General features: G+C 37.5%; 102 protein-coding genes, 1 other RNA gene, 4 pseudogenes, 1 riboswitch and 3 other annotated features (1 of these 111 only partly in view). Of the genes and pseudogenes, 84 read left to right on the top strand and 23 right to left on the bottom strand.

What is annotated here, in order from left to right:
* Nucleotides 1-30 precede the first annotated feature (30 nt).
* Nucleotides 31-666 (top strand): DUF421 domain-containing protein, encoded by a 636-nt coding sequence (locus MY533_RS15525; protein WP_248716675.1) that lies wholly within the window; start codon nt 31-33, stop codon nt 664-666.
* Here MY533_RS15525 and MY533_RS15520 read toward each other — a convergent pair.
* Complete coding sequence (locus tag MY533_RS15520) at nt 663-2,180, bottom strand: putative polysaccharide biosynthesis protein (RefSeq protein WP_248716674.1); 1,518 nt, start codon at nt 2,178-2,180, stop codon at nt 663-665. The genes MY533_RS15525 and MY533_RS15520 overlap by 4 nt on opposite strands.
* A gap of 93 nt (nt 2,181-2,273) precedes the next feature.
* Here MY533_RS15520 and MY533_RS15515 point away from each other — a divergent pair, with 93 nt between their 5' ends.
* The 10 genes from MY533_RS15515 to MY533_RS15470 all read left to right on the top strand — a co-directional run bounded on the left by MY533_RS15515 (nt 2,274) and on the right by MY533_RS15470 (nt 15,226).
* On the top strand, nt 2,274-2,582 hold the full coding sequence (locus tag MY533_RS15515; protein ID WP_132356972.1) for a post-transcriptional regulator: 309 nt from the start codon (nt 2,274-2,276) through the stop codon (nt 2,580-2,582).
* 345 nt (nt 2,583-2,927) lie between these two features.
* Nucleotides 2,928-5,195, top strand: coding sequence for a protein translocase subunit SecDF (secDF, locus tag MY533_RS15510; protein ID WP_248716673.1), 2,268 nt, complete (start codon nt 2,928-2,930; stop codon nt 5,193-5,195).
* Between the two features lie 417 nt (nt 5,196-5,612).
* Nucleotides 5,613-5,970 (top strand) — a binding site (T-box leader).
* 433 nt (nt 5,971-6,403) lie between these two features.
* Nucleotides 6,404-7,768: a chorismate-binding protein gene (locus MY533_RS15505; RefSeq protein ID WP_248716672.1), complete on the top strand. Its 1,365-nt coding sequence runs from the start codon at nt 6,404-6,406 to the stop codon at nt 7,766-7,768.
* Nucleotides 7,768-8,799 carry an anthranilate phosphoribosyltransferase gene (gene trpD / locus MY533_RS15500; protein ID WP_248716671.1) on the top strand — a complete coding sequence of 344 codons (1,032 nt, stop codon included), beginning with the start codon at nt 7,768-7,770 and terminating at the stop codon, nt 8,797-8,799. The genes MY533_RS15505 and trpD overlap by 1 nt, the downstream gene beginning before the upstream one ends.
* On the top strand, nt 8,796-9,587 hold the full coding sequence (trpC, locus tag MY533_RS15495) for an indole-3-glycerol phosphate synthase TrpC (protein ID WP_248716670.1): 792 nt from the start codon (nt 8,796-8,798) through the stop codon (nt 9,585-9,587). The genes trpD and trpC overlap by 4 nt, the downstream gene beginning before the upstream one ends.
* On the top strand, nt 9,584-10,219 hold the full coding sequence (locus MY533_RS15490) for a phosphoribosylanthranilate isomerase (RefSeq protein ID WP_248716669.1): 636 nt from the start codon (nt 9,584-9,586) through the stop codon (nt 10,217-10,219). Before trpC ends, MY533_RS15490 begins: the two co-directional genes overlap by 4 nt.
* The gene (gene trpB / locus MY533_RS15485) at nt 10,197-11,405 is read left to right on the top strand and encodes a tryptophan synthase subunit beta (RefSeq protein ID WP_248716668.1); all 1,209 of its coding nucleotides are present in this window, start codon (nt 10,197-10,199) and stop codon (nt 11,403-11,405) included. The genes MY533_RS15490 and trpB overlap by 23 nt, the downstream gene beginning before the upstream one ends.
* Complete coding sequence (trpA, locus tag MY533_RS15480) at nt 11,402-12,193, top strand: tryptophan synthase subunit alpha (RefSeq protein ID WP_248716667.1); 792 nt, start codon at nt 11,402-11,404, stop codon at nt 12,191-12,193. The genes trpB and trpA overlap by 4 nt, the downstream gene beginning before the upstream one ends.
* 168 nt (nt 12,194-12,361) lie before the next feature.
* Entirely contained in the window at nt 12,362-14,680 is a 2,319-nt protein-coding gene (gene recJ, locus MY533_RS15475) for a single-stranded-DNA-specific exonuclease RecJ (RefSeq protein WP_248716666.1), read from the top strand.
* A gap of 33 nt (nt 14,681-14,713) precedes the next feature.
* Nucleotides 14,714-15,226, top strand: a complete 513-nt coding sequence (locus MY533_RS15470) for an adenine phosphoribosyltransferase (RefSeq protein ID WP_132356963.1) — start codon at nt 14,714-14,716, stop codon at nt 15,224-15,226.
* Between the two features lie 241 nt (nt 15,227-15,467).
* On the opposite strand, the pseudogene MY533_RS15465 reads toward MY533_RS15470, so the two are convergent.
* Nucleotides 15,468-15,918, bottom strand: a pseudogene (locus tag MY533_RS15465) (transposase); the annotation flags it as partial.
* A gap of 557 nt (nt 15,919-16,475) precedes the next feature.
* On the bottom strand, nt 16,476-16,922 hold the full coding sequence (locus MY533_RS15460) for a MarR family winged helix-turn-helix transcriptional regulator (protein ID WP_248716665.1): 447 nt from the start codon (nt 16,920-16,922) through the stop codon (nt 16,476-16,478).
* A gap of 236 nt (nt 16,923-17,158) precedes the next feature.
* Between MY533_RS15460 and MY533_RS15455 the strand changes: the two genes are divergently transcribed.
* The 6 genes from MY533_RS15455 (at nt 17,159) to MY533_RS15430 (ending at nt 23,971) form a co-directional block, all read left to right on the top strand.
* Nucleotides 17,159-18,415 carry an MFS transporter gene (locus MY533_RS15455; RefSeq protein ID WP_248716664.1) on the top strand — a complete coding sequence of 419 codons (1,257 nt, stop codon included), beginning with the start codon at nt 17,159-17,161 and terminating at the stop codon, nt 18,413-18,415.
* A 334-nt stretch (nt 18,416-18,749) separates the two neighbouring features.
* Nucleotides 18,750-19,841: a carbohydrate kinase gene (locus tag MY533_RS15450; protein ID WP_248716663.1), complete on the top strand. Its 1,092-nt coding sequence runs from the start codon at nt 18,750-18,752 to the stop codon at nt 19,839-19,841.
* Between the two features lie 4 nt (nt 19,842-19,845).
* Nucleotides 19,846-20,763: a pseudouridine-5'-phosphate glycosidase gene (locus tag MY533_RS15445; RefSeq protein WP_248716662.1), complete on the top strand. Its 918-nt coding sequence runs from the start codon at nt 19,846-19,848 to the stop codon at nt 20,761-20,763.
* A gap of 208 nt (nt 20,764-20,971) precedes the next feature.
* Entirely contained in the window at nt 20,972-23,167 is a 2,196-nt protein-coding gene (locus tag MY533_RS15440) for a RelA/SpoT family protein (protein WP_132356956.1), read from the top strand.
* A gap of 74 nt (nt 23,168-23,241) precedes the next feature.
* A complete protein-coding gene (dtd, locus tag MY533_RS15435) occupies nt 23,242-23,682 on the top strand; it encodes a D-aminoacyl-tRNA deacylase (RefSeq protein ID WP_248716661.1) in 441 nt (146 codons plus the stop codon).
* Between the two features lie 73 nt (nt 23,683-23,755).
* Complete coding sequence (locus tag MY533_RS15430; RefSeq protein WP_132356954.1) at nt 23,756-23,971, top strand: DUF2642 domain-containing protein; 216 nt, start codon at nt 23,756-23,758, stop codon at nt 23,969-23,971.
* A gap of 247 nt (nt 23,972-24,218) precedes the next feature.
* Here MY533_RS15430 and MY533_RS15425 read toward each other — a convergent pair whose 3' ends face one another.
* A complete protein-coding gene (locus tag MY533_RS15425; protein ID WP_248716660.1) occupies nt 24,219-25,811 on the bottom strand; it encodes an N-acetylmuramoyl-L-alanine amidase family protein in 1,593 nt (530 codons plus the stop codon).
* Between the two features lie 162 nt (nt 25,812-25,973).
* Nucleotides 25,974-26,215 (top strand) — a binding site (T-box leader).
* Nucleotides 26,216-26,309: 94 nt separating this feature from the next.
* On the opposite strand from MY533_RS15425, the gene hisS reads away from it, so the two are divergent.
* The 18 genes from hisS to MY533_RS15335 all read left to right on the top strand — a co-directional run bounded on the left by hisS (nt 26,310) and on the right by MY533_RS15335 (nt 44,601).
* Nucleotides 26,310-27,575, top strand: coding sequence for a histidine--tRNA ligase (hisS, locus tag MY533_RS15420; protein ID WP_248716659.1), 1,266 nt, complete (start codon nt 26,310-26,312; stop codon nt 27,573-27,575).
* Nucleotides 27,576-27,827: 252 nt separating this feature from the next.
* On the top strand, nt 27,828-29,597 hold the full coding sequence (gene aspS, locus MY533_RS15415) for an aspartate--tRNA ligase (RefSeq protein ID WP_132356951.1): 1,770 nt from the start codon (nt 27,828-27,830) through the stop codon (nt 29,595-29,597).
* 139 nt (nt 29,598-29,736) lie between these two features.
* Nucleotides 29,737-29,936: non-coding RNA, 6S RNA (gene ssrS / locus MY533_RS15410), on the top strand.
* Between the two features lie 491 nt (nt 29,937-30,427).
* Nucleotides 30,428-31,585 carry an N-acetylglucosamine-6-phosphate deacetylase gene (gene nagA, locus MY533_RS15405; RefSeq protein WP_248716658.1) on the top strand — a complete coding sequence of 386 codons (1,158 nt, stop codon included), beginning with the start codon at nt 30,428-30,430 and terminating at the stop codon, nt 31,583-31,585.
* Between the two features lie 31 nt (nt 31,586-31,616).
* Nucleotides 31,617-32,339, top strand: coding sequence for a GntR family transcriptional regulator (locus MY533_RS15400; RefSeq protein ID WP_132356949.1), 723 nt, complete (start codon nt 31,617-31,619; stop codon nt 32,337-32,339).
* A complete protein-coding gene (locus tag MY533_RS15395) occupies nt 32,281-33,063 on the top strand; it encodes a sugar isomerase domain-containing protein (protein WP_371873267.1) in 783 nt (260 codons plus the stop codon). The genes MY533_RS15400 and MY533_RS15395 overlap by 59 nt, the downstream gene beginning before the upstream one ends.
* Nucleotides 33,064-33,080: 17 nt before the next feature.
* Entirely contained in the window at nt 33,081-33,350 is a 270-nt protein-coding gene (locus tag MY533_RS15390) for an HPr family phosphocarrier protein (RefSeq protein WP_132356948.1), read from the top strand.
* Complete coding sequence (gene ptsP / locus MY533_RS15385) at nt 33,344-35,062, top strand: phosphoenolpyruvate--protein phosphotransferase (RefSeq protein ID WP_248716656.1); 1,719 nt, start codon at nt 33,344-33,346, stop codon at nt 35,060-35,062. The genes MY533_RS15390 and ptsP overlap by 7 nt, the downstream gene beginning before the upstream one ends.
* A gap of 41 nt (nt 35,063-35,103) precedes the next feature.
* Nucleotides 35,104-36,279 carry a GNAT family N-acetyltransferase gene (eis, locus tag MY533_RS15380; protein WP_248716655.1) on the top strand — a complete coding sequence of 392 codons (1,176 nt, stop codon included), beginning with the start codon at nt 35,104-35,106 and terminating at the stop codon, nt 36,277-36,279.
* A gap of 291 nt (nt 36,280-36,570) precedes the next feature.
* Nucleotides 36,571-36,882 (top strand): PTS sugar transporter subunit IIB, encoded by a 312-nt coding sequence (locus tag MY533_RS15375; protein ID WP_132356945.1) that lies wholly within the window; start codon nt 36,571-36,573, stop codon nt 36,880-36,882.
* Between the two features lie 13 nt (nt 36,883-36,895).
* Entirely contained in the window at nt 36,896-37,216 is a 321-nt protein-coding gene (locus MY533_RS15370) for a PTS lactose/cellobiose transporter subunit IIA (protein ID WP_132356944.1), read from the top strand.
* 46 nt (nt 37,217-37,262) lie between these two features.
* Nucleotides 37,263-38,591, top strand: coding sequence for a PTS sugar transporter subunit IIC (locus tag MY533_RS15365; RefSeq protein WP_248716654.1), 1,329 nt, complete (start codon nt 37,263-37,265; stop codon nt 38,589-38,591).
* Nucleotides 38,592-38,616: 25 nt separating this feature from the next.
* Nucleotides 38,617-39,702, top strand: coding sequence for a DUF871 domain-containing protein (locus MY533_RS15360; RefSeq protein ID WP_248716653.1), 1,086 nt, complete (start codon nt 38,617-38,619; stop codon nt 39,700-39,702).
* A gap of 113 nt (nt 39,703-39,815) precedes the next feature.
* Nucleotides 39,816-40,790: an N-acetylglucosamine kinase gene (locus MY533_RS15355; RefSeq protein ID WP_248716652.1), complete on the top strand. Its 975-nt coding sequence runs from the start codon at nt 39,816-39,818 to the stop codon at nt 40,788-40,790.
* A 506-nt stretch (nt 40,791-41,296) separates the two neighbouring features.
* The gene (locus tag MY533_RS15350) at nt 41,297-42,058 is read left to right on the top strand and encodes a tRNA threonylcarbamoyladenosine dehydratase (RefSeq protein WP_248716651.1); all 762 of its coding nucleotides are present in this window, start codon (nt 41,297-41,299) and stop codon (nt 42,056-42,058) included.
* Nucleotides 42,059-42,374: 316 nt separating this feature from the next.
* Nucleotides 42,375-42,761, top strand: a complete 387-nt coding sequence (locus tag MY533_RS15345) for a hypothetical protein (RefSeq protein WP_248716650.1) — start codon at nt 42,375-42,377, stop codon at nt 42,759-42,761.
* Nucleotides 42,762-42,931: 170 nt separating this feature from the next.
* Nucleotides 42,932-43,492, top strand: a complete 561-nt coding sequence (locus MY533_RS15340) for a hypothetical protein (protein WP_248716649.1) — start codon at nt 42,932-42,934, stop codon at nt 43,490-43,492.
* Between the two features lie 392 nt (nt 43,493-43,884).
* Nucleotides 43,885-44,601, top strand: coding sequence for a hypothetical protein (locus MY533_RS15335; RefSeq protein WP_248716648.1), 717 nt, complete (start codon nt 43,885-43,887; stop codon nt 44,599-44,601).
* A gap of 89 nt (nt 44,602-44,690) precedes the next feature.
* Here MY533_RS15335 and MY533_RS15330 read toward each other — a convergent pair whose 3' ends face one another.
* Entirely contained in the window at nt 44,691-45,980 is a 1,290-nt protein-coding gene (locus MY533_RS15330) for a replication-associated recombination protein A (protein WP_248716647.1), read from the bottom strand.
* A 202-nt stretch (nt 45,981-46,182) separates the two neighbouring features.
* Here MY533_RS15330 and cymR point away from each other — a divergent pair, with 202 nt between their 5' ends.
* The 4 genes from cymR to MY533_RS15310 all read left to right on the top strand — a co-directional run bounded on the left by cymR (nt 46,183) and on the right by MY533_RS15310 (nt 50,345).
* Entirely contained in the window at nt 46,183-46,602 is a 420-nt protein-coding gene (gene cymR / locus MY533_RS15325; RefSeq protein WP_132356936.1) for a cysteine metabolism transcriptional regulator CymR, read from the top strand.
* Between the two features lie 79 nt (nt 46,603-46,681).
* Nucleotides 46,682-47,830 (top strand): cysteine desulfurase family protein, encoded by a 1,149-nt coding sequence (locus MY533_RS15320; RefSeq protein WP_248716646.1) that lies wholly within the window; start codon nt 46,682-46,684, stop codon nt 47,828-47,830.
* Nucleotides 47,831-48,478: 648 nt separating this feature from the next.
* Nucleotides 48,479-49,603 carry a tRNA 2-thiouridine(34) synthase MnmA gene (mnmA, locus tag MY533_RS15315; RefSeq protein WP_248716645.1) on the top strand — a complete coding sequence of 375 codons (1,125 nt, stop codon included), beginning with the start codon at nt 48,479-48,481 and terminating at the stop codon, nt 49,601-49,603.
* A gap of 82 nt (nt 49,604-49,685) precedes the next feature.
* A complete protein-coding gene (locus tag MY533_RS15310) occupies nt 49,686-50,345 on the top strand; it encodes a tetratricopeptide repeat protein (protein ID WP_248716644.1) in 660 nt (219 codons plus the stop codon).
* A 115-nt stretch (nt 50,346-50,460) separates the two neighbouring features.
* Here MY533_RS15310 and MY533_RS15305 read toward each other — a convergent pair whose 3' ends face one another.
* The 3 genes from MY533_RS15305 to hisA all read right to left on the bottom strand — a co-directional run bounded on the left by MY533_RS15305 (nt 50,461) and on the right by hisA (nt 52,786).
* Nucleotides 50,461-50,643: a hypothetical protein gene (locus tag MY533_RS15305; protein WP_248716643.1), complete on the bottom strand. Its 183-nt coding sequence runs from the start codon at nt 50,641-50,643 to the stop codon at nt 50,461-50,463.
* 315 nt (nt 50,644-50,958) lie between these two features.
* Nucleotides 50,959-51,702 (bottom strand): GTP pyrophosphokinase, encoded by a 744-nt coding sequence (locus MY533_RS15300; protein WP_248716642.1) that lies wholly within the window; start codon nt 51,700-51,702, stop codon nt 50,959-50,961.
* A 319-nt stretch (nt 51,703-52,021) separates the two neighbouring features.
* Nucleotides 52,022-52,786: a phosphoribosylformimino-5-aminoimidazole carboxamide ribotide isomerase gene (gene hisA, locus MY533_RS15295; protein ID WP_248716641.1), complete on the bottom strand. Its 765-nt coding sequence runs from the start codon at nt 52,784-52,786 to the stop codon at nt 52,022-52,024.
* Nucleotides 52,787-53,187: 401 nt separating this feature from the next.
* Between hisA and MY533_RS15290 the strand changes: the two genes are divergently transcribed.
* The 3 genes and pseudogenes from MY533_RS15290 to MY533_RS15280 form a co-directional block, all read left to right on the top strand.
* The gene (locus MY533_RS15290; RefSeq protein WP_248716640.1) at nt 53,188-55,617 is read left to right on the top strand and encodes an SF1B family DNA helicase RecD2; all 2,430 of its coding nucleotides are present in this window, start codon (nt 53,188-53,190) and stop codon (nt 55,615-55,617) included.
* A gap of 159 nt (nt 55,618-55,776) precedes the next feature.
* Nucleotides 55,777-57,474, top strand: coding sequence for a polysaccharide deacetylase family protein (locus MY533_RS15285; RefSeq protein WP_248716639.1), 1,698 nt, complete (start codon nt 55,777-55,779; stop codon nt 57,472-57,474).
* A gap of 354 nt (nt 57,475-57,828) precedes the next feature.
* Nucleotides 57,829-58,245, top strand: a pseudogene (locus tag MY533_RS15280) (transposase); the annotation flags it as partial.
* Between the two features lie 191 nt (nt 58,246-58,436).
* On the opposite strand, the gene MY533_RS15275 reads toward MY533_RS15280, so the two are convergent.
* Complete coding sequence (locus MY533_RS15275) at nt 58,437-58,625, bottom strand: hypothetical protein (RefSeq protein ID WP_248716638.1); 189 nt, start codon at nt 58,623-58,625, stop codon at nt 58,437-58,439.
* A 343-nt stretch (nt 58,626-58,968) separates the two neighbouring features.
* On the opposite strand from MY533_RS15275, the gene hpaB (MY533_RS15270) reads away from it, so the two are divergent.
* The 15 genes from hpaB (MY533_RS15270) (at nt 58,969) to mtnN (ending at nt 74,830) form a co-directional block, all read left to right on the top strand.
* The gene (hpaB, locus tag MY533_RS15270) at nt 58,969-60,405 is read left to right on the top strand and encodes a 4-hydroxyphenylacetate 3-monooxygenase, oxygenase component (RefSeq protein WP_248716637.1); all 1,437 of its coding nucleotides are present in this window, start codon (nt 58,969-58,971) and stop codon (nt 60,403-60,405) included.
* A 96-nt stretch (nt 60,406-60,501) separates the two neighbouring features.
* Nucleotides 60,502-60,667: riboswitch (M-box (ykoK) riboswitch) on the top strand.
* Nucleotides 60,668-60,952: 285 nt separating this feature from the next.
* Nucleotides 60,953-61,918, top strand: coding sequence for a magnesium transporter CorA family protein (locus MY533_RS15265; protein ID WP_248716636.1), 966 nt, complete (start codon nt 60,953-60,955; stop codon nt 61,916-61,918).
* Between the two features lie 70 nt (nt 61,919-61,988).
* Nucleotides 61,989-62,203 (top strand) — a binding site (T-box leader).
* A gap of 110 nt (nt 62,204-62,313) precedes the next feature.
* Nucleotides 62,314-64,974: an alanine--tRNA ligase gene (gene alaS, locus MY533_RS15260; protein ID WP_248716635.1), complete on the top strand. Its 2,661-nt coding sequence runs from the start codon at nt 62,314-62,316 to the stop codon at nt 64,972-64,974.
* 86 nt (nt 64,975-65,060) lie between these two features.
* The gene (locus MY533_RS15255) at nt 65,061-65,327 is read left to right on the top strand and encodes an IreB family regulatory phosphoprotein (RefSeq protein WP_004226839.1); all 267 of its coding nucleotides are present in this window, start codon (nt 65,061-65,063) and stop codon (nt 65,325-65,327) included.
* Between the two features lie 2 nt (nt 65,328-65,329).
* A complete protein-coding gene (ruvX, locus tag MY533_RS15250; protein WP_248716634.1) occupies nt 65,330-65,746 on the top strand; it encodes a Holliday junction resolvase RuvX in 417 nt (138 codons plus the stop codon).
* A 19-nt stretch (nt 65,747-65,765) separates the two neighbouring features.
* Entirely contained in the window at nt 65,766-66,074 is a 309-nt protein-coding gene (locus MY533_RS15245; protein WP_132356923.1) for a DUF1292 domain-containing protein, read from the top strand.
* A 150-nt stretch (nt 66,075-66,224) separates the two neighbouring features.
* Nucleotides 66,225-66,752: a DUF1292 domain-containing protein gene (locus tag MY533_RS15240; protein ID WP_248716633.1), complete on the top strand. Its 528-nt coding sequence runs from the start codon at nt 66,225-66,227 to the stop codon at nt 66,750-66,752.
* 591 nt (nt 66,753-67,343) lie between these two features.
* On the top strand, nt 67,344-68,471 hold the full coding sequence (gene mltG, locus MY533_RS15235) for an endolytic transglycosylase MltG (RefSeq protein WP_132356921.1): 1,128 nt from the start codon (nt 67,344-67,346) through the stop codon (nt 68,469-68,471).
* A 546-nt stretch (nt 68,472-69,017) separates the two neighbouring features.
* Nucleotides 69,018-69,650, top strand: coding sequence for an O-methyltransferase (locus MY533_RS15230; protein WP_248716632.1), 633 nt, complete (start codon nt 69,018-69,020; stop codon nt 69,648-69,650).
* A gap of 5 nt (nt 69,651-69,655) precedes the next feature.
* Nucleotides 69,656-70,588, top strand: a complete 933-nt coding sequence (locus tag MY533_RS15225) for a peptidase U32 family protein (protein ID WP_248716631.1) — start codon at nt 69,656-69,658, stop codon at nt 70,586-70,588.
* A gap of 14 nt (nt 70,589-70,602) precedes the next feature.
* Nucleotides 70,603-71,883 carry a peptidase U32 family protein gene (locus MY533_RS15220; RefSeq protein WP_248716630.1) on the top strand — a complete coding sequence of 427 codons (1,281 nt, stop codon included), beginning with the start codon at nt 70,603-70,605 and terminating at the stop codon, nt 71,881-71,883.
* On the top strand, nt 71,883-72,521 hold the full coding sequence (gene udk / locus MY533_RS15215) for a uridine kinase (protein WP_132356917.1): 639 nt from the start codon (nt 71,883-71,885) through the stop codon (nt 72,519-72,521). Before MY533_RS15220 ends, udk begins: the two co-directional genes overlap by 1 nt.
* Nucleotides 72,522-72,708: 187 nt before the next feature.
* Complete coding sequence (greA, locus tag MY533_RS15210; RefSeq protein WP_049667741.1) at nt 72,709-73,197, top strand: transcription elongation factor GreA; 489 nt, start codon at nt 72,709-72,711, stop codon at nt 73,195-73,197.
* 224 nt (nt 73,198-73,421) lie between these two features.
* A complete protein-coding gene (locus MY533_RS15205; protein ID WP_248716629.1) occupies nt 73,422-74,075 on the top strand; it encodes a YrrS family protein in 654 nt (217 codons plus the stop codon).
* Between the two features lie 62 nt (nt 74,076-74,137).
* Nucleotides 74,138-74,830: a 5'-methylthioadenosine/S-adenosylhomocysteine nucleosidase gene (gene mtnN / locus MY533_RS15200; RefSeq protein WP_248716628.1), complete on the top strand. Its 693-nt coding sequence runs from the start codon at nt 74,138-74,140 to the stop codon at nt 74,828-74,830.
* Nucleotides 74,831-75,468: 638 nt separating this feature from the next.
* Here the strand turns inward: mtnN and sigK are convergent.
* Complete coding sequence (gene sigK, locus MY533_RS15195; RefSeq protein ID WP_248716627.1) at nt 75,469-76,176, bottom strand: RNA polymerase sporulation sigma factor SigK; 708 nt, start codon at nt 76,174-76,176, stop codon at nt 75,469-75,471.
* 87 nt (nt 76,177-76,263) lie between these two features.
* Nucleotides 76,264-76,764: a CDP-diacylglycerol--serine O-phosphatidyltransferase gene (pssA, locus tag MY533_RS15190; protein WP_132357279.1), complete on the bottom strand. Its 501-nt coding sequence runs from the start codon at nt 76,762-76,764 to the stop codon at nt 76,264-76,266.
* Between the two features lie 136 nt (nt 76,765-76,900).
* Between pssA and MY533_RS15185 the strand changes: the two genes are divergently transcribed.
* The 10 genes from MY533_RS15185 to MY533_RS15140 all read left to right on the top strand — a co-directional run bounded on the left by MY533_RS15185 (nt 76,901) and on the right by MY533_RS15140 (nt 84,011).
* Nucleotides 76,901-77,683 (top strand): phosphatidylserine decarboxylase, encoded by a 783-nt coding sequence (locus MY533_RS15185; RefSeq protein WP_132356914.1) that lies wholly within the window; start codon nt 76,901-76,903, stop codon nt 77,681-77,683.
* A 36-nt stretch (nt 77,684-77,719) separates the two neighbouring features.
* Nucleotides 77,720-78,241 (top strand): YqeG family HAD IIIA-type phosphatase, encoded by a 522-nt coding sequence (locus MY533_RS15180; protein ID WP_049667747.1) that lies wholly within the window; start codon nt 77,720-77,722, stop codon nt 78,239-78,241.
* Nucleotides 78,238-79,341, top strand: coding sequence for a ribosome biogenesis GTPase YqeH (gene yqeH / locus MY533_RS15175; RefSeq protein WP_248716626.1), 1,104 nt, complete (start codon nt 78,238-78,240; stop codon nt 79,339-79,341). The genes MY533_RS15180 and yqeH overlap by 4 nt, the downstream gene beginning before the upstream one ends.
* Before the next feature lie 30 nt (nt 79,342-79,371).
* Nucleotides 79,372-80,202, top strand: a complete 831-nt coding sequence (gene aroE / locus MY533_RS15170; RefSeq protein ID WP_132356911.1) for a shikimate dehydrogenase — start codon at nt 79,372-79,374, stop codon at nt 80,200-80,202.
* 5 nt (nt 80,203-80,207) lie between these two features.
* Complete coding sequence (gene yhbY, locus MY533_RS15165) at nt 80,208-80,510, top strand: ribosome assembly RNA-binding protein YhbY (protein WP_132356910.1); 303 nt, start codon at nt 80,208-80,210, stop codon at nt 80,508-80,510.
* 9 nt (nt 80,511-80,519) lie between these two features.
* Nucleotides 80,520-81,110, top strand: a complete 591-nt coding sequence (locus tag MY533_RS15160; RefSeq protein ID WP_248716625.1) for a nicotinate-nucleotide adenylyltransferase — start codon at nt 80,520-80,522, stop codon at nt 81,108-81,110.
* Nucleotides 81,079-81,651: a bis(5'-nucleosyl)-tetraphosphatase (symmetrical) YqeK gene (gene yqeK / locus MY533_RS15155; RefSeq protein WP_248716624.1), complete on the top strand. Its 573-nt coding sequence runs from the start codon at nt 81,079-81,081 to the stop codon at nt 81,649-81,651. Before MY533_RS15160 ends, yqeK begins: the two co-directional genes overlap by 32 nt.
* A complete protein-coding gene (rsfS, locus tag MY533_RS15150) occupies nt 81,648-81,992 on the top strand; it encodes a ribosome silencing factor (RefSeq protein ID WP_132356907.1) in 345 nt (114 codons plus the stop codon). Before yqeK ends, rsfS begins: the two co-directional genes overlap by 4 nt.
* Before the next feature lie 2 nt (nt 81,993-81,994).
* Complete coding sequence (locus MY533_RS15145) at nt 81,995-82,735, top strand: class I SAM-dependent DNA methyltransferase (RefSeq protein WP_248716623.1); 741 nt, start codon at nt 81,995-81,997, stop codon at nt 82,733-82,735.
* Nucleotides 82,736-82,835: 100 nt separating this feature from the next.
* On the top strand, nt 82,836-84,011 hold the full coding sequence (locus MY533_RS15140; protein ID WP_248716622.1) for a DUF4085 family protein: 1,176 nt from the start codon (nt 82,836-82,838) through the stop codon (nt 84,009-84,011).
* 175 nt (nt 84,012-84,186) lie between these two features.
* On the opposite strand, the gene MY533_RS15135 is transcribed toward MY533_RS15140, so the two are convergent.
* On the bottom strand, nt 84,187-86,772 hold the full coding sequence (locus tag MY533_RS15135; protein ID WP_248716621.1) for an AAA family ATPase: 2,586 nt from the start codon (nt 86,770-86,772) through the stop codon (nt 84,187-84,189).
* Nucleotides 86,769-88,064 carry a methyltransferase domain-containing protein gene (locus MY533_RS15130; RefSeq protein WP_248716620.1) on the bottom strand — a complete coding sequence of 432 codons (1,296 nt, stop codon included), beginning with the start codon at nt 88,062-88,064 and terminating at the stop codon, nt 86,769-86,771. The genes MY533_RS15135 and MY533_RS15130 overlap by 4 nt, the downstream gene beginning before the upstream one ends.
* A 299-nt stretch (nt 88,065-88,363) precedes the next feature.
* Between MY533_RS15130 and MY533_RS15125 the strand changes: the two genes are divergently transcribed.
* The 3 genes from MY533_RS15125 to MY533_RS15115 all read left to right on the top strand — a co-directional run bounded on the left by MY533_RS15125 (nt 88,364) and on the right by MY533_RS15115 (nt 91,968).
* Nucleotides 88,364-89,011 (top strand): helix-hairpin-helix domain-containing protein, encoded by a 648-nt coding sequence (locus tag MY533_RS15125; protein ID WP_248716619.1) that lies wholly within the window; start codon nt 88,364-88,366, stop codon nt 89,009-89,011.
* Nucleotides 89,012-89,110: 99 nt separating this feature from the next.
* Entirely contained in the window at nt 89,111-89,680 is a 570-nt protein-coding gene (locus tag MY533_RS15120) for a ComE operon protein 2 (protein ID WP_142508927.1), read from the top strand.
* A 44-nt stretch (nt 89,681-89,724) separates the two neighbouring features.
* Complete coding sequence (locus tag MY533_RS15115; protein ID WP_248716618.1) at nt 89,725-91,968, top strand: DNA internalization-related competence protein ComEC/Rec2; 2,244 nt, start codon at nt 89,725-89,727, stop codon at nt 91,966-91,968.
* Nucleotides 91,969-92,001: 33 nt separating this feature from the next.
* Here MY533_RS15115 and MY533_RS15110 read toward each other — a convergent pair whose 3' ends face one another.
* Nucleotides 92,002-92,139, bottom strand: coding sequence for a YqzM family protein (locus MY533_RS15110; RefSeq protein WP_142508925.1), 138 nt, complete (start codon nt 92,137-92,139; stop codon nt 92,002-92,004).
* Nucleotides 92,140-92,304: 165 nt separating this feature from the next.
* Here MY533_RS15110 and holA point away from each other — a divergent pair, with 165 nt between their 5' ends.
* Nucleotides 92,305-93,315, top strand: coding sequence for a DNA polymerase III subunit delta (gene holA / locus MY533_RS15105; RefSeq protein ID WP_248716617.1), 1,011 nt, complete (start codon nt 92,305-92,307; stop codon nt 93,313-93,315).
* A 137-nt stretch (nt 93,316-93,452) separates the two neighbouring features.
* Here the strand turns inward: holA and rpsT are convergent, their stop codons facing one another.
* Nucleotides 93,453-93,701 (bottom strand): 30S ribosomal protein S20, encoded by a 249-nt coding sequence (gene rpsT / locus MY533_RS15100; RefSeq protein WP_132356899.1) that lies wholly within the window; start codon nt 93,699-93,701, stop codon nt 93,453-93,455.
* Nucleotides 93,702-93,863: 162 nt separating this feature from the next.
* On the opposite strand from rpsT, the gene gpr reads away from it, so the two are divergent.
* From gpr to lepA, 4 genes are all read left to right on the top strand, one after another.
* Nucleotides 93,864-94,880, top strand: coding sequence for a GPR endopeptidase (gpr, locus tag MY533_RS15095; RefSeq protein ID WP_248716616.1), 1,017 nt, complete (start codon nt 93,864-93,866; stop codon nt 94,878-94,880).
* A 52-nt stretch (nt 94,881-94,932) separates the two neighbouring features.
* A complete protein-coding gene (gene spoIIP, locus MY533_RS15090) occupies nt 94,933-95,829 on the top strand; it encodes a stage II sporulation protein P (protein ID WP_248716615.1) in 897 nt (298 codons plus the stop codon).
* A 522-nt stretch (nt 95,830-96,351) separates the two neighbouring features.
* A complete protein-coding gene (locus MY533_RS15085) occupies nt 96,352-98,238 on the top strand; it encodes an acyltransferase family protein (protein WP_248716614.1) in 1,887 nt (628 codons plus the stop codon).
* Between the two features lie 458 nt (nt 98,239-98,696).
* Nucleotides 98,697-100,523 (top strand): translation elongation factor 4, encoded by a 1,827-nt coding sequence (lepA, locus tag MY533_RS15080; RefSeq protein WP_248716613.1) that lies wholly within the window; start codon nt 98,697-98,699, stop codon nt 100,521-100,523.
* A gap of 101 nt (nt 100,524-100,624) precedes the next feature.
* Here the strand turns inward: lepA and MY533_RS22365 are convergent.
* The 5 genes and pseudogenes from MY533_RS22365 to MY533_RS15065 all read right to left on the bottom strand — a co-directional run.
* Nucleotides 100,625-100,780, bottom strand: a pseudogene (locus MY533_RS22365) (tyrosine-type recombinase/integrase); the annotation flags it as partial.
* Nucleotides 100,781-100,792: 12 nt separating this feature from the next.
* On the bottom strand, nt 100,793-101,335 hold the full coding sequence (locus MY533_RS15075; protein WP_248716612.1) for a site-specific integrase: 543 nt from the start codon (nt 101,333-101,335) through the stop codon (nt 100,793-100,795).
* Between the two features lie 89 nt (nt 101,336-101,424).
* Nucleotides 101,425-101,805 carry an N-terminal phage integrase SAM-like domain-containing protein gene (locus MY533_RS15070; protein WP_248716611.1) on the bottom strand — a complete coding sequence of 127 codons (381 nt, stop codon included), beginning with the start codon at nt 101,803-101,805 and terminating at the stop codon, nt 101,425-101,427.
* A 194-nt stretch (nt 101,806-101,999) separates the two neighbouring features.
* Nucleotides 102,000-102,151 (bottom strand): annotated as a pseudogene (locus MY533_RS22360) (ImmA/IrrE family metallo-endopeptidase); the annotation flags it as partial.
* Between the two features lie 405 nt (nt 102,152-102,556).
* Nucleotides 102,557-102,703 (bottom strand): YjcZ family sporulation protein, encoded by a 147-nt coding sequence (locus MY533_RS15065; protein ID WP_132356888.1) that lies wholly within the window; start codon nt 102,701-102,703, stop codon nt 102,557-102,559.
* A gap of 528 nt (nt 102,704-103,231) precedes the next feature.
* On the opposite strand from MY533_RS15065, the gene MY533_RS15060 reads away from it, so the two are divergent.
* The 3 genes from MY533_RS15060 (at nt 103,232) to MY533_RS15050 (ending at nt 104,590) form a co-directional block, all read left to right on the top strand.
* Nucleotides 103,232-103,516: a hypothetical protein gene (locus MY533_RS15060; protein ID WP_248716610.1), complete on the top strand. Its 285-nt coding sequence runs from the start codon at nt 103,232-103,234 to the stop codon at nt 103,514-103,516.
* 124 nt (nt 103,517-103,640) lie between these two features.
* Entirely contained in the window at nt 103,641-103,778 is a 138-nt protein-coding gene (locus tag MY533_RS15055; RefSeq protein ID WP_248716609.1) for a hypothetical protein, read from the top strand.
* A gap of 254 nt (nt 103,779-104,032) precedes the next feature.
* Nucleotides 104,033-104,590, top strand: coding sequence for a GNAT family N-acetyltransferase (locus tag MY533_RS15050; protein ID WP_248716608.1), 558 nt, complete (start codon nt 104,033-104,035; stop codon nt 104,588-104,590).
* A 460-nt stretch (nt 104,591-105,050) separates the two neighbouring features.
* On the opposite strand, the gene MY533_RS15045 is transcribed toward MY533_RS15050, so the two are convergent.
* Both MY533_RS15045 and MY533_RS15040 read right to left on the bottom strand, forming a co-directional pair.
* On the bottom strand, nt 105,051-105,644 hold the full coding sequence (locus MY533_RS15045) for a DUF3862 domain-containing protein (protein WP_248716607.1): 594 nt from the start codon (nt 105,642-105,644) through the stop codon (nt 105,051-105,053).
* Nucleotides 105,645-105,809: 165 nt separating this feature from the next.
* A complete protein-coding gene (locus tag MY533_RS15040; protein WP_248716606.1) occupies nt 105,810-105,941 on the bottom strand; it encodes a helix-turn-helix domain-containing protein in 132 nt (43 codons plus the stop codon).
* A 1,551-nt stretch (nt 105,942-107,492) separates the two neighbouring features.
* Between MY533_RS15040 and MY533_RS15035 the strand changes: the two genes are divergently transcribed.
* On the top strand, nt 107,493-108,269 hold the full coding sequence (locus MY533_RS15035) for a CsxC family protein (RefSeq protein WP_248716605.1): 777 nt from the start codon (nt 107,493-107,495) through the stop codon (nt 108,267-108,269).
* Nucleotides 108,270-108,850: 581 nt separating this feature from the next.
* Here the strand turns inward: MY533_RS15035 and MY533_RS15030 are convergent.
* The gene (locus MY533_RS15030; protein ID WP_248716604.1) at nt 108,851-109,756 is read right to left on the bottom strand and encodes a LysR family transcriptional regulator; all 906 of its coding nucleotides are present in this window, start codon (nt 109,754-109,756) and stop codon (nt 108,851-108,853) included.
* A 132-nt stretch (nt 109,757-109,888) separates the two neighbouring features.
* On the opposite strand from MY533_RS15030, the gene hpaI reads away from it, so the two are divergent.
* From hpaI to MY533_RS15005, 5 genes are all read left to right on the top strand, one after another.
* Nucleotides 109,889-110,815, top strand: coding sequence for a 2,4-dihydroxyhept-2-ene-1,7-dioic acid aldolase (gene hpaI, locus MY533_RS15025; protein WP_248716603.1), 927 nt, complete (start codon nt 109,889-109,891; stop codon nt 110,813-110,815).
* A gap of 69 nt (nt 110,816-110,884) precedes the next feature.
* Complete coding sequence (hpaE, locus tag MY533_RS15020; protein ID WP_248716602.1) at nt 110,885-112,402, top strand: 5-carboxymethyl-2-hydroxymuconate semialdehyde dehydrogenase; 1,518 nt, start codon at nt 110,885-110,887, stop codon at nt 112,400-112,402.
* 26 nt (nt 112,403-112,428) lie between these two features.
* Nucleotides 112,429-113,901: a 4-hydroxyphenylacetate 3-monooxygenase, oxygenase component gene (hpaB, locus tag MY533_RS15015; protein WP_248716601.1), complete on the top strand. Its 1,473-nt coding sequence runs from the start codon at nt 112,429-112,431 to the stop codon at nt 113,899-113,901.
* Nucleotides 113,902-113,927: 26 nt separating this feature from the next.
* Entirely contained in the window at nt 113,928-114,911 is a 984-nt protein-coding gene (hpaD, locus tag MY533_RS15010; RefSeq protein WP_248716600.1) for a 3,4-dihydroxyphenylacetate 2,3-dioxygenase, read from the top strand.
* A 23-nt stretch (nt 114,912-114,934) separates the two neighbouring features.
* Nucleotides 114,935-115,343 carry the 5' portion of a flavin reductase family protein gene (locus tag MY533_RS15005; RefSeq protein ID WP_248716599.1) on the top strand. The gene runs 65 nt beyond the window's last position, so only the first 409 of its 474 coding nucleotides appear in the window; it begins with the start codon at nt 114,935-114,937; the stop codon falls past the right edge of the window.

Here is a 115,343-nt window from a genome sequence, read left to right as displayed (position 1 = left end):
ACGGTCACCTTATAAATTGGGGGTGACTGCATGGAAGAATATTTTACGATTATTTTTAGAACATGCTTTTTATATGTGTTTATCCTAGTAATTTTTCGTTTAATGGGTAAACGTGAGGTCGGCGAATTGTCTGTAATAGATTTAGTCGTATCCATTTTAATGGCTGAGGTTGCTGCATTTGCACTTGATGATTTCGAAAGTCCTTTATTTAAAGTAATTTTACCCATCATCATATTGTTTTTCATTCAAATAATAACGGCATATATTTCACTCAAAAATAAAAGATTCCGTGACCTAGTTGATGGTGATCCAGTATTGCTTATAAGGGATGGTGTCATTTTAGAAAGTGAAATGCGCAAGCAACGCTATAATTTAGATGATTTGTGTCAACAATTACGCGAAAACGGAAATGCTTCCGTTACAGATATTGCTTATGCCTATCTAGAGCCCTCCGGCAATTTGTCCGTATACCAAAAAGATGAAAAGGCATTTGTTTACCCACTTATTATCGACGGTGATATTCAGGATAGGCATTTAAAGGTCTTGCATAAAGATACTGATTGGTTAATGGCAGAGCTTGCTAAAAATAATATTACAGATAGTAACACTGTATTTTTTTGTGTTTGGGAGGAAGATCGGCTTCATATCCAGCTGAAAGAATCTTAAACTTTCTTGGCCAGCTTACGAAGGTAGCGCAAATCAGTTATGCGCAACTGATTGGTAAATAGTAAGAAAGTAAATAGTAAAAATAAGGTTACACAGCTACTTAAAATAAAGGGCAGTGGCATTATTTGCATCAGGAAATACTGAGTAACACAAACAGCAATAAAGCAGCTATATGGCACTACAAACATTCTAAAGCCAGCACGCAAATTTTTGCGCTGTCTTACTGTTGCGATATGCAAGAATGAAGTTAATAAAACGCCAAAGCCAATTGCTACAACGGCACCTTTTTCTTGTATTCCAGGCTGAGAAGCAAGTACGAACATAACAAAAAGTTTACCAAGACCTCCATAAATGGAGTTCATCATTGCTGCACGAGCCTCACCGATTGCTTGTAAAATAGAATTCAATGGACTCTGTATATAATAAAAATAAAAAATGGGGGCCAATATTTTCACATACCCACGATTTTCTTGTAAGTGAAAGAGCTTCATAGCTAAGTCGTCTCCATGAACGAAAAAGTACGTTGCAGCCACACAGCCCACTAAGGATGATAGTCGTAATGATACAGAAATGCGTTCCTGTAGAAGCGGTATATGTTGGCGTGCAACGGCATCACTAACAGCCGGTATAAGGACAATCGAAAGTGCAGCAGATACAAAGGCTGGGAATAATAATAGTGGGACTAGTACACCCGAAATAACCCCATATAAAATGGTTGCTGCGGAGGCCGTCAATCCAGCCATTGTTAAGGCCTTTAAAAAAATGATTGGCTCTAAAAACCAAGTAAAAGATCCAAATAGCCTGCTTCCTGCAGAAGGAAGGGCAATCCGTAACATCGGGGAGGCAGGATAAGCCTCGATTTTGTTTTTCCGTGTCAATAATCTTTTCTTTGAGACAATATAATGCATCCACAAATACAAGAAAGCAACAACTTCAGCTAGAAGCGTAATACCCATAGCAGTGGCGGCTGTAACGGCAGCGTTATCATAGGCAGCGACAAACGGCAGTGTAAATGTGATGAAGCTAATGCGAATAATTTGTTCAATCATTTGAGCCCAAGCTGTTGGTGTAATTTTCGCAATACCCTGTAAATAAGCGCGCAATAATCCAGAACCAACTGACACTGGTACAGCAAAGAGTGCAATCCAAAGCGTGAATGTTGTTTGTTCATTATGTAAAAGAGTAGTCGATATATATGGTATAGTAAGTGCAACAATCGGCATAAAGATGATCATTCCAATAAATGACCAAAGTGTAGCCGTACGCATAACACCATAGATGCCTTCGCGTTTGTTTTTTGCTAGTAACTCTGCTACAATTTTTGCCACAGCGATAGGTAGTCCAAGTTGAATGAGTGAGATGAAGAAAATGAACGCCGGATAGACGGTCATATAAATGCCGACTGCCTCTTCACCAGCGATACGCATAAACTGCATTCTATAAAAGAAGCCAAAGAGTTTCGATAAAAAAATTACGAACATTAAAAATAGTGTACCCCGTACAAAAGAACTCATGCCATCCGTCCCTTCTCAAGCCACAAAAATTCATTTACACTATTTGTATGCAGACATGTCTTACGATACAACTTTGATTGGAGATGATTCAAAATGAGTATGCAGTATGAGCAACTATTTGAAAAAATTCGTCCTGCAATTGATAGTAAGATGGAAGAGTTTAAACATTATCAATACGATGCGATTACAGCAGAAGAGCTATGGCGTTTCTGTATAGAAAAAAAATGGCGCAAAAAAAATATTGAACAATTACGTATACATGAAATTATCTCCACTATTTTTTCAGTATCACCATCCGATATCGTATCATTTAATCAAGTAGAATTTTTACAAAGTAATGATTGGTTTACAGAATTAAATACGGAAGAGTTAAAAATGCTACTTGGTCCGGTTAAAACTTAAGAAGAAAGTGTGAAATTTGTCAAATAATAAAAGAATACTAAAAGTGTTGAATTGACACCAAGCGCAACGTGTTTCATAATGAGTGTGTTGCGCTTTTTTTATTTGTATAAGTATATTTATTCAAAAACCTCCTAATAATTCTTTTGTAAATTTGGAGGATTACACCTATACAAATACAGGGATAAATTTGCGCGTTATGAACGATTGAAATAAGTAGAGCAACCTTTGAAGCACAGGCAACATTATTCTAAAGGAAAAGGAGGAATAAACGTTTCAAAAGGACTTGCTATTATACTTGTTTGTAGTGTAAGGACTTGCCTTACACAATTCGAGGAGGATTTATAAATGAAACTAAAAAGTCGTATAGTTGCATTCGTACTACTAATGGTTATTTTTACAGCAACCATCGGTACGACTGTAGGCGGCGTCTTAAAGGACATTAAGCTAGGTCTTGACTTACAGGGCGGGTTTGAGGTTCTTTATGAGGTGAAAGAATTACACAAGGGAGAAGAAATTACACAGGGTGTTTTGTCGGCAACAGCAACAGCGCTTAGCCAACGTATAAATGCTATCGGAGTAAGTGAACCGAGCATTCAGGTTGAAGACAAAAATCGAATTCGTGTGCAATTAGCGGGTGTTGAAGACCAAGAATCAGCACGTAAATTATTGTCTACAACTGCAAATTTAACATTCCGTGATGTCGATGACAATATATTGCTGGATGGTAATGACTTAAAGCCAGGTGGCGCTAAGGATTCTTTTGACCAGCAAAATCGTCCAATTGTTTCCCTAACATTAAAAGATGCGAAGAAATTTGCTGATGTAACTAGTAAAATTGCTGCTAAACCAGCAGGTCAAAATTTACTCGTTGTATGGTTAGACTTTGAAGAAGGTGTTGATTCGTATAAAGCTGAATCACAAAAAGCGAAGCCTCGCTATGCATCTGCAGCAACAGTTACTCAAACATTAAATACAACAGATGTAATGATTAGCGGGAATTTCACAGTTGAAGAAACAAAAAATCTAGCGGGTATTTTAGATGCTGGAGCACTACCAGTAAAGCTTAATGAAATTTATTCTACTTCAGTAGGTGCACAATTTGGTGACCAAGCACTGAAAAGTACAATTTTCGCAGGTGTTGTGGGCGTAGTAATAATTTTCTTATTTATGCTATTCTACTATCGTTTACCTGGCTTTATATCCATTATTACACTTGCGATTTTCACATTCCTAGTACTAGTTGTATTCGATTGGATTAATGCCGTGTTAACACTTCCAGGTATTGCAGCTATCGTGCTCGGTATAGGGATGGCAGTTGATGCGAATATTTTAGCAGCGGAGCGTATTCGTGAAGAACTACGAGTAGGTTATTCAGTTAAACAAGCGTTCCAAATTGGCTCGAAGCAATCTTTATCAGCAATTGTTGATGCACAGCTAACTACATTATTAGCAGCTGCTGTATTATTCCAATTCGGGACAAGCTCTGTAAAAGGGTTTGCAACAACTTTAATTATTAGTATTTTACTAAGCTTCTTAACTGCTGTTTGGGGCTCTCGTGTACTATTAGGTTTACTAGTCAACAGTGGCTATTTCAACAATCCAGCGTGGTTTGGTATTGCCAAATCTAAACAGCATAGCTTAGATGAAAATATCGGAACATTAGATTTATCAACGAAATTTGATCGTTTTGACTTTGTACACAACCGTAAGAAATTCTATACATTCTCATTAGCTATTCTTGTAGCCGGTTTAGTGGTTCTTGGTATATTCCGTCTAAACCTTGGTATTGACTTCCAAAGTGGTACTCGTGTGCAAATTGAAACGGATCAAACTTTAACTAAAGAAGAAGTATCTAAATACTTAGATAGCATCGGCTTCCCATCTGAAGATATCGTTTTGGCAGGTGAAAAGAACAACTCTGCGGTTATCCGTTATAAAGATGATCTATCGCAAGCAGAAATTTTAAAATTCAAAAAAGAAGCGAGCGAAAAATATGGTCATGAACCTGGCGTAAGTACAGTATCACCAACTGTCGGTAAAGAGCTTGTGAAAAATGCTATTAAAGGATTATCATTTGCAGCTATCGGTATCATTATCTACGTAGCGATTCGTTTCGAATGGCGCATGGGTGTTGGAGCAATTGTCTCGTTACTACATGACGTATTCTTAATAGTTGCTGTATTTAGCTTTATGCGCTTAGAAGTCGATATTACGTTTATTGCAGCTGTACTGACAATTGTCGGTTATTCGATTAACGATACGATCGTAACGTTTGACCGGATGCGTGAAAACTTAGATCGATATGATACGATTAAAGACCGTGAAGTGTTAGCGGATATCGTTAACAAATCATTACGTCAAACGATGGGTCGATCTGTTAACACAGTGTTAACGGTTATTATCGTTACCGTGGCACTTCTTATTTTAGGTGCACCGTCGATTCAAAACTTCTCAATCGCGTTATTGATTGGTTTAATCACAGGTATGTATTCTTCCATTTGTATTGCTGCACAAATCTGGTATTCACTTAAAGTTCGTGAAATGAAAAAATCAGATGGGCAAATACACAAAAAAGAGAAAAAACAATGGGGTACTGACGAACCTACTGTTTAGCATAAGTCTGTAAACAGGGAAAGGAAACATTTCTTTCCCTGTTTTCTTATAAAAAGAATCTGTTACTTTCTTAGAAAGCAGCAGATTCTTTTTAAATTTTGCCCCTTAATTCCGTAGCATCCGCCGGAGACTTATAGCCAATAGATGTTTTTTACGCGAAGGCGGTAGATATTTTGCTTTCGCTACGAATTTATTAACTTGAATGAAGTTAAAGGTATGAATTCACTATAATTTGAAGTAGGTTCTTATTTTATAAATTCAAAAGTTCTTTCAACATTTCCTTTTTCTCTGAATTGATTGACAATTTTTGAAGTTTAGCATAAAATAAGGCTAACTTTTTTGTTCGATACAAGGTAGTTGGTCTCGGGAGCGAGGTCAGCCTTAGAACAGATGAGCTGAGTTTAGATGAGAATAGCTGAGAAATTGTTGAATAAGAGTAGTAGCATAAGTGGGCAATTTAGAGAGTCAGTGGATGGTGCGAACTGATTTGTAGCTTATGTGAATGGACTTATGAGAGTCGCTAATGATCTTCATCCAGTAGGTTTACAAACACCTACTGAATGAAATGAATGTCCCTGGATGTTATTACGCCAAGGCGAAATTGATGATAGCGAACGGATTCCCCACGTTATAGGGGGTGCTTCGACTTAGACAAATCTTTTTGCCATTAAAGAAAAAGGTATGTCAATTTTATTGACGAACTAAGGTTGAGCACATAAGGGAGAGCAAATATGCTCTAATATGAGGTGGCAACGCGGTCTTGATCGTCCTCTGCAATTAGGAAAAATCCTTTTTGCAGAGGACTTTTTTTGTTGTTTTTAATTACAGGGGGATGAATGCTTCGCTTTCGTGCAAAAAACATCATCCCCCAAGGGAACAGAAATCAACACTACACTTTGTGATTTCTAATAAATTTTTGTCCATTATCAGAAATTAGGGGTGACATTTTGTTAAAACGTACACCATGCAAATAGTTGATTGGAGTGGAGGCTGGGCGACTCCTTGGGGATCAGCGTCACAGATGAGACCCTGGAGCGAGCATCGCGAGTGAAGCGGCTCATCGGACGCCCCCAGGAAAGCGCCCAGCCGGAACGGAAAGCAACCTTACGCTATGTTGATGCCCCTTTTATTCAACAAATACCGATTCAGCTGCTAAACATTTGTAAGTCCAATGGTAGTGGATTTTTAAGAAAAGGAGCTTGGTCACTATGCTATCTACGAGTTCAAGAACAATAATGAAAACCATTAATGGTGATTCTTTAACACCGATTTTAATTTTTAGACGCCTACAAGGGAAGTATAAATTTCTGCTTGAGAGTTCAGCACAGCATGAAGGAGCAGGTCGTTTTTCTTTTATTGGCGCTAATCCAAGAAAAACGTATAAAGGCTTTGGAGACGAAGTTCAGGAATATTCACATAAGACCGGAAACACCTATACACATAAGGGCGACATGTTTGTATTATTGAAAAGATTAATGCCACGCATTTCCAATACGATACAATTCCCATTCTCAGGCGGAGCGGTTGGCTATGTTGGTCGTGATGCCATAACAACATTATCGACTGATCAGGATAAAGTGCAACTACCAGATGTGCATTTCCATGTGTATGAGACGATCATTGTGTTTGATCATGTAACAGATGAGGTTACTTTAATTTATACGAATATTGATGCAGAAAAAAAAGAACCTAATTTAGAAGAGTTGGCAGAGCAGCTTTTAAAAGGTAGAGAGGATGAGGATAAAAGTTGTAGTTATGAAACTTTTGAATCGTCTACGAATGAACAATTTACAACAACTCTAACATCTATCAAGGCTACATTAGATGAAAATATGACAAGGGTCGTCCTATCAAAGCGTTTGTTAGCAAATTTACAAGGAGATGCTTTCGCTTTATATCGTCAATTCCGTAAAAAACAACCTGCCCCGTATATGTATTATGTAGAGTTTGAGGATCATGTTGTTTTAGGAACATCTCCTGAAAGCTTAATTCGTGTAAAAGGTGAGCGTGTGATGGCGATACCAACAGAGGGGACATTTCCTAGAGGTTCCACAAAAGGTGAAGATTTAGAACTTGAACGAAAGCTCTATGAAAACACAAATATAAGGAAGTCACATGCTGTACTTGTTTCAGCGGTGCAACAAGAATTACAGTCTGTGTGCTTCCGAGATTCCATTCAAATCATAGAGGCGATGAGAATTGAGCGTTCAAAGCATGCGTTACACATGACATCGAGAGTTGAAGGACAAATATTACCGATGCTTCATGCACTTGATGTATTAGCTGCGACATTACCATCCTTTGCATCAACAGTTATTCCAAAGGATCAGGCAAAGGACTATTTAGAAAAATCTAGTCGAACTTTAAGAGGAGCACTTGGATTTATTGGTTTTAACGGTCATCTTGATTTTGCTTTAACAGGGAAATCCATTGTTATAGAAAATGAAACGATGCATATGCAAACAACTGTAACGGTGACCAAATACACAAATGTCGATGAAAGTTTAACACAAATAGAAGAGGACGAGCAGGAATTTTTGCAGCTACTTGAAAAAGAAGGAGGCTCACATTAATGGAAGATATTCGTCAAAAAGTACAACGACGAGAGCATTTAATGTATGAGGAAATGCTACAGGCAGCAACATGGATGTTCCAAAATGACACACCGAAGGAAGAAATCGCAAGCTTTTTAACGGCATTATCTGTCAAAGGTGAAACAGCACATGAAGTAGCGGCATTAGCTACCATTATGCGTTCGTTTGCACTAGACGTACCAGCAAAAGCAGGTATCTATATGGATAATTGTGGCACTGGTGGTGATGGTCTTAATACATTTAATATAAGTACGGCTTGCGCCTTTGTGTTAGCAGGGGCAGGTGTCAAAATGGCGAAGCACGGTAATCGTAAAATTTCTTCGGCATCAGGAAGCGCTGATGTTTTGGAAGCACTCGGTATTCATACGAATATTTCCATTGAGCAAACTGTTGAGCTATTAGAGAAAGAAGGAATTGCCTTTTTATATGCGCCAAATGTCCATCCAAAATTAAAGCGAATTGGTGAGGTACGTCGCGCACTAGGCAAGCCAACTATATTTAATCTTGTCGGTCCACTTACGAATCCAGTGCCTTTATCGACGCAATTTACCGGCATTAACCGTCCGAATTTTGTCATGGAGTATGCTTCCGTATTACAAATGCTCGGGCGTAAACGTGCAATGGTCGTTTCTGGGCCACTAGGTTTAGACGAGGCGTCATTAGCTGGCCAAAATACTTTTGTCTTAGTAGATAAAGGAGACTTGATTCCTTTTTCTTTAACTCCAGAGGATGCGGGTCTTAGCTATGCACCAATAGAGGCCATTCGAGGAGGCAATGCGGATGAAAATGCAGCAATTATGCGTCAATTATTAGCTGGTGAACAAAGTGCTTACTTTGACACAGTTTTATTGAATGCCGGTATTGGTTTGTTCAGCTATGGAATTGCTGAAACCGTTAAAGAAGGTGTAGAAATGGCGAAGGATAGTATTTTCAGCGGGCGTGCCCTTCAAAAATTAGAGGCAGTCGTTGCTTATAGTGAGCATATTAACAGAGTGGAGGTCCAACAATGAATATCTTAAATAAAATTCTTGAACAAAAAAGGATAGAAGTTAGTGCTTTACTTGAACAGCCCGATCCGTTAGCTAATTTTACAGAAAAGCTACGACCATCTTTATTTGAACGATTGAGAAAGGCTGAGACATTACAGGTTATTTCTGAAATGAAGCGCGCCTCCCCCTCAAAGGGGCTAATCGCACAAGGGGCAGATCCAGTGGCGCAGGCAAAAACTTATGTAGAAGCTGGAGCAGCGGCCATTTCTGTTTTAACAGATAAAAAGTTTTTTAAAGGCTCCTTTGATGATTTAGCCGCAGTTGCAAATGCTGTTCAAACACCACTTCTTTGTAAGGACTTTATGATTGAGCGTGTTCAAATTCGATTTGCAAAGGCAGCAGGTGCATCTATTATTCTACTAATTGTAGCCGCGTTAACAGATGAGGCATTACGCGATTTATATAGCTATGCAATAAGCTTAAATCTAGAGGTATTAGTGGAGGTGCATGATTTAGAGGAACTTGAACGTGCTATTGCAATTGGTGCCAAGCTGATTGGCGTCAATAATCGAGATTTACGTACGTTTGAAGTGAACTTAGAGCGAACACGTGAAATTTCTAAAGCTTTTCCGTTCGGAGAAGAGAAAGTTTTAATAAGTGAAAGTGGGATTTGGACGCAAGAAGACGCTAAAGCGGTGGCGGCTATGGGAGCTAGTGGCGTTCTTGTAGGTGAGTCATTAATGCGCAGTGGTAATCCAGGTATTACGCTAAAAAGTTTACAGGTCAATAAGGTAGGTGCATCTGTATGACGAAGGTGAAAATTTGTGGACTGAAGGAACAACAGCATGTGCAGGCAGCAATAGGGGTAGGAGCAGATGCCATTGGTTTTGTCTTTGCGCCAAGTAAACGACGAGTGACGGTTGAACAGGCACAGCAACTAGCAAAACATGTACCGGAGGGCGTTTTGAAAATCGGCGTTTTTGTCAATCCAAGCATAGAGGAGTTACGCACAGCGGTAGAAAGTGTGCCATTAGATTATGTGCAGTACCACGGAGAAGAATCTCCGGAGTTTATTCGTCAGCAAGGTTACCCGGCTATTAAAGCTTTGTCTGTAAGAGGTGTTAATGATGTTCAGGCTGCTGCTAAATATGATGCAGACTATTACTTATTTGATGCACCAGGGACAGATTTTAAAGGTGGTAGTGGTCACACGTTTGATTGGACCTTTTTAGAGACGGTAGGGATTCCGCGAGAAAAGCTAATTTTAGCAGGTGGTTTGCAAGCTGAAAATATAGAAGAAGCCGTATCACTTGTGTCGCCATTTATGGTAGATGTATCGAGTGGTGTAGAGACAGACGGTGTAAAAGACATAGCCAAAATAAATGCATTTTTACAGGCAGTGAGAAAGGGAGAGCATAATGGTGAATTCAATTGCAAATAGTGTACCGACGGAAGGGCGTTATGGAAAATTTGGTGGACAATTTGTTCCCGAAACATTAATGACCGCTTTGTTGGAATTAGAGACAGCCTATGATGAGGCAATGAATGATCAAACTTTTACTGAGGAATTGGCCTATTATTTACAACAATACGTTGGTCGTGAGACGCCATTGTATTACGCTGAAAATTTAACAAAAGAGCTAGGCGGCGCGAAGGTTTATTTAAAGCGTGAAGATTTAAATCATACTGGAGCCCATAAGATTAATAATGCGATTGGTCAAGCGCTTCTTGCTAAACGAATGGGTAAAAGGAAAATAGTGGCGGAAACAGGTGCAGGACAGCATGGAGTGGCTACGGCAACTGCATGTGCATTATTGAATCTTGAATGTGTTGTATTTATGGGTGCCGAGGATATAAAACGCCAACAGTTGAATGTGTTTCGCATGGAGTTGCTCGGTACAAAAGTAGAGTCTGTAGAAACAGGTTCAAAAACATTAAAGGATGCTGTCAATGCTGCGTTGCGCTACTGGGTGACAAATGTTGAAGATACTCATTATATTTTAGGATCAGCTTTAGGACCGCATCCATTCCCGAAAATCGTGAGGGATTTCCAGCGTGTAATTGGTGTTGAAACTAGGGAGCAGATTTTAGCTAAAGAAGGATGTTTACCAGATGCAGTTGTTGCTTGTATCGGTGGTGGTAGTAATGCAATCGGTATGTTCCATCCTTTTGTCGACGATGAAACTGTTGCGCTATACGGGGTAGAGGCTGCAGGTAGTGGTATTGAGACAGGAAAGCATGCAGCAGCAATTACCGGTGGACAGCTAGGCGTTTTACACGGTGCATACATGTATTTATTACAAGATGAAAATGGCTTCGTACAAGAAGCACATTCTATTTCAGCTGGTCTAGATTATCCAGGGAAGGGCCCAGAGCATTGCTATTTACATGATATTGGGCGCGTTAAATTTGATGCGATTACAGACAATGAAGCACTTGATGGTTTGCAGTTACTGTGTAGAACAGAAAGTATACTACCTGCACTAGAAAGCTCTCATGCCATTGCCTATACAGCAAAACTTGCGAAGACAATGTCTACAGATGACATAATAGTTGTGTGCTTATCTGGCCGAGGAGATAAGGATGTTCATACTGTCCGTAAAGTATTAGGAGGAGATATGTTATGACAACATTACAGCAGGTAATTGAAGAAGCGAAAATCGCTGGGAATAAAGCATTTATACCATATATTATGGCCGGTGATGGAGGGCTAGAAACTTTGAAGCCTACGATTTTGAAGCTACAGCAAATGGCTGTAACGGCCATTGAAGTTGGTATACCGTTCACGGATCCTGTAGCGGATGGACCTACGATAGAGCAAGCAGGTGAACGGGCTTTAGCACAAGGTGTGACATTACGTAAAGTGCTAGAAGTATTAGCTTCATTTCAAAAAGAAATTCAAGTTCCGTTAGTTGTTATGACTTATTTTAATCCTGTTTTAGCTTTTGGGTTAGAGGCTTTTGCGAAGGCTTGTGTAGCTGGGGGCGTTAAAGGATTAATAGTTCCAGATGTACCGCTTGAAGAAAGTGCCGTTTTATGTGATACATTAAATCCTCATGGTATCGACATCGTTCAACTTGTATCGTTAACAAGTCCTCCAGAGCGAATTGCACGTATCGCGGCTGCCAGTCAAGGCTTTGTCTATGCTGTGACAGTCAATGGAATCACAGGGGCTCGTACAACCTTTGCGAATGATTTACATGATCATTTTGCTCGCTTACGTGAAGCCAGTCAAATACCAGTACTAGCTGGCTTTGGAATATCAACGCCAGAGCAAGTGGTAAATATGGGGTCACTTAGTGATGGTGTAATCGTTGGCAGTGCGATCGTGACAGCATTGCATGAAGGTAATTTGGAGAAAATTGAAGCGTTAGTGTCTGCTTCAAAAGATGTGATTCACAAGTCTACTCTTTAATGGAGTAGGCTTTTTTCTGTTGAGACTGATTCCAAGGCTTTGACGGTTCTATTTGTCGCTCTGATTGCTTTCATCGGGTAAAAATCTGATGGTTAAAACTATCAATCTGACAGATAGTGCGGATAGGCTAGATTTTCGGTATAATAGCTTTCGTGAGGAAGTGAAAAGATGATTCTATCAAAAAAGAGATGGCGAGTAGAGCGCCCAGACGCTAAGCTTGTCCAAACATTACAAAATGACCTACAACTTTCTGCAATTGCAGCAAAAATTTTAGCAGCGCGTGGCTGTGAAACAACTGCTGATGCAGAGAGTTTATTAAATATGACAGAAACAAGTATCCATGATCCGTTTTTAATGCAAGGTATGGCAGAAGCTGTAGCACGTATTGAGCAAGCGCTTGATAATGGAGAAAAAATCCTAGTTTATGGAGATTATGATTGCGATGGTGTCTCAAGCACGACAGTCATGCTGAATGTGTTGCTTGATCTCGGTGCCGATGTATCGTTTAAAATACCAAATCGATTTATTCACGGTTATGGCCCGAATGAAGCGCTATTTCGTGAAGCACATGAAGAGGGCGTTCAGCTAATTATAACCGTTGATAATGGTATTTCAGGTATTGAACCGATTCGTGTCGCGAAGGAACTAGGAATGGATGTTATCGTTACGGATCACCATGAACCAGGCGATGAATTACCGCCTGCCGATATTATTTTACATCCTCGTATACCAGAAGGACATTATCCATTTGGCGAGCTTGCCGGTGTGGGGGTAGCTTTTAAGTTAGCGCATGCTCTATATGGAGAATTGCCAACGCATTTAATGGAATACGTAGCTGTTGGAACAGTAGCGGATTTAGTACCATTAGTTGATGAAAATCGCTACCTAGTAAAACGCGGAATAGAAGAAATGCGCCGATCACTCAGCCCTTGGGTACAAGCAATGTGTGAAGTAGCCAGTGCAGAACAAGCAAAAATTAACGAAGAAACAATCGGTTTTTACTTTGGACCGCGCTTAAATGCAGTTGGTCGACTAGGAGAAGCGGCGCCAGGCGTCGAGCTATTAATGGCTGAGGATAACGCTAAAGCAATAGCATTAGCGAAGCAGCTTAATACGTGTAATAGTGAACGCAAAGATATAGTAAAGAGTATTACAGATGAGGCGATAGCTCTCATTGAATCAGATAAAAAAATCGGGGATTCACTCGTGTTAGTTATTGCTGGAGAAGGCTGGAATGCTGGGGTAGTAGGGATCGTCGCGTCTCGACTTGTAGAGCTCTATTATCGTCCTACGATTGTACTGTCACTTGACTATGAAAAAGGAACAGCTAAAGGCTCAGCTCGTAGTATTGAAGGCTTCCATTTATATAATGAATTAGCGAAGAATCGAGATATATTACCTCATTTTGGTGGGCACCCTATGGCAGCAGGGATGACATTATCCATTGAGCATGTGGATGAGTTAAGGTCACGCTTAGATGATCAAGCAAGAGCGTGTTTATCAGAGGAACAATTGACACCTGTACTCAATATTGACATACCGCTAAAAATGGATGAAATTTCAGCGGATGCTATTGAAGAAATTTCGACGCTTGGTCCATATGGTACTGATTTTCCGAAGCCTGTTTATGTGCTCGAGGATGTGGAGATATCCTCCATGCGGAAAATTGGAGCAGCAGAAAATCATATAAAAATGGAATTGACGGATGGCTATGAAAAATTGGATAGTGTTGGATTCAATAAAGGACATTTACACGACGAATTAACATATGGAATTAAAGTATCATTTACAGGGGATTTACAAATTAACGAATGGCAAGGACGTAAAAAAGCACAATTTATGATTGAGGATGTCCAAACGACTGAATGGCAATTATTTGATATTCGTGGTATTCGCCAAACATCCCGCTGGTTAAATACGGTTCCAAAAGAGGAGGCGACATTTATCGCCTTCCGTTCAGAAACGGTTACCTACTACCAGTCGTTAATTGGTGTACCAATCCTAACAGTGGATCCTACGCTTTCAAATGTAGAACAAAGCAATTATATCGTCCTACTGGATTTGCCACAAAATGTTCAAATGTTAGAAAGTGTCTTACGAAAAACTGCTCCTTCCCGTATATATGCACATTTTTATATGCCTGATTCTCAGTACTTCAATGGATTGCCTACACGTGAGCAATTCTCCTGGTATTATAAGTTTTTAAAAAATCGCCCTGCCTTTCCATTAAATATGCATTTGGCGGAATTGGCTCAACATACAGGTTGGCCGTTAGACGCATTAAAATTTATGACACAGGTGTTTTTTGAACTTGATTTTGTTAAAATGGAGAGTGGACTGACGACTGTCAACGTGAATGCACCAAAACAGGCACTTACAGAGGCACCGTCTTACAAACAGCGTTCAGAACAGATTGAAATGGAGCAAAAGCTAGTATATGCCCCTTATATAGAATTAAAACAATGGTTTGATGAACGATTACATTAATATACGATTAAGTTTCGTAGGAGGAACAATAACATGGATTTAAAGCAATACGTAACAACGGTTGAAAACTGGCCGAAAGAGGGCATTAGCTTCAAAGATATTACAACAATTATGGATAATGGTGCTGCATACAAGTATGCAACAGACCAAATCGTAAGTTACGCAAAAGAATTAGGTGCTGAAATTGTGGTAGGTCCTGAGGCACGTGGCTTCATTATCGGATGTCCAGTTGCTTATGCGCTTGAAATTGGTTTTGCGCCTGTTCGTAAGCCAGGAAAATTACCACGTGAAGTGATAAGTGCTGACTACGGTCTTGAGTACGGTAAAGATACGCTAACAATGCACAAAGATGCAATTAAACCAGGGCAAAAAGTATTAATCTGTGATGATTTACTTGCGACTGGCGGTACAGTTGAAGCGACAGTGCGTTTAGTTGAACAATTAGGCGGTCAAGTTGTGGGTTGTGCCTTCCTAATCGAGTTAAAAGAGCTCAATGGTCGTGCAAAACTTGGCGACTTAAACATAAAAACACTTATTGAATATTAAAAAATGATTTGGTTGATTGAAGTGAAGACTGACGTCCCCCTGGGAAAGCGCTCAGCCGGAACGGAAATCAATCTCTCGTTTTGCAGAAGAGTCATACAATAATATGAAAAGCGTCACATTTTTGGAGGGCACTGAAAAACTTACGTTTTCATAAAAGCGAACCTTTCTCAGATAAAAATAAGGCATTTCTTGTTCAATTTTGAACAGGAAGTGCCTTATTTCTGTCTCTATTCCTTATTCCTTATTTATTTTCGTTTAATAGCTTTAATATCCGTTTTAAATTGACAGCGAATATCGTTGTAGCACCTTGAATTTCCATGCCAAATAGACCCGCAGTCGATGCCGTATCGTACCCGTGTCCGTTTTTAATTCACTATTCTTCGCTTCTACTTTGTAGCGATTTGCGGCTAACTGCTTAAATGCTTCCGTATTTTGAAATGCCTCTTGTTCGGCATGTGTATCCGACTTAATTGTGACAGAATATGTTTTACTTTTTGCGCCTTCTTTATAACAGCCATCTCTCATTGGACATACTTTGCATTTTTCAATGTCAAAATAATATGACTCATACTCGCTCCTTTTTTGCCCGTACGTGCTTTTCTTGTCGCGAGATGACCGGCCTTACAAACAAACATTCCAGCGTCTTTATTAAACTCAAACTTGTCTTCTTCTTTTCGTGGTCCTTGTGTTAAATTAAGGGTTTCTTGATTTGAAATCATCGGGGGCACTACCTGCACATTAATTCTTTTATTATAAAGGAAAGCATGACTAAAATAATAGTGTGATACATTGCGTTGTTTGGAGAAGCATCGCTCGACTCCTGCGGGAAAGCGAGACAGACGAGACCCCGCACGAAGCGAAGCGTAGGAGGAGGCTCGGCGCTCGCCCGCGGAAAGCGAGCGGAATGCTTCGGAAAACAACAGTAGAGTCACAGTGCCAAATGAAAAAAGCGAGGTATTCAACGATTTACTCGTTAAATACCTCGCGATGTGAGAAGATATAGACTTTTTCAGTGCCCTCCATTTTTGTGGCGTTTTTTTATTTTCTTGAGATTAATCGATATAGTGAGCATTAAAAATTTTTAAATTCAAAAATAAGGGAGAGTTAGCTTTGTCATATTAGGTAATTGATGCTTTTACGGCAACAAAATTTGGTGGTAATCCAGCAAGGTGTAGTGATCCATGAAATTATGAAAAATCCATTTTGAACAATCATTTTTCAAAATGGATTCTTTTGTTTAGGTTCGTTTTTATTCTTTATCATTAGTTTGAATTATTTTTTGGATAGTTTTCAATGTTTCATAAAAATCATTGTATTTTTCTAAGCCGATATCATTGATAATTCTTTCTTGGATATCTTGCCAAATTGGAGCAGCCTCATTTAATTTTTCAACCCCTTTATCAGTTAGTGTAATGACCTTTGCTCGAGCATCTTGTGGATCTCTTGTTAAATTTACATAGCCATTGCGCTTTAACAAATTAATATTACGTGTAATGGTTGTTTGATCGAGCAGTAAAATTTCACCTAGTCGACTAATGGAAACTGATTGTTGAAGATCAATATTTGCTAGCATTGAGTATTGTGTAACTTTTAAGCCAGTTGGCTGTAGTAAATTATCATAAAATTGTGTCACGAGCCGCGTTTTTTTTCGAAGGTTTGCACATACACATATTTGTGTGTAATCTATATTCTTCATTGGTCCGTACCCCTTTTCGAGTTGGTTCACTATTATAGTAGCCCTATTGATTTATTTTGTTAAGTTGGAAAATGTTTCTTGACAGTAATAAAAGTGATTACTAAGATTATATATGTATATACATGATTTTAGGAAGTCATTCGCCCTTGTAATACATGCATATACATATAATTGAGCTGTAATCTTTTTCATTAAAGAGCATATTAAAAAAACTTATAAGAATTGAAGGTGTCAAGATGAGGCGTATTCATTATAGCTGGTTTATTTTAGTCGTAACCTTTTTCTCCATTATTGTTGCAGGGATTACAATGTCGTCATCAGGAGTTTTTATAGACTCCTTTGAAAAAGAATTTAATTGGGATCGATCTATAATTGCTTTAGCTTTTGCAGTGAGTCTATTTTTATATGGTTTTTCGGGTCCGTTTATGGCGGCGTTACTAGAAATAGCGGGATTAAAGAAAATGATGCTAGGTGCAATGGCTACATTATTTATTGGCATGATGCTTACGCTTTTCATGACTCAATCATGGCAGTTAATCGTTATATGGGGCGGTATTATTGGTTTAGGAGCAAGTCTTTTTTTAACGGTGTTAAGTCCTTATGTAGCTAATCATTGGTTTGTGAAAAGTAGAGGATTGGCAGTAGGGATTTTAACGGCGAGTACTGCAACAGGGCAGTTAATTCTCTTACCATTATTGGCGATTATTATTGAAAATCATTCTTGGCGATGGGCGATTGGTTTAATGCTTATTCTAAGTATTGTTATGTTCATCATCATTTCAATATTTATGAAAAATAAACCACAGGATATAGGGATTCTTCCTTATGGACTGGAAGAAGATCTAGAAGTGCAACAAGTGAATCATAAGAAAAATCCGATTAGTATTGCTTTTAATGGTTTATTTGAGGCAATAAGGAAGAAAGAATTTTGGCTATTAGCGGGAAGTTTTTTTATTTGTGGACTTTCAACCAGTGGGTTAGTTGGTACTCATTTTGTTTCTTACTGTATTAGCTTTGGTGTCCCTTTAGTAACCGCTGCATCCTTTCTTTCTTTTATGGGAGTGTTTAACCTTGTAGGTACTACTTTATCCGGGTGGCTGTCTGATCGTTTTGATAATCGATGGTTATTGTTTTGGTATTACCTTTTAAGAGGAATGTCTCTGCTTTTACTCCCGTATGCATTAACGCAAGGGTCGCTAACTTTACTGACAATCTTTACAATATTTTATGGATTAGATTGGATTGCTACAGTACCTCCAACGATTAGTATTTCTAGACAAATTTTTGGTACGAATAAAAGTGGCATTATTTATGGGTGGATTTTCGCATCACATCAAGCAGGAGCTGCAGTTGCTGCCTATGGTGGAGGCCTCATTTATAAGTTTTTCAATTCATATACTTGGGCCTTTTTCCTTGCTGGAATGTTCTGTGCATTGGCAAGTTTATTTGTCATCATCGTGAAAAAACAAACGCCCCATCATGTTTTGAACTAGCTACTGGCTTTGCTTAGGGCGATACTCTTCACTATCGTCGGTTCTCAAAATTTTGTCAGCTAATATTGATATTCGCCGCTAACGGAGCAAAGAACGGAGCAAAACCCGAATTTCCGCAGCTATTGATTTCACGTATAGAAAACATTTGTTGCTGTTGCATCGTAACAGCTTCGTTTTCGCACTACCTGACACCTTAATTTCATTGAAGCAATAGCTATCACAACATGAAGTTGAAGCCAATATCATATTGGTTTCAACTTTTTTCATTAAAAATTTTTTGACATCATCCAAACAAAAGTTTATAATGTAAACAAATATAACAAAAGGTGATGCTATGAATGAAAGAGAACAGGCGGTCCTTGCATTAATTCGCCAGAATCCGTTTATGTCTCAACAAGAGATGGCCGATAAGATGAATCTGTCTCGACCAGTCCTTGCTAATTTAGTATCGAGCTTGACGAAACAGGGGAAAATTGTAGGCCGTGCGTATATTTTACCTGAGGAAAATGAAATCATTTGTATCGGTGGAGCAAATCTTGACCGAAAATTTCATGTGAAGGGGAATGTCCAGTTCGGTACATCTAATCCTGCAAGCTCTTCATTTAGTGTAGGGGGTGTTGGACGAAACATTGCTGAAAACTTAGGCAGATTAAATCATCAAGTAACATTGCTGACTACTGCCGGTAAAGATGCTGATTGGCAAGTGATCCAAGAAGCTTCGGAGCCATTTATGAATTTAAGGTATGTAGAGCAGTTACCAGACGCTTCGACTGGTTCCTATACCGCGATTATGGATGAGCAGGGCGAGCTAGCATTAGCGGTAGCAAATATGGAAGTATATGATCTTTTATTGCCAAGTTTGCTAAAAAAACATGAGGCAATGCTCATGAACGCAGGCTGCTTTATTATGGACTTGAACTGTCCAAAGGAAACAGTGGCTTACATACAGCAGGTTGCAATTGCCCGTGACATTCCGTTTGTCATCGTACCGGTATCTTCGCCAAAAATGAATCGATTACCTGATACGTTGCAAGGTGTAACATGGTTTATTTGTAACACAGATGAGGCAGAGACGATTGTTGGTCATAAAATCGAAAACTCTGTGCATTATGAAAAGGCTTTACAGCAACTTCTTACATTAGGTGCTGACCACGTAATTATTACAGCGGGTAGCAAGGGTGTGTATGCAGCTTCCGTTACAACGAAGCCAAGCAATTACGCGGCGAAAGCTATAGAAAAAATTGAAGATGTAACAGGTGCCGGGGACGCCTTTGTAAGTGCAGTAATCCACAGCTGGCTTACTGGGCAATCCTTTGCAACATGTATTGACGCAGGCTTAACGAATGCCAAAAATACGCTTGCATCCCCATATACAGTAAGACCTGAGCTATCAGTTGATTTGTTAAACAGTGAAATGGAGGAATAACAACATGAAAGAATTCATCGTATTATCAGAAGAAGTAAAAGCAGGACAAGCAAAAGGCTTACCAATCGTAGCATTAGAATCAACAATTATTTCTCACGGAATGCCCTATCCACAAAATGTTCAAACAGCACGTGAAGTAGAACAAATTATTCGTGATAATGGTGCAGTACCAGCAACAATTGCTTTAATCGATGGTAAAATTAAAATTGGTTTATCAGATGAAGAACTTGAAATGTTCGGTAATGCTCAAGGCGTAGCAAAAGCATCTCGTCGTGACTTAGGCTATCTTTTAGCAACCAAAAAATTAGGAGCGACGACTGTAGCAGCAACAATGATTTGTGCTGAGCTAGCTAATATTGAAATTTTTGTAACTGGCGGTATCGGTGGCGTACACCGTGGTGCAGAAACAACAATGGATATTTCAGCGGATTTAGAAGAATTAGCGCAAACAAATGTTGCTGTAATTTGTGCGGGGGCTAAGTCAATTTTAGATATTGGTTTAACTTTAGAATATCTTGAAACAAAAGGTGTACCAGTTGTTGGATACGGTACAGATGAGCTACCAGCATTCTATACACGCCAAAGTGGTTTTGCTGTAAACTTCAAGATTGATACGCCAGAAGAAGTGGCAGAAATGCTACGTGCCAAATGGCAATTAGGCTTAAAAGGTGGAGCTGTTATTGCTAATCCAATTCCAGAGACTGAAGCTCTTGAGAATGCATTCATTACAGGAATCATTGAAAAAGCTTTAGTAGAAGCAGAAGAAAACGGTATTCACGGTAAAAACGTGACACCATTCTTACTTGGAAAAGTGAAAGAATTAACAGAAGGTAAAAGCCTTGATGCCAATATTGCATTAGTAAAAAATAATGCGGTAGTTGGGTCAAAAATTGCTGTAGCGTATAATAAATTAAGTAAATAACCTATGGATATAGAAAGAGACCCTTTGCGGAATATTGCATTCGCAAAGGGTCTTTTTATTCATTTCCTAGAATATATTTCCCATTTCTCACATTGTTCACGAGAATAACTAAACAAAATGACACAGTTACTTTACAATAGCCCATAATATTTTATACAATTAAGTTTATATCTAATCTGAAAAATTTGACGAGCAAGGTGGACATGTTATGGCGAAAGAGCAAATTTTGACTCCCGAGGACGTTTTTGAGTTAGTCAAATCCTACATGAATGAGGAAAATGTCGCATTCGTGAAAAAAGCATATGAATTAGCAAGGGATGCCCATATTGAGCAATTCCGAAGCTCGGGTGAACCGTATATTATTCATCCTGTGCAAGTAGCTGGTATTTTAGCTGAATTGCAAATGGATCCTGCAACAGTTGCGGCTGGTTTTTTGCATGATGTTGTTGAGGATACGGATTTTACGCGTGACGATTTGGTTCGTGAATTCGGCGAAGAGGTTGCGGTGCTTGTAGACGGTGTAACAAAGCTAGGGAAAATTAAATATTTATCTAAAGAAGCGCAACAAGCAGAAAATCATCGAAAAATGTTTGTTGCGATGGCGCAGGATATTCGTGTCATTTTGATTAAACTGGCAGACCGCCTACATAATATGCGCACGTTAAAGCATTTACCTGCCGAAAAACAACGCCGTATTTCAAAAGAAACGCTTGAAATTTTTGCACCACTTGCGCATCGTCTTGGGATTTCGACTGTTAAATGGGAGCTTGAGGATACGGCACTTCGTTATTTAAATCCACAGCAATATTATCGCATTGTCAGTCTTATGAAGAAAAAACGTGATGAGCGTGAGGCATATTTAGATAATGTAATGGGTGAGATGAAGTCACAGCTTACAGATGTTGAAATTGAAGCAGATATTTATGGTCGCCCAAAACATATTTACAGTATTTATCGTAAGATGGTGTTACAAAAGAAACAATTCAACGAGATTTATGATTTATTAGCCATTCGTGTACTTGTCGATAGTATTAAAGATTGCTATGCCGTACTTGGGATTGTGCATACATTATGGAAGCCAATGCCAGGGCGTTTTAAAGATTATATTGCGATGCCAAAACAAAATCTATATCAATCCCTGCATACAACAGTAATTGGTCCTTATGGTGACCCGCTAGAAGTTCAAATTCGTACGAAGGAAATGCATAAAATTGCCGAGTACGGGATTGCAGCGCATTGGGCGTATAAGGAAGGTAAAAAAGTTGATAATGAAAAACAAAATGTCGACCAAAAATTAACGTGGTTCCGAGAAATTTTAGAATTCCAAAATGAATCTTCTAATGCTGAAGAGTTTATGGAATCTTTAAAATTTGATTTATTTTCTGATATGGTCTATGTCTTCACGCCTGAAGGAGATGTCATTGAATTACCAGCAGGCTCTGTACCTATCGACTTCGCATACCGTGTGCATTCAGAAGTTGGAAATCGTACAATTGGCGCGAAAATTAATGGTAAAATGGTACCGCTCGATACACCGTTGAAAACGGGAGATATTATTGAAATTTTAACGTCTAAGCAATCATTTGGTCCGAGTCGTGATTGGCTGAAAATAGCTCAATCTTCTCAGGCGAAAAATAAAATAAAGCAATTTTTCAAACGTCATCTTCGTGAGGAAAATATCATCAAAGGTAAAGAGATGATAGAAAAGGAAATCCGTGCTCAAGGTTTTGATGTAAAAGAAACAATGTCAGCGGACAATTTGAAGCGAGTATGTGAAAAATTTAACTACACAAATGAAGAAGATTTATATGCTGCTGTCGGCGTGAATGGAATTACAGCTCAGCAAGTTGCTAATCGTCTAGCGGAAAAGCGCCGCAAAGAGCGTGAACAGGAAGAAGCACTTGAGAAAATTGAGCAAAAAATGAAAAATCCTATTCCGCAAAAACGTACGGAATCGGGTGTTATCGTAAAAGATATCGACAATATGCTAATTCGACTTTCCCGTTGCTGTACGCCAGTTCCTGGAGATGAAATTGTAGGCTTCATTACGAAAGGAAGAGGTGTTTCAGTGCACCGTGCTGACTGTCCAAATATTCAAGTTGATGATGAGCAGGAGCGCTTAATAGAAGTTGAATGGGAACATGGGCTTACTCCAGAGAAAAAAGAATACCCTGTCGATATTGAAGTGTCAGCTTTCGATAGACCAGGAATTTTAAATGAAATCATGCAAATTGTTAGCGAAACAAAAACGAATATTTTAGCAGTGAGTGGTCGTGCAGATCGTGATAAAATGGCAACGATTCATTTAACAATTTCAATTTCAAATATTTCGCATTTGCATAAAGTAGTGGAACGTATTAAGCAAACACCTGATATCTATTCAGTACAACGTGTTATTAACTAATTCGTTAGTTAGGCAGAAGCAACTTTGTTATGTACTTTTTGTTGCATACAATAGGAGAATTGAGGTTTTAAAAAATGAAAGTAGTTTTACAACGTAGTAAAGCAGCCTCTGTTACGGTTGACGGAAAAGTAACGGGAGCTATTGATAGCGGTTATGTTCTTCTTGTTGGCATTACACACGGGGATACGCAAGAGGATGTTGATTATTTAGCGAAAAAAGTAGCAAATCTCCGCCTTTGGGAAGATGCTGATGGTAAAATGAATCATTCTATTTTAGAGCATGGAGGAGCTATTCTATCCGTCTCACAATTTACATTGTATGGAGATGCGAAAAAGGGGAATCGCCCAAGTTTTACGAGTGCAGCAAGACCAGAAGTTGCAGAACCGTTATGGGAGGCTTTTAATAATGCCTTATGTGGACACGGTTTACATGTGGAAAAAGGAATTTTTGGTGCAATGATGGATGTTGCACTGACAAATGATGGCCCTATCACCATACTTCTTGAATCTAAATAAATGGTACATTTCCTATGATTCCTTCATACATTAAATAGTATGGTTAGTTTTGTAGGAAGGAAGTGTCTTAAGAATGACGCAGGTAGGAAGCATATCAAATCCATATTTATATGAAACTCTTAATATGATGATTGGTCAGGTAATTGTAGTGCAAACGAAGAAAAATATTCAGCAAGGAAAATTAATCTCTGTATTACCTGATGATATTGTTTTAGAGGTTAACCGTACGCCATTATTCATTAGTATGAGGGAAATTGTATGGGTTACGCTAGCAACAATGAAAAAATAAGCGCATAAAGGACCTCTATACTCTTAGACTATGAGTTGGAGGCCTTTTTTCGTTTTAGCAAGTGTAAGTACTTGAGTACTGAAGATAAACATAACTTGAATTGATTCAGTTCCATTAACTAATGCTTCTATCAAGGAAGAGTCATATACTCTTAATGAACTAGTAAAAAATAAATAAGCTGCAAGGGAAGTACGAATCTACTGTCCTTTGCAGCTTATTTATCTCATGCAAAAAGTATAATGGATTTTTATTGCACTTCGTTAAAGTAATTTAAAATACCTTGGTAGATACCGAGAGTAGCTTGTTCACGGAATTTAGCACTTGTAATAACACGTTCCTCACTACCATTACTTAAGTAGCCTAGCTCAATGAGAGCAGCTTGTTGACGATTTTCTCGTAAAACTAAATAATTTCCTTGTTGGGTTCCACGATTCTTTAAATCGATTTTATTGGAAAGTCCTTTATTTATTGCCTCTGCAAGACCTTGTTGATTACTATTCATATAATATGAGGTAAAGCCATTAATGGAGCTATCGTCTGTTGCATCATAATGAATACTTATAAAAGCATCTGCCTCATACTGGTGCGCAATTGATACGCGTTTACGAAGTGCAACATATTCATCAGATTCTCTAGTCATGACAACATTTGCCCCAGCAGCACTCAACTTTGAAGCAAGAAGAGATGCCGTTTTCAATGTAATTTCCTTCTCATTTGTGCCTCGTTGTCCGGTCGTGCCGTGATCATTTCCTCCATGTCCAGCATCTACAACGATCGTTAGCCCATTTAAAGTGCCTTTCTTGCGTGGTGCAGATTTATCTTTTTTACTAGCAGTAGTGGCTTTGCTCGACGAAGTAGTAGTAACGACCCAGTTCGCCACAAATGCCGTTTTGTCATCTACTTGTATTTCATAAAAATCATTTTTAGCGCCTACAATAGGGTAGGTTTCACCAGCATCTACACGTGCAACAACATCAGCAGTTGTTGTTGAATCTGTTCGTAGGTTTGTCCCATTATAAATGATTGTGACAGATTCAAGCTCTGAGGAAGAAGAAGCAGATTTTGATGTCGGTTTTTCTTTATTTGAAAAAGTACCATAAAAGCTATAAACCCAACCTGCTTTATTATCGTTATATTGAATTTTTACCCAGTTATGTTCTTGAGCCAGCACTTTAAAGGTTTGTCCATTTGAAGCTGTGCCTATTTTTTTAGCATTTAAGTCGTGATTTTGGCGCACATTAAGTGCATCCACTAAAACTGTAAATGTTGTATCTTTGCCGATTTTTTTTGCAGATACCTCAACTTTAGGTTCATTAGCCTCAGCCTCAGATTTAGCCTTTTTTTCAGGCAGGTCATTGATTGTAACATAGTCAGTAGATACCCACCCAACTAGTCCGTTCCAATCTATTTTTGCCCATTCGCCATTTTTTTCAATGAGTTTAGCTTGGCTGCCTATCGATAATTGTCCAAGAACTGCTGAAGATATGTCAGGCTCAGTACGAATATTTAGACGATCGACTTGTGAAATCAACGTTTTATCAACCGTTTGTTTATCGTTTATGGAAGCTGTTAGCCAAGATGCTACCCAGCCTTCGTAATCGCCTGCTTTTACTTGAATCCAGTCACCCTCACGACTAATAGAAGTTAGCGAATCACCCTCATCTAATGTCGTAATGATTGGATAAGACAGTCCAGGTCCCTCACGTAAATGAAGAGTCGTTCCAGTTACTTTTAAATCACTGGTGTCTGCTAGTGCTCTTTGAATATTGTTCATACTTGGAATCGCGATCATTAACACTAGTACGAAGATGATACTAATATTTAAAAGTTTTGTCCTCATCAGATTCCTCCTATCTTGTGCTATTTTACCATGCTTGAGTAATAGAATTCGTGGGAAAAAGGTAATGGAATTTGTTATTTTATCGAATGTATTGTAAAAAAAATAAAAACAGTTGACATTGCCTTTTGTTGTGACTAACATAAAGGGTAATCAAAAAATGATTAACCGCTTATGACCAAGCAAGTAGCAGATACCTCTATTGGAGAAGAGAGGGAAAGACCTAGGCTGAAATCTTTCCTACAAAAATGTATATTGTGAATAACACTTGAGAGGCTTTTTTCTGAAAAGTAATGCTTAGTAGGAAAAAACGGAATCGGCCGTTATCCGATTAGGAGGAGGACGCATGAATTTGATGCGTCAACTAGGGTGGAACCGCGGAAGCTTGTACAGCTCTCGTCCCTTGCAAAACGCAAGGTGGCGAGGGCTTTTTTTGTGGACAAAAAACGAGAAGTCCAGAAGACAGCTTGCTCATAAGCAATTTATAAAGGAGGTTTTTCTATGAGTTTTAAAGTGCCACGAGGGACACAAGATATTTTACCTGGTCAATCAGAAAAATGGCAAAAGATAGAAGCAGTTATCCGTGATATCTGTCGTGTCTATCGCTACAATGAAATTCGCACACCAATTTTTGAACAAACAGATTTATTTGCACGTGGTGTCGGCGAAACAACAGATGTTGTTCAAAAAGAAATGTATACTTTTGAAGATCGTGGAGGTCGTTCGTTAACATTACGTCCGGAGAATACAGCTGGTGTAGTTCGTGCTTATGTTGAGCATAAAATGTTTGGTGCACCTGATCAACCAGTAAAGCTTTCATATTTAGGACCAATGTTCCGTTATGAACGTCAACAAGCAGGGCGCTACCGTCAATTTGTTCAATTTGGAGTTGAAGCAATTGGTTCAGCTGACCCAGCGATTGATGCAGAAGTTATTGCACTAGCAATGGATGTCTATGAATCAGCAGGTTTAAAGGATTTAAAATTAGTCATTAATTCTCTTGGTGACAAAGAAACACGTAATACACACCGTACAGCACTGTTACAACACTTCGAACCACATATTCATGAGTTTTGTTCAGACTGCCAAAATCGTTTACAAAAAAATCCACTGCGTATTTTAGACTGTAAGGTAGACCGTGAGCACCCATTAATGCAATCGGCACCTGCATTAACTGATTTCCTAACAGAGGAGTCAGCAGCTTATTTCGCTCAAGTTAAAACATATTTAGATACATTGGGAATTTCGTATGAGGTCGATCCAAATCTTGTAAGAGGTCTTGATTATTACAATCATACGACTTTTGAAATTATGTCAACGGCTTCTGGCTTTGGAGCCATTACTACACTTTGTGGTGGGGGTCGCTATAATGGCCTTGTGCAAGAAATTGGTGGACCGGAAGTACCAGGTATCGGTTTCGCATTAAGTATTGAGCGTTTGTTACTTGCGCTTGAAGCTGAAGGTGTTGAATTAGATACAGCATCAGGACTTGATGTCTATATGATCGCTATGGGCGAAGAAGCGAAGCTAAAAACTGTAGAATTAACAAGTACCTTCCGCGCTAAGGGCATTTCCGCAGAAATGGATTATTTAGATCGCAAAATGAAAGCTCAAATGAAATCAGCAGACCGTTTAGGTGCAAAATATACGATTGTTTTAGGCGAAACGGAGCTTGAAGAGCAAGTAGCTACTGTTAAACATATGGAATCAGGTGAACAACAAAAAGTAGCGTTCTCAGAGTTAGTGAACTACCTATTAAAACCATAAGCGAAAAACGTAAATCGTTTTATAAATCAATACAGGATTATCTGTTCATCATTTGGACAGATAATTCATCTAATGAACTCGCTCATTTTCCTTGGCATCCATTCACTACCTAGTAGGAACTGTATGCTACATAAGTAAAACAAACGGTTCATCACTTGAAAATGGGGAATGACATTTTATGAAAACGTATGTCATGTGGATAAATCAACCCTAAGTAATGATGAGCCAAATAAATTTTGGAGGAATTAAATAATGGCAACAAGAACACATGCTAGTAATGAACTTTCAGAAGCATTAAAAGGCGAAAAAGTCGTACTAAAAGGTTGGGTACAACGTCGTCGCGACCTAGGTGGTTTAATTTTCATTGATTTACGCGATCGTACTGGAATCACTCAAGTAGTATTTAGTCCTGATGTTGCGGAAGCGCATGCTCTAGCCGATAAAGTGCGTAGTGAGTACGTAATTGAAGTAGAAGGGACAGTTATTCTTCGCGCAGAAGATCAAATTAACCCAAATGTACCAAACGGCAAAATTGAAGTAGAAGCAACAAAATTAGTCGTTATTAATACAGCAAAAACAACACCTTTCCAAATCGAAGATCGCACAGATGTATCCGAAGATTTACGTTTAAAATATCGTTATCTTGACCTGCGTCGTCCTGTGATGTTTGACACTTTCAAAATGCGTTCAGATGTGACTCGTACAATTCGTAACTTCTTACAAAACGAAGGCTTCTTAGAAGTAGAGACACCAATTTTAACAAAATCATCTCCAGAAGGAGCTCGTGACTATTTAGTACCATCACGTGTTCATGAAGGTGAATTTTATGCACTACCACAATCACCACAGCTATTTAAGCAATTATTAATGGTGTCTGGTTTCGAAAAATACTTCCAAATCGCACGTTGTTTCCGTGATGAAGACTTACGTGCTGACCGTCAACCAGAGTTTACACAAGTTGATATTGAAACAAGCTTTTTAACGCAAGAAGAAATTATTGAAATGAACGAACGCTTAATCCAAGCAGTTATGAAAGAAGTAAAAGGTATTGATATCCCTGCTCCATTCCAACGTATGAAATATCAAGAAGCTATGGATCGTTATGGCTCAGATAAACCTGACGTACGTTTCGGCTTAGAGCTAGTTGCTTTAAATGATATTTTTGATGGCTGTAACTTCAAAGTGTTTGCTGATACAGTAGCACAGGGCAAGCAAGTAAAGAGTATCAACATTAAAGGTGCGGCAGACAAATACTCTCGTAAAGACATGGACGAGCTAACAAAATTCGTTGGTATTTACGGAGCAAAAGGTCTGGCTTGGTTAAAAGTAACGGAAGAAGGCTTAAACGGACCGATTGCAAAATTCTTTGACGAAGCTTTAGCAACTGCATTAATCGAACGAATGAAAGCTGAAGTGGGCGATATTTTAGTATTCGTTGCTGATAAAGCATCTGTTGTAGCAGCATCTTTAGGTGCACTTCGTACGAAATTAGGTCAAGATTTAGGCTTAATCGACGAATCAGAATTTGCATTCCTATGGATTACAGATTGGCCATTATTAGAGTACTCTGAAGAGGACGGTCGCTATTATGCAGCGCACCATCCATTCACACGTCCATTTGATGAAGATATTCCATTAATGGAAACTGATCCTGCAGCTGTCCGCGCGCAAGCATACGATATCGTATTAAACGGCTATGAGCTTGGTGGAGGCTCACTACGTATTTATGAACGTGAATTACAAGAAAAAATGTTCAATTTACTTGGTTTCACAGAAGAAGAAGCAAGAGCTCAATTTGGCTACTTATTAGAAGCATTTGAATATGGTGTACCGCCACATGGAGGTTTAGCATTTGGTCTTGACCGCTTCGTAATGCTACTTGCTGGCCGCACTAACTTACGTGACACAATTGCATTCCCGAAAACAGCAAGTGCAAGCTGCTTATTAACAAATGCACCAAGTGAAGTTTCTTCAGAACAATTAAATGAGCTAAATTTAGCAATAAAAACATTTAAAAGATAATGAATACTCCAAAATACCTGGATTCTCTAGCAAAATTTGTTGAGAATCTAGGTATTTTTTGCGTTTTCGCATGAATGGAGATTTTTTTTGAGAAAATAGATTGAATTATCAGATAAAGGGTGCTATTATTACTGTAATACGAATCCTGATGTGTTTGTTTAATTGCTAGCTCTACTTAATAGTTTTGACCGAACACTTTAGAAACGGGAGCCTTCATTTTGTAGTCGCAAACAAGCCCCACGCGGAGCGGGACGTTTAAAGCTGCAAAGCGGGCACCCCCCTGCGAATTGCGGGTTCAAGACGAATGTTTCTTGGCATAACGGCACAATCGGGATTCGTCATACATAGTAAATAACTACAAAGAGGAGCATAAAATTAGCTCCTTTTTTAGTGCGAAAAAATGGTTATTCAACATAGGAATATAATAATAGAACGAATTTGTTAATGGTAGAGGAGAAATGACCATGATTGTTGGCTTAAAAATGAATGAAGAGCAAATTGTGCCTTATGATAATGAATGGAAAAATGGGTTCGTTCTGAGATTATAGAACATACGAATAGCCAATCGTCTTCAACATATTGGTAGTACTCATCGAACGCTCCCCAGGAAGCGTTGCTCTGCGCGAAAGCGAAGCTACATCAAAAAAGCACCCAGTCAGAACGAAAAATAACTCCAAGTTATGGCGATAAATCTAAAAAATTTAGAAAATATAAAAAATACTTTTTATTTTTGTAAAAGTGTCCTATAATTGGTATAGACAACTATACCAAGTTAAATAATAGCTTGGAAACTTCAGCAGGCTCCTCAAAAAAGATTAGGGGGTGATTATTTGAAGCATACACTTTTAATTTCCAATGTTACGATAGTCAATCATGATGAAGCACCGTTTAAGGGCGATTTATTTATTGATAATGGTAAAATTATTAAAATAAGTAATAACTTATCTGACCAGGCTGAGCATTATATTGATGGCAAAGATAAAAATTGGATACTACTACCTGGCTATATTGATATGCATATACATGGCTCAGCTGGGCATGATGTGATGGACGCTACACAAATAGCATTACATCAAATGGCACGTTCTTTAGTACAAGAAGGTGTTACAGGCTTCCTTGCTACTACAATGACGCAATCTATAGAAGCGATTGAAAGCGCTTTATCCAACGTTGCTCAATTTGAAAATAATGATGATGAGGCAAGCTTATTAGGTATACATGTAGAGGGGCCATATGTATCGAAAAAACGGGCAGGAGCTCAGCCAATAGAATACATTATATTACCGTCTGCTGAGCAATTTACATGCTGGCAGAAAATAAGTAAGCAACGTATTAAACAAGTTACAATTGCGCCCGAGGTAGAGGGAGGCTTTACGTTTATTGAATCGTTAAAAGATTTAAATGTTATTGCTTCCATTGGCCATTCTGACGCATCAATTGAGGAAGTGGATAAAGCAGTAGCATTGGGAGTAAGGCAGGCCACGCATTTATATAACCAAATGCGCCCTTTCCATCATCGCCAACCGGGTGTCGTTGGTGCAGTGCTATTAGAAGATCAGGTGAAGACTGAAATTATAGCTGATTTCGTGCATAGCCATCCTCAGGCTGTAAAGCTAGCGTATCGTATGAAAGGAGCGAATGGTATCATTTTAATTACAGATGCGATGCGGGCAAAAGGCTTACATTATGGTGATTATGATTTAGGTGGTCAAACCGTTCATGTTTCTAAGGATGGGGCTCATTTATCTAATGGGGCTTTAGCGGGCAGTGTGCTAACGATGGAGCAGGCAGTTAAAAATATGAAAGCAGTTACCGATTGCTCATTGCAGGAAATTGTCGCAATGTCCTCTACGAATGCTGCTAAGCAATTACAGCTTGCAACGAAAGGTCATATTGCAGAAGGATATGATGCAGATTTTGTATTACTTGATGAACATTTAAATGTACAAAAAACTATTTGTCGGGGTAAAGTTGTATTTGAGAAATGAAAGTAAAGAGGCGATAAGGATGGTGCAACACTTGTTAGATAAAAATTCTCATATACCTATCTATATACAAATAGAGGAAATCATTAAACAACGTATTTATTTAGAAGAATACAAAATCGGTGAAAATATACCTTCTGAGCGAGAGCTTTCTATGCAGTTTGATGTTAGTAGAATGACTGTTCGTCAATCAATCACAAATTTAGTGAATAGCGGATTGCTGTATCGTGAAAAAGGGAGAGGTACATATGTCGCTAATCCAAAATTAGAACAACCACTTAAAGGATTAACAAGTTTCACAGAGGATATGCGGGCTAGAGGGATGGAACCAAGCAGTAAAGTTCTACGCTTTGAAAAAATCGTACCACCAATTGATATTGCTAGAGATTTAATGTTAGAGCCGGGCGAAGAGGTGTTCTTCGTTGTACGAATTCGTAGTGCAGATTCCAAGCCAATGGCAATCGAAAGAACGTATATTCCTGTGAAAGTATATCCAGAATTAGATGAAAAGAAAATAATGGGGTCATTGTATGCGTTAATCGAAGCAAAGTTCCATCAAAAAATTGGAAATGCTATTCAGCAAATGGAGGCAGCTATTGTTCCAAAAGAGGATAGTAAATTTTTGCAAATTAATCATACTGCTCCTGTGTTAATTATTAAACGTACAAGTTATTTATCTGATGGAGTTCCGTTCGAGCTTGTGCGAAGTACTTATCGAGCTGATCGATACAAATTCATTAGTGAAATTAAAAGGTGATCCAATGGATGCATATTTTTTAGAAATACAAAAGTTAATGCAGGTCGTGAGGGAGCAAGAATATGCCCAAATAAAAGAGGCAGCACAATTAATTGTCAAAAGGCTTCAATGCGGAGGAATTGTCCAATTATTTGGTTGTGGCCATTCTCATCTTTTAGCACAGGACGCATTTTATCGTGCGGGAGGACTTGTACCTGTACGTCCTATCATTATTGAACCTTTAACTTTACATGCAGGAGCAATGACATCATCTAAAAACGAGAAGGACCCGACTATCATTGAACGGTATAAAGATCATTTTGATTTTCATGAACATGATGTTTGCATTGTTATTTCAACATCCGGACGAAATCAAGCACCGTTAGATGTGGCTTTTTTAGCGAAAGAAACAGGAGTACTAGTCATGTCCCTGCAATCTCTTGCTTATTGCGAACAGCCGACCCGTCATCAAAGTGGACAGCGCTTAGAGGATGTAGTAGATATAGTTATCGATACGCATATACCAATAGGAGATGGGTTGCTGCATCATCATGATATACAGTATGCACCATCTTCTACAGTGATCGGTTCATTTATTTTAAATGCATTATTTAGTGAAATCATAGAGAGTATGGCTTTGTCTGACAAAATATTACCAGTTTTTAAAAGTAATAATGTTGATGCTGATTTGTCTCATAATGAGGCTATGATTACCAGTTATCAACATCGTATTAACTTTAAATGACATGCGGAGGGATATCGATGAAGAAAATGTTTAAAATAACTGCGCCAGAGGGACTACATGCTAGACCAGCAGCATTACTGGTAACGGCTGTAACACCGTTTGAGTGTGACGTTCAGTTAACGTATAAAGAGAAATCGGTCAATTTAAAATCAATTATGGGCGTTATGGCGCAAGGGGTAGCACCTGGAAGCATTGTAGAAATTTCAGCAGAGGGATCTGATGTCGAGAAGCTATTTCAAACAATAACAGAAGTAATGGTTTCAAAAGGAATTGGTGAGGAATGTTAGAAATACAAGGAATTGCTGTTTCTCGAGGCATTGCCTTTGCAAATGCGTATTGTTTAAAGGAACCAGATCTAACTTTTGAAGAAGTTAAGATTTCTGATGTCCATGCTGAACTAGAAAGATTTAAGGCAGCTATTGTAAAAACGAAAGTGGAGCTACAAGAAATCCATGAAATAGCGCAAGAGAAATTCGGTGCTGACAAGGCAGCTATTTTTGCGGCACATCTATTAGTGCTAGAGGATCCTGAAATGCTTTCATCTATTGAAGCGAAAATTCAATCTGGGGTGAATGCCGAATTCGCATTAAACGAAGTATCGAATATGTTCATTGCAATGTTTGAAGGGCTTGATAATGTTTATATGCAGGAGCGAGTCGCAGATATTCGAGATGTGTCTAAACGGGTATTAACCCATTTGTTAGGGGTTGAAATGGTGGATATCAATCGTTTAACCTCTGATGTTATTATCGTTGCTAAAGACTTAACACCTTCCATGACTGCGATGCTAGATACAACGTATGTCAAAGGGTTTATAACGGATATTGGTGGCAAAACATCTCATTCTGCTATTCTCGCACGAACGTTAGAGATTCCAGCGGTAGTTGGGACGAAAAATGCCACGGAAGGTATTCAACATGGAGCACCCATTATTTTAGATGGGACAAATGGCAAGATTTTTGTCAACGCTTCATCGGAAATAACTAGCTTTTATTTGCAGCAACAACATTTACACAATGAGGAGAATGAAGAACTTCTTCGCTATCGTTCATTACCAAGTTTGAGTGCAGATGGTTTTTCAGTAGAAATTGCAGGGAATATAGGAAACCCTGAAGATGCGGATATGGTCATCAATGCTTGCGGAGATGGTATCGGCCTGTTTCGTACAGAGTTTTTATATATGGAACGTCAGGAGCTACCAACTGAGGAGGAGCAGTTTCAAGCATATAAAAGTGTACTTGAAAAAATGCAAGGCAAGCCAACGATTGTTCGAACATTAGATATTGGCGGCGATAAAAATCTACCGTATTTAAAACTTGCTGATGAGATGAACCCTTTTCTTGGCTATCGAGCAATTCGAATTAGTTTAACGCAACAAGAAATGTTTCGCGTACAGATTCGTGCATTATTAAAAGCAAGCGCTTACGGCAATTTAAAAATTATGTTTCCGATGATTGCTACATTGGACGAATTTAAAATGGCGAAGGCAATATTGCTTGAAGAACAACAAAGTTTGAAGAGTGATGGATACCTTATATCTGAAAAGCTGGAAGTAGGAATGATGATTGAAATTCCATCGGCAGCCATCATTGCAGATGTATTTGCAAAGGAAGTAGATTTTTTCTCAATCGGTACAAATGATTTAATCCAATATACGTTAGCAGCAGATCGCATGAACGAAAACGTTTCTTATTTATATCAACCGTATCATCCTGCTGTTTTAAGACTGATAAAAAATGTCATTGATGCAGCACAGCATCATGGAAAATGGGTAGGTATGTGTGGTGAAATGGCGGCAGATGAAATAGCGTTACCAATTTTACTAGGATTTGGATTAAATGAGTTTTCCATGAGTGCTTCCTCTATATTAAAGACTCGTGCACATCTCGCTAAGCTTTCTAAACAGCAGCTAACACCACATAATGAGCGCATTTTACAACTATCTACTGCCTCAGAGGTCGAGGAATATGTCAAAAATAATCTATTAAGTTTATCTTGAATTGCACGAATATTCAGTATGGAGAAGGGGTGATCTAGCGTATGGAAATAAAAATAATACCGCCAAATGATTATTTACAAATACATCAATTAAGAGATTATTGTTTTCCTAATAAGTATACGGGTGCGCGGCGCGATGATTTTCACTATTGGATTGAGCATAGTACAACATTGGGTGCTTACGATGAAAATAAAGTAGTTGGACAGTTATTCATATTGCCACTAAATATGACAATTCATGGTGAAAATTATAAGATGGGCGGAATTGGTTTTGTTGCAACATATCCTGAGTATCGGCAACAAGGTATTATCAAAAAGCTTATGACAGAGGCCCTGAAGAAAATGCGAGAGAATGGGCAGAGCATATCTGTGTTAGCACCATTTTCGGTATCGTTTTATCGTTACTTCGGCTGGGAGTTATTTTTTGAAAAGCTATGTTTCACCATTCCGCAAATGCTGTTTCCTTCTTTCGGAAAGCAGCTAGACGTAGTAAAACGTATGAGCTTTGAATGGCCAGATCGTGATCTTTTTCAGGCGATTAAAGATTTTCATAATGCACAGGCGTTGTTCAATAATGGAAGTATGTTACGAGATGATGCTTGGTGGAAAAGGATAGAGAGAAGGATGCCTGATAGTCATTTTGCGGTATATTTTAAGGATGATAATATTGCAGGTTATATTCGCTATATCATTCAAGATGGAACGTTTGAGATTCATGATTTTATAGCTGAGGATTTACTAGCAGAACAAGCGATTTGGCGTTTTATAACGTCTCATGCAGCGAGTGTGAGTAACATTAAAGGAGTTACTTCAAACAACCATCAATTTGGCTTTTATTTTAAAGAACCACAGTTTAAAAAGGTAGTCGTTCAGGATGTAATGGTCAGAATAGTAGATGCTTTGATGTTCATGCAACATTATCCGTGGGGCGATATTCAGGAGCCATTATATATTCAAATTAAAGATATATTTTGTAGCTGGAATGAGCACGCATATAAAATAAATAAAAGTGGAGATGTCTCGATAATTGAGACAAATTCTAGTCAAAAAGTGCATATGTTAACATTACCAATTAATCTTTTTTCAGCGATGATGGTGGGCTATCTTTCTGTAAAGGATGCTGCCTTGTATGCAAATGAAGAATTAGCTGAAGACATTATTGATCGCTGGCAGCAAGCGTTACCCTCTAATAAACCCGCATTCTATGAATACTTTTAAGTCGTGTATAGGTTGATAAAGTAGGTATGAATGTAGTTGGTTCTGAAAAATTAAATTTTTTTGAACTTTTTTCTGGACTATACCAGTTAGGTGAATCCATTCTGTAGTCTGTAACAGAGTTATAGCCCAATTTTTAAAGTCTTTGCATAAGGGAGTAAATGGTGTAAAAAGTATATTGTGGTATATACCAATTGATGCTATTCTCATCTTAAGAAAGCGATTTCATAGTTAAAAAATCATAAAAATAAAGTTAGTTAAAAAGACAATCTTATCATGAAAAGGAGTGCTTTTATGAAAAACATTATGCTAGTTTGCGTGGCGGGAATGAGTACTAGTTTATTAGTGTCAAAGATGCAAAAAGCCGCACAAGAACAAAATATTGAGGCAGATATTTATGCGATTGCTGAAGGTGAGGTTGACAAAGTATTAGCTACTAAGACGGTGGATGTGCTGCTACTAGGTCCACAAGTACGTTACTTAAAAGGAACATTTGAAAAAAAATACAAGGCAATGAATTTTCCGATTGATGTCATTAATATGGCGGATTACGGCATGATGAATGGCGAAAATGTTTTAAATCAAGCGTTACAGTTGATTGGTTAAGGGGGCAACGACAATGGAAGAAGCAGTTTTGATGGAATCCATTATGGGACTGATTGTGCATAGTGGTAATACGAGAAGTGAATGTATGGAGGCTATCCAGCTAGCAAAAAATGGACAGATTCAAGAAGCAAAGGAAAAAATACAGGTAGCTAACGATGCATTGATTGAAGCGCATCATTCTCAGACGGCTCTACTGTCACAAGAAGCAAGGGGAGAAAAAGTAGAAGTGTCAATGTTGTTAATTCACGCACAGGATCATTTAATGAATGCCATCACGTTTCGTGATTTAGCAACTGAAATGATAGAGTTGTATGAACGAATCAAAGGGGAATAGCATCAAGCATTGATGTCACAATAAAAACGTAAAGGGAGTGTGTGAAATGTTCCGTTTTTTAGAAGAAAAATTTGTGCCAGTCGCAGCTAGAATAGGAAATCAGCGTCACTTAGTTGCCATTCGAGATGGATTTATTACAATCATGCCATTGACAATTGTTGGGTCACTTGCCGTTCTTGTTAATAATTTACCTATCAAGTTCTATCAAAATGCGCTCGATGCCATCTGGAAGCATGAAACTTGGACACAGTGGGGCGGCAATGTATGGGGAGCAACATTTGGAATCATTTCTTTGTTATTAGCTTTTACGATTGCCTACCATCTTGCAAAAAGTTACGACAAGGATGGACTTTCTGCCGGTGTGATCAGCTTTTCAACTTATTTGACGTTCGGTACTTTTGGTGAAGGTGGATTAACAGGGTTAACGACAGGTACAGGTGGTATATTTATTGCCATTATTATTGCATTGCTGTCAACTGAATTATTTTGTAAATTGACTGGCAATCCTAAGTTACTAATTAAAATGCCGAATGGAGTACCACCGGCTGTTTCAAAATCTTTCGCCGCATTATTACCTGCTATTATTACAATTGGTTTATTTGCTCTAGTTCGTACAATTATTTCGGCAGGCTTTGATATTCCAGATATTGTCGGCTCGTTCTACTCAGCCGTTCAAGAGCCGTTTATGGGCTTAACGAATTCATGGGTTGCGGCATTACTTTTAGCATTTATTCCTACGTTTTTATGGACATTAGGTGTTCATGGTGCTAACATAATCGAACCGTTTATGCAAACGATCAATTTACCAGCTATAGAAAAAAATGTTGAAGCAATTTCATCTGGGGAAATAGCGCCATACATCGTCAATAAACCATTCTTTGATGCCTTCATCAATATGGGTGGTTCCGGTACGACAATAGCACTTATTATCGCCATTTTCATTTTTGCTAGAAAGAATAAGCAATATAATACCGTCGGAAAGCTGTCCGCAGCACCAGGTCTTTTTAATATTAATGAACCATTACTTTTCGGTCTTCCAATTGTGTTAAACCCAGTATTATTCGTACCGTTTATTTTGACACCAATGGTGAACGTAACCATTGCTTTCTTTGCAACGAAGTGGGGCTTTGTGCCAGCAGCTACGGTGTCACCACCATGGACAACGCCACCGATTATTAATGGTTTCTTAGCAACTCAATCTTGGCAAGGAGCTGCCCTTAGTATTGTCTTAATTGTAGTCGCGGTATGTATTTATTTACCGTTCATTTCAATGGCCAACCGCATGGCAAAGCAGAATGAACTACGGGCTGCTGAAGCAGAGGCTCAAAAAGAACAGCAAGTTACAAAATTAGAGAGTCAAAAAGTAGAAGTGTAATTGTGAGCTAACGGAGGTATTTAAATTGAAAAGATTAGGGATTTCACTATATCCTCAGCATAGTACACTAGACGATATGAAGCGATATGTTCAGCTCGCTCATGACAATGGTTTTGATCGAATATTTACATGTCTTATGTCCTTAAATAACGATGAGGAACGACAAAAATTACAACAAATCAATAAATTTGGGCAGCAGCTTGGCTTTGAAATTTCTGCTGATATTGCACCAGCTGTTTTTGAAGATTTAGGCTTAACGTATAAAGATATCGGTTACTTTAAGGAGCATTATCATTTAGCGGCATTGCGCTTAGATATGGGTTTTTCTGGCCAGGAAGAAGCGTTTATGTCGCTCGATGCAAGTAATTTAAAAATAGAATTAAATATTAGTAACGGTACTAAATATGTAGAAAATATATTATCCTATCAACCGAATAAAGATAATATTATTGGCTGTCATAATTTTTATCCGAGACGTTTCACAGGTTTATCACGCCAACATTTTTTACAAACATCTCAAAAATTTAAAGCAAATCATATTCGTACAGCAGCCATGATTTCATCACAGCATGCGATGTTCGGACCTTGGGAAGAAACAGAGCATGGATTGCCTACATTAGAAGAGCATCGTCATCTTCCAATTACTGTACAAGCAAAGGATTTATGGCACACTGGTTTAATAGATGATTGTATTATCGGCAATATGTATGCTTCCGAGGAAGAACTACGTGCGTTAGGTCAATTAAATCGCGATAAGCTAGAGCTGAAGGTTGAGCAGTCAATTGAAACGTCTATTTTAGAAGAAGCCATCCTTTTTAAGGAGCCCCATTTTAATCGTGGTGATGTTTCGGATTATGTGATCCGGAGTACGCAATCTCGTGTTAAATATAAAAATGGTAACTTCCCTGTACATGATACCGATCTATTAAAATTGGGCGATGTGACAATCGATAATAATTTAGATGTACGTTATAAGGGTGAGCTACAAATTGTTTTAAAGGAAATGCCGAATGCTGGATCGACAAATGTTGTGGCAAGAGTTGTAGAAGAAGAACAATTTTTATTAGCACATATTCAGCCTTGGGCATCATTTGGCTTTACGAAATGGTGAAAGAAGAAGGGATTAAGCCATTAGTGATAGTGCTTAATCCTTTTTTATCTTTAGCAAGCAGATGTTTTTTTGAGGAACAGCTAAGGTGAAATTGACGAGAAAGGAGTAAGGAAATGATTGTATTAGCGATTGACGGTGGTGGAACGAAAACGTCAGCAGTAATTTGTGATGAATTGGGCAATGTTTATGCTAAAGTCGTAACGACTCGCAGTAACCCAACTGCTATGGGTATTCCAATTTTTAAGTCAACGCTTCATGATATACTACAAAATTTGCAACAACAAAATCCGCAAGTATTTGCTGCCATAGATAGTTGTTTTGCTGGCATGGCTGGCGTTAAGGAGCTACAGGCTGAAGAAGTTGTAGAATCGATCGTACGTCAATACGTTCCTAAGACAGCTCATGTGATTGTTGATAATGATGCTCTAATTGCACTTTATGCAGGCACACTTGGGCAGGCAGGTATTGTGCAAATTGCAGGGACAGGCGCTATTACAATGGGCTACGATCGTGAGCAACGCTTTCATAGAGTAGGCGGCTGGGGTTATCTTTTTGATGATGAGGGCAGTGGCTATGATTTAGGTATTCAAGTGCTGAAGGCTATTTTTCAAAGCTATGATGGGCGCGGAGACCCAACAGCTTTGACAGCTGTCATATTGCGTTATTTTTCTGTAGAAAATGTACCACAATTAATAGAGTGTATATATGGAGAAGAGCATCCTCGGACCGTGATTTCACCGTTAAGTAAATATGTTTTCGATGCGGCAGAAGAAGGTGATCGTGTTGCTATTCAGATTATTGAAGATGCTTGTAAGAAATATTATGTGGCGATTAAAGCATGTTACGCTCATATGACTTGGGAGGAAGGGGACGTGCCTGTTGTATTAGTCGGTGGCGTTTTTAATAATGAAGCATATTTTTTACCGAAATTACAGCAATTCGCACAGGCTGACAAAATACCATTGCAATTTATGGCACCAGTTTTACAACCGATCGGCGGGGCGGTAATTGCGGCTTTTAAGCAAATAAATGCCCAGCTCGGCTTAGATTTTGCAGCATGTTTCTCCAAAAATTATGAACAAGAATAGTGTTAAGACTAAAGGCAATTGGATGACGATTTATTCAATTGCCTAAATTTTTTACTTTAAGCTGTAAACATTATCAAACTTTACATAAATTCTTTCAGTGGATGTCACGGAATTGCAAAGGAGTTACTAAAGGATGTTAGCCTAAAATCATTGTATTCATGTGATAACAGCTAACTGACCTGCATCACGCCGTTACGCTTTCGTGCAAAAAACATCCGCATGCTAAAGCACAAAGCGAATACGAGACGCATTGTTTATCTGTACGACAGAGATAATTATGCATGGCATAATTGATTTAGTAGGAATACTTAATTTTTTTAGTTATAATTTTTACTTGATGAATATCGTAATAAAATGTAAGATAGGTTTGATTTTATCTTAGTATTTAACTAGGTTTACTAATAAAGTGATTAGTGGGATGCATTATCCAACGCTGATCATCAATCGGGCTTTATATTATTGCCCGTTAAAGCGTATTAAAAATTCAATAGACGGAGAGTGTAAGGATGTTACATCAATTTTCACGTAATGAGCTCGCAATAGGAACAGAGGGACTCGAAAAATTAAAAAATACAACGGTAGCCATTCTTGGTGTAGGCGGTGTAGGATCATTTGCTGCTGAGGCTTGTGCACGAAGTGGTATTGGCCGCATTATTTTGGTGGATAAGGATAATGTAGATATTACGAATGTTAATCGTCAATTAGTTGCCTATCTTTCAACGGTCGGAAAATCTAAGTCAGGTATCATGAAAGAGCGTATTGCTGATATTAATCCAGAATGTGAAGTAATTGATATGCATATGTTTTACACGGAGGAAACATATGAGGAATTTTTCGCACAGGGCATAGATTATGTCATTGATGCAAGTGACACTGTGATGTATAAAATTCATATTATGAAGGAATGTCTAAAGCGTAATATTCCAATGATATCTAGCATGGGTGCAGCCAATAAAATGGATCCAACTCGGTTTAAAATTGCAGATATTTCTAAAACGCATACAGACCCATTGGCTAAAGTAATCCGTACAAAATTACGTAAGGATGGTATTCATAAAGGAGTAACGGTCGTGTTCTCAGATGAGAGTCCTATTGTTGTTCGTCCAGATGTCGTAGAGCATGTCGGAAAACCGGATGCAGCTATCCGTAAAGCAAAAATGCCTCCATCTTCCAATGCCTTTGTTCCTTCAGTGGCAGGCTTAATTGCTGCCAGCTGGGTAGTGAATACAATCTTAAAAGATGTAAAAATTACACGTGTACAAGGCTAATATTTCTATAGCGGCAGCTACAAGTGTTTGTGTCAAAAACTTCATCGTTAAATTAACAATAATTTTTTCGATAAGCTTAAATAACTTTTCGATAAAATAAAAGCGGAACGAAATCACCCTCGGTAATGGTGATTGGCCATTTTATGGAAGTAGCTGTCTCGTTTGCAGACGGCTACTTTTTCTATGTTACAATAGGAACGTTGTAAAAAGGGGAGCTACGATATTTAGTAAAATATCTATACATTTTATGTTGAAGAGACATATTACGACTCCTTCAACATTTGTTGTAGAACCTATTAAAGGAGGCGTTTTTATTGTGGAGCAAATCTATCAAATGGAATATAGGGGCTTAAATCTATTCGATGAAATTAGTACAGTAGAATTAGCTATTGATGAAGAAGGGCAAACCATTCACATTTTTGATGTTGGACAAGTTGTTAGTCCTATTTTTAATTTTGATGTTTCGGCCTACGAGCTATCAGATGGTTTTTATAAAATGGCGGATATACTTCGACATAAACGTATATTGACAAATCAACAGCCAGGTAGTGAGCTAACACTTAGTGAGTGGTTAATTACAAATACGGCCTATTTTTATATGCCACAAAAAAGAATAAAAAAATATGCTCAAGGAAGTATTATAGAAATTATTGACCGAACGAAAGAGCAATCTTTATTTAATGATTATGTACAAAAAATATAATTCTATCAAAATAGTTCGCATTCGGTGCTCAAAATGCTAATAATTCACTATATTGTCTTATTTTTTTCATGTACCCACTTCTTTATTTGGTTTATTGCTATAATTTTAATAATTCCAATAGATGATGAAAAAGTTTGTTTGGATGTGCAGGACTGCCTAGGGGAGTAGGAATGACGTTTAGAAAACAAATGACAATATGGGAGAGTGGGAAAATGGAAATTCAAGTAATTCGTGATCATTTAGACATTGTAAAACTTCAGGAGAAAATGAATAATATTGTATTTGACTATTTGGATACATCTAATAATTATCCAAAGGCTATGAGAGAACTAAATCCTTTATATACACAAGCTACAACATTTTATAAAGAGTATTTGGACAATAGAGCGGGTGAATTACCAAGTGCCAATACATATTGGCATTTGTTTATAGATTGCTGCGCAAAGCTGTGCTACTTTTTAGCGGCATCAACGTATTATTCATCCAATGAGTTACAAAAAACACCTGAAAAAGTTGAGCAATTATTAACGATTGCTGCCTATTCTTTACCTAGCATTGACCAAGAAGAGAATGAACAATTATTATCAGCAATTTTTGCGCTTTATCGTGAAGTAGTAGGGGATGAAGAGAAAACATCATCATTACGAAATGCTGTGCTTGAACAAAAAGGTGCAGTCAAACAATGCTTACAACAATTAAAAGTATTTGTTAATAATGAAATGACACAATAATTCAAGAGTGCTTGAACATTTTTTTAAAATAATATAGCAACTAGAATCTGCTTACTTTTTGCGGTTGATTCGCCAATTCTTACAGTACACTGCTTTGTGAGGGTAATTGGGTTTCAAGTTCTTAAAGTATTGCAGATTTTTTTTTGTAAATGTTAATAGACTATTGAACGAAGACCGTGAAGTCCGTTATTGTAGTGATAAAGTTTAGGTGTGTAAAAATAAAAAAGGACTTTTTGCTTAAAAGGTATTTATAAATTTTTGTCGAAATATAGTTAAAAATTGCAAATCTATTTGCAAGCATTAGCATCAATAGTAACGGAAATAACTATACGTTATGGTGATGATAAAGATTTATTCCGTGCTGTATGAATCTATAGGAAAGGGGCAGTTCAATGTTAATAAACGGTATCGAAATCGATTTGGCGAAATTAGAAAAACCGCTCTTATTAGTAAGTGAGAGTGAGGAACTTCTATTTCGACAGCTTATACAAGAAACACTTGAACATGAGCTTACCCAATGTCAATTAGCCCTATCAACAAGGAAGTCTATCTCATTAGTAAGGGATTTTTGGTTCGCTATGTATAAAGATCGAGAGAAATTATATATCAACAGCGGACATGCGCTCTTGTATCCAATTCGTTTAATTATATTCGAAGTTGTGACACAAGACGACTCCTTTAAACGTTTGTCCAAAAAATCTTTTGGAGATGAGTGTCTGTCACTTATTTATGCCATTGTCCTATTACAATTTGTCTTATTGTGGATAAAGGAACGTTTTAGTGATAACAAGGAAGTATATGAGTCATTAAAATTTTTATATAGAACAATTAATGATAATATAGATGATCAAACCTCTCCATCAAGAGAGCAATCCATTGGTCAAGCTATTGCTGTAAAAGCAATTCGTTCTGAAGTCCGGGAGAACGCCCAGGAATTTGCTAGTCTACTCTATCAAACCTACAATTTTCTTCATTATTTACATGAAATCGAAAAGGACAAAGAGGAGAAAGAAACGACGAGACAGCCATTGATGAAAGATGTGGAAGATGCATTGAACCGATTTTACGAAACACGCTACACAACCAATAAGGCAACCTTCACAGGATGATTGTTTAGAAGTCAGTCCAGTTTTTAGCGAAAGTAATAAAATAAAAAAATAAGGCGCTTCTTGTTAAAATTGAAGTGCCTTATTGTTTTTTATTTTTTATCCTTATGAAAAGATTTAAGCTTTTCGTAGATTCCTGCCATTCGTTTTTCTTCACCCGCAATAACAGGTTTATAAAATTCTGTGCCTACAAGCTCATCCGGTAAATATTGCTGGTCTACCCATCCACCAAATGTTCCGATAGGGCTGTTGTGGGGATATTGATAGCCTACATGACCTAAATCTTTTGCCCCTTCATAGTGAGCATCGCGTAGATGATGTGGAATATCGCCTGTTTTTCCTGCATGAATGCTGGCAATGGCGGCATCAATCGCCACAATTGCAGAATTGGATTTAGGCGCAAGGCACATTTCAATAATAGCACTTGCAAGCGGAATACGCGCCTCTGGTAGCCCTAGACGCTCTGCCGCTTGTACAGCCGCAAGCATATGCGGTCCTACCTCAGGGTTGGCAAGGCCTATATCTTCATAAGCCATCACTAGTAAGCGTCGACTAACCGCTACTAAATCACCTGTTTCCAATAAATGAGCTAAATAATACATTGCTGCATTCGTATCACTTCCACGAACTGATTTTTGTAATGCAGATAGCAAATTATAAAAATGGGATCCTTTTTTATCACCATAAACACCAATTCTGCCTACAAGATGCTCAATGATATGATCAGCAGCGATTGTTTGACCGTCTACTTCATCACTTGCATAATAAATTGATTCAAGCAAAGTTAATGCCTTCCGTGCGTCACCATTAGCTGCTTCAGCAATTTGATTAATTTGATGATCTGTTACTATAAAGTGATATTTACCTAGCCCGCGCCTTTCATCAGAAAGTGCTTTTTTTAGAAGCTCGATTATATTTTCGTTCGTTAAACGTTTTAGCTGATATATTTCTCCACAACGGGAGCGGATAGCGGGATTGACATCATGGTACGGATTTTCCGTTGTCGCTCCAATTAACACGATCGAGCCGTTTTCAACATGTGGCAACAAAGCATCCTGTTGTAATTTATTAAAACGATGAATCTCATCCAAAAAAAGAAGGACTTTTCCTGAGATTCTAGCTTCTTGTACAATATCCTCGACGTCTTTTTTACCAGCACGAGTAGCATTAAGCGCGAAAAAGGGGAGCCTCGAGCTTCCTGCTATGGCATTCGCTATTGATGTTTTGCCGATACCTGGCTCACCATATAGCAGCATGGATGGAACATGTTCATTTTGAATCATTTTATAAAGAGCGGTGTTAGGACCGATAAAATCCTGGTGTCCTACAATTTCATCGAGGGTTAAAGGACGCATACGATAAGCGAGTGGTTCATTATGCATTAAAATTTCCCCCTTTCAGCTGATTTCAATGATTTTTGTTTTTTGTGCTTAGAATGAAGCGTTATAAATTATTTTACCTAATTATATTAAGGTGCAATAAATAGTATATCATAACCTTCCAAGTGTATTTCCGAGTTCTTCGAGAGGAGATTATGATATACTGTTGGTAGTATTTTTGACTAGACTATTTGAGGGTGATAAAATGAAAATTTCTACAAAGGGCCGTTATGGTCTAACGATTATGATTGAATTAGCAAAGCATTATGGTGAAGGACCTATCCCATTACGCAAAATTGCTGCTGAAAAGGATCTTTCTGAGGCATACTTGGAGCAGTTAGTTTCACCATTACGTAATTCAGGCTTAGTGAAAAGTGTACGCGGTGCATATGGTGGATATATGCTAGCAAATCCACCAAGTGAAATTTCAGCGGCTAATGTTATTAGCGTGTTAGAGGGTCCAATTCAACCTGTAGAAGGTATTGAAAATGAAGAAGCACCTCAGCGAGAGTTATGGCTCCGCATTCGTGATGCTGTGAAAAATGTATTAGATACAACGACAATTGAGGATTTAGCTCAATATACTGAGGAAAATGTAGCAGAAGGCTATATGTTCTATATTTAAAATTAGGCTAAAGCACATCTCTCTACCATGAGGTAGAGAGATGAGTCTTTAGCGCTTTTCGTACAAAGGAGTTTTCAACATGAATTCATATATTTATCTTGATCATGCAGCGTCATCACCAATGAATGACAAAGTAATAGACGCTATGACTACAGCAATGCAACAAGTTTATGGGAATGCATCAAGTATTCATGGGATAGGTCGAGAGGCACGTAAATATTTAGATAATGCACGTGAAATACTTGCCCAATCAATTGGTGCTCAGCCTGGAGAAATTATTATAACAAGTGGCGGAACAGAGGCGGATAATACGGCTATTTTTGGTACTGTTTATGCACGGGCTGCTGAAGGGAAGCATATCATTACCACACAAATTGAACATCACGCGGTGTTACATACTTGTGAAAAGCTTGAGCGAGATGGCTTTGACGTGACATATTTGCCGGTTGATGAGAATGGCCGGGTTTCTGTAGAAGATGTGCGAAATGCATTGCGAGAGGATACAATTTTAGTAACGATTATGTACGGCAATAATGAAGTTGGTACGATTCAACCGATTGCTGAAATTGGTGACTTGTTACGTGAACATAAAGCTATTTTTCATACAGATGCCGTTCAGGCATATGGTTTAGAGTCAATTAATGTTGCAGATCTCCATGTTGATCTATTAAGTGTTTCTGCTCATAAGATTAATGGTCCTAAAGGTATTGGTTTCCTATACCAAAAAGCTGGGACACCATACACTAGTTATGCATTAGGGGGAGCACACGAGAAAAAACGTCGTGCAGGTACTGAAAATGTGCCTGCAGTGATTGGTTTTGCGACTGCAGTGCAAATTGCAAATGAGTTGCGAGAAGAAAAGCGCGCACTATACAATCGCTTTAAGCAAATTTTGCTGGATGTTTTCACGAAAGAAAAACTAGCCTTTCATATGAATGGGGATTTAAACAATACGCTCCCACACGTTTTAAATGTAAGTTTTTCTGGTATGGAAGTAGAGTCATTCTTAGTAAATCTTGATATGGCGGGTATTTGTGTATCGAGTGGTTCTGCGTGTACTGCTGGTTCCATTGACCCTTCACACGTTTTAGTTGCGATGTTTGGACAAGGGGCAGAGGAATTACGTAACTCAATCCGCTTTAGCTTTGGTCAAGGTTTAACAGAAGATGATGTACAACATGCCGCAGAAAAAACAGCAGCGATAGTGAAAAGACTCGCGAAAAAGTAGTTTGCTGATAAATTTAGGCGTGTTGATTAAAATAGGTTTATTATTGAGCTTTGTTGCTATTTTTCTAATATTTTCCCTTTTTAACTATTTGTAGCCCGTAGCAGAAATCAGCCTCTTCGAATTAATTCGAATGTGTAAAAATAGGATTAATCAACACATCTTTTAAAAATCGGGTTTATAACCAAAAAATTGTGGGTGACTTTTGTTAAAACGTCTACTATGTAAATAAGTTGATTGGAGTGGAGACTAGGCGACCCCTTGGGGATTAGCAATAGAGGAACGAAGGCTAAAAGCATCACATCCTGTGATAACGCCTTCGTGACCAACATCGTGCTGCTGCCGCTACGTTTCACTCACGCTTTCGCGCAAAAAACATCTGTTGGCCCGAGACCCTGCAGCGAAGCGGATGTTTTCTGTGCGAAAGCGTAGTGTTAACGTAGCGGCAGCAACAAAAGCGGCTCATCGGACGCCCCCAGGAAGCTTTGCTCTGTGCGAAAGCGAAGCGACAGCAACAAATGTTTTCTGTAGCGAAAGCGAAGCGTCAGCTACAAAGCGCCCAGTCGGAACGGAAATCAATCACTCGTTTTGGTAATGATTCAAAAAAATTATATATTTAATAGAAATTGAATAAAAGAAAAGGTGACCATAATGAAAGAAACACGTGACCCCTCACAAATTCGTGTTGTTGTCGGCATGTCAGGTGGGGTAGATTCTTCGGTTGCTGCATATTTGTTAAAACAACAAGGATATGAAGTAATCGGGATATTTATGAAAAACTGGGATGATACAGACGAAAATGGCGTTTGTACAGCTACAGAAGACTATGATGATGTTATTAAAGTATGTAATCAAATCGGGATTCCTTACTATGCAGTGAATTTTGAAAAACAATATTGGGATAAGGTTTTCACATACTTTTTAGAAGAGTATAAAGCGGGACGCACGCCAAACCCTGATGTAATGTGTAATAAGGAAATTAAATTTAAAGCGTTTTTAGAGCATGCGATGAATCTGGGAGCAGATTATTTAGCGACAGGTCACTATGCTCGAGTTGATCGTAGTGGCGAAGGCGAAGTTAAAATGCTTCGAGGCATAGATAATAATAAAGATCAAACGTATTTCTTAAACCAATTATCGCAGGAACAGTTATCGCATGTAATGTTCCCAATTGGACATATTGAGAAAAAAGAAGTCCGTAAAATTGCGGAGGAAGCTGGATTAGCTACAGCGAAGAAAAAAGATTCAACAGGAATTTGCTTTATTGGAGAGCGTAATTTCAAAGAATTTTTAAGTCAATATTTACCGGCGCAACCTGGTAAGATGGAGACAATGGATGGTGTCGAAATGGGCCAGCATGATGGATTAATGTACTATACGCTTGGTCAACGTCATGGTCTTGGAATTGGTGGCGACGGTGAACCTTGGTTCGTGTTAGGGAAAGATTTGGCGCGCAATGTGTTACTAGTTGGACAAGGCTTCAATAATGATTCGCTATTTTCAACTTCACTGACTGCTGTGAAAATGAGCTATACTTCGACAAAAAAATTGCCCGGGAAATTTTCATGCACAGCAAAATTCCGTTATCGTCAAACAGACACACCAGTAGAAGTGGAAATTTTAGAGGACGGACGTACACATATTACGTTTGCTGAGCCAGTACGAGCGATTACACCTGGACAAGCTGTCGTACTATACGACGGTGAAGAATGTTTAGGTGGCGGTACAATCGACGAAGTATTTAAAAATAATGAAAAACTAACATATGTAGGTTAATTTGCGAAAAGATTGCTCATACTCTTTGCTAAAGCGTATAGAGTTTAGGCAATCTTTCGCTACATAGAGGTGAGGAATAACAATGGATTTTAACGAGCAGGGCATTCAAGCGTTTCAAGAAAAGCGCTATGAGGATGCTGCACAACTTTTTACACAAGCAATTGAAGCAGAGCCTAAAAACCCAATTGGTTATGTGAACTTCGGAAATCTTTTAGCGGTCTTAGAGGATACTGAACGTGCAGAACGTTTTTTTCAAAAAGCAATTACAGTTGATGAAACGGCAGCAACTGCTTATTATGGTTTAGCAAATTTATATTATAATGTGGAACGATATGCGGAAGCAGTAAAGCTTTATGAGCAAGCACTAAAACATAAAATTGAAGGCGCAGATGTGTATTATATGATGGGCAAATGCTTTGAACGAATGGAAAGTCCGAAGCTTGCACTGCCTTATTTACAACGAGCTTCAGAGCTTGCACCAGAAGACACACAAATTCGTCTAGCATATGCCATCGTGCTATGTGCGCTAGAAATGTTCGAAGAAGGTAAAAAGGAATTAGACTATTTGATCGAACAGGATTGGAATAACGCAGATGCACATTATAATTTAGGTGTACTATATGCGATATCTACTGAGCAAACAGAAGATGCTATGTACCACCTAAAACAAGCCTTTACGTTACAGCCAGAATACGATCAAGCACGTTATATTTATGATATGATTGCTCAGAGATTTAACTAAAATAATTTGAAAGGATGCCAAAATTACGTTGGCATCCTTTTGTGTTGCTAAACAATTAAATTAATGTGTCAAATTAGAGCTCTTCGGCAAAGCGAGGGGTAGATTTCCGTTCCGGCTAGGCGCTTTGTAGCTGACGCTTCGCTTTCGCTACAGAAAACATTTGTTGCTGACGCTTCGCTTTCGCTACAGAATACATTTGTAGCTGACGCTTCGCTTTCGCTACAGAAAACATTTGTAGCTGACGCTTCGCTTTCGCACAGAGCAAAGCTTCCTGGGGGCGTCCGATGAGCCGCTTCATTTAACATGTATCTTCTGGCAGGCAATCCAATTTATAATGATATAGCGAAATAACAGAAAGATGTATTTTATTTGTTAAGGTGTAGTGCTAACGTAGCAGCTTACCGTCGAGAGAAGCCTGTAAAGGAAATCACCCTTACTAGTTATGCATACTAATGTCTAGAAGCTGTTGATTTTTCACGGAGAGTGGGACACCTGCTGAAAGCGCCAACTCGGAGTGAAAATCAACCTTTGTTTATTGATATACATTAATATATTGATTTTCATGTAGACAAACTAAAAGGATGCCGAAACTAGTTCAGTATCCTTTTTGATTTTAGTCTTCATCATTCTCAGATGGATAATCAAAGGGTAGTTGATAAATATATTGTGCTAAATGTGCAATTGGGGTAGTTTCTAAAATCGATGATTCTGTTTCGTTTGCTTTTAGAATATTGATTTCTTTATTAAGTCGCTCCATTTTTCGATCCAACTCAGCTACTTGAATAGCAGCCTCCTTCAATTCAAAACGGATATGTTCAGGTACTTCCTTGTTGTATTTATAATAGATTTTATGTTCAAGGCTGGCCCAAAAATCCATGGCAATTGTACGAATTTGAATTTCGACATAGACCTTTTCCATACGATCGGACATAAAAATAGGGATTTTTATAATAAGATGCAAGCTTTGATAGCCATTTCCCTTTGGATAGGCAATATAATCCTTTACATCCACAACTTCAATATCATTTTGTGCCTGTAGCATTGCACTCACTTTATATATGTCTTCTACAAAGGAGCAAGTGATTCGAACACCTGCGATATCACGAATATCTTCTCGAATCGCTTCAATAGATGGCTCAAGGTTCTTTTTCTTGACCTTCAATAATATGCTTTTCGGTGATTTTACGCGAGTTGATAAATGCTCTATCGGGTTATATTCATGAATGAGCTTAAACTCTTCTTGTAAAATAGTTATTTTCGTTTCAATTTCCTGCAGGGCAAATTTATAGAGCAAAAAGAAGCGTGTTAATTCTGTTTGTAAAGTTTGTAAAGTGGTTGCTTCAAGTTCATTTTTCATACTTCATAAAATCCTTTCTTTTAGTAGTAACTAAATTATTTTATGTTCAATATTAGCTTAACAAAAATAGTTACTAAATAGAAATAAGGGCTCCGAATCAATGTATACTATTCTTGAGTCATAAATTTACTTTGTAAAAATAAAAAAAGGGGTGTCTAGTCCCCTTAGTAATTAAACGACAATTTCAGCCTTAGGTTTCGGATCATATAAGAAGCAACTTTTTTGAAAACGCAAGTAGCATTTGTTCATGATCTAGTTGTCCATGCAACGAAAGAGAATGATCCATAGTTCCTTGAAATTTTTACCTCTATAATGCATTTTAAATTTCGCCCTTTTTACAATATTTCACCACATCTGAATAAGGTAAATCTCCACCAAAAATTGAAAGCGCGCTACCGATTGTCACATGAAGTCTACCTTTTGCGATATTTTCAAATTTCTTTAAGTCATCCAAAGAACGAACCCCACCAGCATATGTTGTTGGAATTGTTGTCCAAGTGGCTAAATCATGCACTAAACTTTCTTGCATACCGCCTTTTTTTCCTTCCACATCAACCGCGTGAATAAGTAGTTCATCACAGAACTTTTCGATAAATGCAATAGACTCAGCATTTACTTCAAAGTCACTAAACTTTGTCCATTTATCAGTAACAACAAACCATTTTCCATCGCGCAAACGGCAGCTTAAATCGATAACAAGATGTTGTTTACCAACATTCTGAACTAATTGCTTTAGTCGATCTAAATGAAGCTTGCCATCATAGAAAATAAATGATGTGACAATAACATGGGTAGCACCTGCATCAATATACTTATTTGCATTTTCCGTGGTGATGCCGCCACCAACCTGCAACCCTTGGGGATATGCTGCTAATGCTGCTAATGCGGCTTCTTCGTTTCCGTCACCTAGCATAATAATGTGACCACCTGTTAATTGATCCTTAGCAAACATTTTTGCATAATAACTAGAGTCAAGATTTGAAATAAAGTTCTCGATAACTTCTTGATCTTTATGACCTAGTGTGCTGCCAACAATTTGTTTTACTTTACCATCGTGTAAATCAATGCAAGGTCTAAATTCCAATAGTTTCACAATCCTTCCGTGCGACAAATTCACCTATATCATAGCATGGAAAAGATGATGAAAACCGTGAAATGTTTTTTATCAATAAATTTTAACAAGCAAATGTTTTATGTAGCAACAGCTAAGAGAAGTCTCCCGCATCTATAAGTGGTGAAACAAGGGTTTTAAAACGCTGCTGAAATAGAGGAACGTAGCTTAGGGCATCACATCCTGTGACATCTTGCCGCTGCGCTTCGCTTTCGCGCAATGGAAGCGAATGTCATGACATTATATATGGGCATAATTGATTGAAATGGATGAATATTGATAGAAATTTATTGAATTCTCTTTTTAAACGATTTTTCACGTTATGGTGTGGTAAAATAATATGGTTGAAATGAACACGAAAGGACGAACCGAGAATGGCAGAGAATCTGGATTTATTTGAATTAAATAAATTTTTTATACTCGGACGCCCAATTGTCTCTATCTTTCATAATGCACAAAATATGTATTCGATAGTTCGTGTGAAAATTCAGGAGACCAACTTACAGTATGAAGATAAGGAAATAATAGTTGTTGGATATTTTCCGCCGTTACAGATGGATGAACAATATCGTTTTACTGGTTTATTGAAACAACATCCAAAATATGGTGTGCAATTTCAAATTGAGACATTTACAAAGGAAGTACCAGCAACAGAGCAGGGCATTATTCATTACTTATCGAGTGATTTGTTTGTTGGAATCGGAAAAAAAACTGCTGAAACAATCGTAGAAAAATTAGGAGCAAATGCGTTACGTCTTATTTTAGAGGACCCAAATGCTCTTGATGCTGTGCCTCGTTTATCTGCTGAAAAAAAAGAGGTTATCCATCGTACCATTGAACAAAATTTAGGCTTAGAACGAGTGATGATCCAACTTAATGAATGGGGTTTCGGACCACAGCTTGGCATGAAAATTTACCAAACATATCGAACAGAGGCCGTTGAATTATTAACTGAAAATCCATATCGCCTGATTGAAGATGTAGAGGGTGTTGGTTTCTTTCGTGCCGACGAGCTAGGTGCAAAATTAGGGATTACTGGCAATCATCCAGACCGTATTAAGGCGGCGATTTTACATACTCTAAATACAGCAGCTTTATCAGATGGGCATGTGTATTTAGATGCAGAAAATGTTTTACCATTAGTAAAAGATATGCTTGAGCAAAGCCAACGAGAGGAAATTCCCTTTGAAATCATTTCTAAAGCTTGTATCGAATTACGTGAGGAAAGTAAAATTTGTGGAGAAGAAACAAGACTATATTTACCATCCCTATATTTTTCAGAAGTAGGAATTGCATCGAAAATATTAGCTTTAATCGAACGTAACAATAAAGCTGAACATTTTAGTAAGGACGAAATACGTAAAGCAATTGGTGAAACAGAAGAATTTCTTAATGTCACATATGCTGAAACGCAAGCGAATGCGATTGAACAAGCATTAAATTCGGCCGTTATGATTTTAACTGGTGGACCTGGGACAGGTAAAACAACTGTTGTTCGGGGTGTGGTAGAAGTGTATGCAAAGCTACACGGATTATCATTGAACCCGAAGGAATATGCACAAAAAGAAGAACCTTTTCCGATTATTTTATGTGCTCCAACAGGACGTGCGGCCAAGCGTCTATCGGAGTCGACAGAACTTCCAGCAATGACAATTCATCGATTATTAGGTTTTACAGGTCAGGAAAAAGAGGAAGAAACTGAGCGTGAGGTAACAGGAAAACTCATTATTGTAGACGAAATGTCGATGGTCGATACTTGGCTCGCGCATCAACTATTAAAATCCTTGCATGAGGATGTACAAGTCGTTTTTGTAGGAGATCAAGATCAGCTTCCACCAGTAGGACCAGGACAGGTGTTAAAGGATTTGTTGGCATCCGGGCAAATACCTACTGTGGAATTGACAGATGTTTATCGACAAGCAGAGGGCTCAACGATTATTGAACTTGCTCATCAAATTAAACGTGGTAATATCACAAATGATCTTACATTAAAAACGTCTGACCGTTCATTTATTAAAGCCTCCTCAGATCAGGTAGCAAGCGTTGTCACGCAGGTTGTGAAAAGTGCGGTTGCGAAAGGTCAAGAAATTCGTAATATCCAAGTGTTAGCACCTATGTACAAAGGTCCAGCAGGAATAGACAATTTAAATAAAATGATTCAAGAACTTATTAATCCAAACGATACTGGTACTAGAAAAGAGCTCGTTTTTGGTGATGTCACATATCGCATAAAGGACAAAGTATTACAGCTTGTCAATCAACCAGAAAGCAATGTTTTTAATGGTGATATGGGTGAGGTAATTAGTATTATTAAGGCAAAGGAAACGATTGAGAAACAAGATTTGCTTGTTGTGTCATTCGACGGTATTGAAGTAACTTATCAACGAAGTGATCTCAATCAATTGACACTTGCCTACTGTTGTTCTATTCATAAATCTCAAGGCTCAGAGTTCCAAACCGTTATTATGCCGGTTGTACGTGGTTATTCTAAAATGCTGCGTCGTAATTTGTTATATACGGGTATTACGCGTGCTAAAAATTTCTTGATTTTGTGTGGTGAGCCGGATGTGCTAGCAGATGGCTTACAGCGTACGGATGATTTACAGCGCTTTACGTCTCTACGTGCAAGACTCAATCCAATGGAAATTACAGAGGAAATTGTAGAAGTAGAAACGATTCCATTAAACGAAAATTTACAACATGAAAAATCCATTGATTTTAAACTAACGGTAGAAACAGAACCATATATCCATCCATTGATTGGAATGGAGGGTGTCTCTCCATATGATTATTTAGATAAGTGAGTGAATGCACCAAGAATTCTGAAACAATAGACGGGCACCTCTCAAATAAGCTCTTGGAAAAATATGATTTATGAAATTAATACCAATAACTTTTATAGGTTAGAAAATCGTCTAATGATTGCAGTAAAAGATAATTAAAATTTTTTTGAGGTGAATAAAGTGAAACGCTTATTATTATTGCTTCTATTCATGATGCTATTACCTTTTGCAGAAAAAGCATATGCAAAAAATACTGTCATCCAAATGAATGAAGAAGCAACTGTCTTTGATAATCGTTCAGGCTCACTCGTTCAGGTGGGGACATTATCTGCAGGACAAACTTTTGAAGTAACAAAAGATTATGGAGCAAATTGGTGGCAAATTCGTTGGGGTGGTTATTATGGTTATATTGAAAAACGTTATACAACTGTTGTTCCAGCAACCACTTATAAAAATACAGTCCCAACTACTGCTAAAATAACGGATTATATTGTTGCAACAAAGGTTGCACCGATTTACGATAATACTGGCAGTAAACTTGTTCAATTTGCTACATTGTCTGAGGGAGTTCGCTTCCCTATATATAGCGGAATGGGCAATTGGTATGGAATTGCTGTGAACGGACGCCTAGGCTTCGTACATAGTAATTTTGTAGTGAAAGAAAATGGTCAAAATTCAACAAATACAGATACAAATACAACAAAGCCTGTTGAAAAACCAACTACAACCCCTCCTAGTAAACAAAATGGCTATATAGAGGCGTTAGAAAATGTCATTCTTTATGATTTCCGCCGTGAAAAAGAGATGGCTATTGCTACGCTAATGAAAGGGCAGCAGCTAGAAGTTGTAGATTCAATGGACCCAATGTATGTTCAAGTTCGTTGGGGGAAATCATATGTTTATGCAGAAAAATCAAAGGTGAAATTTTTAAATACACCTTCATATAAAAATGTTGGTAAGGACAATGCCATGAAAAATGAGTATTTCATCCCTACTTCTGCAAACAGTGAGATTTATGATAATAAAACAAAAGCGATGCAGCCATTTGCTAAACTAGATACAAATCGCCGTTATCCGATATTGCGGAAAGAAGGTGCTTGGTACGTAACAGTACTTGGCGGTCGTGAAGGATATATCCATAGCTCTAAAGTAGCGATTGATCGTGGTGTCCCAGTAATGATGTATCATCATGTATTAAAAGAGCACGAGCTTGGGCGTTTCAAAAATTTAAGTACTACGGTTACAGATGTTCAATTTACAAAAGAAATGCAGTATTTAAAAAGTAAAAACTACGAAACCATTACTGTAGACGAATTATGGCGTTTTATGCGCAATGAAATTACACTGCCTGCCTATTCAATTGTTTTGACTTTTGATGATGGCCTATTGTCGACACGTGAATATGCGTATCCTGTACTTAAAAACAATGGCTTTAAAGCTACACAATTTTTAATTACGTCCCGTAATGAAAGTGCCAAAGATGGGCAAATTTTTAATTATAATGATTTACAGCCCCTTTCACGTCAAGATATAACAAATATGCAAGATGTTTTTGCATTTGAATCACACACTTACAATTTACATGTTTTAGAAGGGAATAGAGGCAAAATGCTTCTAACCCCTTATCGTGAGGTTGTTCAGGATTTACAGCGTAGTATAGCAATTATTCCGAATGCTAAAGCTTTTGCTTATCCGTTTGGGCAATACAATGCGAATATCATTAATGCGGTAAAGGAAGTTGGATTCACAATGGCATTTTCAACGAAGCATGGCTACAACAATCCGTACGATGATGTCTATCAAATTAAACGCTTATCTAGTAATCAACAAACAACAAATGCGCAATTCCAAAAAATGGTTCTTCCGTACGCGCAGTAAAATAAAAAACTCGATCAATTTTGAATGAGGGCACTGAAAAAGTCTATATCTTCTCACATCGCGAGGTATTTAACGAGTAAATCGTTGAATACCTCGCTTTTTTCATTTGGCACTGTGACTCTACTGTTGTTTTCCGAAGCATTCCGCTCGCTTTCCGCGGGCGAGCGCCGAGCCTCCTCCTACGCTTCGCTTCGTGCGGGGTCTCGTCTGTCTCGCTTTCCCGCAGGAGTCGAGCGATGCTTCTCCAAACAACGCAATGTATCACACTATTATTTTAGTCACGCTTTCCTTTATAATAAAAGAATTAATGTGCAGGTAGTGCCCCCGATGATTTCAAATCAAGAAACCCTTAATTTAACACAAGGACCACGAAAAGAAGAAGACAAGTTTGAGTTTAATAAAGACGCTGGAATGTTTGTTTGTAAGGCCGGTCATCCCGCGACAAGAAAAGCACGTACGGGCAAAAAAGGATCGAGTATGAGTCATATTATTTTGACATTGAAAAATGCAAAGTATGTCCAATGAGAGATGGCTGTTATAAAGAAGGCGCAAAAAGTAAAACATATTCTGTCACAATTAAGTCGGATACACATGCCGAACAAGAGGCATTTCAAAATACGGAAGCATTTAAGCAATTAGCCGCAAATCGCTACAAAGTAGAAGCGAAGAATAGCGACTGCGGGTCTATTTGGCATGGAAATTCAAGGTGCTACAACGATATTCGCTGTCAATTTAAAACGGATATTAAAGCTATTAAACGAAAATAAATAAGGAATAGAGACAGAAATAAGGCACTTCTTGTTCAAAATTGAACAAGAAGTGCCTTATTTTTATCTGAGAAAGGTTCGCTTTTATGAAACCGTAAGTTTTTCAGTGCCCTCATTTTGAATTGATCGGTTTTTTTATGCGATTTTTTAACGGGTGTCCAAACATCTGCAGCTGCCGCTACGCTTTCGCACAATTTAGTGAATGCCAACTAAATGATGTTTAACGACTTCGTATGCTTGGCAAACATTTTTAAATTGATCTTTTTCTTTGGCAATCATATCTGAAGCGATAGAAAATAAAAGATTTTCTTCATTATGATCCTCCATTTTATTCATTAAAGTAGCTTCCATTTCCGCCACGTATGAGATGATTTGTTTATTCATATATATTCTCCTTTTATAAAAAGATGTTTTTGTTTTGGTTACGAAGCTATCTTACACCTGCCTATACAAAAAATCTAGCGAATCTGTACTAGTTGAAAAGTACTTTTTTGTGAATGTGTCGCAAAATTGAACACGTTAAAAAAGCGCTAATTGAAATCGTTTTTATCTAAAATAACTGAAAAATCGTGCAATAATTGCAGACTTTTAACTGTATTTAAAAAGTAATACAGTATAGAAAAACTGAGGGTTTACTATAATACAGTTGCGGTAATCGGAACCTAATATTAGGAAAATTCATATACTATCAAGTATAAAAATATTTGTAACGTTTAGGGGTGACTGCATGCCAGTAATTACAGGAAAACAATATATTGACCGTATTGACGCTTTACAAACTTATATTTCGATTGATGGGAAAGTTGTCACAGGGAAGGTGTCTGAGCATCCAGCATTTAAGGGAGTAATGCAGAGTCAGGCAAAGCTTTTTGATTTACAAAATGAAGAGGCATTGCTTGAAAAGATGACATATGTTTCACCAACCAGCAATAAGCGTGTAGGTATGTCTTTCCTTCAAGCGGTCACAATCGATGATCTCGTGAAAAGACGTAATGCAATACGAGAGTGGGCATTGTCCAATAATGGCCTTATGGGGAGAAGCCCAGATTACATGAATACGACATTAATGGCGCTAGCATCAGTGGCAGAATATTTGAAAGATAAGCCAAATTGTTTCCCGCAGCATTTGTTAAAATTTTATGAGTATGCTCGTGAGAATGATTTGACGATGACACATACATTTATCGAGCCACAAGTAAACCGTCAAAAATTTTATTTTGAAGATGAAGATGTAACAATTGCTGCTAAAATTGTAGATAAAACGAGCGAAGGATTAGTAATTAAAGGTGCGAGATTACTAGCGACACAGGGAGGAATTACAGACGAACTCCTTGTTATATCAACAAATGGTTTTGATGAAGGCAAAGGCTTTGCTTTCTCAATCCCAAGTAATACAAAAGGTTTGAAGTTTTTATGTAGGCAATCATTTGTCGGAGGAGAATCGGTTTTTGATTATCCATTAAGTAGTCGTTACGAGGAAATGGATGCAATCGTTGTGTTTGATAATGTTGTAGTGCCGTGGGAACGCGTCTTTTATTATGAGAATGTGGAAGTTGCCAATAGCTTTTTGAACGTAAGTGGTTTTCAAACATATGGTTTACATCAAGTTCTGACACGTCAAATTGCTAAAACAGAATTTGTCTTAGGTGTTGTACAGTCAATTGTAAATACGATAAATATTGGCGGGTATCAACATGTGCAGCAAAAGGTCGTGGATATCATCGTGACATTAGAAACGATGAAGGCCTTACTCATAAAGTCTGAAGTAGAAGCAAAAAGTGATGAATTTGGTTTTATAAGACCTGATCTTCCAACAGTCCAAGTAGCTATTCAGTTGTTCCCTAAAGTATATCCGACCTTTACTGAAATTATCCAGTTACTTGGCGCAAGCGGATTAATGTCCATTCCAAGTGAAAAAGCATTTACTGAGGATGACGACGATCTTGAGCATTACTTACAGTCTTTTCAGGATGGTGGAAAGGAGCGCGTCAAAAAATTCCGCCTAGCTTGGGATTTAACGATGAGTAGCTTTGGTACAAGACAAACACTATATGAACGCTTTTTCTTTGGGGACTCAGTTCGTTTAGCTAGCGCACTTTATAATTCTTATAATAGGGAAGAATTCGTTCATCGGGTAGAAAATTTTTTGAAAAATAATCATTAATTTTAGTGGGCAACTGTTTAAAGATTTTTAAAATTCGATGTTCTGTTTGACAGTTGTCACACTATGCATTATGATTTACAGGAACTATAAAAATAACAATCCCTTCGTTAGGTGAGGCTCCTATGCTGGAGATACGCTACTGCCCAAAAATGTCGAGAGACGCCAATGGGTCAACAGAAATCATCGAAATAAGGTGTTTTTTAACGTAGCTGGTGTAATTCCTATGCCGCATAGTGCTAAAACTCAACGTTTGAAGGAAGAAAGCAGAGTAGTTTTTTAACTATGCTGTTCTTTGATACGTGTATTCAACACGCCTTCATTCGTTGGAGGTGTGTTTTTGTTATTTAAGGAAGGTGATGAGAAATGGATAGTGGCCCTGAACCGAATATGAAAATGGTAAGTAGTAGTGAAGAATTAAGGATTGTCGATTTCTTATCGCCAAAAACAAATGGGTATTGATGAGAAACGCTTCTAAAACAAGCTAAATTATAATCAATAACGTCACCTATTTGTTTTCCTTAAATAATAAAACATGAGGTGAAGAACAATGAAAAAAATCCATTATTTTAAAAAAGGAAATAGCGCAGTACAACATAATTTCGAGATTAAAGAATTTAATCGTAACCTCCATGCTGAGGATTTGTTATGGGTTGATTTATATGCATACAATTACAACGACTTGAATGATATAGCTGAAATATTTGGTTTTCATCCATTAGCAGTTGAGGACTGTCTTAATGAAGGCTCACGTCCTAAAATGGATAATTATGGGGAATATAAATTTTTTGTTTTCCATGCACCAATTTATAATGAAAAAAGCAGCAATGAAATAACAACAGTAGAGCTAAACATTTTTATGGGTCCTAACTATGTTGTAACGGTTCATAAACAAAAACTTAAATGGCTAGGGCATATAGAGAATGTGTGTTTAAATAGTACAAAGTATTTAGATAAGGGTACCGATTTTCTATTGCATACTATTATCGATGGCATTACGGATGAATACTTCCCGGTTTTAGAGCGAATTCGAGCACGGATTGATGAGCTAGAAGAAGAAATATATGATTATGAACCAAAAGAAGTTACGGAAGAATTCCTTGCACTAAAAAGAACTATTATTTTAATTCGACAAGCTATTATGCCTCAAAAAAGAATTTTTTCAAATAGTAATGGACAGTGGAAATTTGACATTCGTGAGGAAAATATACCTTTCTATAAAGATTTAAATGATCATTTAGAACGAATTGTAGAATCAACAGAAACTTATAGAGATTTAGTAAACAGTACTTTGGATACGTATTTTTCTATTATAAGTGGTAAATCAATAGAAAAGCTCAATTTATTAACGGTCATTTCAACTATTATGTTACCTTTATCAGTCATTACAAGCTTTTTCGGAATGAATGTTCCGTTACCATATCAAGATTCTCCAATAGCGACAATCATAATTACGGTCTTTCTAGTTGTTTTTACTTGGGGAATGTGGGCTTATTTTAAAAAAATGATTGCTTAGTTTTGATGAGCAATTATTGTGCCAATTGACAGAAGTCCATATTTTTTTTATAATTCTCGTTAGAAAATTGTAAAAAACGATGATGGAAAAAGTACGTATTTGTGCGTGTAAAAGAAAGGGATTTCTTGGCTGAAAAAATCCTCACAATAGCAAATACCGAAAGCTACTCCAGAGTGCAGTTAATCCCTGCCGTTCACTTACGTTACAAGTGCTAAAGAGGTAAGTATACTTTTACTTACAACTAGGGTGGTACCGCGAGACAAATCACAAGTCCTCGTCCCTTTTCGGGATGAGGGCTTTTTTATGTTTATCTGCGTAAAAGCTTACGCCAAGGCAAAATTGATTTGCGGATTCATTACGTGATTTTACAAAACATATAGGGAGGAACTTTTCAAATGAAAGCAGTAGAAATTCGACGCATGTATTTAGAATTTTTTAAAGAAAAAAGTCATCATCATGAACCATCAGCACCACTTGTGCCAATCAATGACCCATCATTACTGTGGATTAACTCAGGTGTTGCAACACTTAAACCATATTTCGATGGTCGTATCATTCCTGAAAATCCACGTATTACAAATGCACAAAAATCAATTCGTACAAATGATATTGAAAACGTAGGTAAAACGGCTCGACATCATACATTTTTCGAAATGCTAGGTAACTTCTCAATTGGAGATTACTTTAAAAAAGAAGCTATTCATTTTGCTTGGGAATTTTTAACAGATAAAAAATGGATGGGCTTTGATCCAGAGCTTTTATCTATTACGATCCATCCTGAAGATCAAGAGGCGTATGACGTTTGGCATAACGAAATTGGTATTCCTGAAGAGCGTTTAATCCGACTTGAGGGGAACTTCTGGGATATTGGTGAAGGTCCATCTGGTCCTAACTCAGAAATTTTTTATGACCGTGGGGAAGAATATGGTTCAGATGAAAATGATCCAGAAATGTACCCAGGTGGTGAAAATGAACGTTATCTTGAAATTTGGAACTTAGTGTTCTCTCAATTCAACCATAATCCTGATGGTACGTATACACCACTTCCAAAACAAAATATTGATACTGGTATGGGTCTAGAGCGTATCGTATCCGTTGTTCAAAATGTTCCAACGAACTTTGATACTGATTTATTCATGCCAATTATTGAAAAAATTGAGCAGTTAGCGAATCGCAAATACAAACGTCCAGGTGAAGTAGCACTAAGTGAAATCTTCGGTTCAGAAGAAGATATTAATACACCATTTAAAGTTATCGCTGACCATATCCGTACAGTGGCGTTTGCCATTGGTGATGGTGCTCTTCCTTCAAATGAAGGTCGCGGTTATGTATTACGTCGTTTACTACGTCGTGCAGTGCGCTATGCAAAACAAATCGGCATTGAAAAGCCATTTATGTTTGAATTAGTACCTACTGTTGGTGAAATCATGAATGATTTCTACCCAGAAGTAACGGAAAAATGCGAGTTTATCCAACGTGTTATTAAAAATGAAGAAATTCGCTTCCATGAAACATTAGACGGTGGTCTTGCTATTTTTAACGAAGTAGTAGAAGCTCAAAAAGCAGCTGGCCATGACTATATTCCAGGTGCAGATGCATTCCGATTATATGATACTTATGGTTTCCCAATCGAATTAACAGAAGAGTATGCAGAAGAAGTTGATATGAAGGTAGATCATGAAGGCTTTGAAGCAGCAATGGAAGAACAACGTGAACGCGCACGTGCAGCTCGTCAAGATGTGGATTCTATGCAAGTACAAAACGAAGTGCTAGCAAACTTGACGGTTGCGAGTGAATTTGTTGGTTATGATACATTAACGACAAATACAGAAATTGCAGCGATCATTGTCAATGGGCAAGTGTCAAAGGTAGCATCTGAAGGGCAAGAAGCATTAGTTATTTTAGCTAAAACACCATTCTATGCTGAAATGGGTGGTCAAATTGCGGATAGCGGTGTTATTTCTAATGATAGCTTTACTGCTATTGTAAAAGATGTACAAAAAGCTCCAAATGGTCAGCCGCTTCATACTGTACTTGTAGAATCTGGCGAAATGCAAGTTGAAGATGCTGTGAAAGCGGTAGTTAGTCGTGAAGAACGTAATTTAATTATTAAAAACCATACAGCAACACATATTATGCAACGTGCGCTAAAAGATGTACTGGGCGACCATGTTAGCCAAGCAGGATCATATGTAGGACCTGATCGCTTACGCTTTGACTTCTCTCACTTCGGACAAGTGACAAAAGAGGAATTACAACAAATTGAACGTATTGTTAATGAAAAAGTGTGGGATGATATAGAGGTCGTTATTGAAGAAAAAGGCATCGATGAAGCGAAAGCTATGGGAGCAATGGCGCTATTCGGTGAAAAATATGGCGATATCGTTCGTGTTGTTTCAATCGGTGACTATTCTATTGAGCTTTGTGGTGGTATTCACGTAAAACGTTCTTCTGAAATTGGTTTCTTCAAAATTGTTTCAGAAGGCGGTATCGGTGCAGGTACACGTCGTATCGAGGCTGTGACAGGTAAAGTTGCTTATCAAGCTGTAAAAGAGGAAGAAGCTCTATTAAACGAGGCTGCAGCATTATTAAAAGCAAATTCAAAAGATATTGTGACAAAAGTACAAGCGTTACAAGCTGACTACAAAGATTTACAACGTGAAAATGAGGCATTATCACAAAAAATCGCGAATGCACAAGCAGGCGCAATTGTGGACGCAGCGCAAACTTTTGGGGATGTAACGGTTTTATCTACTAAAGTTGAGGCGAAGGACAATAATCAACTTCGTCAAATGATGGACGACTTAAAAGCAAAAATGCCTAAAGCTGTTATCGTTCTTGGTGCTGTCGATGGCGAAAAAGTTATGCTATGTGCTGGTGTAACAAAAGATTTAGTTGGTGGTAATTACCACGCAGGAAATATCGTAAAAATGGTAGCTGAAGCATGTGGTGGTAAAGGTGGCGGTCGTCCAGATATGGCGATGGCAGGTGCGAAAGAAGCGTCCAAACTTGATGAAGCATTACTTTCTGTGTATGATTATGTTAAATCCATTTAATTAATCCGCCAAAACATGTTATAATAAAGAGAAATTGGAGATGAGCTTTTGCACATCTCCTTATTTCTGAAAGCGAGGTGCTGGTCATGAGTTCATTTGATCAAACTATGAAATTTAATTTTCCAGAAGAATCAATGGAACAGGAAGTCAAGCAGGTAATGTTGAAAGTACATTCTTCATTAGAGGAAAAGGGATATAACCCTATCAATCAGATTGTCGGTTATTTACTTTCTGGTGATCCGGCGTATATTCCTCGCCATCAGGATGCTCGTAATTTAATTCGCAAGCTTGAGCGTGACGAAATTCTAGAAGAGCTTGTTAAGTTTTATATTAAAAAGAACAACGAGGACTAGAAATGAGAATTATGGGATTAGACGTTGGGTCAAAAACCGTTGGCGTTGCTGTTAGTGATGCTTTAGGGTGGACAGCCCAAGGTATTGAAACCGTAAAAATTGATGAAACTAACGGCGAGTTCGGCATTGGCCGTATAGCCGAGTTAGTAAAGGAGTATGCTATAACAGAATTTGTAGTAGGATACCCGAAAAACATGAATAATACGGTGGGACCGCGTGGCGAGGCTTCTGAAAATTATAAAAAGCTTTTAGAAGAAACATTTTCACTACCGGTCAAGCTTTGGGATGAACGTTTAACGACGATGGCTGCAGAGCGTATGCTAATCGAAGCAGATGTGAGTCGCAAAAAGCGAAAGCAAGTCATTGATAAAATGGCTGCTGTGATGATTTTACAAGGCTACTTAGATAGCAAAAATTAATTGATGAGGTGACAATTACATGGCACACGAGCATAACCATGAAGAAGAATTACACGTACAACACATTACAGTGATTGACGAGAACGGAAATGAACAGCTTTGTGAAGTAATCCACGTACATGAATCGGCTGAATTTGGCAAATCATACGTATTTTACTCTATGGTAGGCGCAGAAGAAGATGAGGATGGCTCTGTAGAAATCTTCGTATCTTCATTCGTTCCATCTGAAAATGGTGAAGATGGTGAATTAACACCAATCGAAACTGAAGCAGAGTGGGATATGGTAGAAGACGTATTAAACGCTTTAGAGGATGAAGACGAAGAATAATCATCGTTCTTTATAAGTGTGGAACAAGGATGGCACCAAGCACTCCTTGTTCCTTTTTTACTTTAGCAAGAATGAAGCTATAAGGTTGTAAGATGAGTTGGTGAAAAACTCGCTTCAAAATTTGAACCATAGTTAAAAGGAGGACATTGAATGAACGAGGAAACGCAAGAATTTCTTATAGTAGCGGAAAATGGCAAGGAGCAAAAATGTCGTGTTGTCTTCACCTTCGATGCAGATGAAAAATCATATGTATTGTTTTCGTTAATCGACGAAAATGGTAATGAAATTCCTGGAGATATTTCTGCAATGACATTTGATTATGATGATAACAATGGAGAAATGACAAATTTACAGCCTGTAGAAACAGATGCAGAATGGGAAATGATTAATGAGGTAGTTCTGACACTACTAGACGAATTTGAAGAAGAGCCGCAACTATTTACAATAACAGATGAGGATGGGGCAGATCAGGTCTGTGAGGTTATTCATACATTTTCATCTGAACAATTTGGCAAATCCTATGTACTTTATGTTCTGGCAACAGACGAGCCAATAGAGGAAAGAGATATTTTTGCTTCACAATATGTCTCTGGAAATGACGGAACGATTGATGAATTACTACCGATTGAAACAGAGGAAGAATGGGCATTTGTTGAAGATGTATTAAATGAATTATAATTATAACTCCGAGTGGTAAAATGCTACTCGGAGTTTTTTTATAACGTAGCTAAAAATATAAACATTTATGTATTTTCGAGCTGATTTTAGTTATTTTTAACAGATAAAATGGAATTTTCTGCTTTTGTATTATCTGGATTTAGTGACCAATTACGGGTAAACGATAGGACTTGCTTTAAATTAAAACAAGTAAGTTAATTTGAAAAGAAGGAAATAGAATGAGGACAAACACGACTGAGTGACTGATATCGTGTCGGCCTAAGTACAAAGCCGATTGCAGACAATATTATGGCGAGGCAAAACTTTGATAGAGTAAGTTTCCAACAGTTGGGGTGAAGAGAATATTATTGAATCTGCTAATGATATAGTGAGCAGATTTTTGTTTTTCTCCTGGGCTTTCTGTTCCTAATATGTCAAGCATCCATCTAGATTTCTCTAGTAATTTAGTTTGTTGACTGTAAATCAATGTTGATTTATTACATTCTTTTGTCGGAATATCTTTTTATGTGATCTATTTTTACTGATTTTCTATTTCTGTTTGTCGTGAAAGTTGATTTCTAGTATGATAATGAAGTGATAGGGGGGAAACCCGTGAATAACGGTTCGAAAAAACAAGAAATGCTTGCGAAAATGCAAGAAAGAAAATCCGAGGTAAAAATTGTGAGAAAAATCGTTGCTATTGTAGCAATTGCTTTTGTTTTAATATCTGGGATTGTCGGTTTACTTGGTTATAGTTATGTGAAGAGTGCCTTAAAACCAGTAGATCCAGATGCAACTAAAACAATAGCAGTTGAAGTACCGATAGGCTCAACTTTAAGCTCTATTTCAACTCTATTAGAGGAAAAAGGGGTAATTAAAGATGCTCGTGTTTTTAAATATTATGCTAAATTTAAAAATGAATCCCAGTTCCAAGCAGGAAACTATGATTTAACACAAGCAATGACATTGGATGAGCTAATCGAAAGTTTAAAAACAGGGAAGGTTTATCGTACACCAGTCTTTACAATGACAATTCCTGAAGGTTTAACACTTGAACAAATTGGTAATATAGTGGAAAAGAAAACGCCTTACACTCAAAAAGAATTTATGGACTTAGTAACAAGCGATGCGTTTGTACAACAAATGAAGGCTAAATACCCTGAGCTTGTGACGGATGCGGTTTTAGCTGATAAAATCCGATATGATTTAGAAGGTTATTTATTCCCTGCAACTTATTCTTATTTTGAAGAAAAACCATCATTAGAATCCATTGTAGACGAAATGATAGGAGCAATGGACAAGGTTGTGAAAAATTACAACGATGCTCTAACTGAAAAGAAAATGTCAGTACATCAATTATTAACATTTGCTTCATTATTGGAAAGAGAAGCTACTGCCCAAACAGATCGGGAAACGATTGCGAGCGTATTCTATAACCGTATCGATCAAGGGATGCCATTACAAACAGATCCAACTGTTTTATATGCACTTGGTTCCCATAAAGATCGTGTCCTTTATAAAGATTTAGAAGTAGATAATGCCTATAATACTTACAAAAATAAAGGCTTACCACCAGGTCCGATTGCGGGAGCAGGAAAAACTTCGATTGAAGCAGTGCTTAATCCAAGTAAAACGGACTATCTATACTTCTTAGCGGATAAAAAAGGTGTCAACCACTTCTCGAAAACGTATGATGAACATTTACTGAAAGTAGATAAATATATAAAAAAAGCTGAGTAAGTACTTAAAATAGAAAAAATAAATAGCAATAATGTGGATAGAAGGAAAGAAAAATAGCTTTCCTTCTATTTTCGTGCTATTATAAATTGTGATTTTTAATCAATCCGCATGGAAAAAATTCAATCAGTCCGTTAATGCGGAATAATATACGTGGTGGCAATTGTTTCTGAGCTTATAAAAACAATTGCTCATTTTTGTATGACGAAGTACCAAGACATCACGTTTGGTCTTTTTCTTTTTGTTGCTAAATGATGAAGTACAGACAACGAGTATTGCTCGTTGCGCCTCCGGCGAATGTCACGGAATCGGAGTGGTGTTCTTAAAGGATATTAGCCTAAAATTATCGCATCGATGCGAGAACGGCTAACTGAACTGTATCGGTAAAAATGTCACGTCCTGTAGCATTACCGAAATGTCCGACATCGTGTCGGTCCTCATGCAGGCCTAAGCACAAAGCTGATTCCGGAAGCATTGTTTATCTGCGCAAAAGCGTAGCGACAGCGGCAATTATGCCGAGGCATAATTGATATGAGGGTGAACTAAAAAATGGAATTATCAGATGCATATATACAATCATTTATTCAACCACGTAATGAATTGCTTTTAGAGATGGAAGCATTTGCGGAGGAGAATCATGTGCCGATTATGCAACTTTCAGGCATTGATGCACTAAATCAATTGCTACGTATTCAAAATCCATCGAAAATTTTAGAGATTGGTACAGCAATTGGTTATTCTGCAATAAGGATGGCAGAGGCTATACCAAATGTGCAAATCGTTACAATCGAACGTGATACAGAGCGTGTTGCAAGAGCAAAGGCTTATATTGAACGTTCTACAGTATCAAATCGTATTACAGTCATTGAAGGTGACGCCTTAGAAGTGAATGATGAAGCAATTCAAACGACCTTCGATGCTGTTTTTATCGATGCTGCAAAGGGACAATATCAACGCTTTTTTGAAAAGTATGCACCTCTTGTAAAATCTGGCGGAGTTCTGTATATCGATAATATGTATATGCATGGCCTATCAGATTTGGATTTAAAAGATGTACCGCGTCGTAAGCGTACAATGATTCGCAATTTAAAAAACTTCACCGAGTGGATTATGCAGCACCCTGATTATACAAGTGCGTTTTTACCAGTTGGTGATGGTTTATTATTATGTTTGAAGAGGTGACTATTATGAAAAAACCTGAATTGCTTGTTACACCGCAATCAGTGGACCATGTTAAAGCACTTTTACAGGCTGGAGCAGATGCTTTTGTCATTGGTGAACAACAATTTGGTCTGCGCCTAGCAGGAGAATTTTCTGTGAGTGAAGTGGAAGAAGCTACAAAGCTAATTCATGCCGCGGGTAAAAAGGTTTATGTTGCGGTAAATGCGCTATTCCATAATGAAAAATTGGATGCACTTGCTGAATATTTAAAAGAAATGCAACGTATTGGTGTTGACCGTTTAATTTATGGTGATCCAGCAGTATTAATCATCCGTCGTGAGCAAGGTGTAACAATACCGCTACACTGGAATCCGGAAACGACTGCAACGAACTGGTTTACTGCAAATTATTGGGGAAAACGCGGAGCAACTCGCGCAGTGCTTTCACGTGAACTTTCTTTAGATGAAGTGCTAGAAATTAAAGAAAATACAGAAGTTGAGATTGAGGTTCAAGTACATGGAATGACATGTATGTTCCAATCAAAACGTCCATTACTAGGCCATTATTTCTTATATCAGGATAAAGTAATGGAAATTGAAAATCGTAAGGAAAATCGCAATATGTTCCTTCATGATGATGAACGAAATAATAAATATCCAATTTATGAGGATGCTAACGGTACGCATATTTTTAGCCCAAACGATATGTGCATTATCGATGAGCTTGGCGAATTATTTGAAGGTAACATTGATGCATTGAAAATTGAGGGTGTTCTTCAAACGCCAGAATATGTGATCACAGTAACAGAAGCTTATCGAAAAGCAATTGACACATATTTTGACGAATCAGAAGATGCGTATGAAGATATTAAAGATGATTTATTAGCTAAAATTGAAGATATTCAGCCTGCCATCAGACCTCTTGATACTGGCTTTATCTTCAAGGAAACAGTTTACTAGGAGGTGGCAAGAACATGGCATTAGCATTAGAACAAAATGACACAATCCGTGAAATTGTAGACGGTAAACGTGTCATAACAAAAAAACCAGAGCTACTTGCCCCTGCAGGTAGTTTAGAAAAATTAAAAGTAGCAGTTCATTATGGAGCGGATGCTGTATTTATTGGTGGACGAGAGTTCGGACTACGTTCAAACGCAGATAACTTCTCAATTGAAGAAATGCGCGAAGGTGTTGAATTCGCCAATAAATATGGTGCCAAAATATATGTTACGACAAATATTTTCGCCCACAATGAAAATATGGACGGCTTAGAGCAATATTTACAAGATATTGAATCTGCGGGTGTTACAGGCATTATTGTAGCGGATCCACTAATCATTGAAACATGCCGTACAGCTGCACCAAAGCTTGAAATTCATCTTTCTACACAGCAATCTTTATCGAACTGGAAGGCAGTGCAGTATTGGAAAGAAGAAGGCTTACATCGTGTAGTATTAGCACGTGAAGTAGGCGGCGAAGAAATGAAGCTAATGAAGGAAAAAGTCGATATTGAAATTGAGGCATTCGTTCATGGAGCAATGTGTATCGCCTATTCTGGTCGCTGTGTACTGTCAAACCACATGACTGCTCGTGACTCTAACCGTGGTGGTTGCTGTCAATCTTGCCGCTGGGACTATGATTTATATGAGCTAGAAGATGGCGAAGAAAAGGCACTTTTCGATGATAATCACGCACCTTTTGCCATGAGTCCGAAAGACTTAAAGCTGATTGAAGCAATTCCACATATGATTGAACTTGGTATTGATTCATTAAAAGTGGAAGGTCGTATGAAATCAATTCACTATGTTGCTACAGTTATTTCAGTGTACCGTAAAGTGATTGACGCTTATTGTGCTGACCCTGAAAACTTTAAAATTAAACGTGAATGGCTAGAAGAACTAGACAAATGTGCTAACCGTGATACCGCTGAAGCATTCTTCCATGATGCTCCTGGGCACGAGGAGCAAATGTTTGGTGTACATGGCCGTAAAACGACTTATGAGTTTGCTGGTTTAATTTTAGAGCATGACCCTGAAACAAAAATTGTGACAATGCAACAACGGAACTATTTTAAACCTGGCGATGAGGTAGAATTCTTTGGACCAGAAATTGATAATTTCCGTTTTACAATGGGTGAAATTTGGGATGAGGATGGCAATAGCTTAGATGCTGCACGTCACCCATTACAAATTGTTAAATTTAAATGCGATACACCATTAAAACCACATAACATGATGCGAAAGGAGAATAATTAATGGTAGCAAAGCGTCCAGTCGTCATCGGAATTGCTGGTGGTTCATGTTCGGGTAAAACGAGTGTGACACGTGCTATTTATGATGTTTTCCGCGATCATTCAGTAGTAGTAATTGAACAAGATTTTTATTATAAAGACCAAAGTCATTTAACGTTTGAGGAGCGTTTAGGTACAAACTATGATCATCCGTTAGCGTTTGATAACGATTTGTTAATTGAACACATAAAAAAATTATTGGTCCGCCAATCAATTGAAAAGCCGGTATATGATTATGTACAGCATACAAGAGCAAAAGAAGTTATTCATGTAGAGCCTGTAGATGTTATTATACTAGAAGGTATTTTAGTGTTAGAAGATGCAGATTTACGTGATTTAATGGACATTAAATTATTTGTAGATACGGACTCAGATTTACGTATTATTCGTCGTATAATGCGTGATATAAAAGAGCGTGGACGTACTACAGATTCTGTAATCGACCAATATTTATCGGCAGTACGTCCAATGCATAATCTGTTTATTGAACCGACGAAACGTTATGCCGATATTATTATTCCTGAAGGCGGGGATAATGAGGTTGCGATTGATTTAATGGTAACTAAGATTAAAACTATCCTTGAAACCGACAACGTATTGTAATAAGATAGAGTTGTATTGACAATATTTACATGCATATCTGTACATATTTCAGAAAGGCATGCATACTATTAGGTCAAAGAGTAATTTGAAACCGTTTAAAAATAATAAAATTCGATTAAGTGCATCCACTAAGCCACTTAATCGAGTTTTATGTTTTTATATTGACGAAAACAAGGAGTGAAGAACTTTGGCAAATGAAAAACAGTACCCAATGACAGCTGAAGGTAAAAGAAAATTAGAAGAAGAATTAGTGAAATTAGAAACGGAAACACGTAAGGAAATCGTAGAACGTATTAAAATTGCTCGCGATTTCGGGGATCTTTCTGAAAATGCTGAGTATGATTCTGCAAAAGAAGAACAAGCCTTTTTAGAAGGTCGAATTTCTACATTAAAATCTATGATTCGTAACGCAGTTATTATTTCTGAGGACGAAACAGACAACAGTGTAGTATCACTAGGGAAAACGGTTACATTTGTAGAAGTTATTAATGGGAAACCATCAACAGATGAGGAATCGTATACAATTGTTGGTTCGGCTGAGGCAGATCCAATGGAATTCCGTATTTCAAATGAATCACCAATTGCTAAAGGCTTACTAGGCCGTGCTGAGGGCGAAGAAGTTGTCGTACAAACACCCGGTGGTGAAATGAAAGTTAAAATTATTTCAATAAAATAATTTTGGTACAAGCAGTTAGCTTATCTTTAAGGAGAGCTAGCTGCTTTTATCTTCTGCATTGTCTGTGTGAAAGCGAGAGCAATAACAATATACGCCAAGGGAAAAAACTATGGGGAAATAAGGCGAGATAGGTATATTTTTCTCTCTGAAAAAATATATGAGCACAATTATTTTGCAAGTACTGTTGAACTTGATAGAATATTGGCTAGAGAGGGGGAGACTTCATGAGTGAACGAAAAACTCGAAGCAGTCGTCATTTGCAGCCATCTCGTAATAAAAAGCTAGATAAACTATTGAATGTTTTAATTGGTATTGTCGTGATATTAATTATTATAACAGCAACATTTGTGTTTAAATGGCAGGATGATGCAGGAAAAGCTGAAAAAGACGAGCCAATACAGGAGCAAAAGAACGATAAAAAAGATGTGAAGGAAGAGCCTTCTAAAGAGCAAAAAAATGATGAATCAGCTCAGGAGGAAAAACTAGCAAAGGAAGAGCCAACAGACGAATCTCAACCATCTGAACAGGACGCTACTACTGAAACTACTTCAGACAACCCGATTGTTAACAAGGTCATAACAAATAAAAATTGGGAACCTACACCTACAACACAAACAGGTCAGCATGTGTCTTCTTACGATGCTAAATCCGTAGACTGGGCTGAAAAGGTAGCCACAGTTGTGGCCGTTACAGGCATCGAAAAGGACAATATGATTATTTGGCGTATGGGAAACAACGGTAGCGCTAATTCGGCTATTGCAACAGTTTCAACGAATGATAAGACAAAAATGTATCGTGTTAGCATGGAATGGGTTGACAACGAAGGCTGGACACCAGTAAAACTTGAACAACTAAATACATTAAACGGCGCCTATTGACGAAAATAATTCATTTTATTATTTTTAATAGAGTTGAATATAGAAGGGAAGTAACAAAAGAAATGAAAATTGCAGTAATTGGCGCAATGGAAGAGGAAGTTGAGCTTTTACGAGCATCGTTAGAGCAAGCAAAAAGCACAACAATCGCAGGCAGTGAGTATACAACAGGAACTTATAAAGGGAAAGAGGTAGTTTTATTAAAAAGTGGTATTGGTAAAGTGAATGCCGCTATGTCAACTACTATTCTATTACATGAATTTAAGCCTGACGTAGTTATTAATACGGGCTCTGCCGGAGGCTATGATGAAACTCTTGAAGTTGGCGCAGTCGTTATTTCAGATGAAGTTCGTCATCATGATGTAGATGTAACGATTTTCGGTTATGAAATGGGTCAGATGGCAGGTATGCCAGCAGCTTATAAATCGGATGAAAAACTTATGAAAGTTGCTGAAGAGGCTGTAAAGGCTGTTGGAGAGCACCAATATGGTATTGGTTTAATTTGCTCAGGTGATGCCTTTATGAATGATCCTGTTCGTGTAGAAGCTGTCCGTCGTCATTTCCCGCAAATGAAGGCAGTAGAGATGGAAGCAGCGGCAGTTGCACAAGTATGTTATCAATTTGGTACGCCATTTGTTGTTATTCGTGCTTTATCAGATATTGCTGGAAAAGAATCGAATCTAAGCTTCGATGAGTTTTTACCAGTAGCTGCAAAGCATTCAACACAAATCGTACTAAAAGCTATCGAATCATTATAAGTCTCATAATTTAGTGAAATAAACTACACAAAATAGTCAAAATGAGTGGCTTTTAGTGTGAGAAAAATCACAGTTTACACGTTTCACTAATGCTAAACTGTTGTTAATTAAATCTCTTCATATCTAGATGGGAGGCATTCATAATGCTATTTTTAACAGCAGGTGTAGTTATTATAACAATGTTACTCGGTACACTTATTTCAGTAGAACTATCGGAATCTGCTGAATAAAAAAATCTCTTGCGATTTTAAATCGCAAGAGATTTTTTTCTTCATTAGTTACGCAAACTTGCTGAGAATTGGGCTTATTACCAAATTTAGAGATGATATTTAGTAAAAATTTGTGTAGAAGTGATTGGGCGACTCTTTAGGGATTAACGTCACAAATAAGATCTTGGATCGCGCAGATAGGGGAAGATTAACCTCCTGTTGTTTTTGTTGCCTCGCTTCCGCACAAAACATCCTATTATCCGAAGTGTCTCATCAGACGCCCCTGAGAGTGCGTTCAGTTGGAACGGAAATCAGCTTTACGTTATGGTGATTTGCCAAAGGGGTACTTTTGTAACAAAAAATACAAGATTAATTGCACAATAAAGTAATGAGATTGTTGAATTTTTATAAGTATCAATTTACAATATATTACTCAATTATCTTTTGATCTCGTTTATATAATTGATAGAGTTTAATAAGTGCTCGTTTTTCAATGCGAGATACATAACTACGAGAAATATTTAAACGTGCAGCGATTTCTTTTTGCGTAAGTGCATCATGCTGGTTTAGACCATAGCGGAGTGTAACAATTTCGAGTTCACGTTCGTCAAGCATATGCAAATAATGATATAGTTGTGCAACATGCTCTTTATGTTCAAGTTTTTCTGTTGCACTTTCTTCATCGCATTGTAAGAGATCTCGGATTTGTAGTGCATTACCATCTTTATCTGTACCGATTGGCTCAAATAAGCTAACATCTTTTTGCACTTTTTTCTGTGTACGCAGATGCATTAAAATTTCATTTTCGATACAACGGGCTGCATAAGTGGCAAGACGGGTTTTCTTGTCAGGAGTATAACTTTCAACGGCTTTCATCAGACCAATAGTACCAATGGAAATATAATCATCAAGTTGTTCATGTTTTGGGTGGAATTTTTTCACAACGTGTGCGACGAGTCTCATATTGCGTTCAATTAGATCAAGACGCGCTTGCTCATCACCGCCTAAAAATCGTTCAATACAAGCAGCTTCCTCTTCTTTTGAAAAGGGTTTATGGAATGTTTGCCCCTTTAAATAGCCAAGTAACGCTGGGATCTCAAGCCATAACTGCAACATAGATGTAAAAATTCCGCTCATTGAATGATTTCATCCTTTCCCCATTTTTCGACAGTATATGTTATAAAACTGTGTTAAATGAAAAAAAGTGCAACAGCAAATGCGCTGTTACACTTTTTTTAACGAAATTGTACTAATCATTAGTAATGCTAGTATGGGGAATAGGAAAAGATAAAATGCCGGGTGGAACGTATTAGATGCAAAATACGTTAAAGTTAAGATCGTACCTGCCGCTGTAATTGGTAACCCTGTAAAATAGCCGTTTGCTTCAGTAATATTGAAACGAGCCAATCTCATCGCACCGCAGATGATGTATAGTACTGTCATCGTCATGCCGACGAAACCAAAGTCGACTAAGACAACTTTATACATTAATAATGCAGGCGCCACACCAAATGATATAATATCACTCATAGAATCTAATTGTTTACCTAGATCAGACACTTGTCCGAGTGCTCTAGCTACCTTTCCATCATAACGATCAAGAAGGGCTGCAATAAAGATAAACAAGACACTGAAGCTATAGTATTCGTGTAGTGTAGCCATTATGGCCGCGCCGCCGAAGGACATATTACTGATTGTGATAAAGTTTGCTGCTTGCGATTTCATTTTCTTAACCGTGGTATCCACCAACTTGTGATAAAAAAACAAGGGGGATCACTCCTTTGCACTTAAGATATTGTACCATTATACTTCGAATGCGAAAAAATTGACAGTCTAAATTAATCGATAGGGGTTTTGTTTTATGAAAGAAAAACTATATCAACGCTTGATTGAATTAACAAATGGCAAGCAATCCTCCCATCTTTTGCAATCTATTGCAAAAGCAAAGTGGAGTAAACGAATTATTCCTAGTTACATGAAAGTATACGACATTAATCTTGAAGAGGTTTCAAAACAACAACAACAATTTTCGAGTTTACATGATTTTTTTACAAGAGAGCTTTTAAAAGATGCACGCCCAATTGAACAAAATCCCACTACTTATGTAAGTCCAGTGGATGCCAAAGTGGAATCCTTTGGACGTATCGAATGGGATATGACATTTCATGTAAAGGGTAAGCCTTATGCTTTACATGATTTACTCGGCAATGCAGAACGTGCCTCACAATATGCTGATGGACATTTTATCGTGTTTTACTTGAGTCCTGCAGATTATCACCGTATTCATAGCCCGATTGATGGGGAAGTGCTAAGACAATATACACTTGGCCAAAAATCTTATCCTGTTAACCAGCTCGGTCTTACATACGGTAAAAAACCTATTTCACACAATTATCGATCAGTAACAGAGCTTAAAGTCGCGAATGATCAGCAAATAGCATTTATTAAAGTTGGTGCAACCTTTGTAAACTCTATCATGCTCACTAATACAACAACACAGTGGCATAAGGGTGAAGAAGTCGGATATTTTTCATTCGGCTCAACAGTCGTTATGCTGTTTGAAAAGGATGCTATAGAATTTACGGAAAATGTTGTACAAGGAAGCCCAATTCGAATGGGTGAAGCTTTCGCAAATATGCTATAATGGTCGAATAATACGTTTAGATTAGGGGTCGCTATTTTGTATAATTTTTTATTACCAGATGAATTTGTCACGAGTATTTATGAAATTACGCCGGAAAAGCTTCAAGACTTAGGTATTAAAGGGATTATTACGGATTTAGATAATACGCTTGTGGAATGGGACCGTGCAGATGCAACGGAAGAGCTTATTATTTGGCTGCGCATTATGAAAGAATCAGGCATTCGTGTAATAATTGCGTCGAATAACAAAGAGGCGCGTGTTAAACAATTTGCTGAGCCATTAGGTATTCCTTATATTCACAAGGCGAGAAAGCCACTTCGTAATGCCTTTTATAGTGCAATTGTTCAATTAGGGCTACGACCACAGGAGGTAGTAATGGTAGGAGACCAGCTACTAACAGATGTAATGGGCGCAAATCGCTTAGGTTTGCATACGGTACTAGTAAAACCAGTTGCACAATCAGATGGGCTCGTAACAAAATTCAACCGATTTATTGAGCGTCGTGTGTTCAATAATTTAAAACGAAAAGGAATCAGTACTTGGGAGGAAAAAGAATGAACGAAATGCCAAATTGTATTGGCTGTGGTACAACAATTCAAACAGAAGATAAAACAGCAGTTGGGTATGCACCCCCATCATCATTGGAAAAAGACGTGGTCATTTGCCAACGTTGCTTCCGTTTGAAAAATTATAATGAAATTCAACCAGTGTCATTAACAGATGACGACTTTTTACGCATTTTAAACGGTCTTGGAACACAGCAAGGCTTAATCGTAAAAATTGTTGATATATTTGACTTCAATGGGAGCTGGCTACCAGGACTTCACCGCTTCGTAGGTAAAAATCCTGTGTTATTAATCGCGAACAAAGCCGATTTATTACCGAAATCTGTGAAACCGAAAAAAGTGATTAATTGGCTAAAACGTGAAGCAAAGGCTCTCGGTCTACAACCTGTAGATGTACTTCTAGTGAGTGCCCATAAAGGTAAAGGGATGGCCGAAGCAATGGAAGCCATTGATGAGTACCGTAATGGACAAAATGTGTACGTTGTAGGTTGTACAAATGTTGGGAAATCCACGTTCATTAATCGCATTATCAAGCAGGCTACTGGTGAAGGTGAGATTATTACAACTTCTCATTTCCCAGGTACCACTTTAGATATGATTGAAATTCCATTAGATGATGGTAGTGCATTATATGACACACCGGGAATTATTAATCACCATCAGATGGCACACCATATTGATGCAAGCGAATTAAAATATATTATGCCTAAAAAAGAAATAAAGCCAAAAGTGTATCAACAAAATGCTGGACAAACATTATTTATTGGCGCCCTTGCTCGTTTTGACTTTATTCAAGGAGAACGTTCGGCATTTACGGTACACGTGGCAAATGACTTGCCAATACACCGAACAAAGCTTGAGAAGGCAGATACATTGTATGCAGAGCATAAGGGTGAATTGCTAGCACCTCCAACTGCTGAATTTATCGAACAGCTACCGCCATTAGTGCGTCATGAGTTCTCTATTAAAGAAGCGAAAACAGATGTTGTCTTCTCTGGTCTTGGATGGATTACGGTGCAGCATGCCAATGTAGTTGTTGCGGCTTATGCCCCAAAGGGTGTACAAGTTTCAATTCGCCCATCACTAATTTAGGATGTATAAGTAGAGAAGAGGGATTAGGAAATGAAGAAATGGTTTGCAGTTATGGGTGATCCGATTGAGCATTCAAAATCCCCGGCGATGCATAATGCTTGGTTCGGGGAAATGTCGATAGATGCAACGTATATTCCAGTGCATGTGTCTTCTGAAAATTTGGAGTCAGCGGTTGCTGGCCTGAAAGCATTAGGTGCTAGTGGCTGGAATATTACAATCCCACATAAAACAGCGATCATTCCTTATTTAGATGAGCTAGATGAGTTGGCAAAAAAAATGGGAGCTGTCAATACGGTTGTCCGAACAAAAGAAGGAACATTAAAGGGCTATAATACAGACGGTGTTGGTTTTGTACGTTCGCTAGAAGAAGCGGTTGGTAAGTCACATAAAGACAAGCCAGTTCTTCTAATTGGTGCGGGCGGTGCTGCTCGTGGTATTGCTTTTGCCATGCAACAGCAAGGTTATACGAATTTAACCATTGCCAACCGTACAGTGGCAAATGCCCAAGCAATTGTCGATGAAATGGGTGTAGGTCATGCGATTTCTTTAGCGGAGGCTGAGGAATTATTAGCTGATTTCAGCATTTTAGTGCAAATGACATCGGCTGGACTTGCTACGGGTAATTTTTCTATGCCATTTTCATTAGAACGACTTGCAAAAGGCGCAATTGTGGCCGATATTGTGTATAATCCATTAATGACGCCTTTTTTAAAAGCGGCTGCGGAAAAAGGAGCAACCGTCGTTACGGGTCTTGGAATGTTCGTTCACCAAGGGGCTATTGCTTTTGAGCATTGGCTTGGTGAATACCCAAATACAAATTCAATGATTGCGCAATTAAAGGCGCAATTAGGAGGAAACTAATTTTTATGTTAACAGGTAAACAGAAACGTTTTTTACGTGCAGAAGCACATCATTTAACACCGATTTTCCAAGTAGGAAAAGGCGGCGTTAATGACGAAATGACAAAGCAAATCCGTGAAGCATTAGAAGTACGAGAGTTGATCAAAGTACGTATTTTAGATAACTGTGAAGACGATAAACATGAAGTTGCAGAAGCACTTGCTAAAGGTGCTCATGCAGAGCTTGTGCAATTAATTGGACTAACAGTTGTTTTATATAAAGAGTCACGCAATCATAAAAAGATTGCATTACCAAAAGCAACGAAATAAGGTGAGACGATGAAAAAGGTCGGTTTACTGGGAGGTACATTTAATCCACCACATAATGGACATTTAATGATGGCTAATGAAGTACTGCATGCTTTAGATCTTGATGAAGTTCGCTTTATGCCTAATGCGTTGCCACCACATAAGTTCGCACGTCATGATGCTAGCGATAAGGAACGCCTTGAAATGGTAAAGCGTGCAATAAGTCCATACCCGTATTTTTCTGTCGAGTCGTATGAGGTGGAGAAGGGTGGCGTATCCTATTCATATAAGACACTTTCTGCAATGTGCATAAGAGAGCCTAACGTGAAGTTTTACTTTATCATTGGAGGCGACATGATTGATTCGCTTCATACATGGTACTGTATTGATGAATTAGTGAAGCTTGTGCAATTTGTAGGCGTAAAGCGTCCAGGAACAGTGGCCACAACAGAGTATCCTATAGTAATGGTGGAAGCTCCCCAAATCGATTTATCGTCCACACTGATTCGTGAACGACTTGCCACTGGAGGAACGGTTACTTTTTTACTGCCTGAAGCGGTAGAGACGTTCATACGAGAGGAAGGTCTATATGGAACGCGAACAGTACTTAGCGGCGATTAAGCCACGCATGCCTGAGAAGCGCTATATTCATACCATTGGTGTAATGGAAACAGCGATCGAGCTAGCAATATTATATGGCGAGGATGAAAAAAAAGCTGAAATCGCTGCTATCCTTCACGATATTGCGAAATATGCAGATATCGAATGGATGGAGAAAATCGTCCGTGATGAAAAATTAGATGCTCGCCTTATTGGCTGGGGTAGTGAATTACTGCATGGTCCAGTAGGTGCATATATTGCAGAAAGCGAATTTGGCATTACGGATGAGGATATGTTAAATGCCATTCGTTTTCATACTACAGGACGCGTAGGCATGAGCCGTCTAGAAAAAATTATTTTTGTTGCAGATATGATAGAACCTAATCGTAAATTTGATGGGGTTGATCGTCTGCGAAAAAAGGCAAAGAAAAATTTGGATAAAGCGATGAGTGCTTGTGTGCGCCATACATTGGCATTTTTAATTGACACAAAGCAACCAATTTATCCATTATCAATAGAATGTTACAACGATATGATGAAAAGAGAGGACAGTGAAGGATGACTTCAACTTTATTACAAGCAGCTTACAAAGCAATTGACGACAAACATGGTGAGGATATTGTCGTTTTAAATATGCAAGGCATTTCACTTTTAGCAGATTATTTTATTATTGCTCATGGTAATTCTGATCGCCAAGTGCAAGCAATCGCACGTGAATTACAAGAGATAGCAGAAAAAGAGGGCTATGAAATTCGCCGTGTAGAAGGCTTTGATGCAGCGCGCTGGGTTCTTGTAGATCTTGGAGATGTAGTAGCGCATGTATTCCATAAAGATGAACGCGCTTATTATAACTTAGAGCGTCTATGGGGCGATGCACCGCAACTAGACATGCCAGAGGCGTAAGTGTGAGTAGTTACGAACGATTTGCACACGTGTATGATGAACTGCAAACCGATATCCCATACAATCTTTATGTGGATTGGGTTTTGCAGCATGCACCGAGCAGTCAATTCCCAAATCTTTTAGATATCGGCTGTGGTACAGGTGTGCTCGGCCTGCTGTTTGCGCAGGCAGGCTACAAGGTGAGTGGAATTGACTTGTCTGAAAATATGCTCTCAATTGCCGCAGAGCGCTTTGCTGATGCAGGATTACATATTCCTCTCTATTGTCTGTCGATGGATGAATTAGAGGGCTTTGAGGCGCTTGACGTTGTAACGATAGCTATTGATTCGTTGAATTATGTAGTGGAAGAAAAAGCAGTTTATTCAACATTAGAACGTATTTATGGTGCTTTACGAGATGGAGGCCAACTGTTTTTTGACGTACATTCATTATTTAAAATGAATGATATATTTTTAGATGGACCGTTTACGTATGACGATGGTGATATTAGCTATGTATGGCATACGGAACCAGGCGATTTCGAACATTCCGTTGTCCACCAAATGACGTTTTATGTGCGTGATGGTGAGAGTAATCTGTATGAACGCTTCGACGAGGAGCATAGCCAACGCACATTCTCAATTGAGCAATATATGGCGTGGCTTCAGGAGATTGGCTTTAACCATGTAGAAGTAACAGCAGATTTTACAGATGAAAGCCCTGAATATGAAAGTGAACGCATTTTTATCCGTGCGGTAAAATAGTAAAACACAGCTCGCTGGTAAACTAACCAGTGAGCTTTTTTTACTTTTCATTCGAAATAGTATTTCTGTTATCTATAACCTAATTAAAGGAGCTGAAATTATGTGGCATTTAACATTACAGGAGAAAAAAGCGTATGAAAATGCGATGAGACTATTTATTGACGAATCTGATGAAGATTGGATACAGAGCCTTGCTGATGCAAAGGAAAATGATATTGATTTATATAAGGAAAAAAAGCAGGAGTTAGATGTATTACGGGATAGTTTAATGAACGATTTACCACCGAGGTTTCAACCATATATTTTAGATGGTACGTTGAATACACTAGAAGTTCCTAAACATGTACGGAAAGAATTTTTACGATGGAGAAATGAACAGGAGCAGCTATTTGAAAATATTCTCGATGCAGCATATGAGGAAAAGCAGAAAACGTTAGCTTATATGAAACCAAAGGCAAGAGAGGTCTTTGAGCAAAGCCTTCATGATGCAAAAGTAGTTAGTATTCACCGTACGGCTACTCAAGTTGTACTAACACTTGATATGGCAGGAGGCTTTACTGCAAAATCAATCATTTATTTAACGTTTAACAATATTAAAAGTGAGTTAGGTCAAGTAGTTCCAGGGCAGTTTTATATTTATGATGAGCTTAGAAAAACAGCTAATGGTTTTGCACTTCGCGTTATTTTTGATTGCCCAGAGGTAGAGTGGACGATTGAAGCAGAGGAACTAGACGCTGAATTTTATTATCGTCCAAAAACATATAGTGACTTTGTTGAAAGTGGTAATTTTGCTGCATATGTTCAAACATTACAGCTAGAGAACGGCTTAATCTTTATTACGCCGCAATGTAAAAAGCAAGTGGTTGGGCTTCAGCACCATGCACCGTTTTTAATTTTTAAAGATAGTCATCTAAATGAAAATGAACATGGCGTTTTTGTAGATTCAATACGTGTGGCAGACAAGTTAGAAGATTGTATTCATTTTTTACATACAGATACATATGAAGATCCGTATGCCCACTTTAGTGAGCCAATACCAATACAGAACTTGGAAGAAGCAGCTCTTGGTACAGATTTAGAGTTAAAGGTTCGCGCTTGGAATACGATGTATGCTAATCCAGTACTGCTCGCGGAGAAGATTAATCAAATATTGATGCAGATGAATCCCGCTCAAGAGGATGATATGATGCAATATATATTTATCCGCCATTTTTACAATGAGGGAATCTTAACGACTGAGCTACAAGCGAAATTTAATGACATCTTAGCAGTATAACGCTTGTAGAAAGTAATGATGAAAAGTGCCACACTGTCCAATAGGCAGTGTGGCACTTTTATGACCATAAAAATAAAAGTGACGGATAGAACGTCAGAAAAAGAGTTCTCACCAAAATGATTCCAGAAAGCAACACATTGTGTTCACCTCCACATTAAGATGAGTGGCGATCTTACTAAAGTCTAGGGTCGACAGGATCACTTTCGAGTGCTAATGTCCCGAGTACACATTCATGAATACGAGCAGTCGATTCCCCTTTTACAAAACGTTCTATTCCTTCTAGTCCGAGCGCGAATTCACGCAATGCATGCTTCATTTTCTTACTTGGATTACGTTCCTTCAGTTTCATTAAATGTGAAGGCTCTAAATAGTCCATACCATAAATAATTCGTAAATACTCACGACCACGTACTTTAATTGCGGGCTGAATGAGCTTACCATTATATTTTGTGACAAATATTTCAGGTTTAATAACAATACCCTCATGACCAGCAGCAGTCATTTCCTCCCACCAAGTAATGATCTCTTGTTCAGAAGCTTCATCCGTAATGATTTTAAACTCTGTTTCAATAAATAATGTTGAATTTTTGGCAAATAGTCGATTCATTTCCATATGCCATATATGCGGTTTATGGAAAAACGATTCCGAACTATGTGCTAATACATGGAAGGGCGCAATTTGAATAGCTGAAGCATCTTGGACATCCCAGCAATAATTTTGGTAAACTGTTGAAAATCGTTGTGCATTTTCAAGTAACCCCTTATACTCCTGAAGCCATTCTGAAACATCGATTTGTACTGTGTCACGTAGTTTCTCCATAAGCTTTGTGCGGTCCATTAGAGCTTGCTCAGCTACATGTGCATACTGTTGATCGATTAGTTGTTGCGCTTTTAAGTTCCAAGGTAAAATTTCTGCATCGAGTAGTACGAAATTTGTATTAAAATGTTCGAAATAATTTTTCTCTATTAATTCTGTATGAAGTTGTTGCAAAATTTTTTGTTCCGTCTCTTTATCGAAAAACCGTCTTCCTGCTCTAGTTGTAATGATACCAAGTGTTTCTGTATCAACGTATTCCTTTGCAATAAGCGCATCTTTAAACAGTAAAAGAACAGCGCGACTGCCCATATGTTTTTTCTCGGCAATCATTGTCTGGACACCGTGCTTTTTATAATAGGCAAATGCCTCAGAAGGGTGTTCCAACGTATCTGCTAACGAAGATGTTTGTGGTGTTGGGCTCATCGTAGGTGGAATATAAACTAGCTGTTCTAACGGCAGTGCATAATGAGAAACACTGTCGATCGCTGCCTTTGCATGAGCACCGCCTATTTGTACATTGTTAAAGTAGGCAGTTTCCACTGTGAATCCTTCTAAAAATGCCCCGATGTTTGGTGGTGCAAAACGTTGCGCTTTTGCCTCAAGTAGAGGATTTCGTTCGATACCGGCATAGTTTTTATACGCCTTCACAAACTCAATTGTCTTTTCAGGGTAGCGAAAAGCAGTTAGCTGCCCCCCAAAAACAACACCTTGATCAATATTCAACGTATTATTTTGCTTTAACGGATTAATTTTAGGATCATGCCCCCAAATAATAAGCTGTGATGTTTGATGCTCTATAAACCAATCATTACGAATAGGTTTCCCAGATTTATCTTGCCCCTGAACATCACCGTAACGACAGAAATCAGAAATCCTTGTCGATTGTTTGCCTATATAACGGTCACGGATACCTGCGTGTGTAACGACAGCTGAAGAAATGCCATTATTCACTAGCAAATAGTGAGAGGGAGCAGCAAGTAAACATTTTGCGAGACGAGCTTTTAAGGCATTTGTTTTCTCTGCTCCGTAATCTTCTTCATAAGCATTAAATTCAGCTTCAACTAGTTCATCCCCATGATGTAATGTTACTTTGCGTCCATCTAACCAACGAGCTATTTTCCAGCCATGATTACTGTCAGTCATATAGGCAAGCCCACGCTCTATATGGCGATCAAAAAAGTCCATCGTTGCAATTGATTTTGGTCCTCGGCTCATAATATCTCCAACTGAAACAAAGCGTCGACCTTGTGGATGAATATAGTAACCTTCCTCATTTTCTTCGTAGCCTAGCTTACCAAGTAATTCGATAAATTCATTAAAGCAGGCATGAATATCACCAATAATATCAAGCCCAGCTTCTACATTTAACAGTAGCGGTGACTTTTGTCTTGATAATGTTAGTCCATCCGTGTCTGTCACAATATAGGTTTTTGTAAACGACTCTTTTTTAATAAATCGTTTTTCTGCTTTTAATAAACGTACCTGCTGTTTAATACGTTTACTACCTCTTGGGTCTTTGCGCAAAGTATCTCGATGTAACAATTCATCAAGAGGAATGTCCAATACAATTACACTAACCGGAACATGTAGTTTTTTTCCAAGTGAAATATATTTTTGACGTTCCTCTGATTGTAAATGTGTAGCATCAACAAAGGTACATTTATTTAATGAGCTTCTAGCCTCTAATACACGTTCCATAACTGCAAAGGCTTGTGCTGAAATAGCGAAATATTCATCATACAATAAATCCGCTTCTTCCTTCGAATGATGTTGAAAATCGATATAATCTGTATCTGAAACAAGTGTCCGATAAGCATCAGAGCTAATAATTTCAGAAGGAGAAAGCATACCTGTATTAACCCATTGTTGTAAAAGAGTAGATTTTCCACTATTGGATGGACCAATTAGCAGAACAATCCCTGCATGTGGAATCTTGATGTTCATACATTCTCCTCCTTTTTCGTATAAATACACATTTGGGTTGGTTGTCCGTAAATATCATGTTGATCGCCGATGCCAGTAAATGAAAGCTCATATTGTTCGTTGCGATTCATCGCATGACACCACTCTTGAAATTGTTGGCGTGTCCATTCAAATCGGTGATCATCATGACGCATTTCATCCAATTTGTAAACAGCATTGTATTCGGCATTTGGTGTTGTCACAATTAATGTTTGAGGACTATATTGAGTTAAAATCAACTCCATTATTTTAGGTAATCGTTCTTCATTAATATGTTCAATGACTTCACATAAAACAATGACGTCTTTATGTTCTAATCGAGCATCGTAATAAAATAGCGAGCCCCATGTAGGTTTTGGGGTTACAAATGCATCCTCTAAGCCTTCAAAACGCTTGATTGCTTTTTTCATTGCAGCTTCACTTGGTTCAACCGCAAGCAACTCGTCAATTCCTTTAACGTAGGCAAGTAAACTTGAAAGCTTTCCTTCACCAGAACCAAAATCAACAATTGATGATTTTCGAGGTAGATTATTAATGGTTTCAACAATTTTTTCGTAGCGTAATGTATTGAGTGATCGCGTTACATTTTGTGGTGCTGTGTTTCCATTATATAAATGGGAGAAGCGTAGAGCTTTTTTAAAAATAAATTCTTTCATTGGATGTGTATCTAACCAGCCTTCTCCGTATCGTTTAAGCTTATCAACTTCCAACTCATCGATAAAGTAGTGCTTATAATCATCTAAAACGGGGATCAGTACAAAGAGATGCTGTAGTGCTTGTTGTAGCGTAATGTCCGCAGATAATGTAAGAAAACGTGCGCGATGGTCGTTACTCAAAGCTTCAATGTTTACAGTGTATCCAAGAGGCTGAAACAATTCATGTATAGCTTCATTTGTCATAGCTGAAGCGATTGGACCGAATTCAAATGAAAATGAAAATGCTTGAGCTACAAATTCAATATATTGTTCTTTTGGTTTACCATTTAACGCAGTACCTAAAGCAGAACGGATAAGGGATAAAAAAATACTACTAGCGGCGAATTCACGGTCATTAATATAATGTGTAATATCAAGTGCATTGTCATTTTGAACAAGTGCGAGTGCATTTGGTGTAACAAATATTGTCACAACAAGACTTGTTTCAGAAAGCTCGTGATAAACAAGTCGAACTAAATGATCCTTTACGCGCCGTTCATATAAATTATTCGGATTTTTTGATAGTAAGTAGGAGATAGCTTTTACATTTTCTCCCTTTGCCTGTATTGTTAGCTGCATATTATTCCTCCATTCAGTACGCAAAGGCATAATGTGTCTTTTTTATTGTGGTTCATCACCAAAAGTGGTAGATGACATTTTTTTAATATATGTGCTGTAAATTAGTCGTTTTGGTGGTGACCTTTATGATTCCAATAATAACATGGCTTCACAACATTATGTCAGTGTCATAATAAGCAAAGGGCAGGTGCTTTCGTTTTTGTCTTAATAGATAATTTATCTTTTCAACGCATGAATGATATTGTAAGATGAAATAGACTCCATATGATTACCTTTTGCAAAGGAAAGGATGTTATTAGATGATCCAATCTTTTTGGCAAAAGTACAAGAAAAGTATGTTGCTCCCCGGCATACTAGTAATCAGTGGACTTTGTTACTTCTTTTTTTCGAGATCTGACTCTTCGCCTCCCCAAGAAGAGCTCATCGAAACAATCCAACCTATTGAACAACCAAATATGAAAGACTCTGTTGATGAAGCGGTCATACAGCAGGTATTTGTTGATATAAAGGGTGCTATTATGTATCCAGGTGTCTATGAGCTACAGACTGACCAGCGAATTATAGATGCAGTACAGCTTGCAGGAGGCTATACGGAGAATGCTGATACACTACTCATTAATCATGCACAAAAAGTTGAGGATGAGATGGTTATTTACATTCCTATAAAGGGTGAAAAGCCTAACGATATTACCGCTAATATGTTGACGATGCCTACTAGCGGAGCAGCACAAGGTGACAACGGTGTAAAAGATCAAAAAGTTAATTTAAATAAAGCAGATGAAGCTGCACTTTCGACATTATCAGGTATTGGTCCATCTAAGGCGAAAAGCATTATTTCGTATCGTGAGGAGCATGGTGGCTTTACAACAATTGAGGACTTAAAAAAAGTGAGTGGTATTGGCGAAAAAACGTTTGAGAGACTGAAGGATTTTATTACCGTTAAGTAATGACAGGTTTTGAGATATTGACGTTTCTTTTCAAAAAGGGCTACACTATAGTATAAAAAGAGCAAAACGAACAGCTTTTAAATTTATGGAGGTAGTCATATGGAGCGAATTACTTGGGATCAATTTTTCATGGCGCAAAGCCATTTACTTGCATTACGTAGTACATGTACAAGGCTTGCAGTAGGAGCAACTGTCGTTAGAGATAAACGCATTATAGCAGGTGGTTATAACGGTTCAATTACAGGTGATGAACATTGTATTGAAAAAGGCTGCTATGTTGTGGAAAACCATTGTGTGCGTACAGTGCATGCCGAGATGAATGCACTGCTACAATGTGCTAAATATGGTACGCCTACAAAAGGTGCAGACTTATATGTTACGCATTTCCCGTGTCTACCATGTACGAAATCTATTATTCAAGCAGGTATTGAACGAGTGTATTACGCTACTGATTATAAAAATAACCCTTATGCACAAGAATTATTTGAAAAAGCAGGTGTAGAGGTTGTACACGTTCCGTTTGATGAACGTAAAATTGACTTTTTAAGCGACGAAAAATTAGCCTTGTACATAGACATGCTAAACGAGCTTCGTGAGAGTGGTATGCCTGCAGAAAAATTGCTCCCATATGAACAGAAGGTGAGTGCATTATTTGGCAAAAAGCTTTAAAGCATAAATGGATTTACGTAGCACTAGCTGTACTTGTTGCTTCAATGGCGGCACACAAGTCAGCTTGGCTACTTACTATTCTTCTGCTTTTCGCGTTATGGCTTAAATGGAAAGGTGAAAGGCGTTTAATTTCAGCGCTTGTTATAGCCTTTGGATTTCTTTCTTATTTCTTCATCGTAACATTTCAACTGACGGAATCTTCCCCTCTACCGTCAACATTCTCCATAACTTGGTCGAGTGAATATAAAATAAATGGTCAAAAGCTTAGAGGCTTTGTTAAAACTGAAACAGGTGAGAAGCTGTATGTCGTCTATACATTTTCATCAGAAGAAGAGAAAAGCTTGTTTGAGATTACTTCATTGACAGGCAGGACCTATCTAGTTCAAGGAGAACTTGTAGCACCTCTTCCACCTGCGCACGCGTATGCGTTTTCTATGGAAAACTATTTAATTAGTAAAGGTGCCAGAGGAATATTTGAAGTGTCAAGATGGACCTTTATTGAAGAGAAAAAATCTATACGTTCGTTTCTTGCTAAACAGAGACACTTTATGAAAAAACATATTGAAACAACATTCCCTGATTCACTAGTTGCAGAGGGACAAGCACTTCTAATAGGATTACAGGATCAAGTGGATCATGAGCTTCAAAGAGCCTACCAAAAGCTTGGTATCACTCATATATTTGCTATCTCTGGTTTGCATGTGGCACTTGTCTCATGGTTGTTTTTTGAAGGCCTTCTACGAATAGGCGTACGGAAGGAAATGGCGACCTTAGTTTTACTCATCATCTTACCTATCTATGGGGTGATTGCGGGTGGTGCTCCTTCCGTATGGCGCGCAGTATCTGTTGTAGAATTAATCATGCTGATGCGTTTCGCTAGGTGGCAAATATCGATTGACGATGCCCTAGCAATTAGCTTTCTTTGCTTTGTCCTACTTGAACCCGGTGTCATTTTTCAGATTGGCTTTCAATTGTCCTATTTAGCGACGGTTAGTCTAGTTTATTCAGGTGTCATTTTAAGACGATCTACGAACTGGTTGATTCGTTCATTTTTTATAACATTTGTGTGCCAGCTACTTGTTTATCCATTATTACTCCATCATTTTTATGAAATTTCTATTTCTTCATTTTTAGCAAATATTATTTTTGTACCACTGTTTTCTTTTGTTATTTTGCCCTTCAATATTGCCATGTTTATAATAACGATTATTTCAATGCCAGTAGCAAAAGCTTTGTTTGCTGGATACGAGCCGGTCCGTATTTGGCTTACAAAGTTTATTTTATCTCTTCAGGAATTGCCGTTTCAGCTGTGGTCGCCTGGGAAGCCTGCTATATGGCTTATTTGCATAGCGTTGATCAGCGTATTAGCGGGATTCTATTTTATAGAGATAAAGCGTTATCGTAAATTTGTAATTGTCATTTTTATTCCTGCATTGTGTATTCATTTATTACCGATGTTGTTTAACGAAACGAAGCTGACATTTTTAAATGTTGGTCAAGGTGATTGTACAGTTATAGAATTACCGTTTAGAAGGGCTGTGTATGTTATTGATTCAGGCGGTTTACTACGCTTTGATCAGGAAGTATGGAAGACTTCAGAAAGCCCATATGAGGTTGGGAGACAAGTTGTTGTACCGTTTTTGAAAGGAAAAGGGATACGAGACATTGATATTTTTATCGCCACTCATGCAGATGCCGATCACGTAGAGGGAGCTGAAGAGATTTTGCAAGAGCTTACTATGCATGAAATTCATCTCACTCCCGGTTCGATGGATAAGCCTGTCATGCGGGATTTACTGATGAAAGCCAAAAAGCAAAAAGTTCCTGTGAAAGAAAAAATGCAGGGAGCTGCGTGGCGTATAGGAAAAACTAGTTTTTATTATTTATGGCCGCGTGACACCTTGTATGAGGGGAATGATGATTCAATTGTATTATATATGCAGCAGGGGTCATTTCGAGCGTTGTTAACAGGTGATTTAGAGGAACATGGGGAACAGGAGCTTATTCATCTTTATAACAAGCAATTAGCGAATATGACAGTGTTGAAGGCTGGACACCATGGCAGTAAAACATCGAGTATTGAGCCTTTTGTAGATCTACTACGACCTGAATTAACCATTTTCAGCGCGGGGCTCAATAACCGCTATCGTCATCCACATGCTGAGATAATGGAGCGTTTTACAAGTCGAAATTTAGCTACTTTAACAACTGGAATAGATGGGACGATTGAAGTAAGAATTCGTGGCAATAGTTGGTCTGTGCAAAAGGGAAAAGACCTTGTCCAATGAGCAAGGTCTTTTTCCTAAGTACATGACATTCAATTATTTAGAGGCTACTTCTACTACTATCGCGATGAGAAACATAAGTGCGAACATTCCGAAAGATACACCGAAGCCAACTCCTGAATCAGTTGCATCGTTACGGCGACATTGTATGTTTTTTCCTTCAAATGGATTCATTGTTATCCCTCCAATTCTGTTATTTATTATAAGACATCGTTTTCATAAAAGCTATATCGAAACGGAGAATTTACCATGTGGCAAAGAATCGACACAATTCAGTCAAAGTCACAAAGGAATTTCAAATCATGTATACTAGTAGTATTGCTAGATGGAGGGAAAATTATGATTTCAACGATTTGGAATAATATCAAAAAAGGAGAGCTCTCACCAGTGTATTTACTCGTTGGTGAGGAAGGCTATTTTATAGATGAAACAGTTAAACGATTGAAAGAAGCGATAGGACCCGAAGAAGAGATAGAGATGTCAACATTTGATTTGGAAGAAACGCCAGTGGATGCCGTTATGGATGAAGCTGATACAATTCCTTTTTTCTCTGAGCGAAAGCTGATCATTGCTAAAAACGCATCCTTTTTAAAGGCAACTGAAAAAGGAAAAGAAAAAATTGACCATGATATGAAGCGCTTAGAAACATGGCTTGCTAATCCTTCTGATTTTTCCGTAACAGTTTTTATCGCACCTTATGAAAAATTGGATGAACGTAAAAAAGTGACAAAGATGATGAAGGAGCATGCGTTATTAGTCCAAGCCGAAACGCCAAAAGAGCAGGACTTAGCTGTGTGGATACAAAGTAGAGTTAAAGCAGAGGGCAACAGCATTACACAAAATGCGATTGAGCAGCTTGTCGCAATGGTTGGATCGAATATGCTACAGTTGCAAATGGAAATTGAAAAGCTAACCCTTTATATCGGAGATGGCGGTGAGATAACTGCTACGCTAGTCGAGGATTTAGTGGCAAAAACGTTAGAGCAGGATGCCTTTAAAATGTTAAATGCTTATTTTGCAAACGATTCAGTAGGGGCATTGTCTATTTACCATGATTTATTACGTCAAAAGCAAGAGCCTATTATGCTTGTTGGTTTGCTAGCATCAAATGTACGTACGATGTCCAATGTGTTTTATTTATTAAAAAAGGGCTATCACCCACAGCAAATCGCAAAAAATTTAAAAATACATCCTTATCGGGTTAAGTTGATGGTTGAGCAGCGTAATCGTCCATCAGAGGAAAGCTTATTGAAGGCGTTATATCAGTTAGCAGAGGTCGATTTACAACTGAAATCAACAGGAGGCAATCGTGAGCGTTATTTAGAACTCTTTTTACTGCGGCAGCTTTAAGAATTGTGTAGTAAAATATATCTATTGATGAGCTGTCCGGAGCACTAGGGGCAGCTTGTTATCAAGATGTAATTAATTTTCTTGTAAATTAAAAAGATCAGCTACCCTTAATAGAGTAAACTGATCTTTTATAACAATTACGCTTTTTTAGCAAGGCGAGACTTTTTACGAGCCGCCGCGTTTTTGTGGATAAGTCCTTTTGAAGCTGCTTTATCTAAAGATTTGTAAGCTGCTTGTAAAAGTTCTTGTGCGTTTTCAGCTTTAGTAGCAACAGCGTTCTCAGCTTTTTTCACTGTAGTACGCATTGCAGATTTAGCTTGAGTGTTAGCAGCGTTAGCTTTTTCGTTAACTTTTACGCGTTTAATCGCAGATTTAATGTTTGGCATATGTTTCACCTCCTAAAATAGGTACGAGATGATATCTTCTCATTGATTTCTTGTGTCAATACAACAAAAATCATTTTAACAAACGCTAGGACAAATTGCAATAGATAAATGCAAAGAATATTTACTTGACAGTTTGAACAAACTACAGTTGAGGTGAACTGTATGCAAAATTTTAATTGGCAACGCACAGATTTGATCGATGAGTCTGAAGAGGTTGTTTTACATCGAACGAAAGAGCAAAAAGATAAACTTAAAGAGTCGAGTGGTATTCAAATTGAAGAACAGAGTGCCGGTCGGGTAAAAATCACTGATGTGCTCGTTGATGCAGAAGGTGAGAAGCAAATTGGGAAGAAGAAAGGGAAGTACATTACGCTTTCTGTTCCTACTTTGACGTTAGAAGATCAGGATGGCTTTGAGCAGCTTGAAAAAGAATTGCTTGTGAATTTTAAAAAAATGCATGAATCCATGTCATGGAAAGAAGATGACAAAATTTTAATTATTGGTTTAGGGAATCGGACAATTACACCAGATGCTATAGGACCGTATCTTATTGATCATTTGCATAGTTTAGATGTAATAGATGAAAAATTCGTCATGTATGCGCCTGGTGTAACGGGGCAAACAGGATACGAGACTGGTGAATTTGTAGCTGCATTGGCAGAGCGTCTTAAACCAAAATTAATTATTGTTGTAGACGCACTTGCAACGAGAGCTAGTGATCGCTTATGTAAAACCATTCAATTAACGGATACAGGGATACACCCTGGATCAGGTGTAGGAAATCACCGTAAGGAAATTTCATATGAGATGCTTGGCATTCCTGTTACCGCAATTGGTATTCCAACAGTAGTTGATGCACCTGTATTAATTGCGGATGCTGTAGAAGTAATGCTACGTTCTATAGCTGCACGAGTGGCAGAGCGGAGTAAACCTTCATCAAAATTGTCATTGTCGTCTTGGCAACCTGATATAACTAAAGAACTAGATATGTCTTTAGTACAGCCGATTTTTGGCGAATGGGCTACATGGTCTAAAGAAGAGCGTCAGCAATTATTTGCTGAGACTTTCGCAGGCTCGCATACACAGCTGATGGTTACGCCAAAGGAAGCTGATTATTGGGTAGATAAGTATGCAAAACTCGTGTCATCTATGCTTATGAAATGGGCTAATAATCTATAATTTTTTTCGTTCTAAAAGACACATCCCCTCCATACGATAAGGGGAGGAGGGTGTGACTTTGCTAAAAAAACTACAGTGGTCATTTGGTTTATTATTGTTCTTCTTCGTATTACCTGTCATTGCTGGGCAACTTCCGTTCAACAAGCAAGCATCGACTCCGATTAAAGAACCAGAGGATAAACAAGTCGTGTATGCCGCTACTAATTTAGCTGAACAAAGTGCACTGGAGCAGACAAAAGAGGAAACAAAAGAAGCAACAAAAGAAGCTTCAAAAGAAGCAACAAAAGATCAAACACAAGCTCAAACAAAAAAACCATTTAAAGTATTGTTATTATTTACGCATTCACAAGAATCATATCAACCAATAGTGAAAGCCGCTAGCGGGAAAGCCGCCGTTTATGATGAAAAAACGAATATTTATCAATTAAAAGATACTATTTCTAAGCATTTTAGTACGAATGGAATACAAACCGACGTTTTAGATGTGGATGTTATGAAGGAACTAAAACTTAAGGGGAAAACTTTTCCGTACTCTTACAACTTTGTACGGCCTTATTTAGCAAAACGTTTAGAAGAGCAATCGTACGATTTAGTTATTGATTTGCATCGAGATTCTGCCAAGAGAGATGCGACAACTTTAACATATAACAATGAGTCCTATGCACGGATTGCGATTGTTATTGGTGCAGAGCATAAGAATTATAGATGGAATACTGCTTATGCAGAAAGTCTATCTGCTGCCATGAATGGAATTGTGCCAAAAATTTCTAGAGGTGTTATATCAAAAAGTGGTGACAATGTAGATGGACGTTATAATCAAGATTTAACAAAAGAAATGATATTAATCGAACTAGGTGGAATTGATAATACAGAAGTAGAATTGAATCGTACGATTGCTGTAATTGGAAAAGCTATATCAAAATCCTTCATTACAGGAAAACAAGAATAACTAATTTGGAATTGGCGAAAAGCGGCTTTTTTTACAGTCTTCTTTTTGCCAATTTTTTATTGAGACGTTGCACTTAATTACATTTTGGACAAAGTAGATTTTTTAGCAAAAATACCAGGAATTTATTTAAGAAAAAATAGTAATTAAACCTTTTCATTATTCATTTCTTGCCTTATAATTTTCGAGTCAGCACATAAAGATTTGACGATGAGTTGTAAAAGTGAAGAAGCATATGCAATAGGCGAAATACGCTTTTAAAGCATCTACCATTTTGGAGATGCTTTTTTGATGGATAAAATATGAATAAGATTAACCTTCATTTTAAAAGAATGAAGGACAACTATACATATGAAGTTAATTTAATGTTGTTTATGTGATAAAAAAGTAAACTTTTATAAATACTCACCCGTCATTTATATAAGTGAATGCACCGAATCAGTAGTTAAAAGGGGACGATATTGACTTAATATTAATTTTCACACTATAAATTTGTAGATTATCGGAAGAAGAGGAAGGAATTTTATGTCAGGCAAGACAGTCAATCATCGTTATATCCCTGGAATAGATGGGATTCGAGCTTTAGCAGTACTAGCTGTGATAGCTTATCATTTTAACTTCAAATGGGCCAGTGGAGGGTTCCTAGGAGTTGATATCTTTTTTGTTTTATCGGGTTACTTAATAACTTCTACTATTTTACCTTTAAAAGGAAATCGATTAAAAGTAGGGCTAGGTGAATTTTGGATTGGACGATTTAGACGCCTACTACCTGCTGCGTATGTAATGATTATAACTTCATTCGCTTGGGCTACCTTATTTCATAAGGAACTTCTCCATACACTGCGCGGAGATGCAATATCCTCTATTTTTTATTCAAGTAATTGGTGGTTCATTTTTCATAAGCTCTCGTATTTTGATAGTTTTGGATCCCCTTCACCTATAAAAAATTTATGGTCTTTAGCAATTGAAGAACAATTTTATCTTATTTGGCCAATTCTGTTAATGCTAGGACTTTATCTTGTGAAAAAACAGAGTAAATTAGCCATTTTTATCTTTAGCGGTGCATTATGTTCGGCTGTGTTAATGGGTATACTGTATGAGCCAGGAGCTGATCCTAGTCGTATATATTACGGGACAGATACACGTTCCTTTGAATTACTTATAGGATGCTGGCTAGCTCTCGTTTGGCCGATGAAAAGACTATCTTCTCAAAAACTATCTACTGACCATGTCAATAAACTAAATGCTATAAGTTTGGTTGCTTTTAGTATTTTCATATTAAGTATTATTTTTGTAAATGAATATCAAACTTTCTTATATAGAGGGGGCATGTTCCTATTTTGTTTGAATGCAGCTATATTAATAGCGTGTGTTTGTCATCCAATTAGCATTTTAGGAAAATTACTTTCTTTGAAGCCTCTACGTTGGATCGGTTCAAGATCATATGGAATTTATCTATGGCATTATCCAATTATGGTGTTGGGTACTCCAGTTCACGAAATAGGTAATCCTGCATACTGGCGAGTTGCTTTACAGCTAGTACTTATCTTGATCATTGCAGAAATATCGTATCGTTTTATTGAAATGCCAATAAGGAAAGAAGGATTCCGCTCCTATTATCGACAATATCTTGTAGTGAATAAAGATAAATGGGGCAGCTTTTCGTTTACTAGAAAAATTTCTACTGTGCTTGTTTCTCTATTTCTTCTAGTATTTTTTACTGGAATGACAGGCGTTATAGGAAAAGAACAAACGGAATCTAAAGAATCTAAGCCAACAGAAATTAAAATAAATGGTGAAGAGCAACCTTCTAAGCATAATGATGAAAAAGAAACAACGGAAAGTAATTCATCGAATGTTGAGCATGAAAAAACTGAAACTAGCCCTCAAGCGGACAAAGAAGAACCAAAGCAAGAAGAAAATGATACAACCGCTAATTCAAATGAATCCTATAATGGTATATTAGCTATTGGAGATTCTTTAATGATAGATATTGCTACTAGCTTACATAATATCTATCCTAACATTACAATTGATGCAAAAATTGGTCGTCAAGTTTCACAAGCTGTCCAACTGGCACCAAATTATGCGAGTTTTAATGAGTCAAATAAAGCGGTTATTATTCAGCTTGGCACAAATGGTTTCTTTACGAATGATCAGATCGATTCACTACTTAACGCTTTCTCCAATGCCGATATTTATTTAGTGAATACTCGAGTACCTCGCTCATGGGAAAGTAATGTAAACTCTACATTACAACAAAAAGCTCAAGAGCATGATAATATTACATTGATTGATTGGCATTCGGTTGCTATCAATCACCCAGAATATTTTGCGCCAGACGGTGTGCATTTAGAACAAAAAGGTGTTAAAACGTTAACAAACCTTATTCAACAAACAATAAATATTTAACTTCTTTCAGCGGGTGTCCAAACATCTGTACCTGTCGCTATGCTTTAGGTATAAAAGTATCCGCTGAAATAGAGGAACTCAGCCTAGGACGCCATGTCCTGTAGCAATTTATCTGTAGCAAAAGCGAAGCGTCAGCGGCAATGTTTTCTGCGCGAAAGCGAAGCGTCAGCGGCAATATTTTCTGCGCGAAAGCGAAGCGTCAGCGGCAATTATGCCGAGGCCAAATTGATTTTAGTAATAGCCAGTGTGCACCATTTCTAGGTGTAGCTGGCTATTTTTTATGAAAGGTATCGGAAATTATTTTTAGCAACTTATTATCTTTTTTGCATTGTTTTGCAGAGGAAACGGCACACTATTTAGAATAACCATTGATTTAACAGCATTTATGCTGTTCTGTTGTTGTGGTTTGTATAAGGTTCATAGTATAATTCATTATAGTTTAATTAGGAGTGGAAAAGATGAACCGAGAAGCACGTTTAAAAAGACAAGAGAATATACGAAATTTCTCTATTATTGCACATATTGACCACGGGAAATCAACGCTAGCTGACCGTATTTTAGAGCAAACGAAATCACTAACATCTCGTGAAATGAAAGCACAGCTACTCGACTCAATGGATTTAGAGCGTGAGCGAGGCATTACGATTAAATTAAATGCAGTCCAATTAAAGTATGAAGCTAAAGATGGTGAAGTGTATATTTTCCATTTAATCGACACACCAGGACACGTCGATTTCACATATGAAGTATCACGTAGTTTAGCTGCTTGTGAGGGTGCAATTTTAGTTGTCGATGCAGCACAAGGTATTGAAGCACAAACACTAGCAAATGTATACTTAGCGCTTGATAACGATCTAGAAATTTTACCTGTTATCAATAAAATTGATTTACCAGCAGCGGATCCAGAACGTGTACGTCAAGAAGTTGAAGACGTAATCGGGTTAGATGCTTCTGAAGCGGTTTTAGCTTCCGCTAAAGCCGGTATCGGGATTGAAGATATTTTAGAACAAATTGTAGAAAAAGTGCCTGCACCAACTGGTGACCCAGATGCACCGTTACAAGCCCTTATTTTTGACTCTGTTTACGATGCTTACAAAGGTGTTATTATTTCCATTCGAATCATGAATGGTACAGTAAAACCTGGCGATAAAATTCGTATGATGGCTACTGGAGCAGAATTTGAAGTTATTGAAGTTGGTATACACACACCGAAAGTTGTACCACAAGCTGAATTAACTGTCGGTGACGTAGGTTATTTAACAGCGTCTATTAAAAATGTAGGTGATACTCGTGTGGGGGATACAGTTACATTTGCGAATCGCCCAGCAGATAAGCCATTAGCAGGTTATCGTCGTTTAAATCCAATGGTGTACTGCGGACTATATCCAATCGATACAGCGAAATATAATGACTTACGTGAAGCGTTAGAAAAATTAGAGCTTAATGACTCTGCACTTCAATATGAGCCAGAGACATCACAAGCATTAGGATTTGGTTTCCGCTGTGGCTTCTTAGGACTTTTACACATGGAAATCATTCAAGAGCGTATTGAGCGTGAGTTTAACATCGATCTAATCACAACAGCGCCTTCTGTAATTTACAATGTTCAAATGACGGATGGCTCTACAGTGAAGGTTGACAACCCTTCATTTATGCCGGATCCTCAAAAAATTGATCATGTGGAAGAACCATATGTAAAAGCTACAATTATGGTACCAAACGATTATGTAGGAGCTGTTATGGAGCTTTGTCAATTAAAGCGCGGTAATTTTATGACAATGGATTATATTGACACAACACGTGTCAGCATTATTTATGAAATGCCGTTATCAGAAATCGTTTATGACTTCTTTGATTATTTAAAATCAAATACGAAGGGCTATGCTTCATTTGACTATGAACTCATTGGTTATCAGACTTCAAAACTAGTGAAGATGGATATCTTATTAAATGGTGAGCAAGTCGATGCACTAAGCTTCATCGTACACCGTGACTTTGCATACGAGCGCGGTAAAGTCATCGTTGAAAAATTAAAAGAATTAATCCCACGTCAACAATTTGAAGTGCCAATTCAAGCAGCAGTGGGCCAAAAAATTGTGGCACGCTCAACAATTAAAGCTATGCGTAAAAACGTATTAGCGAAATGTTACGGTGGGGATATTTCTCGTAAACGAAAACTTCTTGATAAACAAAAAGAAGGTAAAAAACGTATGAAACAAGTAGGTTCAGTCGAAGTACCACAAGAAGCATTCATGGCTGTTCTGAAGATGGATGATTCGAAGTAACGTTGATATAACAGCGTTTATTAGGATTTGAATTTAATTTTTATATCAATAGGGTGGAAGTTGCCACCGATTTGCCACCGCTTTTAAATTGTGCCAACAATTTATAAATCTTTTGCGATGGAATTAAAAATAACGGCAGCATCTCTTGCCATCTTTTGAATTAAATGGACATAGCGGTCTTCAGTAGTTGCTGATCTGCTGTGTCCTAATCTTTTTTGAACAGTTTTTATAGGTTGTCCACTTTCAATCAACATTGTTGTGTGTGTATGTCATAATGAATGATAGTTGAAATCGATACCTAATTTATTTTTAATTAACTCTCTTGTTTGATACTTTATAATAGCAGGAGTGTAATGTTCTCCATTTCTCTTTTTGCAAACAAAATCATGTTCTAGGTCTTGAAGATAAAATTCACCGTACTTTAATCGATTTTCGATTTGTTTCTTTTTTGCTTTCTTCAATATCTCCATTAAGGTTTTACCAACTGGAATAGTTCGATAACCTGATTTAGATTTTGGTGGACCTACAACCCACCTAAAATATTCTTTACCATTTTCATCTGTAAATTTTTTATTTATTAGTTGCTGTTCAATTTCTATTACCATTTCATCAAAATTTATATGTTTCCACTCAAGACCGCATAATTCTCCAACTCGAACATCACAATGAAAACCAATATGAAAAGGTAAGAAGAATGGATGATCTTCATTTATTCTCTCATTCATTAGTCTTAAATTCTCTTTCGATTGAATTTTTAAATTATCTCTCGTAGGTTTGCGATCTTTATCTTTTAGTAACTCAACATACTGCATTGGATTTTCATTAATATACTTATATGGATAAACAGCTTGTTTTAGTGATTTGTTTAATATTGCTTGTATTATGCTAACTGTTTGTCGAGCTAGTCCTTCTCGTACTTCAAATTCATAAATTGTTGTAAAACATGTGGTGTGAGTGATTTTAATTTATACTTACCAATGTGTGGTGTAATGTGATTTTTAATTGTTATTCGATAGTTTTCTTGAGTATTTGGCTTTAACCTTAATTGTACATATTCAATTTGCAAAAACATTAAAAAATCATGAAGTGTCATTTCAGATGGTTTGAATACAGTACCTGCATTTTCATATTCTAATATTTTTCTTCTCAAAACAGATTCTACTTCTGTTTTAGTTTGAGCACCTTCAGCTTTACGCTTAATTTTTTTTCGTTTACTATCAACCAAACCTAATTCAAAATAGTAATACCAATTGTTTCCACGTTTACGAACTCCACCTTGCATTTCCTTTCTCCTTTCTTATTTCGCTTTTCTGTCAACCTCACATAATTATTACCACCTTAAATGAGAATAAATGTTCTGTTTTGTGTTAAAATTTTTTACCATCTATACTTTTTAAAGATAATAGTTCGACTGGAACACCATTTTTTTAATTGCATCATAGATGGTAAAACATGAATCATTATCTTGCTCCAAAATAGTTCGTCAGGTAAAAGCAATTCAACAGCAAATGTATTGGCCTCTATTTCTAATTATCTGTAGAAAAAAGAGTATGTTTTTTCAGAAAAGAAGTATTGGTATTTGGATGTTGAATAGCATGTCCTAATTCATGGCCACAAATAAAAAACTGAGGAGCTTTATCTCGGAGGTGTAAGTCCCGAAGATATGCGAATGATTGATATTGCAAGAAAAGAATTGTAGATACAGTGCGGTAGAAAGAAGTAGGAGAAATGAAAATAGGCGGGATAGCGCAGTGCAGGCGATGCAATGCAACAGGTTGCTATCCCAAAATAAAAAAAGAGCCATCTCCTTAAAAAGAAATGGTTAAAAAGTAATCATTGGATCAATACATTAAAGTATCAAGCCAACGCTTTAACAAAACTATAACTATGTTGTAATCATAGTTTTGTATAGTTGAAACCTGGAAATTTAAAACGTTGCGTGATCAGACGCTACAGTAAACTAATGAACAATATGAATAAAGAAACTATAAAAGGGTCACCAGGTTAGTATGGAGACCCTTAAATTGGAAATGTTAATATCCAGTATTCAAGAAAGTAGCGCCGACAATAATTAGAAGTATAAATAGAACAACAATTAAGGCAAATGCAGAGCCACTACCATATCCGCCACCAGAGTTGCCGCAATTAATGCCACCAACATTTCCACCATAGTATCCCATAAGACACACCTCCTTTCTATAATATAGAATATGTTGGCTGCATTGAAGGAGTATGGTTGTTAGACTATTCAGCTATGGGCATTAAAAAATATATTTTTGTGTGATAAGACCATAAAAAAAGGGCCACTTGGGATGGAGTGACCCTTAGTTGAAAGGATAGGATGTGTAAGGCTAAATTAGCTTTACCTTACTATTATTATGATGTGATAGCTATGTTTGTATAGTGAAATGCCTGTGAAATAGATTTAAAAATAAAAGTACAGTTTTAAATAAATATAAAACAAGGTAGGTGCTGCACATGCCTACGACATCGCAGTGAAATACAGAAATGGCACACATCAATTGTGGAGGGCATATGAGCAAACTATCAAGACACGATATACAAAAACTTGAAGATTACTGGATTAATACAAGCATGAGAGGCTACTAAATTGGTAGTCTCCTTTTATATCAAAATTAATTATATTACAGACAGTCATTTCCATTTCCATTATAATTGGTAGAACAAAAATGAAAGGAGGTAATATATTGAAACAACATAAAGAGTTTTATCCAATCATTTTAACTTTAGTGTTGTTCTTAGTTGCATTATTTATTTTCTTTGTATTTAGGTCTCCAAATATAAATTTATGGATTCCAATTTTCTTATATGTTTTGATAGACATTGGGTTTATTGTGTCGTTAATTTTAGGGGTTAAATCTAAAAATATAACTGTAAAGGTGTTCAGTATTCTTTCAAACATTACATTTATGATACCGTTATCAATATTTATCTATCTGTTACTGTTGGCAAATGGAATTTCTGAACGATAGAGAATCAAAATCAAGGAAGTCGTTATCCAAGTCACGTTAATATAAGCGTTGCTTTTTATTATTCCTATAATGATAATATATACCGTTTAACCTATGATAGATAGGTAGATTGGAGGTGATGATAATGCAAGGAATCAGTAGAGAAGGTTTAACATTATTAAGAGTAAAAGCTTTTTCAAGAGATAATCCAAAAAAAGAGCTAAGTTTAACGATAGATGATTCAGATTATGTTAAAACGCTTGAAAGTCAAGGATATATATAAATTACGACAATTGAAGTTTCGGATGAACAAAAAGAAAAAGTAAAAATAGAACTAACAGATAAAGGTAAACAAGTTGATACCATTCTTTAATTCGAAAAGTCACATCTAACAGGTGTGGCTTGGCAACTTTATTAGTAATTGTATAAACTTCATTTTAGTCTTACTTTTATTCCTATTTAAATTAATTTGACCTTCATACAATGTTAAGGTTCATAATGGTATGCGTATCAATTTGAAATAAAAGGAGAGTTATTATGAATATGGAGTTCAATTTTGAAGATTTCCCTAAATTGCAAACGGATCGCTTTATCCTACGAAAAGGAATAGTTGATGATTCCCAGGATATTTTTATGCTTTATTCTGATGAAAATGTAGTTAAGTATATTCCATTAACATTATTTACTTCAGTAGAAGATGCAATAAATGAAATAAATTGGTATGATAAAATTTTCAAAGAACAGACAGGTTTAAGATGGGTAATCGAAGAAACTAAAACCAAAAAAGTGATTGGAACATGTGGTTATTTGAATTATGAACATGAACATAACCGAATAGAGATTGGATATGATTTAAAACCTGAATATTGGGGAAAGGGTATTATGCAAGAGGCTTTAAGTAGCATAATCCATTTTGCCTTTACGTCAATGGGAATTAATAAGATAGAGGCAAAAGTAGAACCAGAAAATATATCATCTATAAGATTGTTGGAGAAATTAAATTTTTGTCAAGAAGGTGTTTTGAGACAACATGAATTTGAGAACGGGAAGTATATTGATCTTGCCATATTGTCAATTTTGAAAAGTGAATATTAGAAGATTTTGAAGAAGTCACGCTCTAAATGAGTTGTGGCTTTTTATTATGCCTTGAAGACTATATCAAACAGCCATACAAATAATGATGGACTAGTTAACCGGCTTAATAAGTATCTCAGGAACATTAGATACCGAAGAAGACTGGCATGTACTAGTAACCTGATAGGGCGGAGTTTGATGCAGTCTTGAAGTTATAAGAAAGGATGATTGGGTGGATAAAGAAACAGTTTTAAAACCATTAGAACGATTAATCACTTTACTATCTAATACCGAATATGAATCAGAAGCATTGGAAGTTAAAAAAGAAATAGAATCTATCTTGCTTTTTTCTATCCAAAGCCCGCAAAATTTATTGTTTCTGCTATTGTATCCATGCTATCGCTACTTGCGGAATTATGCGAAATTCTTCTATTAGTACATATAAAAAAGCTACTCATAACGAGCAGCTTTTACAAAAATTTTATTCTAATCCCATTTGTGTTTTATTCAATAATTTACCATCTTGAAGAGTGATAGAAATGCTAGATAATGTTTTTTCACCATTATAGGTATATATTTTGAAATTACCCGATTCAGAAATTAAATCACCCTCACCACCGAGAATTTCAAAAACTTGAGCTTCAGTCATACCATTTTCAAGTTTATTAAATTGGTCAATTGTTATTTTTACATCAGATGAACCCATACCTATTTGAGTTTTATTGATTAATTTATTGCCTTGGAATGTCATATTGGCAGTCGAGAAAGACCCGTCTGTTTCAAATTCATATATAACCGTATGATTTGAATCACCATCTGTTCCTATTTCAGAAATTACTTTTCCTTTTGATCCTACAATATTAAATACTTCTTCATACGTCATGCCTTCTTTAATTTGCTTAAATTTTTCTTCAGTTAATTTGCCAGATGAAGTTTCCTCTTTAGCAGCAGGTGCAGTTGTCTCTTGTTTTGTAGAATCCACTTTAGACTTTTCATCCTTTGTAGAATCGTTTGAACAACCAGCTAATCCTAAACTTAATACTAATGCTGCACTAAAAATTAGTTTTTTCTTCAATTTAAAATACCTCCCCTATATTTCTATTTTAGGAAATTAATTGTCAAAAGTACATAAAAAAATACAGACAACTAATATTAGTTATCTGTTACTTAAAACTTGCGTCCACCTTCTAAAAAAACGAAATGAGCTTCATATTTTGATCTAATGCGTTCGCGATCTCCTCTAATTCATTTCACTAAAATTATCTTTCTTTCGTTTATTAGAAATATTGGATTGGGAAGTACCTAACTTTTCAGCTAATTTAGTAACCGTTACATTTCTTTCAACCATTAACAATTTAATGTTCTTTACCATGCTCATGTCTCTTACACCACATCATTAATAATTGTTAACACTATTAAATTCATAAATTCACTTTTTGCTGAATTGGAAAGTGAGGTGAAAACGATGGCATTTGAATACTTATACAACAACCGACATGGATTCAAATGTTGATGACCACGTGGCAACACACTACTACAATTTCACTGATCAGAGCGTGCCGTCGTTTTAAAACTTGCTAGTCTTCATTGGAATACACGGAGGCTTGTTATGTAAAAGCTGCAACAATTGGAGACCAGTACAAAGACAGTTTACCGTGTTATTTCAAAATTAGTCGAGTTAGGCATCATTGAAAAAACGGCATTAAAGGCGAATAACACTATTAAATACGTCTTAGGTTTTCTTTTGATTGATTTTTAATTCTTCACGAGATACTAGTTGTTTTGAATACATTAAACCTATTAAAGAGGAAGAAGTGAATGAGGCGATGGAAAATAATGGCGCGGAAAAAGGTGGAAACGATGCACCAACATATCTAATGGTGAACGCACCTTTCAAAAAACAAAAATATGACCGGATAAGCTTATTTTAAGATAACAGTCATGAGCACATGAAAGATTTTTTGTTCAGTAAAAGGGGGGATTTTCCGTTTATGTATACTATTTATCTAGCTTGTTGGATATATTTCTTAGAATTTCATTTTGTTCCTTCTGCAAGCTGTTTTGTTCCTCCAGTAAGCTAATGAACTTATTTAAAAACCAAATTCCAAAGGCGAATGGAGCAAGAAAAAACAATAATGACATAATTCTTACAAACCTCCTTTTGGTAATTGTACCACAAAAATCAAGAGTTTTAGAAACGGGTGAATCAATCGTGGCAGAAAGATATTACCCATTTGAAAACAGGTATTAAGATGACTCAAAACTTTAAAATATGAATTTAAGTGATGGTGCTAAAATGCTAGCTGCTAATAATGCCAAAAAAGCGATTATGTATTATTTCACCGGTTATAAGGATGATATACAAACAGATGATATTTGTAGACATAGTGAAATCAACTAAAAGAGTTAGTTGACGCTGACTTTGAAAAAAAACATAAAATTTATGATGAGGATAGAAAAGGAAGTATTGGGCAAGGTTATTAGATTTTGTTAACGGATGTTTTGAGAGTAAACTGATTGTATTGGTAAACCAAACTACTGAACGCTATGAAATATAAGATTTGGAGGATCGTTATGAGATTACATTGATTTAAGACTGGGCTTTTGTATGTCCTTCATCCAAAAACCTAAGTGTGGTATAAACACGGTTCTAGCATTTCCGTACACTAAAATCTCTCTTCGTAATATTGCTTCTGCTTTTGACTATTATTTTCTTGAAAAATCCTCAGTCAAAAAAGGTAACTAAACATAAAACTAGATTAACTATGGTGAGTATCTAGCATTTTAATGTACATTCTAAAAAATCCCTTTTTTAAAATAAGAAAAACTAGTATACACGTCTATACATAGAATTAATCGCTACATATTCTAGCAATATAGTGAGCGCTCACTAATACTAAAAAAATGAAAAGAGGGAATTTTTTTGAGTGATCCATTAGATTTTCAAGTTAATCAAGTCGAACCTTGTCCAGTAACATCAACAGAACAAATTCCATTAACTACTGAAGTTACTCCAATAGTCGCTACACCGTTAGTGACGCCAACTGTTAAAGTTCCGGTTGTACTTGCAGAACCAACGCTTCAAATTGCTGTGGAGGCGGATATTACGCTTACTCCTGCTGCAACTGAAATCAAAAGAGTGAAAAAAAATGTATTCCTAAATCAAGTGAAACTAGTGCCTGTTGCTTTTGCACGTATTGGCACTACTGACTTTTTTGCGGTAACAAGAGCTAAATTATTTGTAGCAGGACATATTCGCAAAAATATAGAATATGCTACAGCAGCATGTAACGCGGCACTCCAAGATAGAATTGCCGATGTTCCGTTTTCAGGTTTTACAGACCTTACGTTCCCACAAACACTTGGAGGCCCAACTCCGATTTTAGGAATTTCTGAGTTTGCCGAAGCGAACTTCCTTAATGAAACTACGCAAATGGATGCTCGATTGGATAAAGCATTCTTCCAAAATCTAGTTAAATACAATGAACAACCATTTGGCGAGTTAGTAGCTGCAAACTTCTTTGAACTTGATTTTTCACCAGTTATGGCAACACCAGAAGGCACTTTCGACACATTACGTGAAAAAATCGTGCTAGAGCTTACAGTAAAAGTACTGCAAGTTCAACAAATTCGTCTTGGAGCAGGCACTAGTGTTATAACTCCTGTTCTTACAGGGCTTACTCCTCCAGTTAGTCCATAATAATTTCTAGTTTATAGAGGAGCAGAACATATAAAAAACGCAGTTAAACAGCAACAAAATGCAATCAAAAAAACAACCCTGTAAATCAAATGGGTATAATAAAAATCATATATTTGAGTTGGCGGTTGAAAATCCGGCTGGACCTGATTTTCAACTGCCTTTTTGTCATTTAATAGCGAGGATGTATTAGCTGGTGTGTAATTTAGGAAGGCTGGAGGGTTGCAAAAGGGCATCTTTCAACAGTTTTCCGAAAAAACTTACAGAACAAACAATAAAAAGATTTCTTCATCAGAAACTACCATTCATACACAACAATGTTGATTGAAAGTGGACAACCTATAAAAACTGTCCAAAAAAGATAGGACACAGCAGATCAGCAACTACTGAAAACCGCTACGTCCATTTGCTGCAGATATGTTTGATTCCATTGCAAAAGATTTGTAAATTGCTAGCATGATTTTAAAACAATGGTAATCACCACCACTAGAAAAGAAGTCAAATAAGCTCATTGTCTTATTTTTGACTTCGCAATATATATAAGTAACGTGTGAGTATTAAAAATTTGAAATGATTTATTTGCGTCATTCTACATGTGAAAAATTTAAACTGTATTCCCTCTTAAAAGTTTCAATAAATTTAACAGCACTTTTTGAAATGTAACGATCCTTCAACCAGATAACGGCCGAATCTGATTGAATACGAAGTTCTTCAAGCTCCAATATTTTCAGACCATTCATAGAAAATGAACGTAAGACAGACCTTGGAAGTAAAGAAGCACCGACACCTTCTCTTACTAGGGACATTATCATATCAGCGTCTGAACATTGACAGACAATATTTGGTTCATAGTGATATTTTCTACAAGCTTCTATAACCAGTTCGTATTGACCAACACCCTTTAAACGTTGTAGCAACATTAGGGGCATTCTTGAAAGTTCTTCTAGTCTTATTGTATTTTCATAATTCCACGTTTCAGGGATAACAGCTACAAAATGGTCTGGAGGTAATGGCAGTGAAGATAAGTCATCAGATTCTGATTCAAAAGGTAAGCGGACTATCGCAACCTCAATATGCCTATTCCTTAAATCTTGTAATAATCGATAAGTATCTCCTTCGTATAAACGAAATGTAACGTTTGAATACTTTTCTCGGAAAAAACGAATGCGTTCAGGTAGGTAAGAAAAGCATGTTTTTACAGATCCAATTGATAAAGTACCCTTAAGACCTTCTCCTACTTCTTTCACTTCCATAATTGTTTCATCAATCTGACTTAAAAGATTGGTAGCTCTTTTATACAAAACTTTTCCTGCTGCTGTTAGTTCTATATTTTTTCCATTTCGTATGATCAAACGAGTACTAAGTTCTTCCTCCAACGCTTTTAGCTGTTGACTAAGGGGGGGTTGGGCCATATGTAATTTCTTTGCTGCTCTAGTGATTTGCCCTTCTTCAACAATAGTGTTAAAGTATCGCAATTGTCTTATATCCATGAAACTCCTCCTTAGAAAGCATATTTATTTTATATACGTTACAAACATTTTAAATATTTTAAATATTTCAAACTTAATGATACATTATTTTTGAAAACGATTCCATGAAAAGGTAGAAAAGGAGAAGATAAAATGTCTAGAATTCGAAAAGCTAAAGAAAGTATAAAAGGTTCGATTGCACCAGTTATTACACCATTCAAGGAAGATGAAAGCTTAGATTTACAGACATTTAAAAGTTTAATTAACTGGCAAATAGAAAGTGGGAGCCATGGTATTTCGGTAACCGGAACTTCTGGGGAACCTAGTTCTCTAACGATTGAAGAGAGAGAGCTTGTGATGGAAACAGCAAGTAAAACGATTAACGGACGAGTTCCATTTATACCAGCAACAGGATCTGTTAATCATAATGAAGCGCTTCGACTAACAAAGGCTGCTCAAGAAATGGGAGCAGATGCTGCGATGGTTATTGTTCCATACTATAATAAGCCTTCCCAGCAAGCATTATATAAACACTATAAAGCTATTGCCGATACCGTGGATATTCCGATTATTATCTATAACATTCCTGGAAGAACAGGGGTGAATATGGAAGTAACAACAATGGCTCGACTCGTTGAAGATTGCCCGAACATTATTGGTGCCAAAGAGTCAAATAAAGATTTTGAACATGTCAATCGGGTGCTGTTGAATTGTGGTAGAGATTTCAGTCTATTCTCGGGAATTGAACTTCTTTGCTACCCAATGTTAACAATCGGAGGAAAAGGTTCTATTAGCGCCACAGCAAATGTTGCGCCAGCGAAAGTAGCAGAAATGCACAATGCTTGGGAGGAAGGCGACGCTGAAAAAGCTTTAAATCTTCATTATGAATTGATGACATTAAATGATGTGTTATTCAAAGAAACGAACCCAGGGCCAGTAAAAGCAGCGCTGGGCATGATGGGTAAAATTACGCCAGTTTTACGTAAGCCAATGGATTTACCATCTGAGGCACTTCAAAACGAGATTCGTGAAGTTTTACATCAATATGGTATTTTATCAAATGCGATTGTCACTAAATAATCATTCAAAATCTAAAAATTCTCTTACTCCTCGTTACAGGAGTAAGAGAAGAATGGGGAGTGTAATAACATGCAAGTTCAAGTATCTGAGAGTCAAAAAAATCACGAACACAAGCAAGTAGCAAATGTAAAACTTTATATTAATGGACAGTTTGTCGACAGTCAATCAGGTGCTTCTTTTGAAAATAAAAATCCATTTACCAATGAAATAAATAACTATATCGCTGAGGGGCGTGAAGCGGATATAAATCAAGCTGTTCTTTCTGCAAAAGAAGCGTTTGTGAATGGTCCGTGGGGCAAGATGAAATTGAAAGAAAGAATGCAATATATTAATAGAATTGCAGATATCATCGATGAGGAGATTGAGGAAATTGCTTTCTTAGAGTCATTAGACACAGGTTTGCCAATTAGCCAAACAAGAAATCAAACCGCACGTGCTGCAGAAAATTTCCGTTTCTACGCACGAATGGTGGAGACAAAATTGCATGGCGAATCTTATCCAATGGATGGTGAATTCATTAATTATACCGTGTATAAACCATTAGGTGTTATAGGGTTAATTACGCCATGGAATGCCCCATTCATGTTAGAGACTTGGAAAGTAGCGCCTGCATTAGCAACTGGCAATACTGTTGTCCTAAAACCAGCTGAACTGTCACCATTGACTGCCAATAAATTAGCGGAAATTATTCATAAAGCTCAAATTCCGGATGGCGTCTTTAATATCGTGCATGGCTTTGGAGAAACAGCAGGGGCTGCTCTTGTTGCTCACCCAGATGTGAAAGCGATTTCATTTACGGGTGAAACGACTACAGGCTCCACTATTATTAAAAACGCTGCGGATACTTTAAAGAAAACATCGATGGAGCTTGGTGGGAAATCACCTTTAATTGTCTTTGATGATGCAGATCTTGAACGAGCTCTAGACGCAGCAATATGGGGGATTTTCTCTTTTAATGGGGAACGTTGTACATCCAATTCTCGCGTATTCTTGCATAAAAATATTAAAGATCAATTTGTAGAAAAATTAAAAGCACGTGTCGCTAACATTAAAATCGGTGACCCAATGGATTCGTCAACTGAGCTTGGTCCGCTAATTGAAAAAGGTCACTACAACAAAGTAAAAAAATATATAGAAATCGCTAAACAAGAAGGTTGTGAAGTAGTTCAGGGAGTGGTTCCGGAAAAGGTAAAGGCAGGTAATTTTGTACCACCAACACTTTTATTGAATGCCAAAAATGACATGAGAGTATGTCAGGAAGAAATTTTTGGTCCCGTTATGGCCGTAATCGAATTTGAAACAGATGAAGAAGTACTTCATATGGCGAATGACGTATCTTACGGACTAGCTGGTTTTGTATGGACAAAAGATTTAAAACGAGCACATCGTATGGCGGATGCTATTGAAGCAGGTATGCTTTGGATTAACGCTCAAAACGTACGAGATCTTCGAATTCCATTTGGCGGTATGAAAGATAGTGGAATTGGAAGAGAGGGTGGTCATTACGCAATGTTTGAATTTTATACAGAACCAAAGGTAATCCATGTTGCTATAGGTGATCACCATATTCCGCAATTTGGGAAGTAAACAACTATTTTTTAGGGGGAAACAATATGCCAGCAAAAACAGGAGAGCAATATATTGAAAGAGTTGATCATGCACAGGCAAATATATGGATTGATGGCAAACGCGTAGAAGGGAAGATTTCTGAACATCCAGCTTTTAAAGGTGTTATGAAAACTCAGGCAGAACTTTACGATCTGCAACATGATCCAGACAAAAAGGATTACATGACATATGAATCACCGACAACTCGTGAACGGGTAGGTACATCTTTTATGCAGCCAAAAACAAAAGAAGATTTAGTGATGCGTCGCAAAATGATGCAAGAATGGGCGAAATATAATGGTGGCATGATGGGGCGTTCCCCTGATTACATTAATGTCGGGATGATGGCGTATGGTTCAGCTGCAGAAATGTTTGGAAAGCAGGACTCCATCTATGCCGAAAACATGACCAACTACTACGAGTATTGCCGTGAAAATGATTTATCTTTAACACATACGTTGATTCAGCCGCAAGTCAATAGGGGAGTAAACTCAGCACAGCTTCCAGATCCGTATATTGCAGCAAGAATTAAAGAGAAAACATCCGAAGGGGTCGTTATTAAAGGAGCAAGATTACTTGCTACGCAAGGTGGTATTACCGATGAAATCATGGTATTCCCATCTACTCTGTTAAAACAATCAGCTGAAGAAAATCCATATGCGTTTGCATTTTCTATTCCTAATAACACACCGGGCTTGAAATTTATTTGTCGAGAATCTTTTGATTATGGTAAGTCTCATTTCGACCATCCGCTAGGATCTCGCTTTGAAGAAATGGATACCATTGTTGTGTTTGATGATGTTGTCGTTCCGTGGAATCGAGTCTTTGCCCTTGGTGATGTGAATGTGTGCAACCAAGCCTACAATGAAAGTAATGCAGTTGTTCATATGACACATCAAGTTGTATCAAAAAATATCGCGAAAACAGAGTTTGTCCTTGGTATTCTTCAATTAATGGCAGAGACAATTAATATTGGCCAATACCAACATATACAGGAGAAAATCTCTGAAGTAATTATTGCACTTGAAACGATGAAAGCATATGTCGTTGCTGCCGAAGCAAATGCAAAAGTGGATAGATGGGGGACTATGACACCAGATTTTGCACCGTTAAATGCAGCACGTCATTACTTCCCGAAAATTTACCCTCGCTTTACAGAAATTATGCAATTAATGGGAGCAAGTGGCTTAATGGCGATCCCTTCAGAATCAGACTTCCATTCCGAAATTCGTCCGGATCTTGATAAGTATTTACAATCAGCCACTGGAGATGCTTATGATCGGGTGAAACTTTATCGTTTGGCATGGGATGTATGTATCAGTTCATTTGGTACTCGACAAACACTTTATGAGCGCTTCTTCTTCGGTGATCCAATTAGAATGGCAAGTACGCTTTATAACGGGTATGACAAACAAGAATATGTTGATCGTGTGAAGGAATTTTTGAATCGATCAGAAGCGTTAGTTAATAATAACTAATTAATCGACTAAGGGAGATGAGGAGTATGGATTTCAATATCATTCGAATTGCCAGAACGGTTATAAACGTCAAGGATTTAGACCGTTCAAAAGATTTTTATGTAAAAGCGCTCGGCATGATTGAAACGGAAACAAAGGATGATTGTGTTTATTTGAGAGGGCTTGAAGAACACACACACCACAGCTTAGTTCTTAAAAAGTCCGAGACGTTAGGGGTACACGCACTCGGTTACAAAGTAGCAAAAGAAGAAGATCTTGACCGTCTAGCTGAATTGTTTCAAGCAAAAGGCTTAAAAACAAAGTGGCTTAAGGAAGGTACTCAGCATGCTCTTGGACGTGCACTGCATGTACACGATATTTCAGGGATGCCCCTTGAATTTTTCTGCAAAATTGAAAAAGCCGAGCGCTTACTTCAGCGCTACGATTTATACAGCGGTGCCCGAATTCAGCGAATTGACCACGTAAACTGTGCTGTACCGGATGTAGAAAAAGCTTATAACTTCTTTATCAAGGAGCTAGGTTTTGCATGTTCTGAATATACAACGATAGAAGATGGAAGTATCTGGGCTGCGTGGCTTCACCGCAAACAGACTGTACATGATCAAGCCTTTATGAACGGAGATGGTCCGCGTCTTCATCACTTTGCTTACTGGCTACCTGATCCACTTGCTCTCATTCATTGCTGCGATGTTTTAGCTTCACTTGGCTATTCAGAGAACATAGAAAGAGGGCCAGCACGCCACGGCTTATCCAATGCATTCTTCTTGTATTTAAGAGATCCAGATGGATACCGCATTGAGCTGTATAACGGAGATTACTTAACAAGTGACAATGACTTCGAGCCAATTCGATGGGATTTAAATGACCCACGTCGTCAAACATTATGGGGTGCAAAAGCACCGGATAGTTGGTTTAATGAAACATCTCCGTTTTTAGATATTGAAACCAATGAACAAATTCAGTCCAAGGCACCAAATCTTGCACAGCGCAAACCAGAACTGGTTATTTAAATAAAAAGAATGGAGGAATTTTAATGGATGATCGTACATTTCGAGATGCGATGGGTAAATTTGCAACCGGTGTAACCGTTATTACAACGGACATTGATGGAGAGCCTCATGGCATGACAGCAAATGCCTTCATGTCAGTGTCGCTAAATCCAAAACTCGTACTAATATCGATTAAAGAAAATGCAAAAATGCTCGATAAAATTAACCGCTCCGGTAAATTTGCGGTAAATATATTATCAGAAGACCAGCAAGAAATTTCTATGTTATTCGCTGGTCAGATCAAAGAAAAACGTGAACTTGAATTTGACCGCCTAAACGACATCTCGGTAGTAAAGGATGCGCTAGCAAATATTGTGTGTAATGTATATGGAAAGCAAGTAGCTGGTGACCATACGCTGTTCCTTGGAGAAGTAGAAAATATTGTCCTTCGTG

It is taken from the genome of Lysinibacillus sp. Ag94, from assembly GCF_023242215.1.
Classification (GTDB): domain Bacteria; phylum Bacillota; class Bacilli; order Bacillales_A; family Planococcaceae; genus Lysinibacillus.
The sequence above is the reverse complement of the archived record's forward strand: the minus strand, read 5'-3'. Positions and strand labels throughout refer to the sequence as shown.

Coding starts and splice junctions, on each gene's coding strand:
- mtnN (WP_248716628.1), top strand. CDS start 74,138: ATGAAAATTGCAGTAATTGGCGCAATGGAAGAGGAAGTTGAGCTTTTA.
- MY533_RS15470 (WP_132356963.1), top strand. CDS start 14,714: ATGGATTTAAAGCAATACGTAACAACGGTTGAAAACTGGCCGAAAGAG.
- MY533_RS15245 (WP_132356923.1), top strand. CDS start 65,766: ATGGCACACGAGCATAACCATGAAGAAGAATTACACGTACAACACATT.
- MY533_RS15225 (WP_248716631.1), top strand. CDS start 69,656: ATGAAAAAACCTGAATTGCTTGTTACACCGCAATCAGTGGACCATGTT.
- MY533_RS15425 (WP_248716660.1), bottom strand. CDS start 25,811: ATGAGGACAAAACTTTTAAATATTAGTATCATCTTCGTACTAGTGTTA.
- MY533_RS15445 (WP_248716662.1), top strand. CDS start 19,846: ATGAAAGAATTCATCGTATTATCAGAAGAAGTAAAAGCAGGACAAGCA.
- lepA (WP_248716613.1), top strand. CDS start 98,697: ATGAACCGAGAAGCACGTTTAAAAAGACAAGAGAATATACGAAATTTC.
- trpB (WP_248716668.1), top strand. CDS start 10,197: ATGGTGAATTCAATTGCAAATAGTGTACCGACGGAAGGGCGTTATGGA.
- hpaB (WP_248716601.1), top strand. CDS start 112,429: ATGCCAGCAAAAACAGGAGAGCAATATATTGAAAGAGTTGATCATGCA.
- MY533_RS15525 (WP_248716675.1), top strand. CDS start 31: ATGGAAGAATATTTTACGATTATTTTTAGAACATGCTTTTTATATGTG.
- MY533_RS15455 (WP_248716664.1), top strand. CDS start 17,159: ATGAGGCGTATTCATTATAGCTGGTTTATTTTAGTCGTAACCTTTTTC.
- MY533_RS15440 (WP_132356956.1), top strand. CDS start 20,972: ATGGCGAAAGAGCAAATTTTGACTCCCGAGGACGTTTTTGAGTTAGTC.
- aspS (WP_132356951.1), top strand. CDS start 27,828: ATGGCAACAAGAACACATGCTAGTAATGAACTTTCAGAAGCATTAAAA.
- hpaD (WP_248716600.1), top strand. CDS start 113,928: ATGGATTTCAATATCATTCGAATTGCCAGAACGGTTATAAACGTCAAG.
- ptsP (WP_248716656.1), top strand. CDS start 33,344: ATGTTAGAAATACAAGGAATTGCTGTTTCTCGAGGCATTGCCTTTGCA.
- MY533_RS15335 (WP_248716648.1), top strand. CDS start 43,885: ATGTTAATAAACGGTATCGAAATCGATTTGGCGAAATTAGAAAAACCG.
- MY533_RS15030 (WP_248716604.1), bottom strand. CDS start 109,756: ATGGATATAAGACAATTGCGATACTTTAACACTATTGTTGAAGAAGGG.
- MY533_RS15355 (WP_248716652.1), top strand. CDS start 39,816: ATGATTGTATTAGCGATTGACGGTGGTGGAACGAAAACGTCAGCAGTA.
- MY533_RS15160 (WP_248716625.1), top strand. CDS start 80,520: ATGAAAAAGGTCGGTTTACTGGGAGGTACATTTAATCCACCACATAAT.
- gpr (WP_248716616.1), top strand. CDS start 93,864: ATGCAAAATTTTAATTGGCAACGCACAGATTTGATCGATGAGTCTGAA.
- MY533_RS15110 (WP_142508925.1), bottom strand. CDS start 92,139: ATGAATCCATTTGAAGGAAAAAACATACAATGTCGCCGTAACGATGCA.
- MY533_RS15120 (WP_142508927.1), top strand. CDS start 89,111: ATGGAGCGAATTACTTGGGATCAATTTTTCATGGCGCAAAGCCATTTA.
- MY533_RS15340 (WP_248716649.1), top strand. CDS start 42,932: ATGACGTTTAGAAAACAAATGACAATATGGGAGAGTGGGAAAATGGAA.
- sigK (WP_248716627.1), bottom strand. CDS start 76,176: ATGAGCGGAATTTTTACATCTATGTTGCAGTTATGGCTTGAGATCCCA.
- MY533_RS15350 (WP_248716651.1), top strand. CDS start 41,297: ATGTTACATCAATTTTCACGTAATGAGCTCGCAATAGGAACAGAGGGA.
- MY533_RS15065 (WP_132356888.1), bottom strand. CDS start 102,703: ATGGGATACTATGGTGGAAATGTTGGTGGCATTAATTGCGGCAACTCT.
- MY533_RS15205 (WP_248716629.1), top strand. CDS start 73,422: ATGAGTGAACGAAAAACTCGAAGCAGTCGTCATTTGCAGCCATCTCGT.
- MY533_RS15140 (WP_248716622.1), top strand. CDS start 82,836: ATGTGGCATTTAACATTACAGGAGAAAAAAGCGTATGAAAATGCGATG.
- MY533_RS15040 (WP_248716606.1), bottom strand. CDS start 105,941: ATGGTAAAGAACATTAAATTGTTAATGGTTGAAAGAAATGTAACGGTT.
- cymR (WP_132356936.1), top strand. CDS start 46,183: ATGAAAATTTCTACAAAGGGCCGTTATGGTCTAACGATTATGATTGAA.
- MY533_RS15185 (WP_132356914.1), top strand. CDS start 76,901: ATGAAAGAAAAACTATATCAACGCTTGATTGAATTAACAAATGGCAAG.
- eis (WP_248716655.1), top strand. CDS start 35,104: ATGGAAATAAAAATAATACCGCCAAATGATTATTTACAAATACATCAA.
- MY533_RS15365 (WP_248716654.1), top strand. CDS start 37,263: ATGTTCCGTTTTTTAGAAGAAAAATTTGTGCCAGTCGCAGCTAGAATA.
- MY533_RS15300 (WP_248716642.1), bottom strand. CDS start 51,702: ATGAAAAATGAACTTGAAGCAACCACTTTACAAACTTTACAAACAGAA.
- MY533_RS15075 (WP_248716612.1), bottom strand. CDS start 101,335: ATGCAGTATGTTGAGTTACTAAAAGATAAAGATCGCAAACCTACGAGA.
- yqeH (WP_248716626.1), top strand. CDS start 78,238: ATGAACGAAATGCCAAATTGTATTGGCTGTGGTACAACAATTCAAACA.
- MY533_RS15125 (WP_248716619.1), top strand. CDS start 88,364: ATGATCCAATCTTTTTGGCAAAAGTACAAGAAAAGTATGTTGCTCCCC.
- MY533_RS15085 (WP_248716614.1), top strand. CDS start 96,352: ATGTCAGGCAAGACAGTCAATCATCGTTATATCCCTGGAATAGATGGG.
- MY533_RS15490 (WP_248716669.1), top strand. CDS start 9,584: ATGACGAAGGTGAAAATTTGTGGACTGAAGGAACAACAGCATGTGCAG.
- MY533_RS15370 (WP_132356944.1), top strand. CDS start 36,896: ATGGAAGAAGCAGTTTTGATGGAATCCATTATGGGACTGATTGTGCAT.
- MY533_RS15290 (WP_248716640.1), top strand. CDS start 53,188: ATGGCAGAGAATCTGGATTTATTTGAATTAAATAAATTTTTTATACTC.
- MY533_RS15265 (WP_248716636.1), top strand. CDS start 60,953: ATGAAAAAAATCCATTATTTTAAAAAAGGAAATAGCGCAGTACAACAT.
- pssA (WP_132357279.1), bottom strand. CDS start 76,764: ATGAAATCGCAAGCAGCAAACTTTATCACAATCAGTAATATGTCCTTC.
- aroE (WP_132356911.1), top strand. CDS start 79,372: ATGAAGAAATGGTTTGCAGTTATGGGTGATCCGATTGAGCATTCAAAA.
- MY533_RS15460 (WP_248716665.1), bottom strand. CDS start 16,922: ATGAAGAATATAGATTACACACAAATATGTGTATGTGCAAACCTTCGA.
- trpD (WP_248716671.1), top strand. CDS start 7,768: ATGGAAGATATTCGTCAAAAAGTACAACGACGAGAGCATTTAATGTAT.
- mnmA (WP_248716645.1), top strand. CDS start 48,479: ATGAAAGAAACACGTGACCCCTCACAAATTCGTGTTGTTGTCGGCATG.
- secDF (WP_248716673.1), top strand. CDS start 2,928: ATGAAACTAAAAAGTCGTATAGTTGCATTCGTACTACTAATGGTTATT.
- yhbY (WP_132356910.1), top strand. CDS start 80,208: ATGTTAACAGGTAAACAGAAACGTTTTTTACGTGCAGAAGCACATCAT.
- trpC (WP_248716670.1), top strand. CDS start 8,796: ATGAATATCTTAAATAAAATTCTTGAACAAAAAAGGATAGAAGTTAGT.
- hpaB (WP_248716637.1), top strand. CDS start 58,969: ATGCCAGTAATTACAGGAAAACAATATATTGACCGTATTGACGCTTTA.
- dtd (WP_248716661.1), top strand. CDS start 23,242: ATGAAAGTAGTTTTACAACGTAGTAAAGCAGCCTCTGTTACGGTTGAC.
- MY533_RS15430 (WP_132356954.1), top strand. CDS start 23,756: ATGACGCAGGTAGGAAGCATATCAAATCCATATTTATATGAAACTCTT.
- MY533_RS15070 (WP_248716611.1), bottom strand. CDS start 101,805: ATGCAAGGTGGAGTTCGTAAACGTGGAAACAATTGGTATTACTATTTT.
- hisS (WP_248716659.1), top strand. CDS start 26,310: ATGAGTTTTAAAGTGCCACGAGGGACACAAGATATTTTACCTGGTCAA.
- alaS (WP_248716635.1), top strand. CDS start 62,314: ATGAAAGCAGTAGAAATTCGACGCATGTATTTAGAATTTTTTAAAGAA.
- MY533_RS15330 (WP_248716647.1), bottom strand. CDS start 45,980: ATGCATAATGAACCACTCGCTTATCGTATGCGTCCTTTAACCCTCGAT.
- MY533_RS15375 (WP_132356945.1), top strand. CDS start 36,571: ATGAAAAACATTATGCTAGTTTGCGTGGCGGGAATGAGTACTAGTTTA.
- MY533_RS15390 (WP_132356948.1), top strand. CDS start 33,081: ATGAAGAAAATGTTTAAAATAACTGCGCCAGAGGGACTACATGCTAGA.
- MY533_RS15230 (WP_248716632.1), top strand. CDS start 69,018: ATGGAATTATCAGATGCATATATACAATCATTTATTCAACCACGTAAT.
- MY533_RS15305 (WP_248716643.1), bottom strand. CDS start 50,643: ATGAAGCGGCTCATCGGACGCCCCCAGGAAGCTTTGCTCTGTGCGAAA.
- MY533_RS15515 (WP_132356972.1), top strand. CDS start 2,274: ATGAGTATGCAGTATGAGCAACTATTTGAAAAAATTCGTCCTGCAATT.
- hpaI (WP_248716603.1), top strand. CDS start 109,889: ATGTCTAGAATTCGAAAAGCTAAAGAAAGTATAAAAGGTTCGATTGCA.
- MY533_RS15505 (WP_248716672.1), top strand. CDS start 6,404: ATGCTATCTACGAGTTCAAGAACAATAATGAAAACCATTAATGGTGAT.
- MY533_RS15220 (WP_248716630.1), top strand. CDS start 70,603: ATGGCATTAGCATTAGAACAAAATGACACAATCCGTGAAATTGTAGAC.
- MY533_RS15255 (WP_004226839.1), top strand. CDS start 65,061: ATGAGTTCATTTGATCAAACTATGAAATTTAATTTTCCAGAAGAATCA.
- recJ (WP_248716666.1), top strand. CDS start 12,362: ATGATTCTATCAAAAAAGAGATGGCGAGTAGAGCGCCCAGACGCTAAG.
- MY533_RS15130 (WP_248716620.1), bottom strand. CDS start 88,064: ATGCAGCTAACAATACAGGCAAAGGGAGAAAATGTAAAAGCTATCTCC.
- MY533_RS15240 (WP_248716633.1), top strand. CDS start 66,225: ATGAACGAGGAAACGCAAGAATTTCTTATAGTAGCGGAAAATGGCAAG.
- holA (WP_248716617.1), top strand. CDS start 92,305: ATGATTTCAACGATTTGGAATAATATCAAAAAAGGAGAGCTCTCACCA.
- rsfS (WP_132356907.1), top strand. CDS start 81,648: ATGACTTCAACTTTATTACAAGCAGCTTACAAAGCAATTGACGACAAA.
- MY533_RS15135 (WP_248716621.1), bottom strand. CDS start 86,772: ATGAACATCAAGATTCCACATGCAGGGATTGTTCTGCTAATTGGTCCA.
- ruvX (WP_248716634.1), top strand. CDS start 65,330: ATGAGAATTATGGGATTAGACGTTGGGTCAAAAACCGTTGGCGTTGCT.
- hpaE (WP_248716602.1), top strand. CDS start 110,885: ATGCAAGTTCAAGTATCTGAGAGTCAAAAAAATCACGAACACAAGCAA.
- MY533_RS15450 (WP_248716663.1), top strand. CDS start 18,750: ATGAATGAAAGAGAACAGGCGGTCCTTGCATTAATTCGCCAGAATCCG.
- yqeK (WP_248716624.1), top strand. CDS start 81,079: ATGGAACGCGAACAGTACTTAGCGGCGATTAAGCCACGCATGCCTGAG.
- trpA (WP_248716667.1), top strand. CDS start 11,402: ATGACAACATTACAGCAGGTAATTGAAGAAGCGAAAATCGCTGGGAAT.
- MY533_RS15050 (WP_248716608.1), top strand. CDS start 104,033: ATGAATATGGAGTTCAATTTTGAAGATTTCCCTAAATTGCAAACGGAT.
- MY533_RS15320 (WP_248716646.1), top strand. CDS start 46,682: ATGAATTCATATATTTATCTTGATCATGCAGCGTCATCACCAATGAAT.
- rpsT (WP_132356899.1), bottom strand. CDS start 93,701: ATGCCAAACATTAAATCTGCGATTAAACGCGTAAAAGTTAACGAAAAA.
- MY533_RS15310 (WP_248716644.1), top strand. CDS start 49,686: ATGGATTTTAACGAGCAGGGCATTCAAGCGTTTCAAGAAAAGCGCTAT.
- udk (WP_132356917.1), top strand. CDS start 71,883: ATGGTAGCAAAGCGTCCAGTCGTCATCGGAATTGCTGGTGGTTCATGT.
- MY533_RS15055 (WP_248716609.1), top strand. CDS start 103,641: ATGCAAGGAATCAGTAGAGAAGGTTTAACATTATTAAGAGTAAAAGCT.
- MY533_RS15275 (WP_248716638.1), bottom strand. CDS start 58,625: ATGAATAAACAAATCATCTCATACGTGGCGGAAATGGAAGCTACTTTA.
- MY533_RS15520 (WP_248716674.1), bottom strand. CDS start 2,180: ATGAGTTCTTTTGTACGGGGTACACTATTTTTAATGTTCGTAATTTTT.
- MY533_RS15115 (WP_248716618.1), top strand. CDS start 89,725: ATGGCGGCACACAAGTCAGCTTGGCTACTTACTATTCTTCTGCTTTTC.